85 protein-coding genes and 1 pseudogene (1 of these 86 running past the window's edge) are annotated in these 99,823 nt (G+C 56.5%); 59 read left to right on the top strand and 27 right to left on the bottom strand.

Annotation, left to right across the window (positions count from 1 at the left end; translation table 11 throughout):
* Positions 1–123 precede the first annotated feature (123 nt).
* From WMW72_RS25420 to hprK, 18 genes and pseudogenes are all read left to right on the top strand, one after another.
* Positions 124–576, top strand: a pseudogene (locus tag WMW72_RS25420) (phage tail tube protein); the annotation flags it as partial.
* 158 nt (positions 577–734) lie between these two features.
* Entirely contained in the window at positions 735–1,157 is a 423-nt protein-coding gene (locus WMW72_RS25415) for a phage tail assembly chaperone (RefSeq protein WP_341418378.1), read from the top strand.
* Positions 1,158–1,174: 17 nt separating this feature from the next.
* Positions 1,175–1,330, top strand: coding sequence for a hypothetical protein (locus tag WMW72_RS25410; protein ID WP_341418377.1), 156 nt, complete (start codon positions 1,175–1,177; stop codon positions 1,328–1,330).
* Between the two features lie 72 nt (positions 1,331–1,402).
* Entirely contained in the window at positions 1,403–3,514 is a 2,112-nt protein-coding gene (locus WMW72_RS25405) for a phage tail tape measure protein (RefSeq protein WP_341418376.1), read from the top strand.
* A complete protein-coding gene (locus WMW72_RS25400; protein ID WP_341418375.1) occupies positions 3,511–4,236 on the top strand; it encodes a LysM peptidoglycan-binding domain-containing protein in 726 nt (241 codons plus the stop codon). The genes WMW72_RS25405 and WMW72_RS25400 overlap by 4 nt, the downstream gene beginning before the upstream one ends.
* On the top strand, positions 4,229–5,200 hold the full coding sequence (locus WMW72_RS25395) for an XkdQ/YqbQ family protein (protein WP_341418374.1): 972 nt from the start codon (positions 4,229–4,231) through the stop codon (positions 5,198–5,200). The genes WMW72_RS25400 and WMW72_RS25395 overlap by 8 nt, the downstream gene beginning before the upstream one ends.
* Positions 5,197–5,505 (top strand): DUF2577 domain-containing protein, encoded by a 309-nt coding sequence (locus WMW72_RS25390; RefSeq protein ID WP_341418373.1) that lies wholly within the window; start codon positions 5,197–5,199, stop codon positions 5,503–5,505. Before WMW72_RS25395 ends, WMW72_RS25390 begins: the two co-directional genes overlap by 4 nt.
* On the top strand, positions 5,502–5,918 hold the full coding sequence (locus tag WMW72_RS25385) for a DUF2634 domain-containing protein (protein ID WP_341418372.1): 417 nt from the start codon (positions 5,502–5,504) through the stop codon (positions 5,916–5,918). Before WMW72_RS25390 ends, WMW72_RS25385 begins: the two co-directional genes overlap by 4 nt.
* Positions 5,911–6,948 carry a baseplate J/gp47 family protein gene (locus WMW72_RS25380; protein ID WP_341418371.1) on the top strand — a complete coding sequence of 346 codons (1,038 nt, stop codon included), beginning with the start codon at positions 5,911–5,913 and terminating at the stop codon, positions 6,946–6,948. The genes WMW72_RS25385 and WMW72_RS25380 overlap by 8 nt, the downstream gene beginning before the upstream one ends.
* Positions 6,949–6,951: 3 nt before the next feature.
* A complete protein-coding gene (locus WMW72_RS25375) occupies positions 6,952–8,700 on the top strand; it encodes a hypothetical protein (protein WP_341418370.1) in 1,749 nt (582 codons plus the stop codon).
* Between the two features lie 18 nt (positions 8,701–8,718).
* Positions 8,719–9,321 (top strand): putative phage tail protein, encoded by a 603-nt coding sequence (locus tag WMW72_RS25370; protein ID WP_341418369.1) that lies wholly within the window; start codon positions 8,719–8,721, stop codon positions 9,319–9,321.
* 4 nt (positions 9,322–9,325) lie between these two features.
* Positions 9,326–10,789, top strand: a complete 1,464-nt coding sequence (locus WMW72_RS25365) for a hypothetical protein (protein WP_341418368.1) — start codon at positions 9,326–9,328, stop codon at positions 10,787–10,789.
* A 13-nt stretch (positions 10,790–10,802) separates the two neighbouring features.
* Positions 10,803–11,264 carry an XkdW family protein gene (locus WMW72_RS25360; RefSeq protein ID WP_479724858.1) on the top strand — a complete coding sequence of 154 codons (462 nt, stop codon included), beginning with the start codon at positions 10,803–10,805 and terminating at the stop codon, positions 11,262–11,264.
* Between the two features lie 2 nt (positions 11,265–11,266).
* Positions 11,267–11,455 (top strand): hypothetical protein, encoded by a 189-nt coding sequence (locus WMW72_RS25355; RefSeq protein WP_341418366.1) that lies wholly within the window; start codon positions 11,267–11,269, stop codon positions 11,453–11,455.
* A 66-nt stretch (positions 11,456–11,521) separates the two neighbouring features.
* Positions 11,522–11,821 carry a hemolysin XhlA family protein gene (locus WMW72_RS25350; protein WP_341418365.1) on the top strand — a complete coding sequence of 100 codons (300 nt, stop codon included), beginning with the start codon at positions 11,522–11,524 and terminating at the stop codon, positions 11,819–11,821.
* A gap of 1 nt (position 11,822) precedes the next feature.
* Entirely contained in the window at positions 11,823–12,239 is a 417-nt protein-coding gene (locus WMW72_RS25345; protein ID WP_341418364.1) for a hypothetical protein, read from the top strand.
* A gap of 37 nt (positions 12,240–12,276) precedes the next feature.
* Positions 12,277–12,984: a glycoside hydrolase family 73 protein gene (locus WMW72_RS25340; RefSeq protein ID WP_341418363.1), complete on the top strand. Its 708-nt coding sequence runs from the start codon at positions 12,277–12,279 to the stop codon at positions 12,982–12,984.
* A gap of 86 nt (positions 12,985–13,070) precedes the next feature.
* The gene (gene hprK, locus WMW72_RS25335; protein ID WP_341418362.1) at positions 13,071–13,982 is read left to right on the top strand and encodes an HPr(Ser) kinase/phosphatase; all 912 of its coding nucleotides are present in this window, start codon (positions 13,071–13,073) and stop codon (positions 13,980–13,982) included.
* Between the two features lie 84 nt (positions 13,983–14,066).
* Here the strand turns inward: hprK and WMW72_RS25330 are convergent, their stop codons facing one another.
* Together WMW72_RS25330 and WMW72_RS25325 are read right to left on the bottom strand one after the other, a co-directional pair.
* On the bottom strand, positions 14,067–14,270 hold the full coding sequence (locus WMW72_RS25330; RefSeq protein ID WP_341418361.1) for a YgaP family membrane protein: 204 nt from the start codon (positions 14,268–14,270) through the stop codon (positions 14,067–14,069).
* A gap of 85 nt (positions 14,271–14,355) precedes the next feature.
* The gene (locus WMW72_RS25325) at positions 14,356–15,027 is read right to left on the bottom strand and encodes a Crp/Fnr family transcriptional regulator (protein ID WP_341418360.1); all 672 of its coding nucleotides are present in this window, start codon (positions 15,025–15,027) and stop codon (positions 14,356–14,358) included.
* A gap of 289 nt (positions 15,028–15,316) precedes the next feature.
* Between WMW72_RS25325 and WMW72_RS25320 the strand changes: the two genes are divergently transcribed.
* Both WMW72_RS25320 and WMW72_RS25315 read left to right on the top strand, forming a co-directional pair.
* Positions 15,317–15,706: an MOSC domain-containing protein gene (locus WMW72_RS25320; RefSeq protein ID WP_341418359.1), complete on the top strand. Its 390-nt coding sequence runs from the start codon at positions 15,317–15,319 to the stop codon at positions 15,704–15,706.
* 564 nt (positions 15,707–16,270) lie between these two features.
* Positions 16,271–17,641 (top strand): FAD-dependent oxidoreductase, encoded by a 1,371-nt coding sequence (locus tag WMW72_RS25315; RefSeq protein WP_341418358.1) that lies wholly within the window; start codon positions 16,271–16,273, stop codon positions 17,639–17,641.
* A gap of 233 nt (positions 17,642–17,874) precedes the next feature.
* Here WMW72_RS25315 and WMW72_RS25310 read toward each other — a convergent pair whose 3' ends face one another.
* The 5 genes from WMW72_RS25310 to WMW72_RS25290 form a co-directional block, all read right to left on the bottom strand.
* Positions 17,875–20,229, bottom strand: coding sequence for a helix-turn-helix domain-containing protein (locus WMW72_RS25310; RefSeq protein ID WP_341418357.1), 2,355 nt, complete (start codon positions 20,227–20,229; stop codon positions 17,875–17,877).
* A gap of 283 nt (positions 20,230–20,512) precedes the next feature.
* Positions 20,513–22,054: an extracellular solute-binding protein gene (locus WMW72_RS25305; protein WP_341418356.1), complete on the bottom strand. Its 1,542-nt coding sequence runs from the start codon at positions 22,052–22,054 to the stop codon at positions 20,513–20,515.
* Between the two features lie 136 nt (positions 22,055–22,190).
* Complete coding sequence (locus WMW72_RS25300; protein ID WP_341418355.1) at positions 22,191–23,069, bottom strand: carbohydrate ABC transporter permease; 879 nt, start codon at positions 23,067–23,069, stop codon at positions 22,191–22,193.
* A gap of 116 nt (positions 23,070–23,185) precedes the next feature.
* Entirely contained in the window at positions 23,186–24,091 is a 906-nt protein-coding gene (locus tag WMW72_RS25295) for an ABC transporter permease (protein ID WP_341418354.1), read from the bottom strand.
* A gap of 463 nt (positions 24,092–24,554) precedes the next feature.
* Positions 24,555–25,391 carry a helix-turn-helix transcriptional regulator gene (locus WMW72_RS25290; protein WP_341418353.1) on the bottom strand — a complete coding sequence of 279 codons (837 nt, stop codon included), beginning with the start codon at positions 25,389–25,391 and terminating at the stop codon, positions 24,555–24,557.
* A gap of 118 nt (positions 25,392–25,509) precedes the next feature.
* Between WMW72_RS25290 and WMW72_RS25285 the strand changes: the two genes are divergently transcribed.
* The 4 genes from WMW72_RS25285 (at position 25,510) to WMW72_RS25270 (ending at position 32,357) form a co-directional block, all read left to right on the top strand.
* Positions 25,510–26,517, top strand: coding sequence for a Gfo/Idh/MocA family protein (locus WMW72_RS25285; protein WP_341418352.1), 1,008 nt, complete (start codon positions 25,510–25,512; stop codon positions 26,515–26,517).
* 17 nt (positions 26,518–26,534) lie between these two features.
* Positions 26,535–27,485, top strand: coding sequence for an aldo/keto reductase (locus WMW72_RS25280; RefSeq protein WP_341418351.1), 951 nt, complete (start codon positions 26,535–26,537; stop codon positions 27,483–27,485).
* A gap of 257 nt (positions 27,486–27,742) precedes the next feature.
* Complete coding sequence (locus WMW72_RS25275; RefSeq protein ID WP_341418350.1) at positions 27,743–30,784, top strand: glycoside hydrolase family 2 TIM barrel-domain containing protein; 3,042 nt, start codon at positions 27,743–27,745, stop codon at positions 30,782–30,784.
* A 388-nt stretch (positions 30,785–31,172) separates the two neighbouring features.
* Positions 31,173–32,357 carry a serine hydrolase domain-containing protein gene (locus WMW72_RS25270; RefSeq protein WP_423227598.1) on the top strand — a complete coding sequence of 395 codons (1,185 nt, stop codon included), beginning with the start codon at positions 31,173–31,175 and terminating at the stop codon, positions 32,355–32,357.
* A gap of 226 nt (positions 32,358–32,583) precedes the next feature.
* On the opposite strand, the gene WMW72_RS25265 is transcribed toward WMW72_RS25270, so the two are convergent.
* Positions 32,584–33,345 carry an alpha/beta hydrolase gene (locus tag WMW72_RS25265; protein ID WP_341418348.1) on the bottom strand — a complete coding sequence of 254 codons (762 nt, stop codon included), beginning with the start codon at positions 33,343–33,345 and terminating at the stop codon, positions 32,584–32,586.
* A 119-nt stretch (positions 33,346–33,464) separates the two neighbouring features.
* Positions 33,465–34,754 carry a glycosyl hydrolase family 18 protein gene (locus tag WMW72_RS25260; protein ID WP_341418347.1) on the bottom strand — a complete coding sequence of 430 codons (1,290 nt, stop codon included), beginning with the start codon at positions 34,752–34,754 and terminating at the stop codon, positions 33,465–33,467.
* 222 nt (positions 34,755–34,976) lie between these two features.
* Here WMW72_RS25260 and WMW72_RS25255 point away from each other — a divergent pair, with 222 nt between their 5' ends.
* Positions 34,977–37,574: an Ig-like domain-containing protein gene (locus WMW72_RS25255; RefSeq protein ID WP_341418346.1), complete on the top strand. Its 2,598-nt coding sequence runs from the start codon at positions 34,977–34,979 to the stop codon at positions 37,572–37,574.
* A gap of 378 nt (positions 37,575–37,952) precedes the next feature.
* Entirely contained in the window at positions 37,953–38,471 is a 519-nt protein-coding gene (locus WMW72_RS25250; protein ID WP_341418345.1) for a ferritin, read from the top strand.
* A 127-nt stretch (positions 38,472–38,598) separates the two neighbouring features.
* Here the strand turns inward: WMW72_RS25250 and WMW72_RS25245 are convergent, their stop codons facing one another.
* Complete coding sequence (locus WMW72_RS25245) at positions 38,599–39,396, bottom strand: polysaccharide deacetylase family protein (protein WP_341418344.1); 798 nt, start codon at positions 39,394–39,396, stop codon at positions 38,599–38,601.
* Positions 39,397–39,739: 343 nt separating this feature from the next.
* Between WMW72_RS25245 and WMW72_RS25240 the strand changes: the two genes are divergently transcribed.
* The 8 genes from WMW72_RS25240 (at position 39,740) to WMW72_RS25205 (ending at position 47,780) form a co-directional block, all read left to right on the top strand.
* Positions 39,740–40,033 carry a hypothetical protein gene (locus WMW72_RS25240; RefSeq protein WP_341418343.1) on the top strand — a complete coding sequence of 98 codons (294 nt, stop codon included), beginning with the start codon at positions 39,740–39,742 and terminating at the stop codon, positions 40,031–40,033.
* 24 nt (positions 40,034–40,057) lie between these two features.
* Positions 40,058–40,183 carry a hypothetical protein gene (locus WMW72_RS25235; RefSeq protein WP_341418342.1) on the top strand — a complete coding sequence of 42 codons (126 nt, stop codon included), beginning with the start codon at positions 40,058–40,060 and terminating at the stop codon, positions 40,181–40,183.
* Between the two features lie 222 nt (positions 40,184–40,405).
* A complete protein-coding gene (locus WMW72_RS25230; RefSeq protein WP_341418341.1) occupies positions 40,406–41,002 on the top strand; it encodes a winged helix-turn-helix domain-containing protein in 597 nt (198 codons plus the stop codon).
* Positions 40,999–41,331, top strand: a complete 333-nt coding sequence (locus tag WMW72_RS25225) for a hypothetical protein (protein ID WP_341418340.1) — start codon at positions 40,999–41,001, stop codon at positions 41,329–41,331. Before WMW72_RS25230 ends, WMW72_RS25225 begins: the two co-directional genes overlap by 4 nt.
* A 66-nt stretch (positions 41,332–41,397) precedes the next feature.
* Positions 41,398–41,982: an ATP-dependent Clp endopeptidase proteolytic subunit ClpP gene (clpP, locus tag WMW72_RS25220; protein ID WP_341418339.1), complete on the top strand. Its 585-nt coding sequence runs from the start codon at positions 41,398–41,400 to the stop codon at positions 41,980–41,982.
* Positions 41,983–42,150: 168 nt separating this feature from the next.
* Complete coding sequence (locus tag WMW72_RS25215) at positions 42,151–44,634, top strand: S1C family serine protease (RefSeq protein WP_341418338.1); 2,484 nt, start codon at positions 42,151–42,153, stop codon at positions 44,632–44,634.
* A 267-nt stretch (positions 44,635–44,901) separates the two neighbouring features.
* Positions 44,902–45,798 (top strand): ABC transporter ATP-binding protein, encoded by an 897-nt coding sequence (locus tag WMW72_RS25210; protein ID WP_341418337.1) that lies wholly within the window; start codon positions 44,902–44,904, stop codon positions 45,796–45,798.
* Positions 45,799–46,448: 650 nt separating this feature from the next.
* The gene (locus tag WMW72_RS25205; RefSeq protein ID WP_341418336.1) at positions 46,449–47,780 is read left to right on the top strand and encodes an MEDS domain-containing protein; all 1,332 of its coding nucleotides are present in this window, start codon (positions 46,449–46,451) and stop codon (positions 47,778–47,780) included.
* Positions 47,781–47,894: 114 nt separating this feature from the next.
* Here the strand turns inward: WMW72_RS25205 and WMW72_RS25200 are convergent, their stop codons facing one another.
* Positions 47,895–48,770 (bottom strand): phosphatase PAP2 family protein, encoded by an 876-nt coding sequence (locus WMW72_RS25200; RefSeq protein ID WP_341418335.1) that lies wholly within the window; start codon positions 48,768–48,770, stop codon positions 47,895–47,897.
* A gap of 115 nt (positions 48,771–48,885) precedes the next feature.
* Between WMW72_RS25200 and WMW72_RS25195 the strand changes: the two genes are divergently transcribed.
* From WMW72_RS25195 to WMW72_RS25180, 4 genes are all read left to right on the top strand, one after another.
* The gene (locus WMW72_RS25195; RefSeq protein ID WP_341418334.1) at positions 48,886–49,836 is read left to right on the top strand and encodes a TRM11 family SAM-dependent methyltransferase; all 951 of its coding nucleotides are present in this window, start codon (positions 48,886–48,888) and stop codon (positions 49,834–49,836) included.
* Between the two features lie 214 nt (positions 49,837–50,050).
* A complete protein-coding gene (locus WMW72_RS25190; RefSeq protein WP_341418333.1) occupies positions 50,051–51,364 on the top strand; it encodes an MFS transporter in 1,314 nt (437 codons plus the stop codon).
* An 8-nt stretch (positions 51,365–51,372) separates the two neighbouring features.
* Positions 51,373–52,329 (top strand): polysaccharide deacetylase family protein, encoded by a 957-nt coding sequence (locus tag WMW72_RS25185; RefSeq protein WP_341418332.1) that lies wholly within the window; start codon positions 51,373–51,375, stop codon positions 52,327–52,329.
* A gap of 118 nt (positions 52,330–52,447) precedes the next feature.
* Positions 52,448–53,266, top strand: coding sequence for a protein kinase family protein (locus WMW72_RS25180; RefSeq protein WP_341418331.1), 819 nt, complete (start codon positions 52,448–52,450; stop codon positions 53,264–53,266).
* A gap of 143 nt (positions 53,267–53,409) precedes the next feature.
* Here WMW72_RS25180 and WMW72_RS25175 read toward each other — a convergent pair whose 3' ends face one another.
* Positions 53,410–53,598: a hypothetical protein gene (locus tag WMW72_RS25175; protein WP_341418330.1), complete on the bottom strand. Its 189-nt coding sequence runs from the start codon at positions 53,596–53,598 to the stop codon at positions 53,410–53,412.
* A gap of 469 nt (positions 53,599–54,067) precedes the next feature.
* Here WMW72_RS25175 and abc-f point away from each other — a divergent pair, with 469 nt between their 5' ends.
* Positions 54,068–55,738 carry a ribosomal protection-like ABC-F family protein gene (gene abc-f / locus WMW72_RS25170; protein WP_341418329.1) on the top strand — a complete coding sequence of 557 codons (1,671 nt, stop codon included), beginning with the start codon at positions 54,068–54,070 and terminating at the stop codon, positions 55,736–55,738.
* Here the strand turns inward: abc-f and WMW72_RS25165 are convergent.
* Entirely contained in the window at positions 55,702–55,926 is a 225-nt protein-coding gene (locus tag WMW72_RS25165) for a hypothetical protein (RefSeq protein WP_341418328.1), read from the bottom strand. The two genes, abc-f and WMW72_RS25165, sit on opposite strands and share 37 nt — an antisense overlap.
* A 209-nt stretch (positions 55,927–56,135) precedes the next feature.
* Between WMW72_RS25165 and WMW72_RS25160 the strand changes: the two genes are divergently transcribed.
* The 4 genes from WMW72_RS25160 to WMW72_RS25145 all read left to right on the top strand — a co-directional run bounded on the left by WMW72_RS25160 (position 56,136) and on the right by WMW72_RS25145 (position 64,667).
* Positions 56,136–59,813: an Npt1/Npt2 family nucleotide transporter gene (locus tag WMW72_RS25160; protein ID WP_341418327.1), complete on the top strand. Its 3,678-nt coding sequence runs from the start codon at positions 56,136–56,138 to the stop codon at positions 59,811–59,813.
* Between the two features lie 315 nt (positions 59,814–60,128).
* Positions 60,129–62,105, top strand: coding sequence for an LTA synthase family protein (locus WMW72_RS25155; RefSeq protein ID WP_341418326.1), 1,977 nt, complete (start codon positions 60,129–60,131; stop codon positions 62,103–62,105).
* A 278-nt stretch (positions 62,106–62,383) separates the two neighbouring features.
* Complete coding sequence (locus WMW72_RS25150) at positions 62,384–63,703, top strand: deoxyguanosinetriphosphate triphosphohydrolase family protein (protein WP_341418325.1); 1,320 nt, start codon at positions 62,384–62,386, stop codon at positions 63,701–63,703.
* Positions 63,704–63,812: 109 nt separating this feature from the next.
* The gene (locus WMW72_RS25145) at positions 63,813–64,667 is read left to right on the top strand and encodes a protein-glutamine gamma-glutamyltransferase (RefSeq protein ID WP_341418324.1); all 855 of its coding nucleotides are present in this window, start codon (positions 63,813–63,815) and stop codon (positions 64,665–64,667) included.
* 57 nt (positions 64,668–64,724) lie between these two features.
* On the opposite strand, the gene WMW72_RS25140 is transcribed toward WMW72_RS25145, so the two are convergent.
* Entirely contained in the window at positions 64,725–65,414 is a 690-nt protein-coding gene (locus WMW72_RS25140; RefSeq protein ID WP_341418323.1) for a DUF1361 domain-containing protein, read from the bottom strand.
* Between the two features lie 303 nt (positions 65,415–65,717).
* Between WMW72_RS25140 and WMW72_RS25135 the strand changes: the two genes are divergently transcribed.
* On the top strand, positions 65,718–66,935 hold the full coding sequence (locus WMW72_RS25135; protein WP_341418322.1) for an MGDG synthase family glycosyltransferase: 1,218 nt from the start codon (positions 65,718–65,720) through the stop codon (positions 66,933–66,935).
* Positions 66,936–67,012: 77 nt separating this feature from the next.
* On the opposite strand, the gene yhfH is transcribed toward WMW72_RS25135, so the two are convergent.
* Complete coding sequence (gene yhfH / locus WMW72_RS25130) at positions 67,013–67,186, bottom strand: protein YhfH (RefSeq protein ID WP_341418387.1); 174 nt, start codon at positions 67,184–67,186, stop codon at positions 67,013–67,015.
* A gap of 128 nt (positions 67,187–67,314) precedes the next feature.
* Here yhfH and WMW72_RS25125 point away from each other — a divergent pair, with 128 nt between their 5' ends.
* Positions 67,315–68,748, top strand: coding sequence for a sensor histidine kinase (locus tag WMW72_RS25125; protein WP_341418321.1), 1,434 nt, complete (start codon positions 67,315–67,317; stop codon positions 68,746–68,748).
* Between the two features lie 70 nt (positions 68,749–68,818).
* A complete protein-coding gene (locus tag WMW72_RS25120) occupies positions 68,819–69,439 on the top strand; it encodes a nitroreductase family protein (protein WP_341418320.1) in 621 nt (206 codons plus the stop codon).
* Positions 69,440–69,542: 103 nt separating this feature from the next.
* Here WMW72_RS25120 and WMW72_RS25115 read toward each other — a convergent pair whose 3' ends face one another.
* Positions 69,543–69,992 carry a DnaJ family domain-containing protein gene (locus WMW72_RS25115; protein ID WP_341418319.1) on the bottom strand — a complete coding sequence of 150 codons (450 nt, stop codon included), beginning with the start codon at positions 69,990–69,992 and terminating at the stop codon, positions 69,543–69,545.
* A 175-nt stretch (positions 69,993–70,167) separates the two neighbouring features.
* Here WMW72_RS25115 and WMW72_RS25110 point away from each other — a divergent pair, with 175 nt between their 5' ends.
* The 4 genes from WMW72_RS25110 to WMW72_RS25095 all read left to right on the top strand — a co-directional run bounded on the left by WMW72_RS25110 (position 70,168) and on the right by WMW72_RS25095 (position 72,778).
* Positions 70,168–70,656, top strand: a complete 489-nt coding sequence (locus tag WMW72_RS25110) for a cytochrome c biogenesis protein CcdC (RefSeq protein ID WP_341418318.1) — start codon at positions 70,168–70,170, stop codon at positions 70,654–70,656.
* A 93-nt stretch (positions 70,657–70,749) separates the two neighbouring features.
* Complete coding sequence (locus WMW72_RS25105) at positions 70,750–71,022, top strand: hypothetical protein (protein WP_341418317.1); 273 nt, start codon at positions 70,750–70,752, stop codon at positions 71,020–71,022.
* Between the two features lie 49 nt (positions 71,023–71,071).
* Complete coding sequence (locus WMW72_RS25100) at positions 71,072–71,767, top strand: YidC/Oxa1 family membrane protein insertase (RefSeq protein ID WP_341418316.1); 696 nt, start codon at positions 71,072–71,074, stop codon at positions 71,765–71,767.
* Between the two features lie 336 nt (positions 71,768–72,103).
* Positions 72,104–72,778, top strand: coding sequence for a GNAT family N-acetyltransferase (locus tag WMW72_RS25095; RefSeq protein ID WP_341418315.1), 675 nt, complete (start codon positions 72,104–72,106; stop codon positions 72,776–72,778).
* 85 nt (positions 72,779–72,863) lie between these two features.
* Here WMW72_RS25095 and WMW72_RS25090 read toward each other — a convergent pair whose 3' ends face one another.
* On the bottom strand, positions 72,864–74,210 hold the full coding sequence (locus WMW72_RS25090) for a hypothetical protein (RefSeq protein ID WP_341418314.1): 1,347 nt from the start codon (positions 74,208–74,210) through the stop codon (positions 72,864–72,866).
* A 268-nt stretch (positions 74,211–74,478) separates the two neighbouring features.
* Positions 74,479–74,691 carry a hypothetical protein gene (locus WMW72_RS25085; RefSeq protein ID WP_341418313.1) on the bottom strand — a complete coding sequence of 71 codons (213 nt, stop codon included), beginning with the start codon at positions 74,689–74,691 and terminating at the stop codon, positions 74,479–74,481.
* Positions 74,692–74,942: 251 nt separating this feature from the next.
* Between WMW72_RS25085 and WMW72_RS25080 the strand changes: the two genes are divergently transcribed.
* The 3 genes from WMW72_RS25080 to rnhA all read left to right on the top strand — a co-directional run bounded on the left by WMW72_RS25080 (position 74,943) and on the right by rnhA (position 78,403).
* Positions 74,943–75,800 carry a glycosyltransferase family 2 protein gene (locus WMW72_RS25080; protein WP_423227596.1) on the top strand — a complete coding sequence of 286 codons (858 nt, stop codon included), beginning with the start codon at positions 74,943–74,945 and terminating at the stop codon, positions 75,798–75,800.
* A 116-nt stretch (positions 75,801–75,916) separates the two neighbouring features.
* Positions 75,917–77,704, top strand: a complete 1,788-nt coding sequence (gene recQ / locus WMW72_RS25075; protein ID WP_341418385.1) for a DNA helicase RecQ — start codon at positions 75,917–75,919, stop codon at positions 77,702–77,704.
* 36 nt (positions 77,705–77,740) lie between these two features.
* Positions 77,741–78,403: a ribonuclease H gene (gene rnhA, locus WMW72_RS25070; RefSeq protein WP_341418312.1), complete on the top strand. Its 663-nt coding sequence runs from the start codon at positions 77,741–77,743 to the stop codon at positions 78,401–78,403.
* A 6-nt stretch (positions 78,404–78,409) separates the two neighbouring features.
* Here rnhA and WMW72_RS25065 read toward each other — a convergent pair whose 3' ends face one another.
* The gene (locus WMW72_RS25065; RefSeq protein ID WP_341418311.1) at positions 78,410–79,942 is read right to left on the bottom strand and encodes a diguanylate cyclase; all 1,533 of its coding nucleotides are present in this window, start codon (positions 79,940–79,942) and stop codon (positions 78,410–78,412) included.
* 164 nt (positions 79,943–80,106) lie between these two features.
* Positions 80,107–80,997 carry a helix-turn-helix domain-containing protein gene (locus tag WMW72_RS25060; RefSeq protein WP_341418310.1) on the bottom strand — a complete coding sequence of 297 codons (891 nt, stop codon included), beginning with the start codon at positions 80,995–80,997 and terminating at the stop codon, positions 80,107–80,109.
* A gap of 132 nt (positions 80,998–81,129) precedes the next feature.
* Here WMW72_RS25060 and pyk point away from each other — a divergent pair, with 132 nt between their 5' ends.
* Positions 81,130–82,557, top strand: a complete 1,428-nt coding sequence (pyk, locus tag WMW72_RS25055) for a pyruvate kinase (protein ID WP_341418309.1) — start codon at positions 81,130–81,132, stop codon at positions 82,555–82,557.
* A gap of 234 nt (positions 82,558–82,791) precedes the next feature.
* On the opposite strand, the gene WMW72_RS25050 is transcribed toward pyk, so the two are convergent.
* Entirely contained in the window at positions 82,792–83,049 is a 258-nt protein-coding gene (locus tag WMW72_RS25050; protein ID WP_341418308.1) for a hypothetical protein, read from the bottom strand.
* A gap of 205 nt (positions 83,050–83,254) precedes the next feature.
* Here WMW72_RS25050 and WMW72_RS25045 point away from each other — a divergent pair, with 205 nt between their 5' ends.
* The 5 genes from WMW72_RS25045 (at position 83,255) to WMW72_RS25025 (ending at position 90,771) form a co-directional block, all read left to right on the top strand.
* The gene (locus WMW72_RS25045) at positions 83,255–84,046 is read left to right on the top strand and encodes an ABC transporter ATP-binding protein (RefSeq protein ID WP_341418307.1); all 792 of its coding nucleotides are present in this window, start codon (positions 83,255–83,257) and stop codon (positions 84,044–84,046) included.
* Positions 84,047–84,049: 3 nt separating this feature from the next.
* The gene (locus WMW72_RS25040; protein ID WP_341418306.1) at positions 84,050–85,690 is read left to right on the top strand and encodes a hypothetical protein; all 1,641 of its coding nucleotides are present in this window, start codon (positions 84,050–84,052) and stop codon (positions 85,688–85,690) included.
* 206 nt (positions 85,691–85,896) lie between these two features.
* Complete coding sequence (locus WMW72_RS25035; RefSeq protein WP_341418305.1) at positions 85,897–86,661, top strand: DUF554 domain-containing protein; 765 nt, start codon at positions 85,897–85,899, stop codon at positions 86,659–86,661.
* Positions 86,662–86,835: 174 nt separating this feature from the next.
* The gene (locus WMW72_RS25030; RefSeq protein ID WP_341418304.1) at positions 86,836–88,587 is read left to right on the top strand and encodes an ABC transporter ATP-binding protein; all 1,752 of its coding nucleotides are present in this window, start codon (positions 86,836–86,838) and stop codon (positions 88,585–88,587) included.
* A 21-nt stretch (positions 88,588–88,608) separates the two neighbouring features.
* The gene (locus WMW72_RS25025; protein ID WP_423227597.1) at positions 88,609–90,771 is read left to right on the top strand and encodes an ABC transporter ATP-binding protein; all 2,163 of its coding nucleotides are present in this window, start codon (positions 88,609–88,611) and stop codon (positions 90,769–90,771) included.
* Positions 90,772–90,853: 82 nt separating this feature from the next.
* Here WMW72_RS25025 and WMW72_RS25020 read toward each other — a convergent pair whose 3' ends face one another.
* The 6 genes from WMW72_RS25020 to WMW72_RS24995 all read right to left on the bottom strand — a co-directional run.
* Positions 90,854–92,434, bottom strand: a complete 1,581-nt coding sequence (locus WMW72_RS25020) for a sensor domain-containing diguanylate cyclase (RefSeq protein ID WP_341418302.1) — start codon at positions 92,432–92,434, stop codon at positions 90,854–90,856.
* A 144-nt stretch (positions 92,435–92,578) separates the two neighbouring features.
* Positions 92,579–94,522, bottom strand: a complete 1,944-nt coding sequence (locus WMW72_RS25015) for an S-layer homology domain-containing protein (protein WP_341418301.1) — start codon at positions 94,520–94,522, stop codon at positions 92,579–92,581.
* Between the two features lie 16 nt (positions 94,523–94,538).
* Complete coding sequence (locus tag WMW72_RS25010) at positions 94,539–96,755, bottom strand: stalk domain-containing protein (RefSeq protein ID WP_341418300.1); 2,217 nt, start codon at positions 96,753–96,755, stop codon at positions 94,539–94,541.
* Positions 96,756–96,963: 208 nt separating this feature from the next.
* Positions 96,964–98,154 (bottom strand): virulence factor, encoded by a 1,191-nt coding sequence (locus tag WMW72_RS25005; protein WP_341418299.1) that lies wholly within the window; start codon positions 98,152–98,154, stop codon positions 96,964–96,966.
* A gap of 115 nt (positions 98,155–98,269) precedes the next feature.
* On the bottom strand, positions 98,270–98,860 hold the full coding sequence (locus WMW72_RS25000) for a guanylate kinase (RefSeq protein ID WP_341418298.1): 591 nt from the start codon (positions 98,858–98,860) through the stop codon (positions 98,270–98,272).
* A gap of 207 nt (positions 98,861–99,067) precedes the next feature.
* Positions 99,068–99,823: the final stretch of a DEAD/DEAH box helicase gene (locus tag WMW72_RS24995; protein WP_341418297.1), read on the bottom strand. The gene runs 1,086 nt beyond the window's last position; 756 of the gene's 1,842 nt are visible here — the last part of the coding sequence; its start codon lies off the right edge, out of view; it ends in the stop codon at positions 99,068–99,070.

The following is a 99,823-nucleotide window of genomic DNA, read 5'->3' as shown; positions in this document are numbered from 1 at the left end:
ATTTTGACCATTTTTTTGACCATTTTTATAGCATAAACAATCTTAAACCGCCGTAATACACAGGCGAAAAATTGTTGATAACGTTGGGTTTCCGCATCATTTCTTAACAGAAAATTTTAGGAGGCAAAAAACACGATCAGCGGGCAAGAAGGCCGCGCTTACGCCACGATCGGCGGGCAAGTGTTCGAGATGTTCTATGTGAAGAAGCTCGAAGCCAAGGTGGAGAAAGAAAAGGCGGAGATCAAGACGCTCGGCCGCCGGGGCACGCAGCATAAGGCCAAGGGCTGGAAAGGCTCCGGCAGTATGACCATCTACTACGTGACCTCCAAGTTCCGCGAGCTAATGCTCGGCTACATCAAGACTGGCGTCGATACGTACTTCGACATCATGGTCGTCAACGAATCGCCGGCTTCGAACATCGGCAACCAGACCGTCGTCGTGAAGGGTGTGAACCTGGATAGCGTCATCATGGCTTCCCTGGACACCGAGGCGGAGGCGCTGGAGGAAGAGATCGCGTTCACCTTCGAGGATGTCGAGGTGCTGAATTCGTTCACAGCTCCGCAATTGCAGGGCTAGGGCTGATCGGCCCTTATCGGCCGAAGCTGCCTCTGCGTGTAAGTATGGCAACAGACGGGGCTGGGTGCCGTGCGTAGCGTTCGAGTCTGGACATCCGAGATGCGTCTCAGCTCCGTGATTCATCATTTCGATTCCATGAGGAAGAAAGGCAGGCAAATATGAGCGATTTAACGGTATTTTTCGCACAAAATGTAATCGGCGAGGTGACGGAGGACTACGTCGTCTCCGAACGCTTCAAGGACAAGGAAGGCAAGCCCGTCCCTTGGCAGCTGCGCAGTATGACCGAGGCGGAGAACGAGGACTGCCGCAAGGCGGCTACCCGCCGGATCAAGGGCAAGAACGGCTCGTACACGACGGAGACGAGCCCCGAGGAATATATGGCCCGGCTCGCCGTAGCCAGCGTCGTCTTCCCCCGCCTCCGCGATGCCGAGCTGCAGAAGTCTTATGGCGTCATGGGCGCCGAGACGCTGCTCCGCAAGATGCTGCTGCCCGGCGAATACACTGCGCTCATCCAACGCGTGCAGGAGCTTAACGGCTTCGACCAAGACATGAGCGAGCTGGTGGACGAAGTAAAAAACTAATCAACGAGGGCGACGGTTTGGCCAACTACGCCTACTACGCCCTCCACGAGCTCCATATTCTGCCCCATGATCTGATGGCCATGTCCAGGCGCGAGCAGGCCGCGATCTTCGCGATGATCGACATCCGCGTCGAGTCTGAGAAGCGGGAGCGGGCAAGGACGAGGAGAAAATAGTGCCAACCCGAGTGCCGGATGCTGGGTAAGCCGAGCCGGGGCAAGGGGATGGCGGGGAAGGAGGAAAGAAGGATGGCTACATTTTCTTCAAGTATGCGGATGTTTCAACTGTCCTCATCCAGCATGGGGATGTCCTCCAAATCAGGCAAGAACCTCTTTTCGGTTGTTGCTCGGTTTGATGTAGCTCTTCAAGCCCAGGTGGCTATCCAGGTTGATGTACCTGATGTAGTCCAGCAGATCATCGTAATTATGAGTTCATCCCATCCATTTGGGAATCGGGGCAATGAGCCAATTGATGTAACACCTGAGGTATTGGCACTTCCTGCAGGGCCACAGCTGGCGTTACCCGCAGGACCCGACAACGATAAAACCAAGCTTCCATTTCATCAACAAGTAGCGGATTGGGGAAAACAATTAATTGATCAATTGGGAAACTCGCTAAAGAAAGCTGCGAATACGCTAAAGCCGGCGATCAATCGTATGAAAGAAAGCATGTTAGAGGCTGTAAAGTTCATTTCTGCTCAATTCATAGTCTTGGGAAAAAAATTCGCCGAAAAAGCAGGGGAAATGGAGCTTAATTTTCAACCTATCGTTGATCTGGGAAAAACTGCATTAAAAGGTGCTATGGAGCAAGATCAGCTTAAGCAAATGTTTATCGCACGCACTGGCGATAAGAAGACGGGTACCGATCTGTTTTTAAAATTCAAAGCTGATGCTGTTGATAGTGGAGAAGATGTCTCGGAGTATCTGAAGGGAACCCTATCCATATTTGACCGTGCTCGCAATACAAGTGAAATGAAGCAATTAAATGATTTTGCTTCCCAGTTAAATACCTTTGATGTGAATGATAAAGGATTTCCACAAGCCATGGCGGCTATTAGTGCCGCATTAAATGGTGATGTCTCTGCGCTTTCCAAGGATTACGGCTTTCTGGAAGCGGAAATGAAAAATATGAAGCTTGGGGATCTTGGTAAGAATGGAGATATGAAGGGTTTTACTGAAGCGATGGACAAGCTGTTCAAAGAGCGAGGAATTACAGAAGAGACGGCCAAAGATACGGGGAATAGCCCGTTTACACTGTTCAATGATCTGCAGACCAAGGGAAAACAGTCGCTGGCAGATGCAGGCACTATGGCTTTGGATGCTCTTCAACCACTGCTTGTACAGATTAATGACTTGTTTGATAGCAATCGAATTCAAGGCTGGTTCGGGATTCTTGGAGGAGCTTTAAATTATTTTGCCCAGATGGCAGGAACGATCATGGATTGGATTAATAATCATTGGTCGACCTTTCAAAATATTCTTACAGCTATTGGGTTAACAATCACTGCTATTGCGGTGATCTGGTTAGTATCGTGGTTAGCAGGGATGTGGCCCATTCTGGCTATTGCCGCCGGCATTTTTTTACTGCTGGAGGTGCTTAGCATGTTTGGGATATCCGCAGAACAGGTGGTCGGATATGTAACTGGCGTGTTTTACGCCTTTTTCGCATCCCTTTACAATACGTTTGGCTATTTGTGGAATATTATCGTTGCTGTAGCGGAGTTTCTTTCGAATGTGTTCAACGAACCTCTCTATGCAGTCAAAAAGTTGTTTTACGATCTATTCACCAATATGCAGGGATACTACTTGAATATGGTCCTAAGTACGGTTAAAGGAATTAATTGGATCATTGAGAAGATAAATTCGGTTTTTGGAAGTGACTTTAAAATTATTGGTGATTTAAGTTCAGTGCTGCCTAAGTTGGAACCGCCGGATAAGCCAGACGGAGTAAAGGATTTCTCCGACCGGAAGATGAAGCAGATGAATACAATGGATGCATTCAATAACGGATTTAACGTAGTATCAGATATCATGGTAAATGCTGGAAATATAGACTCTGAGAAGGTCCCTGATACTTCTGGATGGAGTAAGAGTGCCAAAATTAATCGTGTCGACGAAGTTGGAAAAATTAAGGACAATGTCAAGGTTGGCGGCGAAATCGACATCTCCAATGAAGACCTCAAGCTGATGAGGGAGCTCGCAGATATCCAGTCCATCCAGAACTTCGTCACGCTGACGCCTACGGTGCAGGTGGAGACAGGGGACATCAAGAACACGGCGGATATCGATGAACTGGTCCGCAAAATCACCGATTCACTCCAAGACGAGTTTACTCGGACAGCGGGAGGGGTGTACGCGTGAAGGTACCCTATGGGATTTATCTAGGCTGGAATAATGCGGAGTCCTGGTTCCGGCTGCCGGTTAACCCCGAGTCACTGGAGATCAAGCAGGGGGGAGAAGGCCAGACGTACAATATCGTCGGTCTCGGTGAAATCAACGCCATCCAGACGCCCAAGCTTCGAGAGATCAGCTTTTCCGGGATCTTCCCGGCTGCAGCTTATCCTTTTGTACAGGTGAGGGAGGAAGAACTGCGGCCTTCGCTGTGGTATGTGGACCGCCTGACCGAATGGATGCGGAGCAAGCGTCCGATTCGTATCGTCGTCACGGGCGGCCAGACCGAGCTGATCGACGGAGCCTTAACGGGTATTCAACTGAACTCCCCGGTCAGCATCGAGCGCTTCGACTGGAAGGAGACGGCGGCAAGCTCCGGTGACGTGGAGTATGAGTTGTCCCTCAAGCAATACGAATTCTACGCAGCCAAAAAGGTCAATATCGTCCTCGACCCGCAGCAGGGGGGGACCGTGGTCGAAGAGGCCGAGCCGACACGGGCCAATGACCGAGTTCCACCGGACAGCTACACCATGGTGCAGGGTGACAGCCTGTGGGCGGTTGCGGCCAAGATGCTGGGGAGCGGAGCGAGGTACCGAGAGATCCAGGAGCTCAACGGGATCAGCGATGCTGAACTGCGAAAGCTTCAGATCGGCCGGGAGCTGAAGCTGCCGGAGGGGGCCTCGTATGTTTGAGATCCTGATCGATAACCGGGACGGGAACGTCTGGGACGTCTCCGAGCTGATCTCCGAGATGACCTGGAAGACCAGCCGGATCGCCAAGCCGTCCAGCGTTGATCTGACGCTGATCAAGGGAGCGTTGTATCAGAGCTCGGCGTTCAAGCTGGAGCCTGGCGCGATTGTGCGTGTCCGGAAAGGGGAAACGCCTGTTTTTTTCGGCTATGTGTTCACGATTGAACAGAACACGACGGAGCAGGTGAAGCTGACGGCCTACGATCAGCTGCGGTATTTGCTGGGCAACGATACGTATGTATTCACCAAGGCAACGGCAACGGCGGTCATCCGGCGTATCGCTGGGGATCTTGGGATGAATACGGGGGAGCTGCAGGATACAAAGTATGTAATCCCTTCTATGGTTGAAGACGGGCAAAAGCTGCTCGATATTGCGCTGAAGGCGCTGGACCTGACCCTCATTGCGGGGGAAGGCAACTATATTCTGTACGATGATTTCGGAGCGCTGACGCTGCGGGATATGAATGTGCTGAAGCTTTTCTTTTCCATTGGGGACGGAAGCCTTCTCTATGAGTACAGCTACAAGCGGTCCATCGACGAAGAGACGTACAATAAGATCAAGGTGGTCCGAGATAACAAGGAAATACAGGGCCGGGACGTCTATATCGAGCAGGACAGCGCGAATATCGCCAAATGGGGAAGGCTGCAGCTGTACCATAAGGCCAACGACAATATGAACGAAGCGCAGCTCGTGAAGCTGCTCGGCAACCTCATGACGAGGCATAACCGCGAGCAGCGGACGCTCAGTCTCGATGCGCTCGGAGATATCCGGGTGCGTGCGGGGTACTATGTATTCATTTTCCTGGCGGAGCTCGGTCTGGAGAAGCCCTTCCTGGTCGAGGAATGCACGCATAAGTTCGCCGGGGGCGAGCATACGATGAATCTGGAATTGAAGGTGATAGCATGAGCGTAAGCCGAATGCTGGATGTGATTAAAAAAGCAAGTTTGGGCGCCGTCGACGCCGGCCAGCCGCTTGCGGTGCTCTTCGGGACTGTCGTCAGCGTAAGGCCGCTTGAGGTAAGCGTGGACGAGCGTTTCCTTCTCCCTGAGGAGTTGCTGCTGGTTCCGGAGAGCATGCGCAGACAGGAGCTGACGCTATCCGGGCAGAAGGTGGTGATCCGTGATGGGCTCTATGCCGGGGATCGGCTGCTGCTGCTGCGGATTCAGGGCGGCGGGCAGTTTATCGTGCTGGACCGGGTGGTGTCGCCATGATCCCGCAGGGCGGGGTATTGAACGGCGATGTGACGCTGCGCCGGGTCAAGCATCCGAGCCGCACATATGCGCTGGATCTTCCAGGTCTGGGTGTCCGAGCGGGCGGCATGATCGACGGGCGTGAAGCTGTGCAGCAAATGGTATTTAAAATACTCAATACCGAAAGATTCGAGCATGCGATCTACAGCTTCGACTACGGGAGCGAGTTCCGCAAGCTGTTGGGCGGCGACCCGCTGCTCGTTCGTTCTGAGCTGACCCGCCGGGTCAAGGAAGCCCTGATGCAGGATGACCGCGTTCGTGCCATTGAGGATGTGCGCATTGAGGTGGGAGAAGATCAGGCGCAGGTTTCCTTCACGGTGATCTCGGACTATGGCCGTATTGGGATAACGAAAGAGGTGACAAGACTTGTATGAGCAGCAGACGTATGAAACGATTTTGCGGCGGATGCTGGACCGCGTCCCCGCCGATGTAGACAAGCGCCAGGGCAGCGTGATCTTCGATGCGCTCGCCCCTGCCGCCGCCGAGCTGGCTCAGGCGTATATCGATCTGGAAGGCAATCTGAAGCTCGGCTTCGCCTCGACCTCCAGCGGAGAATGGCTGGAGCGCCGAACCGGGGAGCTCGGCATTGTACGCCGGGCAGCGACCAAGGCAGTGCGCTCCGGTACGTTTAATGTGGCGGTCCCTGAGGGAGCAAGATTTTATGCCAGCGGGCACTTTTTCAAGGCGCTGGAGGCCGGGAAAACAGTCCGGCTGGAGGCTGAGGCCCCAGGCACTGCCGGAAACACGCCGTTCGGCACGATGCAGCCGGTGGAGCTGGTGCAGGGACTGACTTCGGCGGTGTTGGGTGCTGTGTTGATCCCCGGCGAGGATGTGGAGACGGATGTCTCGCTGCTGCAGCGGTATAAGCAGCATACGATGCGTCCTTCAACCAGCGGCAACAAGTCCCACTACCTGGAGTGGGCCGGGGAAGTACCCGGCGTAGGGGCTGCGAAAGTATTTCCGCTGTGGAGCGGGCCTGGGACGGTGAAGATCGTGATTGTGGATGCCACCTATGCCCCTGCTTCGCCGTCGCTGGTACAGGAAGTGCAGCGGTATATCGATCCTGCTCCTCCGGCAACAGGCGCGGGCAAGGCACCGATCGGAGCGGCGGTTACGGTCGTGAGCGCGACGGCCAAGCCGGTCGCTGTAGCAGCGACGATTGTGCTGGCTCAGGGCTTTACGCTCCAGCAGGTAACGACTACTTTCTCGGCAGCCCTGAAAGCATTCTTAAGGGAAATCGCCTTTGGAGTTTCCTATGTGTCTATCGCACGGGTCGGTACGCTGCTGCTGGAGACGCCGGGTGTTGTAGATTACAGCACGCTTAAGCTGAACGGCGGCTCCGGGAATGTAGCTCTGAACGCCGAAGAAATCCCGGTGCTGGCCACCGTGAATCTGGGGGTGTAGCGCATGGCTTATCCGAGCGAGATTGACCGGTTCAGCGATAAGCTGAATAAACGCAGCGATGGCGGTGCCTACATCATCGAAGAGGAATTGCGGACGAGCGGAGGCAAGTACGAAGGGCCGCTCGCCCACGATAATATCGTGAACAGCAGCATCCAGGTCTACACGGGATCGCGGTTTACAGGGGAGCCAGTGACTAATTTCGTCGTGTCCGTTCCGGCCGAAACACCCTGGCGCCGGATGCTGCGGGCTTTCAGCACGGCTCCGGTCCTCTATGTAACGTACGAGACGCCTGGGGATACAGTGGAGGCGGACGACATCAATGTGCTGCAAACAAGCCTCACGGCTACGCAGACTGAGATGGATCGCTACAAAAAGGCCAACGATTCCAGAGTGCTGTCCGCCGAAGACCGTCTTGCGTCTGTGGAAAGTGTGAAGGCCAATAAAACCTACGTAGATACGGAGCTGACCACCAAGGCGGACAAAGCTGCGACTTACACCAAGACGGAGACCGATCAGCGGATCAAGGCCGTGGTCGGTGCGGCGCCGGAAGCGTTGGACACGCTGCAGGAGCTGGGGGCTGCATTGAATAACGACCCCAACTTTGCGGCGAATGTTACCAATCAATTGGCGACCAAGGTAGATAAAATAGCCGGCAAGCAGCTCAGTACGGAGGACTTCACGACGGCAGAAAAGACCAAGCTGGCTGGTGTGGCAGCCGGGGCTAACGCGTATGTGCATCCTTCGAATCATCCGCCTTCGATCATTGTTCAGGATGCAAATAACCGCTTCGTTACCGATGCGGAAAAGGCTTCGTGGACGGCTAAGGCGTCAACGGCTGCAGCGACGCCAAGTGCGAGCGGACTGATGAGCGCAGCCGACAAGGCGAAGCTGGACGGCGTAGCTGCCGGAGCTAATGCGTATGTGCATCCTACGGGAGATGGCAACCTTCATGTACCGGCGACGGGAACGTCGAACGGCGGCAAGGTGTTGAAGGCCGGAGCGACGGCGGGCAGTGCAGCGTGGGGCATGGTGGATTGGGCCGAGGTGGCAGGTAAACCTGCGTTGTTTACACCGGAGGCGCATACGCATACGGCGGATGAAGTGGCGGAAAGTACGTCAAAGCGTTTTGTTACGGACGCGGAGAAGGCTTCGTGGACGGCAAAGGCTTCCACAGCAGCGGCTACGCCAAGCGTTAGCGGGCTGATGAGCGCAGCGGACAAGGCGAAGCTGGATGGTATTGCCGCAGGCGGCAATAATTACGTTCACCCGACGGGGGACGGTAACCAGCATGTGCCGGCTACCGGAACGACGAACAATGCCAAGGTGCTGAAGGCTGGAGCGACTGCAGGCAGCGCAGCATGGGGCCTCGTGGATTGGGCCGAGATGATCGGCAAGCCGACTGCATTTACCCCAGCGACGCATGAGCATCCCCGAGTCCAGCGAACCGATGACCGCACGATTAAACCTTCGGCAACTCCGAGGGGCTTTTTGGGTTTGTATTTTACATCCCTGGGCGGGTTGAATGGTGCGACGGGGGATTCCCAGTATCAGGACATGGTCGTGCTGAATACGTACACGGACACGAGCGGCGGCAAGGTCAATGCCCTTGTGTTCAATAAAAGCACCATGAAGATTCTGCACTACCAGGCGGCGCAGGGTGACGGGGTATGGGGGGCGCCGAGGGAGCTTGCGTATGCAGGCGATGCGATGCCCAAAGGTCCTGTCACCTGGAACCAGCTCAAGGGGGTGTAGAGGTTGGGATATGGGCAAATGTTATACAATACTCTGCAGTTTGGCGAGGATCAGGCAGAGGGGGGGCCGTCTCCCGAATACTTTAGGGATTTGCTATCTTACCTGCCTGCCTACTATAAGGAAAGTCGGCAGATGATTGCTTTGCAAGGTACGGTAGGTGAGGAAGCGGGAGAATTCCGCTTTCGGGTCGACGAGCAGTTGGACCAACTGTTTATCGATACTGCGACCTGGGGACTTGCCCGGTGGGAAGCGGAGCTGGGGCTAAACACGGAGCGTACCCAGTCTTACGAATGGCGTCGGGAAATGCTTCGGGCCAAGCTGCGGGGAACCGGAACGACCACGAGGCAGATGATCATCGAAGCGGCCGCCGCCTTTTCCGGCGGGGAAGTGAATGTGATTGACTATCCCCAAGAGTCGCGGTTCGAGATTCATTTTGTAGGCATTAAGGGAATTCCCGCTAATATGCCGGGATTCATTCAACTGCTGGATGAGATCAAGCCGGCGCATCTGGCTTACTCTTTCAAATATACGTACACCGTGTGGAATGCGGTCAAGCCGCTCAAGTGGCAGCAGGCCAAGGCCATGACATGGAGTCAACTACGAACTTTTACAGGAGCGTGAGTACATGCAGACAACACCTAATCTAGGCTTAAAAAAGCCGGAAGGCACCGACGTCGTCGATATTGCGGATCTTAACGGCAATATGGATACATTGGACGCTGAAGTCGTCAAAAAAGCTTCGGCTTCCGCAGACGGCCGCATGAGCAAGGAGGACTTCGCCAAGCTGGCCGGCATTGCGGCGGGAGCGAATAATTATGTGCATCCGGCGACGCATCCGGCATCCGTAATTGTGCAGGATGCGAATAACCGGTTTGTGACCGATGCGGAGAAGGCTGGGTGGAATGCGAAGGCTTCGGCTGCCCCGGCTACCACGTCGGCGGCTGGGCTGATGAGCGCACCGGACAAGAGCAAGCTGGATAACGCCGTGCCGACCAAGACAACAGCCGATATCACCTACTATGTGCGGACGGACGGCAATGACAATAACACTGGACTAGCTAATAGTGCATCGGGCGCCTTCAAAACGATTGCTAAGGCTTTCAGTTTGGTACCAATGATTTTGAATCATAACGTTGATATTGTACTTGGAACCGGAACATTTGCTGAAGGTGTTTCTATTACGGGATTTAGTGGCAGTGGTCGTATCCTTTTGAGGGGTGGCCCTGGAGGAGTGTTGTCGGATAATTTTATTGTGTCCAAAATTTCTATCACTCGTTGTGCCTGCCCCATTGTTTTAGATGGAATTAAGATTAGCACGTCTACAGAGGTAGGTATTGAAGTTACTTACGTTCAGACCGCATTAATTAATAATTGTAAAATGGATTCTTCTGCTCCAAATGCGACAGGTATTCTAGTTACTTCTTCATTTGCTCGCGTTTATAACGCAATGATATCAAACCGTTTGGTTGCCATATCCTCATATTTTAATGGCTACACAGTGGTTGATTTTGCAGGGGGAACAGGCAATGTGTATAGCCTAAGGGCTGACAATGGTGTGGTTATGTGTTCAAATAGTAAGCCGGTCAGTACGAATGGAGATATTACACTGACTGCAGGGCAAATCCTTAATACTGCTGTGACTAATCCTTGGGGTGACAACACGTGGGGGATGCGTCCAGCCGCACGTGCAATTGGATCGTTAGACACCCAGCAGGTGATTGCTCCTAACACTTGGACCAAAGTACAATTTCCACAAAAAAACTATGATAATCTTGGTAACTATGATTCATCTATACATCGGTTTACAGCTCCACAAAATGGGATATATCTTATAAATACCATTGTGCTAGGCTTTGATGCACCCGCAAAAAGTATATTTGAAATGTATGTATTTCTTAACGGAACTTCCTATCGGCGTTTACATTATGACGTTAGCTCCGAACCTGGGATCAGAACTATGTCAATGAGTGGCACAGCTGCTCTGTACATGCAAGCCGGAGAATATGTTGAAATATTCACGCGCTGTGGTGCATCTGTAGCTTTATCATTGCATGCCGATCTTAACTTCGAAGTCATAAAAATAGCATAGGAGGATGAGCTAATTGAATTTACACTCTAGTATCATGCATCTCTTTGCGACTGCTGTTCCAGACCGCGATTTCAGGGTACAAGATGACGGACCTACGCCTATACTTCGTCTAGGTGTTGATGGGCGAACCAGACACCAGATTGTACCCATTTCCTCAAACGAAACAGAGGAAATCGAAGGCGTACACTATCGCTATGTCGTAGATTTCAGCCGTCTGAAGCTGGGTGTAGATTACGACATTGTTGAACGAGGCCCTTACATCGCGGAATGGAACCTTGACGCACCTCAACCGACCGAAGACGAGTTAGTTGCAGCCTGGGTAGCCTATTTAGAGGCTGAAGGCAATAAGCCCTCCGCCCCCCCCACGGATGCAGAGCGAATTGCACAGCTCCAATCCCAAAACGAAGAACTCAAAAATCGTCTTGGCGACGTCGAGCTCATCATGGCCGAAATCCTCACTGGAGGTGGAGAATAGTCATGCCTGTGTCCTTACCTAAAATCCGCATCATCGCTAGCGCTTGCATTACGCGTTACGACAGTGGCGAGCGTGAGATTTCAGATATTGTAAGCAGCTACAACATGGCTTCCGAAGATCGCGATCTTGTCTTGGCACATGTTTACAGCAGGAAGCCGGAGTTGAAGAATTCGGAAGCTGCCGTACAGTAGACGCACAACGGTCCCTTTTTTTCACTACCACTCCCAAGCCCGGCCGGGCCGAGCAGAAAGGGCAAAATGATGTCAAATGACGAGACCAAGAAACTCTCCGAACAACTCACCGGAGTCCGGCTCGACCTGGCCCGGCTGGAGACTAAGCTCGATGCGATCAAGGATTTGACCAAGAAGGTCGAGGAGGTCGACGACCGGGCCAAGGAGGCGCTGCAGAGCACCCGCTCGGCGCATAAGCGGCTCGATAGCCTGAAGGCGGATGAGATCAAGGAGCTGACGGAGAATCAGACGTGGCTATGGCGGACGGTCATGGCTGCGCTGATCGCGGGGCTCATTAATCTGCTATGGAAGGGAGTCGGTTCGTAGCATGGAGCAATCGTTTTTCACTTGGGAGGCGCTGTCCACGATGGGCGGCGCCTCTTTGCTTACGTTTTTCATCGTGCAGTATACGAAGGGGCTGCTCGACCGCTACCTGCCCTGGCCGACCGATTACTACGCGGTCGTCATTGCCTTCGTCGTGCTGTTGGTCGCACAACTGGCTGTAGGAGCTAATGGCGCCGACTGGCGCCTCTACGCACTGACCTTCGCCAATGCCTTCCTGGTCGCCGCTGCGGCTGCCCAGATGCAGAGCAAGTCTCTGCATCCACCGGGGGCGAATCCTCCGCAACCGCAAAGAATAGACCTGCCTGCCACACTGCAGCAATCCGGGGAGCAAGATCCTCGACGCCCCAAGCAGCATGCAGAGCTTTCCTCCCAGAAAGCGCAAGATGCATCAAGCACATGACGAAATCCCCCATCACTCACCAGAAAGGATGTCCCTGATGGCTCTCACGCCCCAAGCCTTTATAGCGATTATCGCGCCCATGGCGGTCAAGCTGCGCGCCGAGGGCTCACCTATCTTCCCGTCTGTCCGCATTGCGCAGGCGATGCTGGAGACCGGCTGCACCTTGCACAGCTGGAACAATCTCGTCGGGCTGAAGGCCGGCAGCGGCCTGCCCAACGCCTATTGGAGCGGGCGCACCGTTTCCACGAAGACGTGGGAGGTGTACGACGGCGTCCGCCACGATGGCGTGACGGCCTATTGGCGCGCCTACGATACCGTTGCGGATGGCTTCCGCGACCAGGATCTGCTCTTCCAGGCACAGAGGTACACGCGCGTCCGGCAAGCGTCCTCGCCTCAGACACAGACGGCGATGCTGCTGGCCTGCGGCTATGCGACCGATCCGCGTTACGCGGACAAGCTGAACAGCCTGATCGCGACGCACCGGCTCACCAATTACGATGAAGCATCAGACAATACCGACAACAGCACACCTACAGATAAGGAGGACGAAGATATGACTCAGCCGATGAAGCTCGCACCTTGGCAGTGGGAGATGCTGTACGAGGTGCTGGGCAAGGCGTACAATGAAGACCGGCTCGACTGGAGCTGGCTGCAGAAGATCAAGGACCAGACGATGACGGCGACGGAGCTTGTTTTTATCAACACAGTGCTGGACGGCCGTTTGGACCGGAAAATAGAAGTGTAGCGTGAAAAAGGGAATCCGCCACAGGTGTAGAATATCTATGTTCAACCCCATGCCGTTCTGGCAAAAAGGAAGGAGAACAGCATACCATGAAATCGGTTACGGTTCATGACCTGGTCCAGCGATTCTCGTTCGAGGTGCTGTCGGGCAGCGAGTATATGAATGCGGTGATTCCGAAGCCGCGTGTGAATCGCCCGGGACTCGAATTCGTCGGGTACTTCGATTTTTTCCCGCATGCACATGTGCAGGTGCTAGGCAGCAAGGAAATCAATTACTTGCATAAGCTGAGCGAGGCAGAGCGCAATTTGCACATCGGCAATATTGCCAAGTATCATCCGCCTTGCTTTGTGGTGACGCGGAACCTCGACGGACTCACTTACCTCAAGAAGCACTGCGAGACAGAAAAGATTCCGCTGCTGCGCACCTCCATGCCGACGGCCCGCTGCGTTGAGTTGATCGACAGCTACCTGGCGAAGGCGTTGGCACCGGAGATGGCTGTGCACGGCGTCTGCGTGAATGTATCCGGCATCGGTATCCTGCTGCGCGGCAAGTCAGGCGTAGGCAAGAGCGAGACAGCGCACACGCTGATCCGCCGCGGTCACCGGCTAGTCGCAGACGATATCGTCGTGCTGAAGAAGATCGGGCCCGAGACGATTCTCGGCACGCACAGCGGCAAGACGAAGGAATTCCTCGCTTTACGAAGCATCGGATTGGTGAACGTCTCGCGGCTGTACGGACGAAGCGCGTTCCAGGACGAGACACGAATTGTGCTCGACATCGAATTGACCAAGTGGCAGGACAATGCACTGAACAATGAGCTCGAGCTGGAGCCCAAGTTCACGGAGTATATGGACATCAAGATCCCGCATATTGAAATTCAGCTTCAGCCGGGCCGTGATGTAGCCGGACTTGTCGAAGCGGCGGCTAACAACTGGTACCTGCGCCAGCAGGGCTACAGTGCAGCCGAGGATTTCATGAAGCGTCTGCAAAGCGACGACTAGGAGGCACGGAGCCGCATAGGCCCGTGCCTTTTCCTTTCTCGGAACTGCTGAATCTGCTAACCCTAACCTTACAAGTGCCCCTACCTACCTCTTCCCGCTAATCCGGCAGGAATTGATCCCCAGCAGCCGGTTGATCTGACAGCGGCGTGTCAATGCCGTGAACAGCAGAATGAACCCCGGCAGCCCTGCCAGCTTCCATAGTCCTGGCAACAAGATGAACAACGATAGAAACCCCAAGCCTAACACCACGCGAATGACGCGATCCGCGCCTCCAACATTCGGATTCATACCCGCTTACCTCCAGCCTCATCATGAGTTTTGATCGATATGCGACAAGCATACCTGATGGGCCGAAGGCGTTACTGTGACTAGGTCACATAACGGCGGAGCAAATATCCCGAAGGGCTGTAACATCCAGCAGGTCGATACGTCCGCGGCCGACGCGCAGCCATCCCTGCCTTTCGAACTCCTTTAGCGTCCGGCTGACGACTTCCCGTGCGCTTCCAAGCTCGAAGGCAATCGTTTCGTGGGTGATGTGCAGCATCCCGGGCCGCGCATCTGAGCGCTCTAGCAGCAGCTCGGCGATCCGCTGATCGACCCGCTTGAAGAGCACGGTGTCCAGCACCTTGGAGACATCGACCATCCGCTGAGTGAACATGCCGTAGATCAATCGGCGCAGCGGCGGGTACAGATCCATCCACCGACGGTAGACGTCTACGGGCAGGAGCAGCGCTTCTCCGGATGTTTCTAACGAGGCCGAGGCTTCATAGGGGGCTTCCCCCAGAATGGACGACATCATCATCACGCAGCATTCTCCGCTGCGCACTCGGTACAGCGTCGCTTCACGCCCGGATTCGCCGACCTTGTAGACGCGAACACAGCCGTCCAGCAGAAATACCGCATGCTGCAGCATCTCTCCTTCATGAATGGCATAAGCGGCAGGCGCATGCACGACGGAGATATCTGGATGACTCCAGGCCTCAGCCGAAACGGTGGCGAAGCAGGGGAAGATGGAGACGATCCGTTCGATATGCGCGGCCTTCATCAATGAGACCCCTCCTCTGATGATGTGGAAACGATTATCCCCAGCATACCAGAAAAAGAATCCGTTGGCAGAGACTCACGCCATTAGCTAGAGAAAGTCGTGGCTTCAAGGCCATAGCCCCACAGCTCTGCAGCTTGTAAGGGAAAGAGAATAATCCAGCAGCCCCGCTGGCATCCTGTAAATAGAGAATAGGTAATCGCCGTATCGAACAAAAGGAATATTGGATAGTAATCCATCCTTTGCTCGGGTCCGATGCTTTCATTCATGGAAAAGCTGGGGGAATGGAATCATGAAAAGAATAGAAATTGCCGTAAAGGATGTATACATAGCGGATGAGCCGTCGACCTTTGTGACACGCCGGGCCGGAGAAATTGAGATCGGGCTCGGAGGCATTCCCGGGGATCGTCACTACGGACTGCTCCGTCCGGCGGACAGCCGGCAGAAGATTTACCCCCGCGGCACGCTGATCGCCAACCGGCGTCAGATTAGCATCGTATCTGCGGAAGAGTGTGCGCTGATCGCAGAGGCGCTTGGCATTCCGGAGGTGCGGGCGGAATGGCTCGGGGCCAATGTGCTGGTCGCGGGCATGGCAGGATTTACACGGCTTCCCGCAGGGGCAAGATTTGCTGGTGCCGGATCGCGTCGGCTTAATCTGCGAGGGAGAGAACCTGCCTTGTAAAGATCCGGGCAATATCATCGAGCGGGTCAGCGGTGCCATCGGAACGGCTGCGAAGTTCGTCCGCTAGGCCAAGCAGCGCCGCGGCATTGTCTGCTCCGTGGAGCGCGAGGGAATGCTGCGGATGGGGGATATATTGACGGTCGTATATCCCTAGGTGTAGATTTTTACGGAATATCCAGTCATAGCATCTGAAGGCAGGATGTAGACGTACTCAACATGTATCTGGATAGATAAGGGCCAGAAGCATACCCATCGCTCGAGCGAAGGCCGCCACCTATACCGACAGCGGCTGCCGATGAAGAAATGCTTTGGCAGTCCCCAGGGTATGATAAAAGCGCGGAGGGACAGGTTTTTGTCTAATTTGTGATTATTTTCACTTACCTATTGCAATTACAGGCTGGGTGGCTTATAGTGAACTCATCGGCGACATTGTGATTTATTTCACGAGAGTCGCTCAAGCTTTCCGACATCATGTGAATGTATTCACAAACATCGACCCTATCCATATTTTCAATATTCCAAATTTAAAAACTTACAACCTAATTTCACGAGGAGGTCATCACCATGAAAGTCATCGTCATTGGTTGCACCCACGCAGGAACCGCCGCTACGCTTCAGATCGCCAAACGTTACCCGGAGGCGGCTATTACCGTCTACGAGCGCAACGACAACATTTCCTTCCTGTCGTGCGGCATCGCGCTCCATGTGGGCGGAGTCGTCCGCAATGCGGAGGAGCTATTCTACGCGCATCCTGACAACCTTGCAGAGCTGGGCGTTCAGACCCGGATGCGGCATGATGTGCTAGCGGTCGATACCGAGCGCAGGACCGTCACCGTCCGGAATCTGGAGACGGGCGACACGCTGCAGGACACCTATGACAAGCTGGTGGTGACGACAGGCTCGTGGCCGATCATTCCCAATCTGCCGGGCATGGAGCTGGACAACGTGATGCTGTGCAAAAACTATGCGCACGCTCAGGCCATCATCGAGAAAGCCGCCCACGCCAAGCGGATCGCGGTCGTCGGCGCCGGCTATATCGGCGTAGAGCTGGCAGAAGCTTTCCAGCAGTTGGGCAAGAAGGTGACGCTGTTTGATAACACGCCGCGCGTGATGTTCAAGTATTTGGATCAGACGTTTACGGATATCGTCGAGGCGGATATGGCTGAGCATGGTATCGAGCTGGCGCTGGGCCAGGGCGTGCAATCGCTGCATGGGCAGGAAGGCAAGGTGACCGGGCTCGTGACGACGGCTGGCGAATATGAGGCGGATCTGGTTATTATGTGCATCGGATTCCGTCCGAATACCGGTCTGCTGAAGGATCAGGTGGACATGCTGCCCAATGGGGCGATCATCGTGGACGAATATATGCGCACAAGCTGCCCGGATGTGTATGCGGCGGGTGACAGCTGCGCTATCCGTTATAACCCGACGGGTCAGCCGGCGTACATCCCGCTGGCGACGAATGCGGTCCGCATGGGGACGCTCGTAGCGCTGAATCTGAAGCAGCCGCAGGTGAAATATATGGGAACGCAGGGCACGTCGGGCATCAAGATTTTTGAGCTGAACATCGCCTCGACCGGACTGACGGAGCAGGCAGCTGTAGAAGCCGGGCTTGCAGTAAGCTCGACGGTCGTGACCGACAATTATCGTCCGGAATTTATGCCGACCTACGAACAGGCCTTGATCAAGCTCGTCTACGAGACAGAAAACGGCCGACTGGTAGGGGCTCAGGTGCTGTCGAAGGCTGATCTGACTCAATCGGTCAACACGCTGTCGGTCTGCATCCAGAACCGCATGACCGTCGAGGAGCTCGGCTTTGTCGATTTCTTCTTCCAGCCGCATTACAACAAGCCGTGGAATCTGCTGAACCAGGCAGGACTTCAAGCGAGGGCGGATCTGGAAGCCGCTGCGGCCAAGCAGCCGGAGCTCGCTTAAGCGTTAGGTACGGGGGAAGGAGACCAGCCCTCAAGCAAGGATTGGATTCAAAACCAAATAACCTACGAATGACCTCAAACATTTGCTGACAGAACATTCATTACTCCGAAGCCGGCAAGCTCATAAGCAGCCAGCCAACAGTTTAAAGCTCATCGCAACACGCCTGCAGGAAGCAGGGTCAATCAGACCTTGCCTCTTGCAGGCGTGTTGTTATATCTGCCGCTTCAACCCGGCTACATCGATCTCTCCCGGTATTGCCCCGGCGTCATATCCTCGAATTTCTTGAACAAGCGAATAAAATACGAGGGCTGATAGCCTACTTGCTCCGCGATCTCATTGATTTTCAGGCTGGTGCTGTCCAGCAGCTCCTTCGCCTTGTCCATCCGCAGCCGAATCAGATAATCGATGTAGTTCATGCCATGAATCTGCTTGAAGGCTTTGCTGAGCGCGTAGGGGGTGACGCCGAAGGCATCGGCGCATTCCTCCAGGGAAATATCGCTGGCGTACCGCTGTCTGATCCGGTCCGTCACCTGCTCGACCAGCTGCTTCATATGCAAGTCCTGATGCTCGTTCAGCTTGCGGATATAGGGGGCGATGACCTTGAGCTGGAAGAAGCGGATCATCTGCTCCGGCTCTCGCAGCTGATTCAATTGCTCATATAGATTCTGGCTCCCGAACACGTCATGTGGCGGGAAGCCAGTCTCCAGCATCGTATGCAGAATGCTGCCCAGTACCTGCAGACTGCCCTCCTGGAGCAGCTTCTCGCTTCCGGCTTCCCGGACCAGCTCCCCGATAAATAAATGGATATGGCGCATCGCCTGCTCGCTTTGCCCCATGCGGATAACCTGCATCAGCTCCTTCTCCATCTCGAAAGGGTAGCTGATCCTGGAGTTATGCACGGTCGGCAGCATTTCCTCCAGATCGAGCACCTGACAGTCTTCCTTCAGGTCACGATAGCGGATCGCATTGCGTAGATAGGGAAGTAGCTGGGGAATTTCCCGTACTTGCGATGTGATATGCCCGATACAGACGGCGGTCTGCATCTTAAGCAGGGAACTGATCGTCCGGACGAGATCGTCCGACAGCCAGTAGAGCTCTTCCTTGACCTGCTGCTTGGTGCGGTCCATCGGATAGGACAGCAGGATGCCGACGGTCAGGTCCTGGAAGTTGATGATCTCGGCCTGATGGCTTCGCGTCCGGACCAGCTCCTGCGCAATATTGGCCGCGGCGAACGTCACGAGCTGCTCCTCACTTTCCAGGAAGCGCCCATCCTGCTTGGCGAATCCGCTCGTCTGCACGAGCAGCAGCACGAACCATTGCGATTCGGACTGCCACCCGAAGCTGCCCATCCGGCTGCGGGTCTCGGCTTCGCTGAGCGAGTAGAAATGCCCATGCACCAGCTGCATCAGGAAGGCAGCGCGCAGAGATGGATAAGCCTGCTCCAGCCGGGTCTCCAACTCCTTGCTTTCCTGATTGAGATGCTTCCAGCGGCTCTCGATAAAGGCGAGCTCATCGCGGTCGCGCCACAGCTCGGATGTATGCACCGAATGATCTCTCACAACGTTGAAGAGCCTCCCAATTGGGCGGTATATCCGTTTGGAGGCCATCCAGGACAAGAGGACCGCAAGCAGCAGGCCGAACAAGCCGACGCCGAGCATAATTCTCGACATAATGACGACGGGTGCCGTGAGCTGATTGAGCGAGGTGGCCGTGGAATATTTCCACTGTGCGCCGAGCCTGGTGAATTCACCGTGAGAGACGTTATATGATTGTCCCTTCCATTGCAGAATCGAGGTGCCGTTGGTCTCGCCGCTCTGGAGCACTTGGGAGCGAATCGCCGTCTCCAGGGCGGCGTGATCGGCATCCGCGGCCGGTCTTGAGATGATCAGATGGCCGTCCTTGCCCATCAGGAAGGAAGCGCCGTCATTGTCGGTCGACATCTCCTCGACCATCTGCACCAGCCGGGTCTTATCCAGATAGAAGATTAGAGCGCCATACGGCTGGCCGATCGACGGCAGCTTGTGGACCAGCGCCAGATAAGGCTCGTTGCTGCGCGCATTGACCTTCGTTAGCGTATCGTCCCAGAATACGCCACGGCTATGCGTCAGCAGGTTCTGGAACTGCAGCTGGTCCTGCTGGCGCGTAATCGGTACGATCCCATCGATATCTGAGATGATAGCAGGCTGATCCTTATCCAGGTACAAGTCGACCCGGTCGATGAGCGGATAGGCGCCTTTCATCACCCCGAGGAAACGGTACAATCCTTGGGTCACGTTATACTCTTCATTCAGCTTAATATCACGCAGCTTCGCATCCAATCGGCTGTCGAACGACCACTGGGTGGCGGCGAGCTCCAGCTGTGCGAAATTATCGTTCATGCGATCGATCGTTTTCTTCAGCAGCGCCTCATGACTTCTGGCGATCTCGCGCTCGATATGGGCACGTCCGGTCACGTAAGAGGTGATGCCGATGACAGCCGTCGGCAGACTTGTGATGCAGAGCACCAGGATCAGGCTCTTGCGGTAAAACTGGCTCTGGCCGGTCCGCTGGGTCCACCAATGCCAGAGCTGTCTCCAAGCATATAACATAAGCAGCCCCTTTCTTTAAGTCAGATTGCGCTGTTGCCGGGGACCGGTCAGCGGGGCGGAGGTCTTTCACTAGAAGATGACTCAAGCTCCCCAAACCCGGGATGGAGCGTGAGGCCAGCCCCGCCAGAAAGCTTCACTTGGCTGAAGGGTACCCGTCCCTGGATGCGCTTTTTGAACTTACCTTGTTCGCAGGAGGAACGCAAGGGGGAGCCAGTGCTTCATACCGCTCAGGACAGGAAAATCCCCCCTGGTACCCGTAATCGGTACGAGGGAGGATTCAAGCTTATTTCTTGGCACTCTGACGTTTCTGGTAGGCGTCATTCAGCTCAGCCGTAATTTTCAGCATATCCGGATCAGCCTTCAGCTTAGCCACGTAGTCATCCCAGGCGCTGATCGGCTCCTTGCCCATGATAACCTTAGTTTTCACGTCCTGAATTTTCTTGCGCAGCTCCGTTCCGACCTTGGTGTTCGTCTCCGACGCGAGGCCCACAGAAGGATCGCCGCTGCTGATCTTGGCCTTCTCGTCGATGATCTTCTTGTTGCGCTCCAGTACATCGGGAGGCATCCCGGTACGGTAGGCGCGCAGGTACGGATCGTATTTCAGGAAAATCTGACCGAACGCCTGCTGGGCGACGATATCCTTCTTGGCTTGCTCGGTCGGAGTGAGAACGCCATCCTTTTCCGTGTAATGCACGTCCTTCAAGCCGAAGCTGGCCAGTGTGTAGCCTTCCTGGGTAGCGCCGTAATCCATGAAGGCGAGAAGCTTCTTCACCTTCGCTTCGTTGACGGTTTTGGGAATCGCGTACATACCGAAGAATCCGCCGTCCTTATTGGAATAACCGTTCAGTGATACGAGTGGCAGGAAGTCCGCCTTCGGATTCGTCTTGCGCAGCTCCTCCGTAGGCTCCCACGCCGCCTCGGCCGTATCCTGGAACAATCCGCCCCGTCCCGCCTTCAGCAGGTCCTTGGCTTGTGTATTTTTCATGACGGCGACGTCCTCAGGGATCAGCTTTTCTTTGAACGCCTTGTTCATCCACACGAGAGCTTCCTTGACTTCAGGCAGCAAGTTGACGTTTACGAGCTTGCCGTCGACCAGCTTCCAGTCGCCATTCGTCTTGGTGAAGCTGTTCTGCAATTGGAACATGTAGGACATGCCATTCTGATCGACGAAGCCTACATAAGGCACAGTGTCCTTGCCGCCAATTTCCTTCTCTTTAAACGTTTTCATGACGTTGTACAGCTCGTCGGTCGTCTTCGGAATCTCTAGCTTCAGCTCATCGAGCCAATCCTTGCGGATGTAAGGGAAGCCGCCTCCATCGGTAGGACGGGCACGGGGGATCCCGTAGGTTTTGCCGTCAGCTTGCTTCGTGTTTTCCCAGGAATCCTTCGGATACTGCTGCAGATTCGGGTAATCCTTCAGCAGCGGCGTTAGCTCCCAGAAGGCGCCCTGCGCAACCATGCTGCGTACCTGGGCACTGAACGGATCGTCCAGCAGGATAAGATCCGGGATATCGCCCGAGGCCAGCGTTACGTTAATTTTGTCTGCATAATTGTTCGGCGACACCCAGGTAATCTTGAGCTTGGTATTCGTGCGCTTCTCGATTTCCTTGACGACGACATTGTCCGGGCCCGGTGGCTCGGGGGTGTAGTACATCGACATGATGCTGATATCCGTCGGCTTGGCGTCGGGCGTTTTGCCCGTACTGGAGTTGTCTGGGCTGGTGTTGCCAGGCGCCGGAGCGGAGCCGCCGGAGCAGGCGGAGAGCAGGGAAGAGACGAGCAGCGTAGATGCAAGAACAGCAGAAGATTTTTTAGTCCAATTCATCGATACAGACCTCCCGAAGTTTAAATAATGGGGAATAAGGGCGAGCTAGGTTGCCGGGAAATCCGGACAGCGGCTAGCTCAGGTATCTCTATCTCTATAGGAAGCCGCCAGCCCTTGGGGCTCAGCGGCGTACTCCTCATTCCTTGACGGAACCGACCATCGCGCCTTTGGCAAAATGCTTTTGCAGGAACGGATAGACGAGCAGGATCGGCACGGTGGCGATGACGACAGCGGCCATCTTCAGCGTCTCCGGCGGGATGCGCTGCTCCGACATCATCTCGGCGGCGGCGGAGCCCCCGGCAGCGGTGGATGCGTCGATCAGCATGTTCTGCAGCAGCACCTGAAGCGGATGCTTCGTGAAATCATTGATATACAGCAGCGCAGTGAAGAAGGTATTCCAGTACGCCACGGCGTAAAACAGGCCGAAGGCGGCGAGCGACGGCAGCGACAATGGAAGGATGATGCGGTACCACACGCTGACATCGTTGCAGCCGTCGATACGAGCAGCTTCCTCCAGGCTGGCCGGGATGCTGTCGAAGAAGCCCTTCATCAGCAGCACGTACCAGCCGCTCGTCAGCACAGGCAGGATCAGCGACCAGGTGCTGTTGATCAGATGCAGATCCCGGACCAGCAGGTAGGGCGGGATGATGCCTGGGTTGAACAGTGTGGTCAGCAGGATCAGCAGCAGGAACATCCTGCGGCCCTGCAATCTCCGACGCGAGAGAGCGTAGGAGAGGCAGGAGGTGACGAGCAGACTGAGCGCGGTGCCGACGACGGCGAGAAAAACGCTGTTGCGGATAGCTCGCAGGAAGGCATCCGTTGACATCAGGTATTCATAGGAGGCGAGGCTCCAGCGGCTCGGCAGTAAACTAAACTGCGTGGATAAGTAGGCCGACGGGTCGGTGAACGAGACGACGAATACATAGTAGAGAGGGAAAAACGTCACGACGCCGATGATGGCGAGAAAGAAGATATTAAACAGGTCGACCGCACGGTCGCTTCGGGATCGGATCAAGGGAGAGCCGCCTCCTTTCTGGATGCAGGGTGATTGAAGCTTGATAGATGTAGGCCTGACAAGGGAGGGAGACAAGGCGCACAGTCTGCCTGGAGGCAGAGGGACGGCTTTCGCCGTCAGTACACGCCATCCTCCCCGAATTTCTTAGCCAGCTTATTGGCTCCGATCACAAGTATCAGGCCTACGACCGACTTGAACAAGCCAACTGCGGTGCTGTAGCTGAACTGCCCTTGCTTGATGCCTAGCCGGTAGACATAGGTATCGAACACATCGGCGACCTCGGAGACGGCGCCGTTCATCATCAGAAAGACTTGCTCGAAGCCGACGTCCATCATATGGCCGATCCGCAGAATCAGCAGAATGATAATAACCGAGCGGATTCCGGGCAGCGTGACATGCCAGATTTGGCGGAAACGTCCGGCACCATCGATCTTAGCTGCTTCATGGAGCTGCGGATCGATGCTGGCCATGGCGGCAAGAAAGAGAATCGTGCCCCAGCCGGCGTCCTTCCAGATCGATTGGGCGGTGAGCATGGCCCAGAAATAATTTTTATTGGTCAGAAAGTCGACCTTCTCGAAGCCGAAAGCAACCAGCATCTGGTTGATGGCTCCATCCCCGGTGGAGAACAGCAGGAAGGTGATCCCTACGATAATAACCCAGGATAGAAAATGCGGCAGATACACGATCGACTGCACAATTTTCTTGTAGGCGGCGTTGCGTACTTCATTCAGCATCAGCGCCAGCACAATCGGAAGCGGGAAGAAGAACACAAGCGACAGCGTGTTGATAGCCAGCGTATTGCGGAACAGCAGCAGGAAGTCCGGATTGGAGAAAAACCGCCGGAAATGCTCCAGGCCTACCCAGGGACTGCCGAGCATGCCTTGAAAGGGAGAATAGTCCTGGAAGGAAATCAGGATGCCCCACATCGGAATGTATCGGAAAATAAGGAAGTAAAGCAAACCTGGAAGCGCTAACAAATATAAAAATTTGTCTCGAACGATGCCGGCCCAGATCTGTTTCACACGGCTCGTTGCGGCTGCCTGTTCCGGAGCGGAGGCTTCGGCTGCAGATGATTTGACGGTGGAGTGGATAGTCCTCTCCTCCTTTCAAGCGATGGGATGTAGGGTTGGCAGATGCAGATAGCACAGCCGGGACTCTGCTCTCAATCTACGATGCAGGGGCATTTCCGGCAATCATCCATTTTTGTCAGGCGGGAAGAAGCGGCGCACAAGGCGCGGAGAGCGGGATTTCCTGGCGTTGACTTTTCTTGCGGGGTGTGGGAAATGCGGCTCAGGGACGGGGAAGAGTGCGGATAGGTGAAGACGGACGGCCTCTGGGGGTTGAATCATACATGTCCGGTTCAAATCAGGGGCGTGAGGTCCATGGCTTGCCAGCATCGACTCTCCAGCAAGCCGTGACATGGCCTAATAGTTTATCCCCTTCGAGAGCCGGGGAAGGGGCGTTGCGGCATAGCCGCAGCAGGCTTCACTTGGCGAAGAGCATCCGGTATTCGGACGGGGTCATGCCTTCCTTCTCCAGAAACCGCTTGTTGAAGTAGCTGGTATTGGGATAGCCGGCTTCCTCTGCGATATCGCGGATCGTGGATTCCGTGCGCTCGATCAGCCATTGCTTGGCCTTCTGCATCCGGCAGAGGGTGACGAAATCCATAGGCGTCATATGCATGATCTTGCGGAAGAGCCGGCAGAAGTAATAGGGGCTCACCCCGGCCCGCCCGGCCCATTCCTCCAGAATGAACGGCTCGCAGGCTTCGTTCTGGAGCAGAGGCAGCAGCTCGGCGATCCGTTCGGCGGCATGGTGATTTTTGGCAGAGGAGAGTGGCTCCGCTTGCTGAATAAATTCCATGATGACCGCATAGGTCAGCATGGACAGTGCTGTCGGATAGAGAATTCGGTTTCTCTCCGCTTCCTCCAGCAGGGCCATATGGGCCTTCTCCCAGGCGGCTGGCTGACGGAGCGTCCACAGCTTGGCGCGGTGCAGACGGTGCTCGGTCAGAAATTCCTGCAGCTGGTGGCCGTAGAAGTGGACCCAGCGGACATCCCAGGGATCCTCCTCGCTCGAGTAGTAGATCTGCTGCTGAAGCGGAAAGTACAGCACGGCATCTCCCCGGTTCAACGTGTAGGTCTCGCCGTCGATTTCCACGAATCCTTTGCCAGAGGCGACGTAGTGGATGTTGAAGTCATTCAGCGAGCCAGCTGTGCGGTCCACGCGATGGTCAGGGTCGAGCCAGTAGTTGCCGACCGAGTCGGGAAAGCAGAAAAATGGCTGGTGATCCATCTTTGGAAAGTGGAATTGTCTTTTCATGATATCCTCCGTATATATAGCAATATAGTGTTATCTATATGCAACATGTTCATATTTTCATTTTAGTTGAACGCTTTTATACTGACAATATGATACTAGAACCAAGAGGAGGATATCCATGGCACAGGCATCGGGCAAGCTGCGTTGGGGAATTTTGGGGTGTGCGGGAATCGCTTTCAGAGCGGTGATTCCAGGAATCAAGCAATCGGAGCTGGGCGAGGTGTCCGCTATCGCGAGCCGCTCGCTGGAGAAGGCTCAGGAGGCGGCTGCTCGCCTGGATATTCCGCGGGCCTATGGCAGCTACGAGGAGCTGCTGGCCGATGAGCAGATCGATGCGGTCTACATCCCGCTGCCGAATCATCTGCACCGGGAGTGGACGATCAAGGCGGCCCAGGCAGGCAAGCATGTGCTATGTGAGAAGCCGGCGGCGCTGACCGCCTCGGAAACGGAGGAGATGGTGGCGGCTTGCGCGGAAGCGGGCGTGATCTTCGCCGAAGCCTTCATGTACCGCCATCACCCGCGCTACCGGATGATCCGTGAGATCATCGCTGCGGGCGAGATCGGTGAGCTGCGGGCGATTCGCGGCACATTCACCTTCAATAGCTCCGGGAGCACGGGAAATGTACGATTCAGCCGGGACATGGGCGGCGGATCGCTGTACGACGTAGGCTGCTATCCGATCAGCGCAGCCCGGCTGGTGCTAGGTCAGGAGCCGGAGGCTGTGACGGTGCAGGCGTTCTTCTCGGAGCAGCATGACCACGTGGATATGATGGCATCCGGTCTGGTGGAATTTCCGGGCTCAGTGGGGCTGACCTTCGATTGCGGCATGTGGGCGGCCTTCCGCAATACGCTTGAGATTCTAGGTACGGACGGGACGATTGAGCTGCCTTCGGCTTACGTTGGGCCAACCGATGCAGGGGCTAATTTCTTCGTGACGGCCAAGGGCGAGAGACGGGAGGTCGAGGTGCCGGTAGTTAACCATTATGCGCTGCAGGCCGATTCGATCGCGCGCACGGTCTTGAGCGGCGAACCCATTGCCTTCGAAGCGACCGATGCAGTGCTGAACATGCGGGTGCTGGATGCTTGTCTGAAGTCGGCTAGAGAGAGCAAGCGCATCGTACTTTAAGAGAGGGGCGAACGAATATGGAATATATTCAAATTGCAGGCGTATCCAAACCGGTCTCCCGGTTGATCAAGGGCTCGGATTATTTCCGTCCGGAGGTGTACGGCAAAGTATGCGATAACCTCGACGCTTACTTGGAAATCGGGGGCAACACGATCGATACCGCCCACGGCTATTGCGGAGGCGACAGCGAGAGGACGATCGGGCGGTACATGCAAGAGCGAAATAACCGGGACCGCATCGTTATTCTGACCAAAGGTGCGCATCATAATAAGGATGGACCGCGTGTGAACAAGGCGGCGATCGATTCCGATCTGGCGGAAAGCCTGGAGCGGCTGCAAACGGATTCGGTGGAGCTGTATGCTCTGCACCGCGATGATGAGAATGTCCCGGTCGGAGCTATTATCGAGGCGCTCAATGCGCATCTGGAAGCCGGGCGCATCCAGGCGATCGGCGCGTCCAACTGGTCTTGGCAGCGGATCGAGGAAGCGAATGCGTATGCGGCGGCTCACGGTCTCACCGGCTTCGCCTTCAGCAGCCCGAACCTGAGCCTCGCGAAGACGAACGAACCGTTCTGGGCAGGCTGCGTATCTGCCGACGAGGCGACCTGCGACTGGCACGAGCGTACCGGCCTGCCGCTGTTGTCCTGGTCCTCGCAGGCGAGGGGCTTCTTCACCGGGCGCTTCTCTCCGGAGGTGCGGGACGATGCCGATGTCGTGCGCGTGTTCTACAACGACGGCAACTGGGAGCGGCTGCGCCGTGCGGAGGAGCTGGCGAAGACGAAGGGAGCGAGCGTCATCCAGATCGCGCTCGCCTATGTGCTCCAGCAGCCGTTCCCGACCTGCGCGTTGATCGGTGCGCAAAATCTGGCGGAGCTGCAGTCCTGCGACGAAGGCGCCCGCATCAAGCTGACCGCAGCGGAGCGGGAATGGCTGGACCTGCGGCGCGACGCGCTGACACTGCAAGCCTAGAGGTTGACGCGCGGCGGCGAACTCCGGCTGGCTGGCGAGGCTGGCCGGAGGGTTCATACGCAGGACCAGCAGCTGCGAAGCGGCGGGTCCGCATTAGATGAATGCCGAGCTCCAGGCCCTGAGAAGGGGCTTGGAGCTTGCGCAGTCTCCAGACTGGGCTACAAAACGTGAGCCCAGGCTTCTTCTTTTTCCGTCCTGCCCACGGGCCTGGATCATGGAATCAACCAAACTATTCTTTTACGCAAGGAGCGGTATTGATGATACGTGTCACCCCTTATTGGGAGAATTTAAAGGTGCTTCAGGAAAATCGCGAGGCGCCGCGGGCGTCCTTTATTCCTTATCAGGATCAGGCGACGGCGGCTACGGGCAAGCGTGGACGCTCCCCTTACTTCCAGACCTTGAACGGGAGCTGGAAATTCCAATATAACGCTAGCGTCAAGGACACGGCCGACGGTTTCTATGCAGTAGACACCGACGTCAGCGGATGGGATGATCTGATCGTTCCATCCTGCTGGCAGACGAATGGCTACGATCAGCTGCAATATACGAATATCAACTACCCGGTCCCTTGTGATCCACCGTTTGTACCGGGCGAGAACCCGGCGGGGCTGTATGTCCGAGACTTTCAGCTTCGGGCGGACTGGGACGGCAAGGAGCAGTATCTGGTCTTCGAAGGCGTGAATGCCTGCTTCTATCTATGGGTGAACGGAGCCTATGTGGGCTACAGCCAAGGAAGCCGTATCCCTGCAGAGTTTCTAGTGACCTCCCAGCTGCGTCCTGGCCGCAATCGGATCGCGGTGATGGTCTTGAAATGGTGCGACGGAACGTACCTGGAGGACCAGGATCTGTGGCGTTATTCCGGTATTTACCGGGATGTGTATCTGCTCGCGCGCGAGAAGGCGCATATTCGCGACATATTTAACCGGCAGGAGCTGGCTTCCGACTACAGCCGCGCGGTGCTGCGGAGTGAGGTCCAGACGACCGGCAAGCTGGAGGTTAAGGCGGAGCTGCGCGACAAGTCAGGGCGCAGCGTCGCTTCGGGCAGCGCGGTGATTGACGGACAGGGCGTGATCGAGCTGGCGGTGGACGCGCCGGAGCTGTGGAATGCCGAGAATCCGTATCTGTACCAGTTGGAGCTTCAAGCAGGCGACGAAGCGCTTCGCTTCCGTACAGGCTTCCGCGAGATCCGCATTCAGGACGGTGTCTTCCAGGTGAACGGGCAACCGGTCAAGCTGAAAGGCGTTAACCGTCACGATTCGCATCCGACACTGGGGCAGACGATTCCGCTGAATCATATGATCAAAGATCTAAATCTGATGAAGCTGCACAATGTGAACACGGTGCGGACCTCCCACTATCCGAACGATCCGCGGTTTCTGGAACTGTGCGACCAGTACGGATTCTATGTCGTCGATGAGGCCGATCTGGAATGCCACGGCATGAGCCAGGCAGAGGTGGCCGAGGGAACGATCCACCGGCTGACCGATAATGCCGAGTGGCAGCCGTCTTTCTTGGACCGGATGGAGCGCATGGTAGAGCGGGACAAGAACCATACCTGCATCGTGATGTGGTCGCTCGGCAATGAAGCCGGCTATGGCGAGAATCATAAGGCGATGGCCCGGTGGACTCGTGAGCGTGACGCTTCGCGGCCGGTTCATTACGAGGGAGCCGCCCCTATTAATAAGGGCGACACGGACACGGATTGTCTGGATGTCGAGAGCCGAATGTATGCCACATATGGTTATATGGAAGAGTACGGGAAGGATAACACGAAAACAAAGCCTTTATTCCAATGCGAATACAGCCATGCGATGGGTAACGGTCCCGGCGACCTGATGGATTACTGGAATGTCATCTACAAGTATCCGAACCTGATGGGGGGCTGCGTCTGGGAATGGTGCGATCACGGGGTCAAGACGGAGACACCTGACGGCCGGTCGTATTTTGCCTACGGCGGCGACTTTGGCGATCAGCCGAATGACGGGAACTTCTGCATCGACGGTCTCGTATCGCCTGACCGCAAACCGCATACCGGACTGCTGGAGCTGAAGAAGGCTATCGCGCCGGTGCTGATCGAAGCGGACGATGTAGCAGTGGGCAAGCTGGCAGTGACCAACCGTTATGATTTCATCGATTTGTCCGCTCTGGCCTTCAGTTGGAGATTGGAGCAGGAAGGCCAGACGGTGGCTCAGGGAGCGCTGGAAGGTCTGGATGCGCTCGGTCCTCAGCAGACGCAAGCCGTTGCGATTCCGCTGGACCCATCGCTCTTCTCGCCGGGCGGCCGGCGGTATCTCACGGTGACGGTTCGCACGAGGCAGGATACGCCTTGGGCTGAGGCTGGCCATGAGGTGACCTTTGAACAGTTCGAGCTGCCTGTCGGCCAAGCCGAAGCCACACCGGCCCCGGCGGTTCTGGCATCCGCAGGCTTCCAGCTGCAGGCTGCCGAGAACGGGCATCTGCTGGAGCTGACCGGGTTCGACTTCAAGTATGTCTTCGATCTGTACGACGGAACCTTCGTGCAATTGTCGAAACATGGAGTCAATCTGCTTCATGGACCTGTGGGCTTCAATATCTGGCGCGCTCCGACGGACAATGACCGGAACATCCGTCATGCCTGGCAGGAGGATGGTTTCCATCGGGCCGGTATGAAGGTGTATCAAGCGAAATGGACTACGCTGGACTCAGGCGCCGTCGAGATTGCGGTCAGCTACTCGCTGGGCGGCTACTCCCGCTCGCCGATTCTGCACGGTGAGGCGCAGTGGCGGGTCGAAGGTAATGGCGCGATTGTCTTGAACACACAGGTCAAGGTCCGAGAAAATGTGCCGTTCCTGCCGCGCTTCGGCTTGCAGCTCATCATGCCTCCGGGCAATGAGGAAGTGGAGTACTTCGGCTACGGACCTCACGAAAGCTACATCGACAAGCGGCACAGTGCCAAGCGCGGGAAGTACCTGTTCACCGTGGATGAGATGTTCGAGGACTACATCATGCCGCAGGAGAACGGTTCGCGTTATGCGACCGAATGGGCGATCGTCTCCAGCGAGCTGGGGATGGGGCTGCGATTTGACGCTCCTCAGGCCTTCTCGTTCAATGCGTCGCACTTTACACCGCAGGATCTGACGGAAGCCGCACACAGCTACGAGCTGGTCCGGCGGAAGGAAACGATCGTCCAGCTCGATTACAAGCTGAGCGGGATCGGTTCCAACTCCTGCGGACCGGAGCTGCTCGAGTCTTATCGGCTGAGCGAGAAGGAGTTCGGGTTCGAGCTTCGCATCCAACCGATATTCAAGGAAGACGAATAAATATGTAAGCGAAGAAGCCCCCGTTCGGGTAAAGACGGGGGCTTCTTTTTTTGCAATTTTGGTTTCATAGGACGTGGGGTGAGGATGAGAAGCATCGGCAGGACTGCATTCGAAGCAGGCGTGATATTGCGGTTGAATCAACGTCAGATGGAAGCAATGCTGTAGGCTTCCGGCTTCACTCTTTCCATTAGTGGTACACCATATTTTGCTCAATTTGATCCATAGATAGGTCCCCCTTTGAATTAAAAGTATATGCTTTGAAATAACTAATTATCATTTGTCATTTTGTGTATTTTAAAGGAATTATCCATGTAATTCAGGCTGATTTATGATTAAAATAAAATCATTCTTTAAGCTAATCCATGCTTTAACTTTATAGAGAGGGTGACTGTCGTTGAATAAAAACGTTTCAAACCTTATTAATTCAGATCTCTTGCAAGCACGCATCGATGAAGTCATCGAGCGTACGCTTTCCGAAAAAAGGTTGGTGGGTGCTGTCCTTAAAGTGGCGATTCAGGGGACAGAGTATTATAGCCGCGCTCTAGGTTATGCAGACCGTGAGAAGAACCGACACATGCAAGAGAATACGTTGTTCCGGCTTGCTTCCGTATCCAAACCGATTGTATCGACGGCAGCGCTTGTACTCTTGTCGCAAGGCCGACTTCATCTGGATGATCATGTGGACAAATGGCTGCCTGATTTTCGTCCCCGTTTGCAGAGTGGTGAGCTCGCAACCGTGACCATTCAAAATTTGTTGACCCACACGGCGGGTTTGACCTACCGTTTCTTCCAGAAGGAACAAGACTCGTACGAACAGGCTGGCGTATCGGATGGAATGGACCAAACGGATATCACCCTGGAAGAAAATCTGCGCCGGCTTGCTTCCGCACCGCTTCTTTACACGCCAGGCATGGAGTGGAAATATTCCATAGCTACAGATGTATTGGGTGCAGTGATTGCCAAGGTTACGGAAACAACACTAAGCGAAGCCGTACGCTCTTTGGTGACAGAACCGCTCGGGATGCAAGATACAGGTTTTATAGCCGTTAACCCAGAGCGGCTGTCCGCTGCTTATGCGAATGATACGCCTGAGCCGCGTCGCTTGCGAGATGATTTGGATACGAACCCCTTTGTGGAAGGTACGGCCGGCTTCCGGCTTTCCCCTATGCGGGCACTTGATAATCGGGCCTACCAGTCGGGTGGCGCAGGTATGGTTGGTAGTGCAGGAGACTTTTTGCAGCTGCTTGAAACGTTGCGGAAGGGTGGGGCGCCTCTGATGTCGGAAAGCTGGGTTCATAAAATGACGACGAATCAGATTGGTGATCTTCCAATGGCGTATTGGCCGGGACGAGGGTTCGGCCTTGGCTTTACGGTGTTAAAGGATCCAGTCGCAGCAGCAACGTCCGAATCTCTGGGTACTTGGCGCATGGGGGGGACCTATGGTCATTCGTGGTTCGTTGACCCCGTAAAGCAGATTAGCGTGGTGGCATTTACCAATACTGCTTTGGAAGGGATGTCAGGTCAATTTACGGTAGACCTTTGTGAGGCCATTTACGAAGGGATCCGGAGCTAACGCGAGAGGGTTCATCTGGAAAACCAAACCTTGAGGTTCTTCTCGAGGTTTGGTTTTATTTATTATGGCACTGGATAGCGAGTGGGGATTGACGTTCCGTAGAGTGGCATTGTTAAGAAGCTTTTTCAACGATACCTGGAGAGAAAAAGATCTGGCGTCGTTGACCGCGAAACTACTTCCGCAAGGAATGCCGATCAAAATCGATAAGTAAGCAAAGGATCGGATGCTATTTCGCCAGCTTGAGCCAAGCCTCGAGCTCCTGCACGACCCGCTGCTGCTGCTCGTCCGGCGTCAGGACGGCGGGATGGTCGCCCTTCTGCAGACCATAGCTGCCGAACTGGGAGTGGTTGCCTCCCTCGATCCTGACGTATTGCGTCGAAGCAGGAAGCAGGCTGCGCGCCTCCTCATACCTGTTGCGGTTCATGACACCGTCCAGTGACCCGGTCAGCGACAGCACGGGCGTCGCGTAATCGGTCAGAGCGCCTTGGGGGTCTGGATACGAGCCAAGGAAATAGACGCCCTTGACCTGGCCGGGATGACTCACCGCGAATCGGGAGGCCATGACGCCGCCAAGCGAGTGCCCGCCGATCACGAAGGAATGGTCGGGCTGCTGCACGATCAGATCTAGCGCCCGGTCGCCGCCTAGGACGGCGAGATGGAGCGGCATGCGGATGATATAAGAAGCATGTCCGGTTTCAGCGAGTGCGAGGGCCAGCGGGGCGTAGCTCTCCGGCTTGACGAGCCCGCCCGGGTAGAAAATCACGCCGGGCTCGATGCGCTCCTCAGGCTCGAAGCTGAGCCAATCGGTACCATCGGTCACGCGGACGCTGCCCTGGCTATGCAGCACCGATAGTGCCCTGGCGTCAGGCCGGTAGGGCTGCAGGTAGCCATGGGCGGCGGCCGCCAAGCCTAGAACGAGGACGGCAGCGGCGGCGGTTACAGGTATTCTCCGCCGCCTGCGGCGCGATTTGGATCTGGAGTTTCTCAATGCTAGTTCACCTCGCGTACATGAAAAGCTCTATTATCTTATATCATCGGCTTCCACCGTACAGTAATTAAGAAGATGTTTGCTCCCCGTTCGAGCAGCGCTCCGGCCGCTTGTGTATCCTAGTCTTTCTTCACGACCTGGAAGTTATCCTCCAGCAGCAGCCAGTTCTGCGGAAAAGGGAGGCCCAGCTTCCAATAGCTGATTCCTCTCAGCTCCAGCTCCTTCAGCAGGTCGAACTTAGCCTGAATGGAACGGGCGTCCTCGAACCAGACGATATGCTCTTTGCCGGAGGGGTCCCAATACGTAAAGTGAGGCGCCTGAGCCTTGGCATCGTAATCGATCCGAGCATGGTGGGTTCGGGCCAGGCGAATTGCCTCCTGCGGGCTGACAGCCTTGGCATAAGCGCCTCCAGGCACATAAGGCAGGGTCCAGTCGTAGCCGTACAAATTCTGGCCCATCATGATCTTGGAAGCGGGCATCTCGGTCAGTGCGTATTCCAGCACCTGTCGGACAGGACCGATCGGAGACACGGGCATCGGAGGCCCTCCGCTATAGCCCCATTCGTAAGTCATGATCACGACGAAGTCCGCCACCTCGCCGTGGGTCTTGTAATCGTGAGCCGTATACCAGGCCCCGGTCTGGGAAGCGCTCGTCTTGGGTGCCAGGGCGGTGGACATCAGGAACCCCTCGCGGTGAATAGCCGCGGCGGCCTTGCGCAGGAAGCGGTTATAGGCTTCGCGGTCCTGGGGCCGCAGATGCTCGATATCGAAGTGAATGTCCCGGAAGCCGAGCTCGCGGGCCGTCGCGATAATCGTGGATAGCAGCTTGTCTTGTAGCCCCGTATCATTCAGAATGACTTCGCCCAGCTCGGCGCTGAACTGATCGTTCTCCAGGTTGGTGACGACCATCATCAGCGTGACGCCTTGCGCGCGGGTAATCTTCCGAAGGTCCCCTAGAGGCGGACGCTCGAGGGTTCCGTCGCGTCGGATGCGGAAGCTGAACGGGCCGAGGTAGGTCAGATGGGGGGCTGCTTCCTGGGCCGCTCTCGTGAGGGCCGGACTGACCGCTCCACCCCGCGGCTCGAGATAGGCATTCGTCTCTGCGCTGCGTCGCGGTGCCGGAGGAATATACAGCCGGGTGCCTGCCTGGAGCGGTTCCCCGGCATTCAATCCGTTGACATCCGCCAGGCGCTGAGCGCTTAGATGATGCTCTCCGGCGATCCCGCCGAGCGTATCGCCAGGGCGTACGACGTAGTATTGGCCGACGATGGGAATGACGAGGGCCTGGCCGACGACCAGGGTTTCCGCAGTGTGCAGCTCATTGGCGTCGGCGATGGCCGCCACCGGCACCTGATAGACGCGCGAGAGCTGATAGAGAGACTGTCCGGGCGTAACGACATGAATTTGCATAAAGGCGATCCTCTCCTTTTCGTACGGGCAATGCTGCGGCCGGGCCGCAGAGTGGCTATAACCAGCATATTCGTCCTATGACCGATCCATGTCTAAGCTGCCCGCGCCGGGAAAAGACCGGTGGAATATTATTCGGCCAAAACCTAAAGAATCCGCCTCTGAATGTCGATATAAAGAGGAGCTATCTATTTTGGGCAGGAACAGACAGGAGAGATGAAACAGATGCGTTTTCATTGGATCAAAATCATGGCGCTTGCGCTGGTCGTCGCTTTGGGAGCGGGAGGCTTCACGGGACCGCAGCAGGTATGGGCAGCCAATGAAATTTCAAGCCTGGTTTTGAACAAGAACGAGCTGACTCTGGAGGTCGGCGGTACGGCTACGTTAACGGCGACAGCTGTATACGTAAACGGAACGACAGAGAATGTATCGGTGAAAACGGAATGGAGCTCGGGCGACCCGGATACGGTAGCCGTCTATGCAGGCGCCGTTACGGCTAAGAAGGAAGGAAAGGCCGCTCTTACAGCCACTTTTATGGGCAAGACCGTCATCGTGAATGTGACGGTCACCAAGAAGCTGCGCTCGCTGATTAAGGATAAGCAGCAGATCAACCTTAGACAGAACCAATCCGAGCAGGTCAAGCTGACGGCTTATTACGACGACGGCACCAACGAGGATGTGACCGATAAGGCTGACTGGAATATCGATAATGGTGCCATCGCAACGGTGGTTAATGGTAAGGTTACGGGCCATAGTTCAGGTACCGGGAGCGTCACGGCCAAGTACAGCGGCCAGCAGGTGACGATCCCGGTGAGCGTGGAGATTGTCAAGCGTGTGGATGCGGATAAAACAGAGCTTTCCCTGCTTAAGGGGGAATCCGCAAATATCAAGCTGATGGCCACTTACCCGGACGGCACGCAGGAAGATGTATCCGATAAGGCCGATTGGGAAACGGACGATAGCTCGATCGCGGACGTCATCAAGGGGAAAATTACCGCCTACGGCCCGGGACAGACGAATATCAAAGGGACCTACGGCACCAAATCGACGACGATTAAGGTTATCGTGGATCAGACCCTGAAGATCGAGCTGGACAAGCAGACTCTGTACATGAAGAAGGGTGATACCGCACAGCTCAAGCTGACAGCCACTTACGCGGACGGAAGTACAGAGGACGCAACAGCCAAAGCGGAGTGGACGTCCGAGAATGAGGACACGGCTTACGTCACTAAGGGCAAGGTTAGCGCCAATGCCTCCGGCGAGACGACGGTTTCTGCCAAGTACGGGAACAAAACGGTCAAAGTTAAAGTTGAAATTGACGTTCCGAACCGTCTGGAGCTGAATACGGAGGAGCTGTTCGTCAAAACGAACGAGTCCGGCCAGCTCACGTTGAAGGCGTTCTACGGCGATGACACCCAGGAGGACGTGACACAGGTTGCTGAGTGGAGCGTGGAAGACTCGGCGATTGCCACCGTAACGAAAGGCAAAGTGACGGCCAAAAAAGCGGGCGTGACAAAAGCGAAGGCTACATACGGAGGCAAAACGGTAACGGCCGCGATCTCGGTCGACGTGCCGATCAAGCTGTCTTCCAGTCATAAGAATGTTCAGTTTCAAGTCGGCTCTACCGAGCAAGTAACGGTGAAGGCCATTTATGCGGACGGACGTGAAGAGGATATCACGAGCAAGGCGGTATGGACCTCCGCCAATGAGGAAATTGCCGAAGTCCGCAAAGGGCTTGTATCGGGTGTAGGTACGGGCGCGACGAGCGTGAAGGCCGTATTCGGCACTCGTTCGGTTACGATTCAGGTATCGGTCGGCGTGCTCAAGACGCTGACGGTAGATCAGACCAAGCTGATCCTCGCTAAGAGCGAGTCCAAGACGCTCAGCCTCAAGGCTACGTACACCGACGGAACGACGAGTAACGTCGCCAGCGACGCGGTATGGACAAGCTCCGACGTTAAGATCGCAACCGTCACTGAGGACGGCAGGGTAACGGCGGTGAGCTCCGGCGAAACGAAGATCAACGTCTCCTTTGGAGGCAAGTCGGTGGATATCGTGGTCCAAGTCGACATGGCTAACAAGCTGGTGGCCACTCCGATGACGTTGTCCTTTGATCTGGGAGAAAGCAAAGCGATCGTCCTGATGGCCACCGACAGCAGCGGAGCGTCAAAGAATGTGGTTCAGGAAGCGGAGTGGAAATCTGCTGATGAGAAGATCGCTCAAGTCACCAATGGGGTTGTTAAGGCAATTTCCCGCGGCAAGACTACGATTACGGCTACTTATGGCGGCAAAACGGTCTCGATTCCTGTCGAAATCGGCGTTATTCAAAGCATCGAGGTCGACAAGAAGTTCGTCAGCACGAAGCGGGGCGATTCCGTACAGATCAACCTGACGGCGGTGCTGTCGGATGGAAGCAAGAAGGAAATGAATGATTCGGCTGCTTGGAGGTCAACCAATTATAAGATAGCCGATGTGAAGGACGGATTGGTTACCGCTGTTGACGCGGGTTCGGCGATCATCGTCGTGTCCCTGGCCGGTAAGAGCATCAATATTCCGGTGGAAATCGACAAGCTGAAATACCTGAAAACGAATGAAGTCGCGATCGACCTGAAGAAGGGCGCGACCTTCGATGCCAAGGCCACCGCAACCTTCTTTGACGGTAGCGATCAGGATGTGACAATAGAGGGTCTGTGGACGTCCTCGAACATCCGGGTTGCCGATGTGAAGGATGGCATCATCAAGGCGACGGGCAAGGGCAAAGCGACCATCACCGTAACGTACGCCAAGATGAGAACGACCATCGTCGTGACCGTTAACGGCTAGGTGACAAAGAACGGCCGCCTTACACGCAGCAGGTTGCGCGTAAGGCGGTCGTTTCGTTCGTTGGGAGATTAAGCAGTCTTTTATGCCGAGGCATATATTCGTTACATCCGCTGAGCATAGGAATACTCGATTCACTTATGGGAATCATATCCTACGTTGAGAAGCTGTATAAGGGCCGTATGTACATGTTCGCCCCGTTGCTGTTATTGAGGAAGATCATGGAACATGGTAAAATAGAGCTAATCAGACCGCTTGAGGACGCCTTGCAGGCGGGCAAGTGGCAGGGATCAAGCACAGCGTGCTGCAAACACGACGGCGCCCTTTCTGGTTCAAGCTGGTATGTAACGATAACCTTCACAAAATAAGGGGCGTGACCTGATGCTGAGTGATAACCTGCTCGCCAAACTGAACGAACAAATGAACTATGAGTTTTACTCCTCCCAAGTGTATCTGGCTATGGCCGGCTACTGCTCGTCCGAAAGCTTTGACGGGTTTGCCAACTTCTTCATTGTTCAGGCGGAGGAAGAGAAGTTCCATGCGATGAAAATTTTCCACTTTATCAATACGCTGGGTAAACGCGCTCACGTGTCCGGCATGGAGGATCCGCAGAATGCTTATTCCTCGCTGCTGGATGCTTTCGAGCATGCCTTCTCTCATGAACAGACGGTAACGAAACGGATCTATGAGCTGTCGGATATCGCTTGGAATGAGCGCGAGCATGCCACGATTAACTTCCTGAAATGGTTTATCGATGAGCAAGTCGAGGAGGAAGCGACCTTCGACAGCATCATTCAGAAGCTCCGTCGGATCGATAAGGACAGCAATGCTTTCTATATGCTGGATGCCGAGTTGGCCCAGCGTACCTTCGTGCCTCCTACCACTGGCGGCGAAGCTTAATTTTGGGGCAGCTCCCGACTTTGAAGAGAGTGACAAAAAATCCGGATCAACCGCTAAGGTTTCCGGATTTTTTGTGTTACTTTTTTTGCTGCGTTTCGTTATCTATATCTATCTGATTGCGGTTCCGTCATACTTCTCTGATCTCACCGCTTCTGAGTTCAATCGTCGTGTCGTCCACTTGAATCCACACGGACAGGGCGGACGGGTTATGCACGATGCGGCCGGAGACGGAGAGGCGAAGCTCTCGAACGGCCTTCATGTAGGCGACGATCTCGGCATTGGTCGCATACCAGATATCGCTGCGTCCTCCGACTAATTGTCCGAATTGCTCCAGCTTGCTCCAATGCTGGTCCTTTTCAAATTCATAGCTATGCCCCCATACGTAGAGCAGAGCCATTCGGTTGTTCCAGGGATTATGGTTCAGCAGACGTTCACCGTATTCCAGCATGTCGTGATGATGGCAGGTCGGATGCCAGAGACTGAAGTCGGCAGGCAGTTGGAACGACTTGGTGGCGTTCGTCGTTCGCGCGTATTCAATACCGAGGCCGGGCAAGGCCGATACCACCTGATCGTTCCAGGACCCGAAGGGATAGCTCATCCCGCGTACAGGGTAGCCGACAAGCCGCTCCAGAGTGTCGCGATCTTCCATGATCTCCATGACGACGCGTTCCGGAGGGGTAATGTCCAGGAAAGGATGAGTAGCCGTATGGGCCGATACTTCTTGTCCTGCAAACAGCGTCCGGATCTCATCCGCCCGCAGATAGCCGGGTCTGTCGAGGAGGCCCGAGTTGAGATGAAACGCGCCCTTCAGCCCATATTCATTCATGGTGGCGACAAGCTGCCGGTCCTCTTCCCGGCCATCGTCGTAGCTCAGGGTTATCGCTTTGGTTCGTCCGCCGGGAAACCGGTCGTAGCGTATGTTCATTGCCATTCCTCCTTGGCCGTGAGGCCCTTGTCTGCATGTGGAACATGATCAGGATAATAGGGTGGTGCTCTTCGGTATGCGATATTTCCGTTATCGCAGGGTTTGTTAGCGCTTACGCATGTACGAAGCTCTCCATTTCATTGCCGGACAGCCTGGGCATTTCGATATCTGTGATCAGCACCGGTCTTGCTTTTCTATGAACGAGTGATATGTATCTGGCATTGTATTCCATTATACAAGATGTGAGCTATTCGCGACAGAAAACGGATGTTTGGTCACCCGTTCGTAGACATGTCCATCAGATCGGTTATGAGACCTGAATAAGATAAGGAGGAAACGGACTATGGACATTCGGCATGATAATCAGGCATACACGGTACAAGCTACACAGAGGGCGATGGTTGGCGTATTGATCCCGGCGATGCTTTCTCCTATTACGATAGGTGTGATTATGGTGAACCGCCAGGCAGGCGACTGGGCCTGGCTGGTGATTGTCTTTATGCTGATCTGGATCGTACTTGGACTGGTGCTCGCAAGCAAGCTGCTGCGTTCGCAGCTCTTGTCCGCGGATGAGCAGGGCGTCCGTTACGGCCGCAAGGCAACGCCCTGGCTGGAGATGAAGAAGCTCGTCCTGTAGAAGAGAGGAAGGCAGATCCATATCATGGCTCAAAGCAAGTGGGGGAGCACGCAAATATACGACTTCCGTGAAGACCACCTGTTTGCCGAGGCGTCAGAGGAACTGGCCCGGAGAGCGGAGCGTCACGGAGTTGAAGTGGAGCGGAAGTAAGGAATGCAACAAGAGCTTGAAGTTTTTTTGCTTTGTACGAAGGGGCTTCAGGCGGGGAAATGGTGGAGAGAAGGTACGTAACGGTCTTACCGGCGTTTAGCCGGGAGGGCCGTTTTTGCTTATCCGTCAACTTATGAGATCGGGCGAAAGCCAGGTTTGACAAGACGAGCATCATCGTAATACAATATATTTACGTAAAAAAATATTTTTATGGTGGTGCTCATGAACAATCCCGAAGTGAAGGAACTATACCGGCTGGAGTTCGCGGAGCAGGCGATCGCGCTCCTGAACCCGCTGCGGGCGGAGGTACTGCGGGTGCTCCAGGAGCCGGCTTCGGCCTCCGAGGTGGGAAGACAGCTGGGCGAGCCCGCGCAGAAGGTGAACTACCATCTGAAGGCGCTCGAGAAGGTCGGGCTGATCCGGCGCAGCGGTACCCGGCAGGTGAAGAATCTTGTGGAGGTGCTGTATCAGTCGATCGCGCGGACCTATCTGATCCCTGATTCATTCGGCTGGCCGGAGGAAACGGTTCAGCGGATGAAGGATCAGGGCGCGCTGCTTCATCTGATCCAAGCCTCCGAGCGGATGCGGGGCGATGCGATGCGCTTGATGGAGAAGTCCGATCTAGACGAGGTGCCGAGTGCGGTGCTGGAGACGGAGATTTACCTGCCCGATGAAGCGGCCAGGCAGGCATTCATCCGCGATTATGCGGAGGCGGTGCGTGTATTATCCGAGAAATATAAACCGGCTGGACGGGGAGCGGGCTTCCGCGTGATGACAGCGGTGTACCCCGAGCCGGAACACAAGGAGGATCGTGCATGATGAAGAGCATTCTGAATCAAGCAAGGGTGGAAGCCAACCGGTCCGACAGCCAGAGGACGGTCAAGCCGGTGCAGGGGAAGCGTTCCTGCGACGTGCTGACGGGTACAGCCACTGAACAGCGACAGCCGCAGCAAGCAGCCCCGACGATTATTTGGGAATCCCGGCGCAGCGGCGGCAGCTCCCAAGAGATCACGATTCAAGAGATTCATATCGGCGGAGAGAACGGAGATCAGGACGGTCCCATCATCCGGGTAACCTCCTCTGGCTTTGGGCAGAAGACGGCCGAGGCGCGCGGGTCCTTGCAGGCTGGGCTGCGTTGCGCAGCGTAAGCGGAGAACAACAAGAATACACCGTTTCATTGAATTGAAATATGATTTTCGGGAGGTACGAAGACGATGAGCTATATTCCTATGGTCGTGGAGCAGAGCGGGCGGGGAGAGCGTTCCTACGATATTTATTCGCGATTGCTGAAGGACCGGATCATTTTCCTCGGCAGCGCAATTGACGACCAGACGGCCAATGCCGTCATCGCCCAGCTCCTGTTCCTGACGGCTAACGATTCGGAGAAGGATATTCACCTGTATATCAATTGTCCGGGCGGCTCGACCACCTCGGGTCTGGCGATCTATGATACGATGCAGTTCGTGAAGCCGGACATCTCGACGATCTGCGTCGGTCTGGCCGCTTCGTTCGGAGCCGTGCTGCTGGCGGCCGGAGCGCCGGGCAAGCGGATTGCCCTCCCCAATGCCGAGGTGATGATCCACCAGCCCTGGGTCGGAGGAGGAGGCGTACGCGGCCAGGCATCGGATATCGCGATCCAGGCCGAACATATCCTGAAGACGCGGCGAACACTGGATGCGATTCTCGCGGAGCGGACCGGCCAGCCGCTGGAGAAAATCCAGCGTGACACGGACCGTGACCACTTCTTATCCGCCGACGAGGCACAGGCTTACGGCTTAATTGACAAGGTGCTCCGCTAGGCCGGAAAGGCCGCGAAAGGTCCCTCTTTTCCGCTGAATTTGGCGGGGGAGAGGGATTTTTGTCTATCAGCTCTATTTCGGCTTGCATTCGATTTCACGAGATGATAGATTTTAGTGGACATGGAAATGAATGGCCTGTTAGAGGGCTGACGGGGGAGAAACCTGACGATGACTAAGTTTACAATGTTAAGCCGCAAAGTGGCGCATGCGACCGCTTCGGCCATGCTGCTGGCCGTGCTCGCGGCGCCAGTTGCCGCTTATGCGGGAGCGGCCGATGACCGCGGCGCCATCCCCGCAGTAATCGAACAAACGACCTCGTCGGTCGTAGCCATTATCGGCAAGCCGGCAGACAACCGGAAGGTATGGGCGGCCAACCGCTACAATCTGGCACACGGTACAGGCGTCATCGTCCGCAGTGAAGGATACATCTTGACCAACGCCCACGTGGTCAAGGATATGCGTAATATAACGGTCGTGCTGGCGGACGGGAAGTCTTACACGGGCAAGACGACACATTACGACGAAGAAAGCGATCTGGCGCTGGTCAAGATCGAGGCGACGGGCCTGACTGCGGCCAAGTTCGCCAGCCCCTCGGACATCAAGGTCGGGGAGCCGGTGATGGCGATCGGGACTCCGCTGTCGTTCGCGCTGCGCAACTCGGTTACGTACGGGATCGTCAGCGGCATGGACCGCGCCGTTCAGTCCAAGTACCAGCTGATCCAGACGGACGCTGCGATCAACCCCGGCAACAGCGGCGGCGCGCTGCTGAATATGAAGGGAGAAGTCATCGGCATCAATACACTCAAATTCGTCGAATACGGGGTCGATAGCCTGAACTTTGCGATCCCGGTCAATACGGTGCAGCATGTGCTGGATCATTTCTTCAAGTACGGTAAGGTCAAGCGCCCTTATCTAGGCGTCGAGCTCGGCGAGAGCTGGGAGGCCGTCGTCGGCATTCCTTCCAGCAACGGCCTGGAGGTCACCTACGTCGAGCCGGATTCCCCGGCGGCGAAGGCAGGCATCAAGCAGGGCGACGTGCTGCTGGCCATCGAATCGTCGCCTACGGGCACGCTGGTGCAGTACAACGAGGCGCTGAAGAATTACTTGCCGCAGCAGAAGGTCAAGCTGACGCTTAAGTCCGGAGGGACCCAGCGGGTGGCCGAAGTTCTGCTGGGCGAGGATGAATCGAGCGCAACCTCGCTCGTGCGGGATGCGGACGGCTCTTACATCGATGCGGACCAGGGCAAGACGCATATCGGGGACAGCTATTACGGCTGGTCGATGAAGTATCCGGCCGGGCTGATCAAGAAGGAGCAGGACAGCGACGGGCAGAGCGTATCATTCGCCGACGCCAAGGGTGAATATGCGATCGACATCGAGATCGAGAACGATCAGAGCGCCGACTTGTCCCCGCTTGGCCTGCTGCGCAAGCTGGAAGCACAGCATCACGGCGACACGATTCTTGAGAAGCGTTATGTGGACCAGAAGTCCGATCCGTACGCCGTGATCGTAGGGAAATCCAGCTATGGCGGCCAGATGTACCAAAGCCGGGCTTTTCTGCGGGGAGACAAGATCTTCTACATCCTGCTGACGGTTTACAGCGAAGAGATGTACAACAACAATTTCAAACGCAACAGCTTCAATGACCTGTTGGATTCGTTCTTGCTGTCTTATGACGAGAAGAATGCGGGCCTGAAGGACATCTCCGTTCATCAAAGCACCAACACCATCCTTACGGATTACGGCATTACCTTCGATGTACCGGCCGACTGGAGCACAAATGGGTGGGGCAGCAGCTTGAGCTACCAGAGCGAGGAAGCGGACAAGGGACTCGTGGTCTCCGTGACGTCGGCTTCCTCGGGCGATACCTTGAAGGACTGGAGCACTCGAGACGCGGAGAACTTCACCCGGAAGTTCGTCTCGGATTACCGGAAGGCTAGCGAACCCCGGGAGACAACAATCGACGGCGTGCCGGCTATCGAGATGGACTACGCGTTCACCATGGGGGACAAGTGGCAGTATATGCATGCGATTTACCTAATTCGGGATAAGTATAAGTATGGCATGGTGCTGACTTATACGGATGAGTCCAACAAGAAGAGCATAGACGAGTTGGCCGAGAGCCTGAAGGCGTCCGTCCATTTTGTCAAGGATTCCGCCAACCGCTCGCTGGGCGTGATCCAGGATGAGGCGGAGCTGTCGAGCAGCAGCCGGACTGTGACCTATACGAGCAAGAAGTACCGCTATGCGGTGAAGGCTCCGGAGTTTTGGTACGGGGGGTATGAGCGCGACAAGGACCCGATTGTTAAATCGTTCTTGTTCCAAGGGGGCGGGATGACCGTGACGTCGGACGATTCCGGGGATCTTCAAGGCAAATTCACCGCACTGGAGAAGGAGTACAAGAAAAACGCCGAGGCGGATTCGGCGTATACGTACAAAACCTCGGACGAGGAGTTGTTCGGCACGTCCGTCAAGAAATTCGCGACCCAGTACAAGTCGCGTAACGTTCCTTATACGCAAGAAGACTACGTATGGGAGAAGAACGGAGTCGCCTACACGGCGCGCCTGCGCATCAACGATGCCGTCAAGACGGACGAGCAGTGGAAGCTGCTGAACGACACTTTGCGGTCGATGGCCTTCACGGAGAAGTAAACGAAGCGGCTCCGGCTCCGCCGGAACTCGCCGCCAGCCCCATAGACGCCTTGCCCAGCCTGATGGCTGGAGCAGGGCGTTTTGGTTTGGAGCGTGCCTGCGGGAGGCAAGCTTCAAGCATCAGCCGTTCGGCGGCGAACATTTTGTTACAAATGGAGATTGATGGTTGACAGTGATATTGATAAGCATTATCATTGAATAGAAACTTATAATGAGAATCATTATCACGTTCGATATATAAACTTCCAGATGCAAGGAGAGAATCTCATGTCCCGGTTATTCGCAGAGCGGCTTCAGATTGGCTATGGGGAAAGAATGATCGTCAATCAGTTGAACGTTAGTATTCCCAGCGGTAAAATTACGGCGCTTGTTGGAGCAAACGGTTCAGGTAAATCGACGATTTTGAAAACTATGGCACGGATCATGAGACCGCAGAAGGGCGGCGTATTCCTGGACGGGAAATCAATCCATCAGATGCAGACCAAGGAAGTAGCCAAGCAATTGGCGATGCTCCCGCAAAACCCGGTTTCTCCGGAAGGCTTGACCGTCAGCGAGCTCGTTTCCTTCGGCCGGTTCCCTCACCAGAAGGGATTCGGATCCTTGACCAAGGAAGACAAGGAAATGATCGCATGGGCGCTTGATGTAACGGGGATGAACGAATTCGCCGAGCGTCCGATCGATCAGATGTCAGGCGGACAACGTCAGCGTGCGTGGATCGCCATGGCGCTGGCACAAGGAACGGATATCCTGTTCCTGGACGAACCGACGACCTTCCTGGACATGGCGCATCAGCTCGAAGTGCTGAAGCTGCTCGAGAAGCTGAACCGTGAAGAAGGCCGTACGATTGTGATGGTGGTTCATGACTTGAACCATGCGGCGCTCTATGCCCATCATATCGTAGCCATCAAGCATGGCGATCTGATTGTGGAAGGCAGCCCGGAGGAAGTCATTACTTGCGATATGCTGCGTGAAGTATTCGCGATCCGTGCGGACATTATCCAGGATCCGCGTACCGGAGCCCCGCTGTGCTTCCCGTACGGATTGGTCGGAGATATCGAAGCGGGCGATGCTACACATGTTGCCGAGCCTGCAGCAGCGTCATCTGTGGTCAACGAGCAAGAAGAGGAGACTGCGCCTTACCGTCAAAAAGTAGGTGTGATCTAGAAATCATAAGGTAAGGCCCAGCTCTGCGGGTGCATGCGGCGGCGGGCCTTACCCTAAGGAAGTCCCTATCGCCCCGATGGCGATGAGGGACTTTTTGTCGTGTTCCGTCAGACGGAGACAGTGCGCTGGTCGCGACGTCCTTACGCTCCCTGAACCGCTGCACGTCCGCCAGAAAATTCAGAAAGCGAGCCCGCATTCTATCCAGGTATAGAATTCCAAATATTGTTCATTTTCCGTAGCAGGTTAGCCAGCATAAAGATCTCAATTGTTCGTTATGAAGGCTAATTTGTTGGCTGAAAAAGCTCGCTGCGAGGTTAGGATGACTACCATTGGTCAAAATTAACAGAAAATCAATGCCTGCAGGAAGATTTCAACTAAGCCGGATCATGCGCAAGAGAATGAAGAGAGGCGGTTTTAGCTCTTTTTTTCGCAATTCGTGTTTTTTCGAAGCTTTTCGCTGGTTTTCAGCATGGAATATCGGGATATTCCGTTGTCTTTTCGACCCGGAGAGATATAATAAAAGTAAAGCCTTACGGTGTTGACTATTATCCTTACTGGCGCTGACGTCGAAATCATGAGAGCCGCTCGCTTGAAGCTTCTCGGTTCGTCTCGGAACGGCTGAAGGAAACGAACATATCGGAGGAACAAGAATGGCTCCGCAAAACAGCATCCCTTTAACGAACAAGATTCATGTACCAAGCGGTTCGCATATTTTGTATTTTTTTAGTAATCACGATAAGTATATCGAGAACGCTGTTTCCTTTATTGTGTCGGGAGTAGACCTCGGTCAGCATGTCATCATCGTCGATACTCCGGACATGTACGAGGCCATGGAGCGGAAGCTTCTCGCTGAGTCGGATGAAGAACGCTGGCGCCCCCGCGTACATTACATAAGTCAGGCGGACTTCTATGAAACCTATGCGGATTTTCAGTTTGAACGCGTTCTGTCGAACCTCCATAAGGTGATTGAACCGTATGCGGAGAGTCAGACGGACATCCGCTTGTGGGGCCAGGTGGGCTGGCGGACGCAGGAAGACACCGTGGATAAGCTGTATGAATATGAATCCAGATGCGACATTGTGGTGGGACGGTATGGCTATATCACCGTATGCGCTTACGACGCGAATGCAGTCACTGCGGCCGTACAGCTGAAAGCGCTACAAACGCATCCGTACCTCATGACCGACGAAACGCTGGTGCTGTCCAGTCTGTATCCTCATGTGCCGGGAGAGCAATCCATGCATCCGGTGCTATCGGCCCAGCAGGACTTGGAGTCGCAGATGGACTTGTATAAGCAGAAGCTGGATTTTGCACATGTCGTTTCCCATGAAGTACGGAATCCGCTCACCGTCATCAAGGCTTACTCCACTTTGCTGATGAGCAAGGTGAAGGAGCCGGAAGACCGGGATAAGCTGAAGGCCATCTGTGATTATGTCATGCTGATCGATAATGAAATTTCCCACATCATCAATACGGAACAGATGCTGTCCACGGATTCACTCTGGCGGAGGAAGCTCACGGTACCGAGAGAGCTGCTTCTCGAGGTGATGGAGATCATGGATGTCAAGGCCCGTACCCAGAATATCCAACTGTATCATCGCATCCGGCTGGAAGGCGGGGAACGGCTGCTCAGCAACGCAACCGGGTTCAAGCTGATCGTATCCAACATCATCAGCAATGCGATTAAATATAGCGAGGAAGGCCGGCCCGTCTACTTCGATGCGTATTGCCGGGGAGGCAATCTGGTCCTGGAGACGGAGGATTTCGGCGTGGGGATGAATGAGAGTCAGTTAGAACGGCTGTTCCAGAAGTATGAGAAAACGAATGACCAGAAGGGCGGACAAGGCATCGGCTTGTTTATGGTCAAGCAGCTTGTGGAGCATCATCGGGGCGAGATCGAGGTATCCAGCCGGCTCGGCGAAGGTACGAAGATGACGGTAAGGCTTCCTATGCAGGAATCGGCTGTAGGGGAGGTCGGCTAGAGCTGTCCGGATTGCTCTATACGGCATGCTGCTGGAGCGGTCAGCCTAATAGATGTATAAGTAGTCGCTGGCTCCGAGCTTTCAGTGAATGTCAGCGGCAAGAGGGACCCGCTCTCAGGAGCGCAGGTCCCTCTGTTGCATGAAGTCGGGATGTCTCGTGGCCGTTTCCTTAAGCAGCAAGCGGCGCAGTACGACAAACAGGACGATCGTGATGCTCGTGCCTGCCAGCAGATCGGATGCGTAATGAGCGCCTGCGACCAGCCGGCTGTATGAGGTTAATGAGCCCCACAATAGGGCGGCTATCCAGGCGGCCCGGATCACATAGGGGCGGGCCAATGCGGCCGATGCGTACACAGGGAGCACCAGCATCGTCCAACTGTTAGCCGCATGCGAGGATGGGAAGGAGCGGTTGCCAGTCGGCCCCATCGGCGTGTACCAGGGGGTGTAGCCGCCACCATCGGGCAGCAGATCCCGGAAACGGACGCGGCCCCATACGGACTTGAGCGAGTGAATGATCGCCAGCTCTGCGCCGAGCAGCAGCAGGGTAAGCCAGGCGGCCTGGTTGAACCGGGACAGCTTGGAGGCCGGAGTGCGAGCTAGTGCCAGCTGGACAAGCGCTGTGACGGCAACGAGCATGATCAGTGTAACCATCCACTGGGCGGCGGAAAGCCTGAACGTTAGCGCACGTTCCAGGGTCATATGGACCAGCGCTAGTCCGGCAGCCAGTTGGACCGCAAGTGCCAACAGCCGTCTGAGCAAACGGGCACGGCCTGTAAGCAGACGGGCGGTGCTGTACAGGAGTTGTCCGGCTGCCCAGGCCAGCAGCATGGCGGGATGCTCGCCGTAGGCCTCGAACCAGCGGGCCCAGGCTGCGGCCGGGTTGGCAAGAGCCCTGGAGATGGCGAGGTCATGCAGACCGAGCCAGAGCGCGAGTATAGTCCAGAGCAGCACACTGCCTGCTGCGAGGAGGGGAAGACGTCGGAAGGTCATAGCGTTACAGCTCCTTGCTGGAATTCTGCTTTAGAATCAGATGGTATGAAGATAAGTATAAGCGATTTGCCGATGCTGCGTAAGCAAGCGGCACGGGAGGCCGGAGGAAAGAGGCATGATGGATCAGGAAACTTTATATGTATACACCTATGCTTTCCACGAGGATGAAGCCGAGTTGTGCGGGCTGGAGCAGCGAACTTGGTTCGGGGGAGTGGGAAGCGGAACGGGTGGGGCTGCGGCCTGGCTGGAGAGCGGGCTGCAGATTGACCCGAGCCGGAGTCCGTTCATGAAGCAGCGTCTCAGGGTTCGCTTCGAAGCGGCAGGGATCGAGGGCATAGCGAAGCAAGCCGCGCATATGCATGTCGATGTAGCGTCCTTCAAGGTGGTATTCGTACCCGCAGATGATGGGCTGGACTACGACCAGCGGCGCGCGATGGAGAGGCTCGTGGGAGCCTGTATCCGCAGCCGTGCGGAGATGCGGTCGCCGGACGTCCGCTTCGGAATAGCCAAGGTGTCTGGCCGATGGGTATTCGGAGAGCTGGAGGACCAGCAAGCCGTATGGCTGCAGCATAAAGACAAGCCCAAGCCCTATTCCACGGCGCTAAGTACGCGGGTGGCACGGGCCATAGCCAATATCGCGGTCCCTCATCCGGAAGGCGTCCGGGCGGTTGATCCATGCTGCGGCATCGGTACCGTCGTCATCGAAGCGCTGTCGATGGGGATCGCGATGGAGGCTTTCGATAAAAATCCATTGGCTGTGCTGGGAGCCAGGGAAAACCTGCGCTATTTCGGGTATCCGAATGAGGTAGGTATTCGAGATATCCGGGACCTGGTGGGCCCTTACGACGCAGCCGTGCTCGACCTGCCCTATAACCTGTGCTCCAAGCTGTCTGAGGCCGATCAGCTGGAGCTGCTGGCAAGCGCCCGGCGGCTGGCCAGCCGCGTTGTGGTCGTGGCAATCGACCCGATCGGGGAGCAGTTCTCCAAGGCTGGACTTCGGCCGGTTGACGGCTGCCAGATCCGCAAGGGCTCATTCTGCCGGTACGTAACGGTGTGCGAAGCTTGAGCCGGAGGCAGCGGAGCGGGCACTTGGCTTGCGTTCAGCCAGCTGCCCGGGCCAGGCGTTGCCGGTTGCCTTGAAGATGGGGCAGCCCTTGCAGGAATGAGTCGTTGCGCGGGGAATACATATAACATATCAACGGATCACCCGAGGCGGGTGACCGGCCTTTGACTTCGAGGAAGCGCATACATTATCTCCTTGCGGACGGAGGAACTGTGCAATGCGAGCCAAATTTGTAAACTCCCCGATTGCTTTCGCGTTCGGCATGCTGGCGATGATGATTCCCAGCCAGGCGTTCAGTGCTTTCTACAGCTACTACTATGTGGAGAAGCTGGGCCTCGGCGTCGGTCTGGCGACGGTGGCGCGAACGGTTTATCTGATCTGGGATGCGGCCAATCAGCCGCTTGCCGGGTATTTGTCCGACCGGACCCGAACGCGCTATGGGAGGCGCAAGCCGTGGATATGGTCCGCAATTCCGCTTTTTATGATGACCTTCTGCATGATCTTTGCGGTGCCGGAGGGGCTTTCCGGGAACGGGTTGTTCGTTTGGTTCCTGGTGGCGCTGATTTTGTTCGAGGGCGTGGCGACCATCCTCTGGGTGAATTACGGCGCATTGTTTCCGGAGCTGTTCCGGGGAGAGCGGGTCCGCACCAAGGCTTCCGCCATCCAGCAAGGATTTCAGATCGTTGCTATTCTGATCGGCTCTGCCGTTACGCCTCTGCTGTTCACCCGGATAGGATTCGGCTACATGTCGGTGGTGTACGCAGTCGTATTCGCGGTGTTCATGCTGCTGTGCATGGGGTCGGTGAAGGAGAACGCGGAGATCGCCGAGGAACCTCGACTGCCGCTGAAAGAAGCATTCCGCGAAACGCTGAAAAACCGGGAGTTTTGGATTTTCAACCTGGCTAACTCCTTCGCCCAGACAGTAAACGGGCTGGTCAGCTCAATGATTCCGTTCTATGCCAAATACGTACTGCGGATTCCGGAAGCTCAAGTATCGATTCTGCTGGCCTCGGTATTCGTGTCCGTTATCCCTCTGGTGGCCGTCTGGTACCGAATCGTCCGCCAGCTGGGCGCTGTCTGGGGCTGGCGTGTGTCTCTGGCCGCTTACGGCCTATCCGTCATCCCGCTATGGTTCGGCAGCAGCCTGATGAGCGGTATCGCCGCAGGTATTCTGGTGGGCTTCGGCCTGGCCGGCTTCCTGGTTACGCCCCCAGTACTGAGCAGCCGCATTATCGACCGGGATTTCGAGCGTACCGGGCAGCGGAGAGAAGGCGTGTATACGGCGGTCGGAGGGTTTATCACACGCTCCAGCGGCCTGATCTCGGCACTGGCCTTCTGGGTGGTGGGCATGACCTTCGGCTATGTGAGCGGTGATCAGCCGGGGCCGGACCCCGCGGGGACCTTCCGGGTTCTGATTAGCGTTGTCCCCTTGTGCCTACTGGCGATTGCCTTCCTGCTGTCGCTTACGGTGATGCGGGACGGGATGCCTCCGGGACGGGAACTCTCGAATGATATGCAGGAAGGAGGCTGAAGGTTAGGATGATGATACATACTGCTAAGTCCGCGAAGCTGCTGATCCTGAATTGCGACGACTTCGGGCAGAGCTGGGCGGCCAACGAAGCTATCATGCATTTACTAACGGAGGGAAAGGTATCCTCAGCGACGATTATGCCGCCGGCCCCTGCCTTCGAGGAGGCTGCGGCTTGGTGTCTCAAGACGGGGGAGCAGCGTGTCGGCCTGCATCTGACTCTAACGAGCGAGTTCGAGGGGTTCCGCTGGAGCAGCTTGACCGGCGCCGCTTCGCTTCAAGACGAGAGCGGACAGCTGCATCGAACGGTTGAGGCGTTCGAGAGGCAGGCGGTACCCGCCGATGTGAAGCGGGAATTGGTCGCCCAGTATGAGGCGGTACGCCGGGCGGGGCTTCGGATCTCCCATGTCGACAATCATATGGGCAGCCTGTACGGGCTGGCAACGGGACGCAGCTATCTGCCGGATGTCCTGTGGCGCTGCGCGCGCTGGGGTCTGCCGTTCCGCCTGTTCCGGAAAATTGATCCCCGGGACAGCTTCTTGGCCTCCATCCCAGGAGCCCAGGGAACGCTGAATAAGGTGGTGGCGCTCGCCGATGCACTCGGAGTTCCGCTGCCCGACTACCTGATATCGCATCCGTACCACACGGAGCCGGGGGAAACGTACGAAAGCTTCAAGGGGATGCTCATCGGCAAGCTCTACGAGCTGCCGGAAGGCGTGGTCGAGACGTATATCCATCCTGCTGCCGACGATGCGGTCATGCGAGAGCTGATTCCATCCTGGGAGAAGCGGGTATGGGAATACCGGCTTATGCTGGATGATGACTTTGCTTATGCGCTGCGCGATGCCGGGGTGACGCTGACAGACTATGCCTATGTCCAGGCTCATCAGCGGCAGCCTAGGCTGCCCGGAGCTGCCCGGTTGGTCCGCATGCTGCTGCCGGGAGCAGAACGGGCTGACAGGCACTGAGACTGTTTAGGAGGCATCAGGGAACGGTGAGCCCAGCCCGGCAGGAAGCTCTGCGCATTGAAGACGAAAGCTTCCATGGCGTTTAAGCCGTGTAATTGACGGGAGAGGGGGCGCGGGCATGATTGGTTATTTACGGGGCGCTTATCACGCCTGGTTGGATTATCCGCTGCCGGCCGGGTACGAGCTGCAGAGACGGTACCGCCTCCTCCGCTCTCTGGGGGAAGGCAGCTATGGCCTGGCTTACCTGGCTATGGACGCTGCCTCAGGGAGTCCCGTCGTATTGAAGCAAGCTAGGCCAAGCAAGCGGGAGCTCGGTCGTAGACTGCTGATTCGCGAGCAGGAGGCGCTCCAGGTGCTCGGGCATCCCGATCTTCCGGCTTGCGGGGCATTGATAGAGGAAAGACGTCACCTGTGGCTACCCATCGAGTGGGTGGACGGAGCGACCGTGGAGGACCTGATTTTCACGCAGAGACGGGGCTTCACGGAGCTGGAGAGCCTGAAGTTTCTCGAGCGGCTGCTTCCGGTTGTCGCGTTTATTCACGAGAGGGGCTGGGTCCATCTCGATCTGCGGATTCCGAATGTTATGGATTGCGCGGGCCGTCTCAAGCTGATTGACTTCGGACTAGCCCGCCGTATCGGCGACATGGAAGGCCTGGAGGCGCCGCAGAACGGGGAGGAGGAGCGGCGCCGCCTGCCGCGTGTGGAGAGCGATCTGTACGCTCTCGGTCATTTCCTGCTGTTCCTCCTATATGCTTCGTACGAGGGAAAGCCAGGACAGGAAGAACGCGGATGGCAGGAGGAGCTGGACCTGTCTGAGGCGACCGCCCGCTTGCTGAACAGACTGATGGGGGAGGACGCGGTCTATCCAAGCGCTGCCGCTCTGGCGGGCGACGTTGGACAGGCGGTGGCGGCACTGAGCAGCCAGCCCGGAAGGTGAATAGCCCCTCATGTGGTAGACGAGGGGCTGCAGGCTGTTAGGAAAGAGGCTATCGGCCGGGAAGTAGCGGCTAACGGAGTCCTGCTTACGGTTAGCCGACTTCCGCTCGGGGCATCAGCCGGACTTGAACCCGTTCCAAGTGCTTAGGAGCTGGAATGTTTTCTTTTCTTATAATAGCTGGAGCCGTAAGGACGGCGCTGGCTGTACCGGTCTGACGATGAGTGGCGGTGCGGGCCGGTACGACGGTACTGATCGGAGCTGTTGCCGTAACGGCGGGAATGCTTGGAATGAAGCGCGCTGTTCAATAATTTGCCCAGAAGACGTTTAATCAAGCGAGTTCCTCCTCTCTTGTCTTGGCATGATTTACGCAGGCAGCGCCGGAAAGTTTCATTATAAATGGATAGCCCCTTGTTACTGGGGGCTGCTGGCTGTATAGTGAACGGTATTCGGGACCCTTGCGGTTCCCACTTCGAAAGGTGGTATTTCTTGCCGATGTGGACACTTCGTTTGCATGCTTAATATCCAAAAACCGGATGTAACATGCAGACACGCGCCTTCCTGAGTTTCGGGATAAGGCGGGTGTGGCGATAGGCACAAGTCTGTCGCAGACACCGTGTACGAAGGAGATCGTTGTTCTCTTCGCACACCGAATAAGTACCCGCGCCGCCAAGGAATAAGCCGCCTGCTGCTGGAGCCTGATTGTCTCCTCGAGGGGTTTGTTTAGCCGTGGGTGCGCTGCATTCACGGTTTTTGGTGTTCTCGGCCTAATTTTACCCCAAGCGGTGCAAGGAGGAATTTGGTATGCAGATCTTGATATTGGATAAATTGACGAAGGGATACGGGGATCATACCGTGCTGGAACAGGTCTCTTTTCATTTGAATCAGGGAGAGCGCGCGGCGCTTGTTGGAGAGAATGGGGCAGGGAAGTCGACCTTGCTCAAGCTGGCGGCGAGCTGGGAGCTGCCGGATGAAGGGGAGGTCCGTGTGGGGCTGTCTGCCCGGGTCGGCTATCTGCCGCAGACGGTGGAAGTCCGGGGTGGCCTGAGTATCGGGGGCTACCTGGATGCGGCCCTAGGCGAAATACGCGAGCTTCAGGCGGAGATGGACCAGCTGACTGCAGCGCTGGGCAGCGGAGGGCAGGAGCCGGAGCAGGCTGATGTGCTGCTGGCAGCATACGGTATGGCGGCCGAGCGGTTCGAGGCGTTAGGGGGCTATGAGGCGGATTATCGCACGGCCATCGCGCTGGACGGCTTGGGACTCGGCAGCATGCCGCGCGAACGCGGTGTCGACACGCTGTCCGGTGGCGAGAAGCGGCGTCTAGCCTTGGCTGGGCTGCTGGCATCCGCACCGGATTGCCTGCTGCTGGATGAGCCGACCAATCATCTCGATGAGCAGGCGATTCGGTGGCTGGAGAGCTATATAGCCGGGTATCAGGGTACAATACTGTTCGCGTCTCACGACCGGCTGTTTATGAACCGGACGGTGAATCGCATGATCGAGATCGATGAGGCCACCCGTCGTTGTACGTTCTATACGGGCAATTACGATGCGTACCGGGAGCAGAAGCGGCTGGAGCGGTTGCGATGGGAGGAGGAGTACGAGCGGGAGCAGGAGGAAATCCGGGAGCTGCGTCATCAGGCCAAGGACAAAGGCTACCGGGTGGCATACAATCGCCCGGCGACGGATCGTGACAAATTCATCACGAAATTCCAGGGAGAGCGGGTGCAGCGCCGCATCTCGCAAAATATCCGGAAAGCGGAGAAGCAGCTGGAACGCATCCTGGATAATCCGGTACCGAGGCCGCCCGAACCGCTAAGCTTTCGGATCAGGCTGGATCGCGGAGGCGCAGACGGTGCCGGCGGCGAGTCTTCGCTGCACGTGAGCGGGCTTGTCTGTGCGGTGGAAGAAGGCCGTCCGCTGTTCGCTCCGCTGAGCTTCAGCCTGCAGGGGCCGCAGCGGCTGTTAATCGCCGGACCCAACGGCACGGGCAAGACCACGCTGCTGCGTGTGCTGACCGGCGAATGGGAGGCGATGGCAGGAAGGGTCGTTCTTTCCTCGGAATCGCGGATCGGCTACCTGGAGCAGGAACGGCAGCTATCCCCTGAGGATTGCGCCAAAACGGTACTGGAGCTTTACCGCGAAGGGCGGATCGGCTACCTGGAAGACCATACCCGCGAGCTGCTGGACACCGGATTGTTCCGGCCCGGCGAGCTGGACCGGAAGGCCGGGGTGCTGAGCCCGGGACAGCTGCGCAAGCTATCTCTGGCCCGGCTCATCGTGGACCAGCCTGATATCCTGCTGCTGGATGAGCCGACGAATCATCTCAGCCTCGAGCTGGTCGAGCAGCTCGAGCAGGCTATTCACAGATTTCCGGGACCGGTCCTGATGGTCTCGCATGACCGGTGGCTCATCGGACAGTTTGCGGACCATGTTCTTTACTTGACCCCTGGGAACCTGCGCTCCAGCGAGTGAAGGAGCTCTCCGTAGCCGTCCCTGAGCTCTGCGATGGTGATCAGCTCCGGGATGCTGCGGCGTTCCTCCTCGGTGTGCTGACTCAGCACACCCGATAGCCCTTCATAATTAAATTGCAGCTCCTTGTGCGTCTGTATGAGCTTTTCTAATACGACGCCGATCAGATTGGAATACGTGTCCATAGACATGCCGGGATAACCTCCTAAGCGGAAATATAGAGGATTCTATTCGTTCGAAACGTAGCACAGGACCGCCGTTAAATCAAGCCGGCGAAGGCAGTCAGGCGAAATTCGGTAACCCGTTAAATTTGATAAATCTTTAGTTTTTCTCCGTATCCCTTTGTAGTAGAATCGGAAACAGAACAATCATCGCGATACGGGGAACGGAGAATTCAACTATGGGCAAGCAGGACCTGCGCAAGCGCCTCGGAGGGGCTATAGGCGCATTCACAGCCGATCGGGAAGAGTACGTGAAGGTGCTCCTTCTGTTCGGCTATTTATTTGGCGTGACTGCGGCTTCGATCGTCGGCCGGACGGCAGCGGATACGATGTTTTTGAGCCGATTCGATGCCTCCGCACTGTCGATGATGTATTTGCCGCAAGCGCTTGCGCTGATGGCAGCGGGCTTCGCCTACCAGCGGTTCGCAGGGAAATGGAGGCAGGACCGTTTCACATTGGGCCTCATTGCAGCGGTGGGGCTGCTGTCCCTACTGTCCCGGCTTGGTGTAGCCGCAGGCTTTCCCTGGATATTCCCCGTTATTTATATTGGATTCGACGTCTTAAATTTTCTGATGGTGGTCTGTTTCTGGCAGTTCGCCACCTCCGTCCTGGATCAGCGCAAGGCCAAGCGGATGATCGGACTGGTCGGAAGCGGAGGGATTGCGGGAGGCATCGTGAGTGGCTTCGGGCTTAAGTTGCTGGTCGGAGGACTAGGGACGGAGAATTTAATCATCGTTTATGCGCTCCTCCAACTCATAGGGCTGGGCTTCGTACGGCTGCTGGCGAAGCGGGCGGGCGAGGAGAGCGAACTGCTGGCGCGGCCCAAGCCGTCTGCCCGGAGCCGGGGAGCTAATAAGCCGGGAGGATCGAGCGGCGGATCCTTCCGCACCTTCATGGAGCATGTGCCTCATCTGAAGTATGCGGCCATTCTGGCGGGGGCTATGGTCCTGTCGCTGGTATTCGTCGATTACCAGTTCAAGCTTATTCTGAAAGGAACCTTGCAGCATGACGCGCTGGCCGGGTTTATGGGCAGCTTCTACGGATTCTCCGGCCTGCTGGCGCTGGCTGTGCAGCTGTTCATAGCCGGGCCGCTGATTTCCCGGTTCGGGGTGATGACGGCGCTGCTGATTTTTCCGCTCGCACTACTTGCAGGGAGTACGGGGGTGCTATTCGCGCCGGTTCTCGCCATGGCGGTAGCGGTCAAGGGATCGGATAAAGTACTGGGCGATACGATCTATTCCTCGGTGAATCAACTGATCATGCTGCCAGTTGCCCCGGAGTGGCGGGGCAGGGCCAAGGGATTTCTCGACGGTGTCGCCCGCAATGGGGCTAAGGGCTTGGCCGCGCTGCTGCTGCTGGCGCTGTCACCGGTCTTGACGGCCGCCCAGTTCAGCTACCTGACACTGGCGGCCGTGGTGGTGGCAGTTGTCGCGGCCTTCCGCCTGAAAAGCGCGTATATGCACACGCTGCTGCGTTCCTTGAGCAGCCAAGATCTGGACCTGCAGGAAGCCCGGCTCGATCTGATGGACCCTGACAGCCGCAGGCTGCTGACCGACGCGCTGACGAGCGGACAGGAGGCGCAGACGCTGTATGCGCTGCGTGTGCTCGGACAGCTGGAAGGGTTTGAGCTGGCCAGTTATATACCGGCGCTGCTCAGGCATCCGTCGGAAGCAGTAAGGGTCTGGGCGCTGGATTGGATTCGGGAGCACACGCCTTCCGGTATGGAGGCAGAGGCGTCCCGTCTGGCGGAAGCCAGCGACGGTTCTTCCGTTCTCCGTGCCCGGGCATGGCTCGCCACAGCAGCCTATGCCAGAGATGAATGGCTGGAGCCGTTGACGGGACAGCTCGGGGACCAAGATATTCAGGTGAGGTCGGCTGTCATCGCCGGGCTGATCCAATACTACGGAATTGAGGGCATGTTCCGGGCGGTTGGCGTGTTGAAGGAACTGATCTCCAGTTCCCGGGAGGAAGAACGGACTGCCGTGGCAGCGTTGTTCGGCCAGATCGGGCTGCCGACGTTCTACAAGCCGCTGCTCCCGCTGCTTCAGGATAACTCCGTCCGCGTCCGGGTGCGTGCGCTGGAATCGGCAGCCGTCCTGCGGGTTCCGGAATTAATAGCTCCCATTATTCCGCTGCTGGCTGACGGACGCACGCGGGGGGCTGCGCTCGACGCCTTGGCCAGCTATGACGAAGGCATGCTGCTGGGACAGGTCCAGCCGTATCTGCTGGACGGTCAGCCGGCCCCTGCCTTCCTTCCGCAGGCGCTCGCCCGTATCGGCGGAGCGCGTTCATTCGCGCTGCTGCTGGGGGCATACGGTGATGCGCAGGAGGAGCTGCGGCAACGGCTGCTTGCCGCGTTGATCTCCATCCGGATCAAGGGAGAGCTGCAGACGGGTATCGCTGAGGCCGATGTCATAGAGGCCTATATCCTCTCGGAATTGGAGCGTTACTGGCTGTATGCGCAGGGCCGCGATGAGCTGGCCGGGAGCCCGGCTTATGCGGAGATTGCCATGGCGGCGGGCGAAGCCGGAAGGCGCACGGCCGAGCGGATATTCGGTCTGCTGGCGCTCAGCTATGATCCGGATACGATCCGGGCGGTACAGGCGAATGCGTCGGGTTCGGACGCCCGCCGTCAGGCTAGTGCGGTCGAGGTTATGGACCAACTGCTAACGGGCAAGCTGCGGACGGCGATCATCAAGCTGATGGTCTATACACCCGGTAAGGGCGCCGCAACGGGAGCGGCCCCTCAGGACGCCGCGAAAACGGCTGCCGATCTGCTGGCAACGGGAGAGCCATGGCTGCGGACGGTGATTCTGGCTTCAGATGTTCTGGGTAGCGAACTGGGTCTGGACGTTCCGTCCTCTCATCGCTGGTCGCAGGCGGAACGGTCAGATGCCGCGGCTGAGATGGAGCGCGTGCGGATGCTTAGCCAGATCGGTCTGTTCCAGGGGCTGACAGGACGTGAGTTGGCAGCACTGGGGGCTAGCCTGCAGCTTGTGCGGGCGGAGGGGGGCGAGACCGTCATCCGGGAAGGCGAGTCGGGGGATGCCTTGTACATCATCCGGGAAGGAACGGCGGACGTGCTGCGCGCCGGACAGCGGGTAGGGCAGCTCGGAGGAGGAGACTGCTTCGGGGAAATGGCCGTGCTGACGCGCAGTGTACGAGCTGCCACGGTTGCGCCCGTAGGAAGCAGTATGCTCTGGAGACTGGATTCGGGCAGCTTCTATGAATTGCTGTTCGATCACCGGGAGATCGCGCTGTCGATGATGGCGATCTTGTCTCGCCGCCTGCGTACGGTCAACCGGGAAGTTTCGACCGTTCCGGCGGAAGCCGCCGTCGCGCTAGAGGAAACTGCCGGAGAAGTGACGCTTTCGGCAGGCGACTTGCAGGCTGATGAGAGGAAGAACGAGCCCTCCGGGCAAGCTTCGCTTGCGCCGTCAAGCGGAACGATACTGCGCCGCGTGCTGGTGCTCCAGCGGATCGGGTTATTCGCCCATCTGTCTGAGGGTGACATTGTACAATTGGCCGGCATGGTCGAGGAGCTGCGCTATGAGGCGGGCGAGGCGGTGGTTCGTGAGGGCGAGCCTGGCGACTGCCTGTACGGCATTATTGAAGGCGGTGTGCATGTGCAGCGGGAAGCCGGTCATCGGCTCGCGACGCTGGGAGCCGGCGATTGCTTCGGCGAGATGGCGCTGATCGACGGGGAGCCGCGTTCAGCGGACTGCATAGCGGCCGGTCCGACCCTGCTCCTGCGCCTGCATCGCGAGCAGGTGCTGGGCTTCTGCTTCGAGCGGCTGGATGTGCTGAAGGGGATGATGCGGGTGCTGGCTGTGCGGCTGCGGGATACGCAGGGCTAACGGGCTTTGCAAGAACAGCAGGGCCATTAATCAAGGCCAGTAATAAGCAACATAGGATACGGATGGCTGCCGGCATAAGGTGGCCCGGTTCTTCCCATGGAACCGGGCTATTTGGCGTCTGCCGGAGACGGCTGGCTTTGTCGAATCAGGTCGCTCGCAACCGGGGCGGATGAACCATTTTCTAACTTTCAGCTAATTTTCATGTTTCTTTAATATTTACCGTTTACAATGTCTTAACAAGGTCTTAACAAGGTTAAGAAATGGTTAATATTATATGTCCGCCTTCCATAGCGGGCCGATAGGAGAGTGACCAGGGTGCGTAACACTACTGCGAGGAGTCGGACCAGACGGGCCCGCCCCTCAAAAACCCGGGCGGTTCACACCATCGTCCTATGCACGGCGATCCTAGTTCTTTCACTGCTGCTGGCAGTTGGCATGGAGCTTCTGCATCGGGGTTCTCTGCCCGAGACATGGGCTTGGATTTCCCTGCATCCTCAGTTATTCGCGTTGAACGGGCTGCTGGCCATGCTCGTTTTATTATTGCTGTATGCCATCTGCGGGGCCGTATCGGGAGCAGTCGCGCTAAGCGCTGTGATCCTGTCGCTGGTCGCGCTGATCAGCTACTTCAAGAGGAAGCTGATCGGCGAGCCGTTTTTTCCATGGGATATTTTTCTGAATAAAGAAAGCATGAACATTCTGCCGCTGGTGACGAGCCGCGAGGCGATCATGCAGCTTAGCCTCTCTGGGCTGTCGGCGGTGCTGCTGTTCTTGCTGGGTACCCGGCTGCCCAAAGTCAGAGTGCGTATTCCGGTCCGTATCGTGATGGGCTTGCTCTGCGTGTTTGCCTTGTACAGCTTCGGGGTCCGCGCGTCTTGGACCAATACGCTGATTAATAAGGCCGGGGTGAACGAGATTGTCTGGAACCAGTCGGAGAACTACGCCGAGAACGGTCTGGCGGTTGCCTTCACGATGAACGTGAAAAATACGATCGTCAAGCGGCCCCCCGGTTACACGGAGCCGGCAATGAAGGGGCTGGCCGAGAGCTTGAGCGAAACCTTCGGGTATCGGCAGGCCAAGGCGGTTACCGCCACTACGGGAAGCGGGGTTGGGAATAGCAGCAAGCAGCCGAACGTCATTTTCATTATGAATGAAGCGTTCTGGGACCCTACTCTGCTGCCCGGCGTAACCTTCGATCAGGACCCGCTGCCAACGGTGCACCGGCTGCAGAAGGAGAGCACGAGCGGTTACCTGCTGTCTCCGCAGTTCGGGGGCGGTACGAGCAACGTCGAATTTGAGGTGCTCAGCGGCCAATCGATGAGCTTCCTGCCTGCGGGGTCGGTGCCTTACCAGCAGTATATTTCTAGGCCGCTGCCAAGTCTGGCTTCGTATTTCAAGGAGCAGGGCTACGCGGCTACGGCTATCCATTCGTACGAAGGCTGGTTCTGGAACCGGGAATCCGTATACCGGTACATGGGTTTCGATCACTTCATCAGCAAGGACGGCTTCGAGCAGCCGGAATACCGGGGAGCCTTCATCTCCGATGACGAGGTATCCCGCAAGATCATCAATGAGGTCGAGAAGAATGACGATCCGACCTTCATCTATGCGGTGACGATGCAGAATCACGGACCTTATGACGACCGCCGTTATGGCGATCAGGAGATTCAAGTGAAAGGCATGCAGACGGATACGGCCCGGGATACGTTGGCCACTTATGCCCAAGGTGTCCGAGATGCGGACAGAAGTCTGCAGATGCTGATCGATCATTTCCAGCAGTCCGATGAGCCGACGATGATCGTCTTCTATGGAGACCACTTGCCGATGCTCGGCTATGATTACGACGTGTACGCGCAAGCCGGGTTTATCTCCACCGGCCGTTCCGATCAGTGGTCGCTGGAGGAACTGAAGAAGATGCAGAGCGTGCCATTCGTGACCTGGTCCAACTTCAATCTGCCGAAGGAAACGGTGCCGACGATCAGCAACTCGTTCCTCGGCGCTTACATGCTCGATCGTCTCGGCATGGAACTGCCTCCAATCTGGGCGTATCAGCTTGGTCTGGCACAGAAGGCTCCTGGTCTGCTGCGCAACCTGGTGGTGACGTCCGACGGAGCGCTGCACAGCGAGATGCCCCCAGCTATTCAGGAGGATGCAGAGGTGTATAAAGAGCTGCAATACGACGAGCTGTTCGGCGAGCAATACGTGGCCCAGTTCCTGAACAGCCATTCGCCTGGCGGGCAGCAGCCTGCGATGGCTGCGGAGGCTGAGCAAGATCCAGATCCACCAGCACAGTGATTTCCCACAGCCTGACGGCGGAACCTCAGAGCCGCGTCAGGCTTTTTTATTTGCCCATCGCCGAAATCCGATCTGTACAGTCCGGAGAGCTGCTAAGGGGTGCGAGGGAGTGCTGTAAACTTACAGGAGTCGCCTGCCCCTCCTCAGAAGGGTCTCTTGCCGCTTTCTCTACTTGCCGCAAGTGTGGTACAATTTGCAACAAAATCGTTCGGTCGTACAGGCAGTCAGGCTGGGCAGCAGCCTACCGGACCGAAAGGGCATGTCGAGGGGGAACAACAATGGATTTGCGCAAATTTCGGCTGGACGAACCGGCTCATGGCACTTTCAGCGAAGAACGGGATGAATACGAGCGGGATTATGCACGGCTGATCCAGTCGCCGGCCTTCAGACGGCTGCAGGGCAAGTCGCAGGTGTTTGGCGCGGGGTCTGGAGACTACTACCGGACCAGACTGACGCACTCCATCGAGGTGTCCCAGATCGCTCGGGAAACGGCGCGCCGCTTGAACAAGCAATATCCTTTGCTGGAGCGCAAGGAGCATCCGGCGCTGGTGCTGGATCCGTCTGTCGTCGAGTGCGCGGCACTGGCTCATGATCTCGGCCATCCTCCCTTTGGGCATAAGGGCGAGGAAGTGCTGAACGACTTGCTTCACGAGCAGTATGGACTCGCGTATGAGGGGAATGCGCAGAATTTCCGCATTCTGATGTTTCTGGAGAAGCGGGCGGGCAGCGGCAGCGGGCTGGATCTGACGGCAGCGGTATTGCTGGCGATCAATAAGTACCCCTTCTGCCTGGATGATCCGGGCCGGCTCAAGGGTGTGTACGGGATGGAGTGGGGCGACGGCATCGGCCTCATCCGCGACCGCTGGAATATGCCGGCAGGCTGCTCCACGCTGGAGGCGCAGCTGATGGACTTATGCGACGATATCGCCTATTCGACGCATGATATCGAGGATGGGATCCGGGCGGGCAAGATTCAGATGAACCGGACCTTCTTCGAGGACGGCCGCTTGGTGGAGCATCTGGTGCAGGAGATTGTAGATGATCACGGCAACTCTGAAGTGGGCTGGGATCAGGTCGATATCCCGCTGATGGTGAAAGAAGTGCTGACGGCCTATCTAGCGCAATGGGAGGAAATTTATGTAGCCTGCGACCGCGAGGCCTCGCGCACACGCAGGGAGATGAAGGCCCGCTGGGTCAGCATGTTCGCCGGCCGGGTCGGCATCATCGACGATCCGGTGAAGAGCTGGAAGAAGATCACCTTTGTCCGGGACGGACAGCAGGATCTGGAGCTGCTTCGGACCATGGAAATTCTGAAGAAGCTGGCATGGGTGACGCTGATCAAGGATTTCCGTGTTCAGCGGCTGCAGAAGCGCAGCGAGATCATGATCCGGCGCCTCTGGGAGAGCTTTATCGTGCCGGAGCAGGGCCGCTTGATCCTGCCCCCGGACTGGGTGGAGAATTACGAGCATCATGTGGCGAATTGGTCCTGGCCTCGTCTCGTGGCCGACTATATCTCGGGCATGACGGATGCGTATGCCGAGAAGGTGTATACGGAATTGTTCGCCAGCAAATCCGGTTCGATCTATGAGATGGATTGACATGCCGTGTGAATTCGCCTGACGGAAAAGGCCTGAACGCCGCCCCCTTCGCATAGGATGGTACAGAGGGATACCGTCCCGGTACCCTCAAGCGGAGGAGGGCTGCCAAGTGGTCTTTATACAGGGCGTGGAAGCGCCGCTATACCTGCCCGGCGTTACCCCGGTCGAGCAGGATATCTATAACCGTAAGCGTAACAGTCCGACGCCGTTCCACTACGCGTCGATGGAGGCCTTGCTGTTCGAGCTGAGGACAAGAGCGGCGATTGTCGCAAGCGCGCGGGCGCTGGGGCGCAGCGGCGCGGTGTTCGAGATATTCGACTTGTCGCGCTGCAACGAACGGTACTGGAGCCGGACATATAACGGGGGCTTCGAGCTGAGGCCGGGGGTTAGCCCATCGGCTGCGATCGAGGATATTTTTATCAATGGCCGCTACTATGCGTTCGAGTGCGCAACGGCCATCATTATTATTTTATATAAGGCTGTGCTGGACACGATCGGACGCGAGGCGTTCGACCGTTCGTTCGGGCGGCTGTATTTGTACTCCTGGAATCATGATGCGGACTTGAAGCTGATTACGTCGAAGGGCAAGGGAGAGGCTTTTCCTGGGGATGTACAGTACTTTAAGAACCCGCAGGTAGATCCGAGAAAGATGCAGTATCAGGGGGAAAATGTGATCGTGATGCCTGAGGGCGGTTACTTCGGCCACGGAATAGGAGTCACGTCTGCGGCGGATATTGTGTCCAAGCTGAACAGGCACCGCATTCCGTTCGCAACGCAGGGAGCCTTCTTGCTGGACGAAGCGACATACCCGGATTTCGACTACTTGCTGTCGCTGGCGGGAGGGACGGCAGGACAAAATCAAAATGAGGGAGCCGGAGCTTCAGGCCAAACCTGGGGGATGGCGCCGCCCGGTCCATACCCGGTGAGGGCGCGCATCGGCTCCAGAGGGTTCCTGTTCAGTTGATCGAGGCTGACGGGCTGTGCCTGCCGGCACGGCCCGTCCTGTCACGTGGCCAGCCGATCACCAGGAGGACCTGGGGCGTTCGGTGCTGTGCAGGAACAGGTACAGCATCCCGTAGGCGGCCAGAATGAACAGGCCGAACAAGCCGCAGAAGGCGAGCGCCTGCGGCTCCAGGCTTGACAGCAGGGACGTGCGGAGCTTGGCCGGGTCGGCAAGCACATCCCAGCTGTTCAGCCGGTATTCCCTGCCGAGCAGGATGCCGTAGGCGGATAGCAGGGAGACGGCTGCAACACCAAGCCAGGATAGGGGCGCACCTAAACGGCCGCGCATCATGTAATGCCACTGGTACATCGACACGAAGCCGAGCAGCAGTCCATTCCATGCAATCAGCAGAATGATCAGGAAGTCATACCAGTAGGAGAAGGCATACCAATTACCTTCCACATAGCTATTCTTGAGGATGGTCAGATGAATGAAATCGGTCAGGATGTAAGTCGAGTTCGGCAGGAACAGCAACCACACCAGGGCAAGGAGCGTCATCAGCAAAGCCGGCGGTTTATAATACCGGTTATGAAGCAGCCAGGCTGCAGATGACAAGAGGAACGGAATCCAGGCCAGGAATAAATTCCAAAGCAAAAAATCATAGTAGGTAGTATGATTCAAGGTAGTCAGGATCGTGTAAACAACTACACATACCAAGGTCAGACCAACAAGACCGGCGGCTGATTTGCCCCAGGCTAGCTCTCTCATAGGGGATGATTCTCCTTTCAGGAAAACATAGGCGCAGCATTCTGCACCTGGAAAAGCTTACCTCACAGTCTACCACAGCTGGCTGGTAGAGGAAAGGCTATGCCGGGCCGCATACGGCGTTGCAGAGGTTTGGGTATTTTTTAAATTATCGTTGGCGAATATGGTATTCTGGAGGAAAGCCGCCCCTTCAGCGAATCTTCTTTCAGCCTTTGACTGGAACAACATGTTTCGGTCTGTGATTTTGGCGGTAAAACACTTTACATAGGGCTAAACTATGAAACGGACGATGCAGGAGGCGTAATCATGTCTAAACCCATAACCCGGCCGTCCAAGCTCCGTGCCTTAATCCTCACCGGCGACCTGGGAGACGGTCACCGGCAGGCGGCAAGAGCTCTGGCGGAAGTATGCGGCACTTCGGAAGCGCCGTCGGTGCAAGCCGAGGTTGTCGATTACATGCAGGAAGTCTATGCCCTGCTGCATCCTGTGATGAAATACGGTTTTTTAAAGGGTGTTGAAAAGCTGCCATTTCTCTACGGGTACGTGTACCGCAAATCGCGGTACCGTGTACATAAATCCTTACTCTCCAGGACGTTCCTAAGGCTTGGCCGTTCGAAGCTTCAGGAGCTTGTCGAAGCTCGAAAGCCGGATCTTATCATCTGTACGTTCCCGCTGGCTGCAGCTGCCGTATCCTCGCTGAAATCCGAGGGCCGGTGCTTGGTTCCGCTGGTAACCGTCATTACGGACTACGCGGACCATTCCCTATGGATTCAGCCGCATACGGACTTGTTTCTGGTCGGCTCGGACGGGGTAGCCCGTGCGCTTGAGGGCAGAGGCATCGCGGCTGCTGCGATCTGCGTGACCGGTATTCCGGTTCGGACAAGCTTCTTCGAATCCGGGGACCGGGCTACTTGCCGGAAGCGGCTGGGGCTTGACCCGGCTCGGCAGGTCGTGCTCGTGATGGGCGGAGGCTGGGGATTGATGACGGAGGAAACCCGTGCTTTAATCCGCTCGCCACGTGTGCGCGAGAGCATGCAGCTTATTTTCTTGTGCGGGAGCAATGAGTCGGCCAAGCGGTTGCTGGAGAAGGAGCTTGCCGAGTATCCTGGACCGCATGTGCGGATACTCGGGTTTGTGGACGACATTCACCTGTGGATGGGGGCGGCGGATCTGCTCCTGACCAAGCCGGGCGGGCTGACTACCTCCGAAGCGATTGCCTCCCGGCTGCCGATGCTGCTATACAAGCCGATTCCCGGGCAGGAGGAGGAAAATGCGCGAATGCTGGGACAAGCAGGTGTCGCCATTCTCGCTTCGAAGAAGCAGAGCCTGCTCGACCAGCTGCTCGCGCTGACTGCTGACGAGCCAGGGCTTGCTGCGATGCGCCTCCAGGCTGAGGCGCTCAGACGGGCCCGTCCGGTTCACGTAGCCTGGAACGCGATGCTGAAGCTGCCTGAGGGCGAAGCTGCAGGTCAGGCGGCCCGTCCGGCCGTCTCTGTGCGCGAGTCCGTCCGTGAAGCCTGGTAAGGCGAAGCCCAAAGCCTGAGGCACAAATAAACGCCCCTTAGCCGGGGCGTTCGTTTTGTGCCTGTAAGGTTGTTCGGTTAAGGTTCGGGAGTGTCGGGACGGGCGACGTTGACCGGGCTGAGTGGGTAAAAGGTGAGGCCCCGGCATTTGGGACAGGTGGGACTGTAGCAATCAGCTAATTCCTCCAGGGGCTCGTTGCACTGGCTACAGCATTTGGCAGGTAAACTCTCATAAAATTCGGACGTGCGCATGAACATGCTATCACTCCTTATCCAGTAGGATATCTTCTATTCTACAGGAAAGAAAGGGACAATGTAAGCGCTTTTCCAAGCGCTTTGCGATAACTTTTTTCGAAGAAACTCCGGACCGGGGGATGGGCATGCCATTTTATCAGACCTTTTTAATCAATATCAGTCTCTTGATCACTCTAGCTTTTTTGTTCAATCTGGTCTATAAATACATCCTTTTGCGGGTTGATGCGCTCCGACTTATTCCGGAGCAGGTTCGGCCAGCTGCACTGGCGGCTGTATTTATATTTGCCGGGTGGGTCACGATGGTATTCGGGCTCCGTCTGCGGGAAGAGGTGATCTTCGATCTTCGCGCCGTGCCGCTGATCATCGGCTTATTCGTATTCCGCCATCCGGCTTGGCTGACCGTGATCGGTCTCGGAATCGGGCTCAGCCGGTTCACGTTCGGGTATAGCGATGCCGCGGTGGTGGGATGCTTTAATCTGACGATCCTCGGATTGCTCTGCATGGAGCTGTCCATCCGATTCCAGCATAGCGACCGGTCGTTCTGGTGGAAGCTCGGGGTCGGCATCTTTAGTGTCAACTTGCTGAATGCCGTCAATCTGGCGCTGTTTGGCGTCGTGCCGGGTAAGATCTATATGCTAGGTATCTTCCCTATTACATTCCCCTTGGGGATGGCCCTTAGCTATCTCTTCGCCTTCATCCTGTATGATTTCTACATGGAGAAGGAGCGGACCGCCCAGCTCAGAGACTCCCACGAGCGGCTGCTGGTGCAGCGCAGTGAGCTGCAGGAGGCCAAGGAAGCGCTGGAGGATAAGGCGCGGCAGCTTATTTTGGCTTCCAGGCACAAGTCGGAATTTCTCGCGAATATGTCCCATGAGCTGAAGACGCCGCTGCACAGTATTATTCTGTTATCGCAGCTGCTGGCTGACCAACATGAAGGGCGATGGACGGAAGAGGAGCTGCAGGATTTGTCTATCATCCGCTCGTCAGGGGAAGGGCTGCTGCGGCAGGTCAACGATATTCTGGACTTGTCCATGGTGGAAGCGGGGAACATGGAGATTCATTCAGAAGACATCAGCATAGCCGAGATTCCGCAAATTTTGCAGCACCAGTTTCAGGAAGAAGCCAGCCGGAAGGAGATCCGGCTCAAAATGGACGTGGACCCGCATCTGCCCGCTCTGATCTGCACGGACGGTCTGCGGCTTCATCAGATTTTGCGCAATCTATTGTCCAATGCGATCAAGTTCACGACCGAAGGCTCGGTAGTCTTCGATATCCGCTTGGCAGGGCCTGAGAGCCGAAAGTGCGAGGGGGACTGGATTGCCTTCTCGGTGCGGGATACAGGGATTGGGATCGAGGAGAGCAAGCAGCGTCTGATCTTCGAAGCATTCCGCCAGGTGGATGGCTCAATCAGCCGCAGATACGGGGGGCTGGGTCTCGGGCTGTCGATCAGCCTGGAGCTGGCCAAGCTGCTCGGAGGACGCTTGTCATTATCCAGCCAGGAAGGCCGGGGGAGCACGTTTACGCTTTACTTGCCGGCAGGAAGTCATATCCATTTATAATTTACTTTACAAAAGTAAGTTGGTGCTGATAAGATAGGACCAAAAACCCGATCTGAGGAGTGGAATAAATATGACTCAACAAGCAGAGGCTGTCTTTTCGGCAGAGCAATTTTTACAATCCCGTCATTCCGTTAGGCAATATGTTCCCGGTACCGTGATTTCCGATGAAGAGCTGAACGAGCTGCTGGAGCTGGCTTCGCTCGCACCGTCTTCTTGGAATCTGCAGCATTGGCGGTTTCTGGTCATCCGTGAGCAGGCCAACAAGGAGAAGCTGCTTCCGATCGCTTTTGGCCAACAGCAGGTTGTAGATGCAGCGGCTGTCGTCGTTGTTCTTGGAGATCTGGAGGCCAATAAGGTGGCCGAGCAGGTCTTTGCAGATGCAACGCCGGAAATTCGCGCACAGATGAAGCAGCAGATTGATGGAGCGTACGCTGGCAATGAGCGTCTAGCGCGCGACGAAGCGATCCGCAACGCAGCGTTCGCTGCACAGCAGCTCATGCTGGCCGCGAAAGCTAAGGGCTATGACACGGTGCCTATGGGAGGGTACAATCCTCAGGCGCTGATCGAGGAATTCGCGATTCCTGAGCGTTATATCCCCGTCGTGATGCTTCCGATTGGCAAGGCTGCCCAGCCGGCCCGGGTGACCGGCCGCCTGCCTTTGTCGCATCAAACGATTCACGAACGGTTCTAACCGATAGCTTCCTAGTGAAGCAGATAAGCTCCGGGGTATGTGTCCAAGCCAGTCATACTGGCAGGGTACGTGCCCGGGGGCTTTTTGGCATGAATCCCCTTCTTCACCGATCATACCAGCGCTCATACTGCTCACGGATGTTGTCTCTGCTGACGAGATGCCGGTGAAGGGTACGGCTGGGAGCGAGTGAGTTCAATTCGACGATCTGCTTGTTGATATCCGACAGCATGAGGTCCAGCTCCGGGGCGGCGATTGTCTTATCCATCAGCTTGATACAGAGAGCCATCAGCGTCCCGATCTCCGTACGCAGCATAATCCACGGAGGTTTCACATTGGCATTGCGCAGCACGGTGTCCAGAATATCTCCGGTCGGCACTTGGAGTGGCTTGCCGAATCCTGGGAGCTGTTCCAATCCTCCCTTGCTGACAAACTGCTGGTAAGCCTCCTCCGCCCAGCCCTGCTTCTCCCGTTCGTGGGAATCGGCGACATCCCGGTCCTCATGTACGTCCCGGGGAAGCGGGGCAGGCTTCGCTTCGAATGATTCATCCTTCATCGAGGGTGTCCCTCCCTTATAAGGTCGTAAGTCCAGCGTAAGACGGTTCGGTCTTGGGGTCAAGTCTTGCTGCAGTCTGAATCCCTCGGGCCGGCGGTAGAATGAAATGGGAACGGTGAAACGGGGCTATTTGTGTTACAATATAACCAGATCTACTATAGGAGTTGACGAAACGATGCAAGCCAGTACGGTTGTGATGATGGTATTCGTGGCAGGGCTGATCTTCTGGCGAAGATTGAAGGCTGCGAGCCGTCCTATCCGGGGAAAAGGGTACAGAATGCTGATCCCGCTTCCCTTCATGTGTCTTGGCTTTATGCAGCTGCTTCAACCGCAACTGCAGCTTTCGGTCAAGGAGGTCGTACTTTCCTTACTATGCGGCTTCGTGCTCTCCATCCCGATGATTATGACGACCAATTATGAACGCAGGGAAGATGGGCTAGTCTATCCCCGCAAAAGCAAGGCGTTCTTCATTGCGCTGGTTGCTTTGATCGGACTTCGGTTGGGACTTAGAAGCTATTTATCTGAGCTGGACCCGCTTGAGCTTGGCATGCTGTTCTTTCTGATCGCGGTAGCTTATGTCGTGCCTTGGAGAGTGGCCAGCTTTATCAAGTACCGCAAGCTGTACACGGAGGAGCTTCAATCAAAGGAGCCGACCGAAGGGTAAGCCCGCTGACGCATGGCTCAAGTAACATTGAACCGTACGGACATCTAAGCCGTATGATGGTAGTATGCACATCCTGAGGAAGGGGGGAGGACAATGCCAATGCTGATGGAGTGGTCCATCGATATGCCGCTGATCCTGTTGATGCTGGGCTTCACCGTATGGGCCGCTGTCCCGTGGATCGAGGCGGCGGGTTATAGCGGGGTGTATGCGGTCCGCAGCAGCGGCTCAAGCTGTACGCTCGTATTGAAGACCTGTGAGCGTCCGCACAAGACGGAACACATCGTGCTCATCCGCCGCAAGCGTCCGCCCCGTTCCTCTGAAAATAGCGATCAACCAGCTCTTCTTTCCGCTGCCGGCCGTCACTAAGCCGACCAGCGTCACCGCTAACGGGTGACGAACGAAAAGGAGAGTTGTCATGTATACCTGGTTTCAACCTATTATTTCCCTGCTGGCGCAGGTGTTGTCTGTCCTCGAATCTGCCCTTCATGACTGGGGCTTCGCCATTATCGCGCTGACTCTGCTTGTGAAATTAGCGCTCTACCGGTTTAATCTGACCATCGCCCGGCAGCAGGTTCTCTCGGCGGCTATGAATCCGCAGATGAAAAAGCTGCGGGAGACGTATGGACAGGATCCGGCTGCCTTGATGAAAGAGATGACCAAGCTGCAGCAGCAGCACGGGTATCGTCCGCTGGCCCCGTTTATGGGGATGCTGCTGCAGCTGCCAGTGCTCAGCGCCATGTATGGGCTATTCCTGACTCATGGCAGTACGATGACCTCGATACTGGTTCCGTGGGTGCCACACCTGTCGGCGGCGGACCCGATGCATCTCATACCGATCATCACAGGGCTACTAAGCTTTGCCGTAGGCTTGATCCCGCTGACCGAGATTACGGGTGCGCCGACTATGCCGGTCGGCCAGAAGGTATTCCTGGGCGTTGTGCTGATGGCGCTTCCCCTCTTCGTAACTTGGCGCTCCCCGATCGCGCTGGGGTTGTACTGGATCGGAGGGACGCTCTTCAATCTGCTGGAGCGGCTATTCTACCGGACAGCCTTGGGGAAACGGCTGTTGAATAAAGGCAGAGCCGAGGTATCGCAGCCGAGCCTGTCGTGACGAATATAAGAGCAGCAAGCCAAGAGCCTCCCCGGTCGCCGGGGAGGCTCTTGGCTATGGTTCATCCGCACGAACCGGTATGCGGCGGCCTGCAAAGAAAGAGGCCCGCTGCGGTTGCGCAGCGGGCCTTAAGGAATCTATTTATCAAAAAGGGGGTCGAGTTCTATTATAGGCCCGGAAGCTTAAAGGGAGATGAAGATTAGATTTCATTTCGGTAACAAATCATTTCCAATATTACAGAGCCGGGGACTCGGAGTTCTCTGCATGTACGGGCCGTAAGATTGACGGCGTGTTCCGTACACGATAAGCTGTAGGGGAAAAAGGAGGCGGAGGTTTATGGAATACCATCGTATTACTCATATTGAAGATCCTTATTTCGCTCAGATGCATGCCTTGATGCAGCAGGTGTTTCCAGCCGAAGAGCTGCTCGAGTTTAACCTGTGGGCAGATCCCCTTCAGGATCCCGGCATCCGCGTATTCGTAGCCGTGGAGGAAAGCCGTGTCATCGGAGCAACGGAATACCGGTACTATCCGGACCTGCAGATTGCCATGACGGATTTCACCCTTATCGGCAAGGACGGTCTGGGCATCGGTCCTTTCCTGGCAGCTAATCGGATGGCAGACCTTCGCCAAGTGGCAGCAGAGGCTGGCGGCAAGCTGAACGGGATGTTTGCCGAAATCTACAATCCCGAGCAATCGGGAGGCTTGGCCTTCGGCGGCGTTAAGGCGATGAACGCCGTCGTGCGGCGCGAGGTGCTGGCACATCTGGGCTATCGCAAGCTGGATCTGGATTACGTGCATCCGTCCTGGCAGATTGACGGCGAGGCTGTGCACGGCCTCGACTTCTGTTATATGCCGATCGATGAGGCAGGCGTTCAGCATGTAGAGGCAGCGTTAGTAGCTGAATTTCTTCAGACGTACTACGCCATTCTGAGTGAAAAGCCGGAGTCCTGGTACCAGATGATCGAAGGCTTGAAGGCACGCGGTCAGGTTGAACTGTTAGCGATCTAACCACAAGCTGGGGCAATGATATGTGAAAGGAAAGGGAGGAACCGGCTGATGGCGGTTCCTCCCTTTTTACGAGGCATGGCGAGGCTTATTCGTCAGACGTGTCAGAAGCGTCAGAACGACGAGCGGCTTCCGCTTGCTCCAGTTCATCCAGCGCCTTCTCCAGGCCATAGTTCAGCAGCAGCGTCTTGAAGCCCTTGCTGCGATTTTGTGCAGCTTGGGCCAGCCGCTCCTTCAAGTCTCTGCGGAGATAGAGGCCGTCTTTCTCATGCGTCTGCTTACGGTCTTTCTTCCTGAGCTCTGTATCCAGCAGCTGCTGCAGATCTGCGGGTCTGCCGCTTCCGGCCGGAGAACTTGCATGAGACTCCGGTACGATAGCGACCGGAGTGTCCGCTGCGTCCTGAGCCGGTGCTGCCGAGCTTACTGCGGCAACGGGCTCTGCGGGCTGCCGCGTTGCGTGGCGCTGGCGTACCGCAGGAGCTGCGGTGTCCGCCGAAGCGGCGGCACTCTCGGCAGCTTTCCGTCTCTGCGTCTGTGCGGGGGCGGGAGCCGCTGCCTCCTGTGCCGCAGCGGACTCTGCAGAGGCGGCGCTGGCCGCACGGGCCCCGGCTGCCTGGCGCTTGCGCGTGCTTGCCGGCTTCGCCTTGCCCGCCGCAGGAGATGGGGCAGCGCCCGCCGGTTTGCGGCTTCTGCGACCAGTTGCCGGCTTGTCGCTGGCTTCAGGCTCCGGAGCAGCGCTGGCGTCAGCCGCAGCATCAGAGCTAGCCGCCTCGCCTGCGGCTTTCGCTGCAGGAGCTGCGTTCTTAGCCGCAGCCTCAGTAACAGCCTCAGTAACAGCCTCAGTAACAGCCTCGGCTGCGGCATTCACGGCCTCCGCCTCGGTTGTCACCTCACCGGCCACCGCCGCCTCGTTCGCCTCCGCTAGGGCTCCGGCAGTACCTTCTTCGGCAGACGCGTCATCCTGCACCGCTGTGTTCCGTTCAGGCTCCACTGCGCCAGCGCGCTCAGCAATCGCGGCTGTCTCCGTAACAGCTTCAGGGGATTCTGAGACGCTAACGGCGCCGGCATCGGAGGCTTCCGCCTCAGTCAGGGCGCTCTCGGCCGCCGCGCTTATTTCGTCCCCTGGCGCTGGGGCCTCGACAGCCGGCTCGTCAAGCGCCGCCACAGGGGCTTGCTCCTGAGCCGAAGTCCCGGCAAGGGTCTCTTCCTCAACCTCCGGAGAGACTGCGGATGAACGTGCGGTTCTGCGTTTTCTGCCGGTCTGAACACTGCCGCGTTCAGGCTCGGCAGCGTCTTCAACAAGCTTGGCAGCGGATCGGCGGCGGGAACGCGGCTGACTAGCTGATTCTTCATCGTCAGCCGGAGTGCCGGCTTCCGCTGCCGTGTCTACGAGAGCCTCCGAATTAGGGTCTTGCGGCTTTTTTCTGGGTGGCATAAGGCAGACCTCCTTGGATGGTTGTAGTGGGCGAAGAGCGCGGGGACCCGTGGCCATTGGCACCAGAGTGTGGGCCGTCTCCTCTAAGAACAGTCGAGAAGAACCGCATCTGTAGGGTGAGTCGTTCGGTATCTGGTACTATGTTTTGGCCGCGGCCGGACATAGCCGGTTCATCTGATGAGATCGGTTACTTTCCTTCCTCATTATCATAGCACTGAACAGCCTGCCACTCCAGATGTGGACAGGAAGCCGGAGCAGAAAATATCGGTTAGACTTCGGGCGTAGGCTTGTCCTGGCCGAAGAGCTCGCTTCTGGCTGCTTGCAGCGCTTCGATTACGGTATCTAATTGCTCCGGGGACCAATGAAGCGTGACATAGCGGGGACGGTAACCGCCGCTGCTTGTTTCTGCCATGACGGTATGTTTCTCCTGATCGACGACCAGGGTCAACTGCTCGGATTCGTAGATCGTTTTCCAGGCCATGGATGGCGCCTCCATTCCTTGTATGATGTATAGGACAAATTCCGTATGGGACCTTCGTATTCCTGCTTGCATCTGCTGAAATGATGAGTGTGGCTTCTGCGGCTTTTCAGCACGGTTGTGGTTTGACTCTCCGCTCCTTGCCGTTCAGTTGGAAAGAGACAGCGAGCTTTTGGGAGAGGAAGACGGTTTTCCTTTCGCCTGTTTTTAGGTATAGTTGTGAGTAAGCATAGAAGAAGAGGCGAGGGGGAAGCATGATGAACCAACAACCGCTCGTGACGGTGATCATCCCAACCTATAATCGGCCGGAGGCGCTGGGAGAATTGCTGGAAGCGTTGAGCAGGCAGACCTATCGGCACCTGCAGGTGCTTATTGTGAACGATGCGGGAGAGGCGGTGGACCATGTCGCGGCCTTGTATCCTGAGCTTGATTCGCTAGTCATCACGCTGGAGCACAACGTCCGGCATGTGGAGGCGCGCAATTACGCGTTGACGGAGGCCCGTGGAGATTATATATTGCTGTGCGACGATGACGATCTGCTGCTGTCCGGGCATGTAGAGCGGATGGTGGAGGAGCTGCAGTCGAGCGGTAGCGATCTGGTGTATTCGGATGTGGAAATCTTCGACTATATAACGGAGCGAGGAGTCCGCCGCGCTACGAGCCGGTTCGTCTTCGCCTATGAGCAAGACTTGGCGGCTATGCGTCGGTTCTCGACATTCGTAGCCTCGGGCTGTCTGTATCGCCGGGAGCTTCACGATAGCCTAGGGCCATTCGACACCAGGATGTATCATTACTGGGACTGGGACTTCTTCCTTCGGGCTTCGGAGAAGTACCGGGTAAGACGGGTTCCTGTAGCTAGCGCCTTGTACGCTTTCGCGTCAAGCGGGGAGGGCAACTTGTCGGGCCAGGCGGATTCGATGCGGCCGTATTTGGACAAGCTTTCAGCCAAGCACGGTCTGGGCGAGCTGCCGACGGCTAATTTCTTCCTCCTGCTCGAAGAGCCGGAGGTGAAGTCGCGCCGTGCGGCGACTGAGGTGGTATGGGACGGAGAACCATTTGTCTCCAGACTGGCGAAGCTTGGGAAGGATCGAGAGGAGGAGCGGCAGGATTGATGGATTGGAATGGATTATTCGATGAGGCTCCGCCGGAAGAACCGGGGTACGAGGAACCTGGGTATGAGGTACCCGGGTATGTGAAAACGAGGCTTCCGGAGCAAGGGCCTTTGCATATGGAGGACGCACGCGAGCTGCTGCGCAAGTATTACGGATATCCGGATTTTCGTGAAGGGCAGAAGCCAGTTATCGCGAGCGTACTGGAGCGGAGGGATACGCTCGGCATTATGCCGACGGGCGGAGGCAAGTCCGTCTGCTACCAGGTTCCGGCTATGATGCTGAACGGAACGACGATTGTGATTTCCCCGCTGATCTCGCTGATGAAGGATCAGGTTGACGGCCTGGACAGCATCGGGGTTCCAGCAACGTATATCAACAGCTCGCTGTCTTATTCCCAAGTGGAGACGCGCATCCGCAAGGCGGCCCGGGGAGAATACAAGCTGCTGTACGTCGCGCCGGAGCGGCTGGAATCGGAACGCTTCCTCGGCCTGCTGACCGAGCTGACGGTACCGATGGTAGCCGTGGATGAGGCCCACTGCGTATCGCAGTGGGGTCACGACTTCCGCCCCAGCTATATGCGGATCAGCGAGCTGGTGTCGCAGCTTCGCGGGCGTCCGCAGATTGCGGCTTTCACCGCTACAGCTACGGATCAGGTCCAAGAGGATATCATCCGGCACCTGCAGCTTCGCGATGCGGGTGTATTCGTCACTGGCTTCGCCCGGGAGAACTTGTCCTTCACCGTCGTGAAGGGGGAGAACAAGCGGGATGTGCTGACCAGCTATATCCGGGAGCACCGGGATGAGGCGGGCATCGTGTATGCGGCAACCCGCAAGGAAGTCGATCAGGTCTGCGAATTTCTGAAAAAGCAGGGCGTATCGGCAGGACGTTACCATGCCGGAATGAGTGACAAGGAGCGCGCGGAAGCGCAGGAGCAGTTCCTGTATGACGAAGTGCGCGTTATGGTAGCGAGCAACGCCTTCGGCATGGGGATCGACAAGTCGAACGTCCGGTACGTCATTCATTACAATATGCCGAAAAATATGGAGGCCTACTACCAGGAGGCAGGCCGTGCGGGACGCGATGGTGAGCCAAGCGATTGCCTGCTGCTATTCAGCCCGCAGGATATTCTGATTCAGAAGTTCCTGATCGAGCAGTCGGTAGCCGCTCCGGAGCGTCAGCAGCAGGAATACCGGCGCGTACAGCAGATGGCCGATTACTGTCACACGACCCAATGCCTGCAGCGTCACATCGTCCGCTACTTCGGCGCCGATCTGGAGCAGGATTGCGGCCAATGCAGCAATTGTGCCAGCCCGGATATGGAGATGACAGATATTACCCTGGAGGCTCAGCAGATCTTCTCCTGCGTGCGCCGCATGCGTGAGCGGTTCGGCGTTACGCTGGTCGCATCGGTACTGAAGGGGTCGCGGAACAAGAAAGTGCTGGACTTCGGCTTCGATGAGCTCAGCACGTACGGATTGATGAAGCAGCGGACCGAGAAGGAAATCGTCGATCTGATCCAGCTGCTGGTCGCTGAAGGTTATCTTCAGCTGGCGGAAGGCAAGTATCCAACGGTAAGTCTGACGCCTCTGGCAACGGAAGTGCTCGTTCCGGGCGGAGCCCGGGTCGTCCAGCGGATTCGCAACAAGCCGGCTGCACCGGTTGTGAAGGACGTGGAGGCTGAACTGTTCGATGAGCTTCGCAAGCTGCGCTCCGAGATAGCAAAGCGCGAGGGAATCCCGCCATACATCGTATTTCCCGACAGCACGCTCCGCGAGATGTGCGGCGTCATGCCGACGAATCCGGCAGCGATGCTGAAGATCAAGGGTGTCGGCGAAGCGAAGTTTTTCAAGTACGGGACTTATTTCATCGAGTTTTTCAAGGAACGCACGGGTATGAATGGCTGATGAACTGCCCCAGAGGCAGGAATAGGAGGGTAACGGGTGGCAAAATCGAAATGGTACGTCGTCTGGGAAGGCCATACGCCTGGTGTCTATGCGACATGGGCAGAATGTCAGGTCCAGACGAACGGTTACCCGCAGGCGAAGTTTAAGTCGTACGAAAGTGAGGAAGAGGCTCGGCGCATGTTCGTGGCGGGCTGGAAGAAGGCCTTCGGAGCTGCAGCCAAGGCTGGCGGCAGCTCGGGGGGAGGAACAGGCAGCCGCAGCAAAAGCGGCTCCGCGGCAAAGTCATCCGGGGAAGCGGATATGGATAGTTTGTCCGTCGACGTCGGCTGCAGTGGCAACCCGGGGATCGTCGAGTACAAGGGCGTCTACACGCGGACAGGGGAAATTGTGTTCCAGCACCCTCCCATCTCGCGGGGCACCAACAATATGGGCGAGTTTCTGGCGATCGTGCACGGGCTGGCTCATCTGAAGAAGATCGGCAGCAGCATCACGGTGTACAGCGACTCGATGACGGCGATCAGCTGGGTGAAGAAGAAAGCGGCGGCGTCCACGCTTCCGCGCGATGCTTCAACCCGTGAGATTTGGGAGCTGGTGGACCGTGCAGAGAACTGGCTTCGCCAGAACAGCTATCCGAATCAAGTCTTAAAGTGGGATACGAAATCCTGGGGCGAGATCAAGGCGGACTACGGAAGAAAATAAGGGGCCTTAAATCCGCAGCCCTTCCTTCCGCATCCGCTTAGTTCTGTACATGGCCTTGTCCGCGCTGTTCAGTAGGCTGCCTGCGTCCTGTCCGTCTCCCGGAAACAGGCTTGCTCCAATGCTCATTTCTACGAAAAGTCGTTCATTGCCAAAGGGAATCGCGGTTTGGGAAAGCTTCATCTCCAAATCGCGAATCGTTTCCTGTACGAAGGCGACGGATGGTATAGGGCTTATAAACAGGACGAATTCGTCACCGCCGAGTCTGGCCCCCATGCCGAGCGATTGCGCGGCCTCTCCGATGATCCGGGCAGTATGGCGCAGGACCTCATCTCCGGCTTCATGTCCGTACCGGTCATTTGTCTCCTTGAAGTTATCCAGATCGATCAAAATAACGGCAAGCTGATGCCGTTCCAGCTGGGCCTGATGGATCGCTTCCGGCAGTTTCTCGTAGAAATATCTCCGGTTGGGAAGACGGGTCAGCGGATCATGATAGGCCATGAAGGCGATCTGCCGCTGATGCTCCTTCTGCTGCGTGATATTGCGTATGATTAGAATGACATGCGGTTCATTGTCCACTGTTACATAATCCCCGTCGATCAAAACCTCCTCGCGCTTGTCACCATTCTGGATCGTGGTCTCCAGCTCCTTGATGTCCTGCCTGCTGCTCAATCTATCCTTAAGCTCCTGACCGGCCCATGCTGCGAGGCCTGTGTGGTCCAATCCCGCTTGATTGAACAATTGTCTGGCGCTCGGGTTGGCTTCCTTCACCAGCCCGGACATATCGATCAGCAGGATGGCGGCCGGGTTCAGATTGAACAGCTTTTCGTACTTCTGCTTGTTGAAGTTGAGGAAATCGTATTTCTTCATCGTCAGCCGGAGCATCAAGCACCAGACGATACCTCCGTATATGTACGGAAACGGCGGCAGCCAAGCTCCGTAGTCGAAAAAACCGAATATAAGGACCCAGGCGTAGGTCACGCTGACCCCGACGATCAGTAGATTATATACGGCCCGGTGCTCGGGCGAAACTGCCCCGCGGCGTCCCTTGAACAGAAGCACGAGCGGGATGATGCAGACCGAGAAGCAGGCTGTAATCGCAGCGTAATAAGGAACATTGTATACAGGCAGCTTCCAGGCGCCGGATACGATGAACTCTTGGGACGAGATGAGTCCTTGCCCGGACAGGAGGTTGACCGGGATGATGAGCAGCGGCAGATGAAAGACATAAGGATACAGCCAACGAGACATCCGCTTGTCCAGACCGGTAAACTTGGCGACGAAATGAAAGGTCAGACCCGGTATCGCCACACCCGCACTGGCAAACCAAAGTGCCGAGAGCTGGGCGCTGTACTCCAATGGCAGCTGATAACGGATATACTCCTCAAGAAACAGCAGAAAGTAGCAGGTGATGGTCAGACTGACCAGCCGGTGCTCGACTTTCTTCGGATTGCGGAGCAGGATATCGACGCCTATGTAGTAAAGAGACAGCATAGGAAGCAAATAAACAAAAAAAGGCAGAAAAACGTCCGACAGGCTCAAGTCGCGCGTGCCTCCCTTCCCTAGTAGAGCGTTTTATGAAGCGGGTCCTGCCTCTTCTCACCTAATTTTATTCGCTCATTTCCTATTTGTCGATTCAAGAGTCTGGGAAATAGGGCTAAAGAAATCTTTAGAGGGCAAAGGGAGCTGAGGCTCTCATCCCAGGATTACGGTTGTGGTTCTTCCCGCTCCCTCATATAGAAGCTGGGCGGGTGACCGGTGATTCGCCGAAATATGCGGTGAAAGTAGGAAGCATCCGCGTAGCCGACGTATTCACTGATATCCCCAACGGTTAGCTGGGAGTGGCGCAGCATGGACACGGCGGTTTTGACCCGAGTGGCATGCACATAGTCCCCGATGGTCTGGCCGGTCATCTCGCGAAAGAGAGCGGCGCAGTAATTCGGGCTTTTGCCAGTAGTGGCGCCAAGCTCGTCCTTGGTCAGCTTGCGGCGGTAATGGGTTTTGATGTAGACCTTCATCTGCTCCGCGAGCTTGTGCTTGGCTGAGGACCGGGGACCGCGGTCCCACTCACGGTTCAGCAGCACCAATGCCTCCAGCAGCAGTGCCTCTGCCAGCACCTCCCGGTAAGTCCGCCGCTCTGTCCAATCCTCGTGCAGTGTCTGCAGCCTTCCGAGCAGCAGATCGGACGGACCGGGACGCAGATGGGCATGGTCGCTGAGCTGGAGAAGAGGCAACGTAGGAGACAGGGCTTCTGCATGCGGAGCCGGGGCAGCCGGCTGGGCCGGAAGTTCGGCTGGATTATCCGGCAGGCCGGATGATTTCTTGGGATGTTCGGCCGGAAATTTTGCCGGATCGGGCAGGAAGGTTACGACATACTTTTCATGGGACAGGGAAGGGATGCTCTTGCCGTAAAATTCCGTTCCCGCCGGAATGAGCAAAGCGTCTCCCTTCTCCAGCAGCACTTTCTCTTCCTCCAACCAATAGACGCACTTGCCGTATCCGACCATGATCAACGTCCATACGCCGCTCTCCGTGCCGCTTTCTTCAAACCAGGGCATCGACCCGGCGTGATGGGTGACCGACTTGACGATCAGCATCCGCAGACCTCCTTTCATCTCCGTACTATAATACATGTATAGGACTATAATTCATAGTCAATCCGTCGTACGAGCGGTACAATGACATCGACAGCTCGAGCGTGAAAGTTAAATGACGGAGGGACAAACACGATGCCGAAATTACCGAAAACGAGAATTGTATGTACGATGGGACCTGCCTGTGACCAAGTGCCGCTGCTCAAGGAGATGATCCTGTCAGGGATGAATGTAGCGCGTCTGAACATGGCGCACGGCGATTTGGACGAGCAGCGCCAGCGGATTCAGAAGGTTCGCCAAGCGGAGCGGGAGACGGGCAGACCGGTCGCGGTCTTGCTGGATATCAAAGGTCCGGAGGTTCGGATTGGCAAGCTGAAGGAAAGCTCGTACCTGCTGGAGACCGGCAATCGGCTCACGCTGACGACCGAACTGATCGAGGGCGATGCGCAGCGGATCGCGGTCAATTATGCTGATCTGACCCGGGATCTGCAGCCGGGCGCGCGCATCCTGCTGGACGACGGCCTGATTGAGCTTAGCGTGGAGTCGATCGAGGGGACAGAGATCCATACCCGCATTCTGAACGGGGGCCTGATCAAGCCGCGTAAAGGGGTTAACCTGCCGGGGACGCATACGTCGCTGCCAGGCGTGACGGAGCGCGACGTCGAGCATATCCGTTTCGGCGTTGAAGAAGGCGTGGACATCGTGGCCGCCTCCTTCGTACGGAAGGCCGAGGATGTACTGGAAATCCGCCGCCTGCTGGAGGAATTAGGCGCCGGGCATGTGCAGATCATCTCCAAGATCGAGAACCAGGAAGGCGTAGACGAGCTGGAAGCGATTCTGGAGGCGTCGGACGGGCTGATGGTTGCCCGCGGGGATCTCGGCGTCGAGGTACCGGTCGAGGAAGTGCCGCATATTCAGAAGCAGATGATTCATAAATGTAACCTGGCAGGCAAGCCGGTCATTACCGCCACACATATGCTCGACTCGATGCAGTCCAATCCTCGTCCGACCCGTGCGGAAGCAAGCGATGTGGCGAATGCGGTGCTCGACGGTTCGGATGCCATCATGTTGTCCGGGGAGACAGCCGCTGGCAAATATCCGCTCGAATCCGTACGTACGATGGCTTCCATCGCAAGCCGGATGGAGGATTCGCAGGACTATCGCGAGCTGTTCGTGAAGAATGCTGCGCTACAGCGGACGAATATTACGGAGGCCATCAGTCAGTCTGTTGTCAGATCGTCGCTGGAGCTGGAGGCGAAGGCCATCGTCACTCCGACAGAGAGCGGCTTTACCGCCAGGATGGTGTCCAAGTATCGTCCGAGTGCGCCAATCGTGGCTGTTGCTCCTAACGAGCATATTTTGCGCCGTCTGAGCCTCGTCTGGGGAGTAACGCCGATTCTGGGCAGCACCGTGCAAACGACGGATGAGATGTTTGAGTCGGCTATCGCGAGCGGCAAGCGGACAGGAATCGTGGAATCCGGCGATCTCGTGATCGTCTCGGCCGGCGTGCCGATCGGCAAATCCGGCTCGACTAACCTGATCAAGATCATGCATGCGGAATAATGGAATAAAAGCAAGGCGAAGAGCCGCTTCCCACCGGGGGAAGCGGCTCTTCTGATGGATAAAGATGTTGCCATGAACGTGAGGGGCTGGCTAGACTGCCAACACACATCGCCCCCGCATGTTCGGACTGCTCGCGGTGCTTAATGCTCGGCCAGCATGGAGGCATAGACTCCAATTGCATGTAGCAAGCGGACGCAACGGACTCACGTTTTTGTGAAGAGCGAGAGATGACGGTTAGTCCTCCTGCTCCTGCGTCCCGATATTCAAGTGCATCCGCTTCTTCGTGTTGGGCTTCGTATCCTGGTACAGCTCGTTCTCCTGGCTTTCCAGCGCCAGGCTGGTCAGCTCCCACTCGGTCTGGCCCATGACCGGATCGTAGGGGAATTCATCCCCGCGCTTCAAGGTTTCCTCGCGGCCCCATTCATTCTCGTAAATGCCGTCAGTTTCTACTTCCTCGCCCGATACGGGCTGCATGTCCTTTTGGTTTGCCATTGTGCCTGAGAAGACCTCCTTTGACCTGCGGTTCGCCCGTTAGTATGCCGCACGGATCAGCAAACTATCCTGCATTTGCCTGGGTGGTCACGGTCATTCATGACGAACGAATCCCTCAGCAGGAGGACCACGGATGAAGCTGCAAGTTAGACCCTATACACGGAGGCATGCTACAATATGGATATCTTGGCCAAAGCAGGTGAGTATGATGGAGCTTACAAATGAACCCGTATTGTCACTGCGGGATCTGAGAATGAAATATGAGGACCGGTACGTGCTTAGAGGCATCGACCTGGATGTGTATCCCGGACAGATTATCGGCTATATCGGGCCCAACGGGGCGGGCAAGAGCACGACGGTGAAAATCATGCTCGGTCTGGTGCAAGGGTATACGGGTGAGGTCCGTATCTTCGGGCGGGATATTGCGGATGGGGATGTCGAGTACAAAGGCAGAATCGGCTATGTGCCCGAAGTCGTAGAGGTCTATGACAACCTGACGGCCAGTGAATATTTGACGTTCGTCGGCGAGCTGTACGGGGTGGATAGAGATGCTGCCGACTACAAGGCGAGGCGCCTGATGTCCATGTTCGGGCTGGAGACCAGCTATCATGACCGGATTGCTTCGTTCTCCAAGGGGATGCGGCAGAAGGTGCTGCTCATCTCCAGTCTGCTGCATAACCCCGATCTGCTGTTTTTCGACGAGCCGCTCAGCGGGCTGGATGCGAACAGTGTGATGATCGTCAAGGAGATCCTGTCGCAGCTCTCGGCCCAGGGCAAAACGATCTTCTACTCGTCGCATATCATGGAGGTCGTCGAGAAGATCAGCAACCGCATCGTGTTGCTGCATGACGGACAGGTCGCGGCGGATGCCAGCTTCGAGGAGCTGAAGGCACAATCCAAGGAAGGGACGCTGGAGGAAATTTTCAACCAACTGACCGGTTTCCACGAGCATAAGCAGATTGCCGAGCAGTTCGTCTCCATCGTTCAAGAGGAGTAGCCGATGAATGATTTCCGGACACTGCGCGTATTAGACCGGTTCAAGCCTGTATTTGAGAAGCTGGGCGTTGACTACGTCGTGATGAGAAGGATTCTGCAGGTCAAGCTGACCATGGACCGGCGGAGGGTGCCGACCGTGTTCAACGCTTCCCATAAAAAGTCTGGAAGGAACGCTGAGCGCGAAGAGAATTTTTTTGTGAAGTCGCTATGGATCTATGTGCTGATGGGACTGCTCATGGTGCCCTTCGTAATTCTGGGCGATCATTATATGTTCCAGATGATCCTTGTGTTCAGCGTGCTGATGTTTATGGTCATGACCTCTATGATCAGCGATTTTTCCACGGTGCTGCTGGACATCCGGGACAAGCCGATTCTGCTGACCCGGCCGGTGGCTGCACGTACGGTGAGCATGGCCAAGGCCGTGCATGTCGGCATCTATCTGACCTTCCTCACGGCTGCACTGACGATCTTGCCGCTGATTGCCGGAGCGGTGTGGCATGGCATCGGCTTTACGGCCATATTTCTCATTGAGATTATATGGATGGTCGTGCTTGTGCTGGTTCTAACCGCGATGGTCTATCTGCTGATCCTGCGATTCTTCGACGGTGAGAAGCTGAAGGATCTGATCAATTATGTGCAAATTGTGCTGACGGTTACGATGTCGGTCGGTTATCAGATTGCGATCCGTTCCTTCGAATTCTCGAGCATCTTCAAGGTAGAGTTCACGCCGGCCTGGTGGCAGTTTCTGATTCCTCCGATCTGGTTCGGAGCGCCCTTCGAGCTGCTGCTGCATGGGCAAAGGGATATCCATACGGTGGCGTTCTCGCTGATGACTCTCGTTATACCGATCTTGGCGCTGCTGACCTACATCCGGCTGATGCCCGCCTTTGAGCGCGGCTTGCAGAAGCTGTCCTATCAGGGTGGCAGCGGTGTTAAGGCCAAGGGAGGATGGAGCGGGCGGGTTGGTCTGCTGGTGTGCCGGAATAAGGAGGAACGAAGCTTTTTTCAATTTGCTTCCTCCATGATGCGGAATGAACGGGAGTTTAAGCTGAAGGCTTACCCTTCCCTTGGTTTCTCGATTGTATTCCCGTTTATCTTCCTGGTGAATCAACTGCGCGCAGGCGACTGGTCCCAGGTTACACATGGACGCTCGTATTTGATGGTGTATTTCACGATGATCGTCATTCCGACGGTCGTGATGCAGCTTCGGTACTCTGGAGCCTACAAGGGCGGATGGTTATTTAAGGTCGTTCCGCTCCGGAGTGCGGCTCCCTACTTTAAGGGCACGCTAAAGGCATTCATTATCCGTTTATACTTGCCTGTATATCTACTGGTCGGAGTTATATTTACCCTACTGTTCGGCCTGCGGGTGATTCCTGACCTGATTGCGGTCCTGCTCTGCTCGCTGCTGTATGTGGTGCTGTGCTGGATGCTGCTCAGTAAGAAGCTGCCGTTCACAGAGCCGTTCGGAGAGAAGCAAAACGATAGTATCCGGGTGATACCGCTTCTGCTGCTGCTGGGTGTATTCCTCGGGCTTCACTTCGCGGCAACCCTCCTAACCTACGGGGTCTACCTGTATATCGCTGTGCTTCTCCTGCTGAATTTATGGATCTGGGGAAGGGGATTCCGGCGTGTCCATTTCTAAAGGCTTCAGGACCTGGCCTCATCGTCATGCGGCGATGGGGTTCTTTTTTTATGCTTCAGAACGGCTTCGTACAGCAGCTTCTGTGCGCTGGCTTCCTAGTGCGAGCCAGGAAAAAATCTCTATTGTCATCGCGGATTGCGGCGGGGTATGATAATTGTCTTGGCAAGGGTGAAAACGGACGAAGTCAGGAAAGGAAAGTGCGGCTTGTGGTTTTGTGGGGAACGATTGTGAATGCGGCAGCCATCGTAGCCGGGAGTCTGATCGGCATATTGATCGGACGAATGAGTGAAAGCATGAAGCGGACGCTGATGCATGGGATCGGGCTGGCGCTGGTCGTGCTGGGCATCTCGATGGCACTCAAAACCGACCAGTTCCTGCTGCTGGTGCTTAGCTTGACCATCGGCGGACTGATCGGCGAGGCGATCAGGCTGGAGCGGAGGCTGGAGCAGCTCGGGGAGCTGCTGGAACGAGCTGTGTATGCGATTGAAAGCCTGATCCCCCGGAGAAAGCGTGATGAGTCAGGCGGGGAGAGGGTTAGAGGAAGGCTGGCAGCCGGATTTGTCAATGCCACGCTGGTCTATTGCATCGGCGCCATGGCGATTCTCGGTTCACTGGATAGCGGATTAAGGGACAACCATGTGATTTTGTATACCAAGGGACTGATGGACGGGCTATTGTCCGTCGTATTCGCTTCAACGATGGGAATCGGGGTGCTGTTCTCTTCCTTGCCCATCCTCTTCTATCAAGGCGGCATCGCGCTGGGTGCGTCGTGGATCGCTTCTACGATGGATCGGACCCTGCTGGACGGAATCATTATTCAACTGACGGCAGTGGGGGGCGTGCTTATCATTGGGGTTGGGATGAACCTGCTGGAGCTGCGGCGCATTCAGGTGGCTAATCTGTTGCCTGCTTTGGCTGTAGCCGTGGTGCTGACTCTGCTTGGGACCCATTACGGATGGATACAGCCTTAGCCTTAGGTACGGATGGCGAGGAATAGGAATTAATTTTTGCGAGTAAAAAAATCCGGTGGCATGTCATCTTGATTATGGTATAGTAAAGGTTATGCGAACAAATGTACTGTTTGATGAGGGATTCTGACTGTATGATTCCTGAGTCTGTTTATATAGAAGGAGGAGGCGAAGCGTTTGGCTTTTATCAAGCAGTTGACCTGGTTTTTTCGCGAGCGCTGGGGATGGTATCTACTGGCGATCGTGCTAATGTCGACCGTTAGCGTATTGAATATTATTCCGCCGAAGATGATCGGCTCGGTGATCGACCATATCCGTACAGGGACACTGACTGCATCCGAGCTCCAGAGCAGCGTGCTGATGCTGATCGGACTGGCCGTGCTGTTGTATGCGATGACTTATGTGTGGATAACGACGCTGTTTGGCAATTCGTCCCTGCTGGAGCGGCTGCTGCGCAGCCGGCTTTTGTCCCATCTGATGCGGATGACCCCGTCGTTCTTCCAGCGCAACAGCACGGGACAGCTCATGGCGTTGGCCACCAATGATATTGTGGCGATCGGACAGACGGCAGGCTATGGCGTGATGACGCTGGTGAACACGATCGTCGGTACGCTCGTGGTGACCATCACGATGGTGACTTTCATCAATTGGAAGCTGATGCTCGTCTCGCTCATTCCGCTTCCGTTCGTGTCGCTGCTCATCGGGGTGCTCGGTAAGCATATGAGGAGACGCTTCATTGCGGCACAGGCTGCATTCGGCAAGATGAACGATCAGGCGCTGGAATCCATCTCCGGACTGCGGGTTATCCGCTCCTATGTGCAGGAAGGCCATGATCTCGAAGCATTCCGGCGGGTTACGACCGATGTGATGGAGAAAAACCGGCGTGTGGCGTTCATCAATGCGATGTTTCACCCGGTCATTTCGTCCATCGTTGGACTTAGCTTTGCTATCGGGAACGGGTATGGGGCGTATCTGGTCTTCTATAACGAGCTGTCGCTGGGGCAGCTGGTTTCGTTCAATATTTATCTCGGCATGCTGATTTGGCCGATGATCGCATTCGGCGAGTTCGTTAATGTGCTGCAGCGGGGAACGGCTTCAAGCGATCGTCTAGCGAAAAGCTTTGCCCAGGAAGCGGATGTGCGGGACTGTGCCGATCCGGTTCGCGTCGGTGTACCGGATTCCATCGAGCTGCGGTCACTGACCTTCCGTTATCCCGATGCGCAGCAGGATAGCCTGCAGCAGGTATCCCTGCGTCTTGAGCGTGGTCAGACGCTCGGCATCGTCGGACGGACGGGAAGCGGCAAAAGTACACTGCTTAAGCAATTGCTGCGCTTTTATCCGGTCCCGGAGGAGACGATATGGCTGTCGGGCGTACCTATCGAGCGTCTGGCTGCCGATGATATTCGCCAGTGGGTGGGCTATGTCTCCCAGGAGCATCTGCTGCTGTCCAAGACGGTCAAAGCCAATATCGCGCTCGGCAAGGCTGACGCTACGGATGAGGAGCTGGCTCGCGTCATCGAGATGGCCTCCTTCACGAATGATGTGAGGCATCTGCCCGAAGGTCTGGAGACGATCGTAGGCGAGAATGGGGTCATGCTCTCTGGCGGCCAGAAGCAGCGGGTCAGCATCGCACGGGCGCTGTTGGCCGATCCGGATATTCTGCTGCTCGATGATTCGCTGTCAGCGGTAGATGCCCGGACGGAGAGTGCGATTCTCCGCAGTATCCGTGCCGAGAGGGCGGACAAAACAACATTAATCACTTCGCATAGGCTCTCTGCCGTCATGCATGCCGATTGGATCATCGTGCTTGAGGACGGGCGGATTGCGGAAGAGGGTACGCATGATCAGCTTATGCTGCTGGGCGGCTGGTACCGGGAGCAATTCGAGCGTCAGCAGATGGAGGCCAACCTGCTCGATTCGGCAGGGTAGGCAGTAGATGGAGAAAGGAGCATAAGATCGATGGAAGACAACCCGAAGGTCAAGACACCGGTTCTCCGGAGACTTCTCCGGTATACACTGAACTACAAGTACCGGATTGCCGCCGCTCTGCTGGTACTCTGTCTGGCTGTAGGCGCAGAGCTGGCTGGACCGTTCTTGGCGAAGACGATGATTGACCGGCACATCGGCAGCATTGCGCTGCCTTGGAAGCAATTCGATGCAGGAGCCGGAGCAGCGCTGCCTGCAGAGCTCAAGCGGATCGATTTCGAAGGGCAGGTGTACGTGCGGTCGGATTGGCTGGCTGCTGCTGATGCAGGGAAGCCGGGATCTGCTCCTGTCCCTGCTGGGACGGACGCAAGAATTGTGCAGGTGGACCGGGGCATGTATGTGGTCCAGGTACCGGACGGGGAAGCCATGACCTGGTCGGTCGAGCGAGAGACGGAGGCCGGGGGCACAGCCGTCCTGCGCGGCACGGAGGGCGATGGGACCGCCCAAGAATACGGAGCCCGCAAGCTGACGGCTGCCGAGACGGCGCTGTTCTATAAGCATGATATGATACCGGCATTCCAGCTGTTGGGCTGGTACGTGGCGCTGCTGTTCGTAGGCAGCCTGCTGCATTTTGTTCAGAGCTACACGCTGCAATCGACGGCGCTGCGGATGATTCAGCAGATGCGGATGGACCTGATGCAGCATATCCAGCGGCTGCCGGTACGTTATTTCGATAATACGCCGATCGGTCAGGTCGTATCGCGGATTGCCAACGACACCGAGGCCGTGCGCGATCTCTTCATCAGCTTCATGGCGACGTTCGTCGTCAGCACCATCAATATCGTTGGCATCTATATTGCGTTATTTATTCTCGATGTGCGGCTGGCCCTTGTCACGCTGGTCTTCATGCCGTTGTTCGCGGTCGTCATGGCCGTGCATCTGAAATATACGAAGAAGTATGTATCTGTGATGCGCGCGCGGCTAAGCGATATGAATGCGATGATCAGCGAGTCGATCGCCGTCATGCCGATTCTGCAGGCGTTCCGTCAGGAGAAAAGCCGGATGAAGGAATTCGAGACGCTGAACGAGGACCGATACATCAATAACGTCAAGAACATGCGGGTATTCTCGCTATCTTCCCGGAACTTTACAGGGCTGGTCGGCGCCTTGTTTACGGCCTGTACCATCTGGTATTTTGGTGGCCAGTCGTTGAAAACGGCGATCTCGTTCGGCGTATTTTATGCTTTTATCGAATATCTCGGAAGGTTCTTCCAGCCGATCATCGGAATTTTCGACCAGTTGATGAATGCTCAGCGAGCGATCGTGTCCTCGGAGAAAGTGTTTCAGCTGCTGGATGAGGCGGCAGAGCCGGCTGTCCGGAATAATCCGGATGCCAAGGCAGCTGGGCAAAGGCCGGAGGGACGGGTTGTATTTGATAAGGTGACCTTTGGGTACAAGACGGGCGAGCCGGTGCTGAGGGATATTTCCTTCGAGGCGAATAAGGGCGAGACGATTGCCTTGGTCGGGCATACCGGATCGGGCAAAAGCTCCATCATGAATCTGCTGCTGGGCTTCTACGAACCGACTGGGGGGCAGATCCTGATCGATAATCAGGATATCCGTCAGATGCCGAAGCAGGCGCTGCGTCAGCATATGGGCATCGTGTTGCAGGACCCGTTTCTATTCGCGGGGGACATCAAGTTCAATGTCAGCTTGTACAATGAGCGCATCACGCCGGAGCGGGTGAAGCAGGCGCTGGCGGAGGTCGGGGCGACCGGATTTGTCGAACAGCTCCCGCTCGGGTATGACGAGCCGGTTGTCGAGCGAGGCAGCACGTTGTCTGCGGGCCAGCGGCAATTGATTTCCTTTGCGAGAGCATTGGCCTTCGATCCGGCTATTCTGATCCTGGACGAGGCGACGGCGAGCATCGACAGCGAGACGGAAGGGCTGATTCAGGATGCACTGCGCGTGGTCAGCGCGGGGCGGACGACCTTTATTATCGCCCATCGCTTATCCACGATCCGCGAAGCGGACCAGATTCTGGTGCTGAACCGGGGCGAGATTGTGGAGCGCGGCAGCCATGAGGAGCTGATGGAGCTGCAGGGACGGTATTACCGCATGTATCAGCTGCAGGCAGGCGGACACGGGTCTGCTGTCCAGCCGCAAGCGGTTATGGATAACCGATAGAGTATGGATAGAAAAACAAGAGAGGCTCCGCCGCAGATCGCTCAGATCTAACGCGGGGCCTGTTTTGTTTCACCTGTGCGTATTATCTGGCGTGTATGACAACCCTATTTCTTCCTGACTGCTTGGCTTGATACAAAGCCCGGTCGGCGAATTGGAACAGCTCCTGGATGTTCGTGCTGTCTGAGGGATAGCCTGCTATCCCGATCGAAACTGTGACCGGCTTGCCCGTCGGACTGGCCGAGGTCGCCATGGAGCTGCGGATGCTCTCTGCCCTCCGGTATACCTCCTCAAGACTGGTATCCGGCAGTAAAATGATAAATTCTTCACCGCCATATCGGCAGCATATATCGGTAGGCTCGGTCGCGGCTATCATTCGGGAGGCCAGCATCTTCAGCACCTCGTCGCCGGTCTGATGCCCATAGGTGTCGTTGACGGACTTGAAGCGATCGATGTCGAGTGCCATCATACCGAAAGGCCTACGTTCCTTGACCCATAATCCGGTGTAGGAGTCCATTGTCCGGCGGTTCGTCAGACCCGTCAGCGGGTCGGTCTTAGCCTGGGCGGCATATTCCTCCGCCTGATCCTGAAGCCCCTGCATCGCGAGCATGATCGTGTTATTCAATTGGTTGGCCTCGTAATTCCAATGGCTGTGGAAGGGAGGACCGCTGACGGGGTGTCCCTTGGAGATATGCTCCGCTGCCTCCGACAGCACGGTGAACGGCACGGTCAGCATCCGCGCGATCAGAATGGCCCCGAGTAGAAAGAGAAGCCAGAAGGGCAGTGAATACAGAATCTGCCGCAAGGCGGTTTGCAGGGCGGCTTCATAGACGCCTTCGTACGGGGATTGAACGACAATTCCCCATCCTACCTTGGGGACGGGCGAGTATCCCGCCAGAAAGCGATGTCCCTGCGTGTTAATCACATCGCTACTGCCTCCCAGCCCCTGCAGCAGCTGCTGAACCACTTTATTGGCGTTCACATTTTGCCCGAGGCGTCCAGGTGCCGGATGATAGATCAGATTACCGGCATAATCGACCACATAGGCATAAGAGCCGGAAGCATTGGCAGAGCTGATGCCCAGAATGCTGTTCAGCACATTGAACTCCTGTAAATAAATGCTGCCGCCTACCATGCCGGCATACGTGCCGCTGGCGTCGAAGAGAGGGTAGGTCATTAGCACGATCATCCGTCCCGTAACCGCACGGTAAGGCTTCGAAATATAAGGCCTCCGCAGGGAGAGGGAGTCCTGGACGGCTTCCGTCGTCAAGCGCTGACCCATGATCCCGACGGATAGCGGTGAGATATGGGTCACGACGCCCTCAGGATCCGTCAGAAACATCGAGTTGAAGTATCCCCCGCTCGCTCTCATGAGATCGAGATATTCCAGTACCTGCTGCGGCTCTTGTGGCTGCTGCGATAGGGATTCAGCCGTTGTTTTCAGGTTGGCATTCATTGAAGTGATAAGTGAGTCCATAGTAGCACTCATCTTGGCGGCGGATTCCATATTCAGGCTCAAGGTTGTACGGGAGAGGGACTGCAGATCGGACCGAAACCCGACCGCTGTTTGAATGCAAGTCGTGCCGAGCATCGAAGCAATGACCAGTCCAATGATGAGATAGACGAGACGTATCCGTTTGGTTCGCAAGTTGCGCACCCATCTCATGGTGCATCCGCCCCTTTAGGTGCTAATTTATAAGGTCTGGTGTAGGCCATACTTCCTATTTCGACATCCGATTTACGAAATGTTAGCAGAAAAAAGCTGTCCTCCGTTACCGGAAGGACAGCGCAGAACCAACCTCCGTCATGATTAGGACGGCATCGTTTTATTGAGCAGACGATACAGCACAACCAGGGCTTCGGCCCGGGTAGCTGTAGCCTGAGCGTGAAAGGCCCCGTCCGGCGATCCGTTCATCAGCCCGACTGCATCGGAGAGACGAATGCTGCGGTAAGCCCAGGCTGCTATCGTGTCTTCATCGGTGAATTTTGCTCCTGCCGGGAACAAGATATCCTGCTGCCGGATGGACATTTTCAGACTATAGGCCCTCATGATCATCACGGCCATCTGCTCGCGGGTTATCGTGGCTTGGGGCAGGAAGGAGCCACTGTCCGATCCTTCGATCAAGCCGGCTGACAAGGCCTTGGCCAAGTCGTAGCGGTACCAGGCATCTCCGGGCACGTCCGGAAACGATACGGCCGCCGACTGCTGCAAATCCATAGCCCGGGACAGCATGGACACGAACTCTGCCCGTGTGATCGGCTCATCCGGCGAGAAGCGGCCTTCCCCTACGCCGCCTGCGATCTTCTTGGTGGTCATGATGGCAATGATCGGCTCAGCCCAATGTCCACGGATATCCAGATAGGCCTGATCCTCTTCGAACACTCCGAACAATCCCATGGCATCGGTCCGGAATTCGAAGCGGTTGCCAGTCTTCAGCTCCCCTCCGAGGAAGGTCCAGGAACGGGAGGCTTCGTCATAACGGTAGGCACCCAGTTTGGATGCTTGCCGGATGCTATGCGGGTTCAGCTTGAATGCGGCGGTTATGGGCCGATTCCAGCGGGCCGTATCCTTGCCGACCGATTCCAGAGACAGCTCGAAGGCAGCGATGTCCCTGCTCGTGGAGGTAGGTTTGACGTTCCACTCAGAGCGCAGGGTCAGGTCGGCAGGTTTGACGGTCAGAACCACGGCGGCATCCTCTGCCGTCTGGGGGAGTACATTCGGCTTGAGCGCTATATCTAGCTCGTTGGTTTGAACGAGCAAGGTTTTGCCGTAATCCCCTGCGGCTTTCCATAGCTCGGGCAAAACCTTGATCTCAAGAAGCGGACGCAGCTGATTGGCTGTGCCGTCAACCGTTACAGCTTCGCTGCCTTTCGCCTGAATAGCTGACTTATAAGGAGACAGCGCCAGCTCGATCTGTACTTTCTTGATGCCGAACGGCTCTACGAGCCTGTCCGTATTAGCCTTGGCGATCGGCTGGATATCGAAGCTGCCGCTGCTGCCGCTAGGCACGGTCGTGGAGGTGGGCCCCGCACGCTTGATCGTGATGTAGTAAGGCTGGATATTGCCATTCTGAGCAGTTACGCTAATGACAAGCGAGGTTTGGCCTGTTTCCATCGGCTTCTTGTTGACGATGGTCGTACCGTCCGGGAACGACTTGCCGTTAACTTGCAGCGTTGCCTTTCCCGTATCGCGTACGTAGGCCGTCGTATAGATGTATTGAATCGGATAGTCGACGTATAAGGTATATTCCGTCGTATCCGGCTGGAAGGAAGGGTACAACCGTCCGGAGCTGAAGGACAGGCTGCCCAGTGCATCATCCGAAGATCCGTCCAGCCGCGTAATCTGAATTGTGTAGCGCGTAGGTTGCGAATTCGGCGCTTCAACATCCAGGACTATGGTATTGCTGCCGACGCTTAAGGAGACCTGATAGCCATCGATGCTCATTCGGTTGCCATTAACGGTGATCCTGGCCTGGCTGTCTGCCGCTGTTGCCCAAAAGGTGATTCTATCGGTCGAGAACGGAACTTCTACCGAATACCTTGTCTGGGATGGAGAGAAGGGCAAGCTCAGACTCGGCGAGGTCGAGATGGATTGAAGCTTGGTGCTGGAGCTGTAGGTCGCCTCGCTGACCGATGCGCTCATGCGGTCCGGGCCGGAGGGAGCAGCCGCTGCCGGGCGATCCCATAGAACGAACAGCATGGCAAGCATCAGAAGCGCCGCCGTGAAATATTTGGTTAGGTTAAAATGAACCATACGAACCAGCGCCTCCTTATGGCTTTTCCTTCATATCGTCCAGATATTGGCTTAGCGTCTTGTCCTCCCGGAATTCGCCCTGATAATAAGGCGTCTTGCCATCGCTGCCGAACAGCTTGCCGTAGCCGTGCTTCCAGTCGTTTTTGAACTGGCCTTCATAGGACAGCACGCCGTTCTCGGTATAGAGGCGGCCGAATCCGTTTTTCTTCCCATTCTTAAAGGTTCCCTTAAATCGGAGCGTTTTGAAGGCATCATACATATCGCCTTCGCCTTCCTTCAGGTCGTTCTTGAAGGGTCCTATGTAGACCAGGCCATTCTCATAGGAGTTGCCCTGTCCCTCGCGCAAGTCTTTCCTGAACTCACCTTCGTAGACGAGCGTGTTGTTTTCGTAAAGACGGCCCTGACCCTCGCGCAGGCCTTCGCTGAGCTCGCCTTCGTAGATCAGCCAAGCCAGACCCTGCTGCTTGTCCAGTGACTTTGGACCATTCTCGTTCTTGTAATCATGCAGCAGCATCACAGCACCGTAGCCGTGGGCCAGACCGTTTTGGAAGAGGCCATATTGCCGGTATACGGCGATCGGCTCGGTTTCTTTGCCTGCGGCGAAGCGTCCTTCATACATGAGCAGCGATGAGCTGCCATTGAAGTCCTTGCCTGTATAGGATTTGTCATACGTATAACGGCGGCCCAGACCGGACATCTGGTCAGCCGACCATTCGCCTTCATAAGCGAGCACGCCGTTCTCATAGCTCTTGCCGCGTCCGTTTCGCTTGCCGTCCGTCACCTTGCCTTCATACACGAGCTGTCCTTTGTTGTCATAAAGCTTGCCCGTTCCCGTAAGCCGCCCCTGCTCGAATTCACCTTCGTAATAAGGAACAGATTTGTTAGCCGCTCCTTGCGAGGTCGCTGTCCGGGTTTGGGTCTCGTCATGCATGACGCCGTTGCCGTGAGGAGTACCGTCTGATAACTTATCTCCTACATACAGGTAGCGATTACCTTGCTCCAGCAGGATCCCGTTGCGGTAACGGACCTCTCTCATCTCTGTTGTTTCCTTGGCATCGCGGATCAGCTCGCCCTTATCATTCTTGATGATCCATTCCAGCTTACTGAGCTTGTAGGCGTAGCCGCTGCCGTCCTTCTTATCCTTGCTCCAGCTGCCGATATATTCGAGCTTGCCTTGGTCATCATAGGATTTCCCGGTGCCAGAGCGGACATTGTCTTCCCATTGTCCGTCGTAGACCTTGACCGTTTTGGCTTTGGTCTGCGAGTTGTTCTGTCCGTCAGTCGGGGAGGCATCGGTTATGTTCTTCGCCTCGATGTATGCGACCCCATAGCCCTGCTGCCGATTTTGTTTCATCTCGCCCGAATAGACGATGAGGCCCTTGTCATCATAGATGTCCCCCGTGCCTTCCATCAGGCCATTGACCCAATCTCCATGGTAACGGGGCCGTCCTATGGCATCCAGCAAAGTACCTTCACCCGATTGATGTCCGTTTCTGAACTCTCCATCGTAGACGGAACCATCCGCCAGATACAGCTTGGCTCTCCCCTGGGGCTGATCGTTGCTGAATCCGCCTTCATAACGAAGCTGACCATTCGTATAGAGACGCCCGCCTCCGCTGAGCTTATTCTGGCTGAAGCTGCCCTCGTACCATAGCTTACCGTCGAGGTACAGCTTGCCGTCTCCATGTCGCAACCCATCCACCGTGTCTCCTTCATAGCTCAGTCTGGTATAGCCATAACCGAGCGTCTCTTGAATGGAGGTGGAGAAGGAGGGTTTTATATAGAGCGTGGATGTGAGGGAGCTCCACTTCAGCTCCTGACCGAGCGCTTCTGCTAATGGCTGCACAGGAATCCATAGAGTACCGTCCCGCGTTATGGAAGAGTCCGTGAACACAAACGGATGATCGTCTACCGTCCAGATGGTGCTGCCCGGCCTATGCGTTATAACCGACTCTTGCAAAGCGGCTTGAATCACCTGCTCTTCCGGCTTCCAGGCTACCGTGTAACCCAGAGCCTCCAGCACAAGTCGAGCCGGCGCAAAGAAAGTTGTCCCGGCCCCGCCGCCGCGGTAAAAAGGGGAGTCTCCCTGGATCACCGTACCGTTGATGACCAGCTGTGGCGAGCTGTCCACAGCGGCCGCTACTGCTTGGGGAGTTAAGGCCATAGGGCTCAGCGTATACGGACAAGCGAGAGCGGCAGCTGCTAGCGATAATAAAACCATGCGATGGCGCACAAAGATCTCTCCTTATGTAAAAAGGCTTAATAAATGTCGAATTATGTAGGTAAATTATCGAAATTATGAGTCTATGGGCATATTTATCCCTATTATATCAGCAAACCCGGGATTCGAATATGAGAGTTTTGGGCATTCCTGATAGACCAAAAATCCCGCTAAGCCCCCGGGTAGGGGCATGCGGGATTTTCATAGAGCAGGGCAGAGATCAGGCTTCGTTGCGGCGGGTCATCTGCTGCCAGACGGAGCCCTCTGCGGCGTGTCCGCCTTCGATCCGTTCCAGGGCGATGCGCGCCTGCATACTGACCTCGAACTCGGGGTCGGCCGCCGCCTGCTCCAGCGCAGGGATGGCGCCCTCATCACCGGCCTCGTACAAGAAGCGGGCTGCCCGCCAGCGTACGAGCTTATTGGTGTCGGTCAGCGCACCGATCATCGCATCCTGCGCTGCCGGGTCTCCGATATCGGATAACGTATCGCCTGCCGTGCGGCGTACCGATGCGGAGCTGTCCTGCAGAGCGCGGTACAAGTAGGGGAGAACGAACGGCTCCTTCAGATCGCCCAGGTAAACGGTGGCCAGACGCCGGACTGCGGTCTGAGCATCGTCCAGTGCTTGCGTCAGCAAGGGGAGCGTCTCGGCCGAAGGCTTGATCTGCTGCAGCGCCGCATAGCGCAGCTTCCAGTCCTCGGATCGGAGCTGCTGCTCGGTTTCCTCGTAGGACAGCGTGCGGCGTGCGGCGGAAGCGACTTCCTCGGCACCGGCAGCCGAATGTCCTGCTGCGGCCTGCACGATGAGCTGCTCCAGACGCTCGTCATCGTAGGAGGCATCAACCTCCTGCACGATGGATTCGAGCACATCATCCAGCTCGCCATAGCGCGTATCCCAATCCTCAAGCGAGCGCTCCTTGATCAGATTGGGCGAGGCGGAGGCGGCCCGTACCGCAGCTTGAGAGAAGCGTTCGGGCAAGGCTGCGCGTTTCTCTTCGTAACCGGAGGATACCCTGATCTGCAGCGGGATTCCTCTGAAATGCTGAAGCTTCACGATAACCTCGCCGAAGGATGGGGCATGCTGGCTGTCTGCGGAAGCTTCGCTCGCAGGAACAGCAGAGCCAGGAGACGCGTGCTGCCCGGAAGGAACAGTCTCGGCTTCCCCGAGGATGCGGCGTGCACTGGCAAGAATCTGCTGCCAGTCCCCCTTGGGTACGCGGTCGATCGCGATAAAATCGCTGGCATGATACAAGCCCCGTACCCCTTCTATGCTGAGCAGAAGGTTATAGGGCTCGGGAGCATCTGCGGCCTGCTCTCTCGTATAGGTTAACCGGACGGAATCGTCCAGCTTCTCGGACAACGTAATTTTCATGCTGTTGGGACTTGGGGTAGGTTCAATAAACAAGATTGCCATTGGCCAGTCCTCCTTTTCCTATCAGTATATCGCTTATGCCTCGTCAATTCAAAAAGACCGCCAGCTCCGAAAACGGGCTGCGGTCTTCCAGCGAAGCACGAATTGCTATGGATAATTAGTCCAGATCAAGCAAATTTCTTTTTAAATAATTTTCATCAAGCGCCTTCGTCAAATCGAACACCGTATGAGCCAGGTCCAGATTTTCGAAGGCGTGCTCACAGGCATCGCGGTAGGCCATCTCTTCTTCATAGTTGGACATATACAGGCTGATCTGTTCCGGCGAATCGCCGCGCTCCTGCTCCCGCAGCTGTACCGTGTCGCGGTCGGCATAGATGAAGATCCGCACAACCCGTTCGCCGTAGGCTTTCTTCAGCATCTCCGTCCCATAGCTGTTCAATACCAGATACACCGCTCCGTATTGTACGAGCTGATCCGTTACATCGGCGTCCTTAATCCCGTAACGGTTGCCCCCGATTTCGATGACCTCAATAAACTCGGTGTTGGCTTCCGCTGCGGCGAATGCCTCGGGAGTAATAAAATGATAATCCTGACCTTCAACTTCGGATAAGCGGGGCGGGCGGGTCGTATACGAGATAACCTGCTTGATCCCCAGTGTACTTCCTGACATTTGAGCCACCGTTCTGCGTCCGGCACCATTGGGTCCGGTGAATACAAAAATGAGTTCTTTGTCCTTCAGTTCGTACATGGAAACCCTCCTTCGAAGACATGAAGTGCAGTTCCTTGCCGCTAGCTACATCCTTAATATTACATGACTTCTGGATTCAGGTAAAGGTTTTCACAGGGCAAGCAGGGGAGCCAACGGGCTTCAGAGACCGATGGCTCCCCTGTCTGGAAGGTTCCGTTAGGAGATATAAGCTATGTCCGGTTCTGCCGCACCCCGGCTAACCGAGGCTTAACGTCCCCGGCGTCCGCCCGGTGTCCGCCCCTGCCGCTTGCCACCCGGTGAGGAACCACGGTTGGCGCCTTGCTGTGAACGTCCGCCCTTGCCTGCAGACCTGTCCTGCCCCGCGCGTCCGCCTTGCTGGGCGAAGCCGTCACCGCTGCGCGGGCTGCCGAAGCGGGAGCCTGCGCCTTGAGCGTCGCGACCGCGGGAAGAGCCTTGCCCCGCGCGCCCGCCTTGCTGAGCGAAGCCTTCACCGCTGCGCGGGCTGCCGGAGCGAGGGGCAGCGCCTTGCGCACCGCGACCGCGGGAAGGGGCCTGGCCCCCCCGCCTGCTTTGCTGAGCGGAGCCGTCGCCGCCGCGCGGGCTGCCGAAGCGCGACCCCGAGCCTTGCTCGTCATTGTCACGTGGAGCCGGGCGCTCTGCGCGGCCGGAGCCTGCGCTGCCGCGCGGGCGGAGCTGCGTGAAGCTGACGGTCTCGCGGTCCGCGGTGAAGCGCGGACCTTGAGCTTGTCCGCCGCGACCTGGCGAGGCGGCGTTGCCGCTGCGTCCTGCGCTGGCGTTACGCTCGCCGCCTCGTCTTCCGCGTCCGCCTGCGGGGGCTTCACCACGACGACCGCCGCGCACGCTGTCCCGGCGGGAGCCGCCGGAGCGCGCTGCTGTTCTGGAGCCACGTCCGTCTCCTTCGCTGCGGTCTCTTGCAGCTGGGCGCTCAGGGACGTCATTCTGCTGGACAGGGCGTCCGGAACGCTGCTTGGACAGCGTAGC

This window comes from Paenibacillus filicis (genome assembly GCF_038070315.1).
Lineage (GTDB): Bacteria > Bacillota > Bacilli > Paenibacillales > NBRC-103111 > Paenibacillus_G > Paenibacillus_G filicis.
This window is presented reverse-complemented; position numbering and strand designations above follow the sequence as displayed.

Excerpts from the sequence above, each read along its gene's own strand:
- WMW72_RS25020 (WP_341418302.1), bottom strand. The coding sequence starts at position 92,434 with ATGAGATGGGTGCGCAACTTGCGAACCAAACGGATACGTCTCGTCTAT.
- WMW72_RS25120 (WP_341418320.1), top strand. The coding sequence starts at position 68,819 with ATGACTCAACAAGCAGAGGCTGTCTTTTCGGCAGAGCAATTTTTACAA.
- WMW72_RS25215 (WP_341418338.1), top strand. The coding sequence starts at position 42,151 with ATGACTAAGTTTACAATGTTAAGCCGCAAAGTGGCGCATGCGACCGCT.
- WMW72_RS25305 (WP_341418356.1), bottom strand. The coding sequence starts at position 22,054 with ATGAATTGGACTAAAAAATCTTCTGCTGTTCTTGCATCTACGCTGCTC.
- WMW72_RS25090 (WP_341418314.1), bottom strand. The coding sequence starts at position 74,210 with ATGCCACCCAGAAAAAAGCCGCAAGACCCTAATTCGGAGGCTCTCGTA.
- WMW72_RS25290 (WP_341418353.1), bottom strand. The coding sequence starts at position 25,391 with ATGAAAAGACAATTCCACTTTCCAAAGATGGATCACCAGCCATTTTTC.
- WMW72_RS25110 (WP_341418318.1), top strand. The coding sequence starts at position 70,168 with ATGCAAGCCAGTACGGTTGTGATGATGGTATTCGTGGCAGGGCTGATC.
- WMW72_RS25135 (WP_341418322.1), top strand. The coding sequence starts at position 65,718 with ATGTCTAAACCCATAACCCGGCCGTCCAAGCTCCGTGCCTTAATCCTC.
- WMW72_RS25125 (WP_341418321.1), top strand. The coding sequence starts at position 67,315 with ATGCCATTTTATCAGACCTTTTTAATCAATATCAGTCTCTTGATCACT.
- WMW72_RS25045 (WP_341418307.1), top strand. The coding sequence starts at position 83,255 with ATGATGGAGCTTACAAATGAACCCGTATTGTCACTGCGGGATCTGAGA.
- WMW72_RS25005 (WP_341418299.1), bottom strand. The coding sequence starts at position 98,154 with ATGGCAATCTTGTTTATTGAACCTACCCCAAGTCCCAACAGCATGAAA.
- WMW72_RS25340 (WP_341418363.1), top strand. The coding sequence starts at position 12,277 with ATGGCTCTCACGCCCCAAGCCTTTATAGCGATTATCGCGCCCATGGCG.
- WMW72_RS25315 (WP_341418358.1), top strand. The coding sequence starts at position 16,271 with ATGAAAGTCATCGTCATTGGTTGCACCCACGCAGGAACCGCCGCTACG.
- WMW72_RS25200 (WP_341418335.1), bottom strand. The coding sequence starts at position 48,770 with ATGACCTTCCGACGTCTTCCCCTCCTCGCAGCAGGCAGTGTGCTGCTC.
- WMW72_RS25000 (WP_341418298.1), bottom strand. The coding sequence starts at position 98,860 with ATGTACGAACTGAAGGACAAAGAACTCATTTTTGTATTCACCGGACCC.
- WMW72_RS25015 (WP_341418301.1), bottom strand. The coding sequence starts at position 94,522 with ATGGTTCATTTTAACCTAACCAAATATTTCACGGCGGCGCTTCTGATG.
- WMW72_RS25395 (WP_341418374.1), top strand. The coding sequence starts at position 4,229 with ATGTTTGAGATCCTGATCGATAACCGGGACGGGAACGTCTGGGACGTC.
- WMW72_RS25240 (WP_341418343.1), top strand. The coding sequence starts at position 39,740 with ATGGACATTCGGCATGATAATCAGGCATACACGGTACAAGCTACACAG.
- WMW72_RS25115 (WP_341418319.1), bottom strand. The coding sequence starts at position 69,992 with ATGAAGGATGAATCATTCGAAGCGAAGCCTGCCCCGCTTCCCCGGGAC.
- WMW72_RS25310 (WP_341418357.1), bottom strand. The coding sequence starts at position 20,229 with ATGTTATATGCTTGGAGACAGCTCTGGCATTGGTGGACCCAGCGGACC.
- WMW72_RS25050 (WP_341418308.1), bottom strand. The coding sequence starts at position 83,049 with ATGGCAAACCAAAAGGACATGCAGCCCGTATCGGGCGAGGAAGTAGAA.
- WMW72_RS25365 (WP_341418368.1), top strand. The coding sequence starts at position 9,326 with ATGCAGACAACACCTAATCTAGGCTTAAAAAAGCCGGAAGGCACCGAC.
- WMW72_RS25325 (WP_341418360.1), bottom strand. The coding sequence starts at position 15,027 with ATGAAGGCCGCGCATATCGAACGGATCGTCTCCATCTTCCCCTGCTTC.
- WMW72_RS25140 (WP_341418323.1), bottom strand. The coding sequence starts at position 65,414 with ATGAGAGAGCTAGCCTGGGGCAAATCAGCCGCCGGTCTTGTTGGTCTG.
- clpP (WP_341418339.1), top strand. The coding sequence starts at position 41,398 with ATGAGCTATATTCCTATGGTCGTGGAGCAGAGCGGGCGGGGAGAGCGT.
- WMW72_RS25405 (WP_341418376.1), top strand. The coding sequence starts at position 1,403 with ATGGCTACATTTTCTTCAAGTATGCGGATGTTTCAACTGTCCTCATCC.
- WMW72_RS25225 (WP_341418340.1), top strand. The coding sequence starts at position 40,999 with ATGATGAAGAGCATTCTGAATCAAGCAAGGGTGGAAGCCAACCGGTCC.
- WMW72_RS25260 (WP_341418347.1), bottom strand. The coding sequence starts at position 34,754 with ATGCAAATTCATGTCGTTACGCCCGGACAGTCTCTCTATCAGCTCTCG.
- WMW72_RS25415 (WP_341418378.1), top strand. The coding sequence starts at position 735 with ATGAGCGATTTAACGGTATTTTTCGCACAAAATGTAATCGGCGAGGTG.
- WMW72_RS25180 (WP_341418331.1), top strand. The coding sequence starts at position 52,448 with ATGATTGGTTATTTACGGGGCGCTTATCACGCCTGGTTGGATTATCCG.
- WMW72_RS25255 (WP_341418346.1), top strand. The coding sequence starts at position 34,977 with ATGCGTTTTCATTGGATCAAAATCATGGCGCTTGCGCTGGTCGTCGCT.
- WMW72_RS25250 (WP_341418345.1), top strand. The coding sequence starts at position 37,953 with ATGCTGAGTGATAACCTGCTCGCCAAACTGAACGAACAAATGAACTAT.
- WMW72_RS25095 (WP_341418315.1), top strand. The coding sequence starts at position 72,104 with ATGGAATACCATCGTATTACTCATATTGAAGATCCTTATTTCGCTCAG.
- WMW72_RS25100 (WP_341418316.1), top strand. The coding sequence starts at position 71,072 with ATGTATACCTGGTTTCAACCTATTATTTCCCTGCTGGCGCAGGTGTTG.
- WMW72_RS25345 (WP_341418364.1), top strand. The coding sequence starts at position 11,823 with ATGGAGCAATCGTTTTTCACTTGGGAGGCGCTGTCCACGATGGGCGGC.
- pyk (WP_341418309.1), top strand. The coding sequence starts at position 81,130 with ATGCCGAAATTACCGAAAACGAGAATTGTATGTACGATGGGACCTGCC.
- abc-f (WP_341418329.1), top strand. The coding sequence starts at position 54,068 with ATGCAGATCTTGATATTGGATAAATTGACGAAGGGATACGGGGATCAT.
- recQ (WP_341418385.1), top strand. The coding sequence starts at position 75,917 with ATGGAGGACGCACGCGAGCTGCTGCGCAAGTATTACGGATATCCGGAT.
- hprK (WP_341418362.1), top strand. The coding sequence starts at position 13,071 with ATGAAATCGGTTACGGTTCATGACCTGGTCCAGCGATTCTCGTTCGAG.
- WMW72_RS25160 (WP_341418327.1), top strand. The coding sequence starts at position 56,136 with ATGGGCAAGCAGGACCTGCGCAAGCGCCTCGGAGGGGCTATAGGCGCA.
- WMW72_RS25210 (WP_341418337.1), top strand. The coding sequence starts at position 44,902 with ATGTCCCGGTTATTCGCAGAGCGGCTTCAGATTGGCTATGGGGAAAGA.
- WMW72_RS25375 (WP_341418370.1), top strand. The coding sequence starts at position 6,952 with ATGGCTTATCCGAGCGAGATTGACCGGTTCAGCGATAAGCTGAATAAA.
- WMW72_RS25230 (WP_341418341.1), top strand. The coding sequence starts at position 40,406 with ATGAACAATCCCGAAGTGAAGGAACTATACCGGCTGGAGTTCGCGGAG.
- WMW72_RS25205 (WP_341418336.1), top strand. The coding sequence starts at position 46,449 with ATGGCTCCGCAAAACAGCATCCCTTTAACGAACAAGATTCATGTACCA.
- WMW72_RS25280 (WP_341418351.1), top strand. The coding sequence starts at position 26,535 with ATGGAATATATTCAAATTGCAGGCGTATCCAAACCGGTCTCCCGGTTG.
- WMW72_RS25245 (WP_341418344.1), bottom strand. The coding sequence starts at position 39,396 with ATGAACATACGCTACGACCGGTTTCCCGGCGGACGAACCAAAGCGATA.
- WMW72_RS25185 (WP_341418332.1), top strand. The coding sequence starts at position 51,373 with ATGATGATACATACTGCTAAGTCCGCGAAGCTGCTGATCCTGAATTGC.
- yhfH (WP_341418387.1), bottom strand. The coding sequence starts at position 67,186 with ATGCGCACGTCCGAATTTTATGAGAGTTTACCTGCCAAATGCTGTAGC.
- WMW72_RS25190 (WP_341418333.1), top strand. The coding sequence starts at position 50,051 with ATGCGAGCCAAATTTGTAAACTCCCCGATTGCTTTCGCGTTCGGCATG.
- WMW72_RS25165 (WP_341418328.1), bottom strand. The coding sequence starts at position 55,926 with ATGTCTATGGACACGTATTCCAATCTGATCGGCGTCGTATTAGAAAAG.
- WMW72_RS25040 (WP_341418306.1), top strand. The coding sequence starts at position 84,050 with ATGAATGATTTCCGGACACTGCGCGTATTAGACCGGTTCAAGCCTGTA.
- WMW72_RS25275 (WP_341418350.1), top strand. The coding sequence starts at position 27,743 with ATGATACGTGTCACCCCTTATTGGGAGAATTTAAAGGTGCTTCAGGAA.
- WMW72_RS25285 (WP_341418352.1), top strand. The coding sequence starts at position 25,510 with ATGGCACAGGCATCGGGCAAGCTGCGTTGGGGAATTTTGGGGTGTGCG.
- WMW72_RS25385 (WP_341418372.1), top strand. The coding sequence starts at position 5,502 with ATGATCCCGCAGGGCGGGGTATTGAACGGCGATGTGACGCTGCGCCGG.
- WMW72_RS25080 (WP_423227596.1), top strand. The coding sequence starts at position 74,943 with ATGATGAACCAACAACCGCTCGTGACGGTGATCATCCCAACCTATAAT.
- WMW72_RS25105 (WP_341418317.1), top strand. The coding sequence starts at position 70,750 with ATGCCAATGCTGATGGAGTGGTCCATCGATATGCCGCTGATCCTGTTG.
- WMW72_RS25085 (WP_341418313.1), bottom strand. The coding sequence starts at position 74,691 with ATGGCCTGGAAAACGATCTACGAATCCGAGCAGTTGACCCTGGTCGTC.
- WMW72_RS25355 (WP_341418366.1), top strand. The coding sequence starts at position 11,267 with ATGCCTGTGTCCTTACCTAAAATCCGCATCATCGCTAGCGCTTGCATT.
- WMW72_RS25150 (WP_341418325.1), top strand. The coding sequence starts at position 62,384 with ATGGATTTGCGCAAATTTCGGCTGGACGAACCGGCTCATGGCACTTTC.
- WMW72_RS25390 (WP_341418373.1), top strand. The coding sequence starts at position 5,197 with ATGAGCGTAAGCCGAATGCTGGATGTGATTAAAAAAGCAAGTTTGGGC.
- WMW72_RS25195 (WP_341418334.1), top strand. The coding sequence starts at position 48,886 with ATGATGGATCAGGAAACTTTATATGTATACACCTATGCTTTCCACGAG.
- WMW72_RS25060 (WP_341418310.1), bottom strand. The coding sequence starts at position 80,997 with ATGCTGATCGTCAAGTCGGTCACCCATCACGCCGGGTCGATGCCCTGG.
- WMW72_RS25330 (WP_341418361.1), bottom strand. The coding sequence starts at position 14,270 with ATGAATCCGAATGTTGGAGGCGCGGATCGCGTCATTCGCGTGGTGTTA.
- WMW72_RS25350 (WP_341418365.1), top strand. The coding sequence starts at position 11,522 with ATGATGTCAAATGACGAGACCAAGAAACTCTCCGAACAACTCACCGGA.
- WMW72_RS25370 (WP_341418369.1), top strand. The coding sequence starts at position 8,719 with ATGTTATACAATACTCTGCAGTTTGGCGAGGATCAGGCAGAGGGGGGG.
- WMW72_RS25320 (WP_341418359.1), top strand. The coding sequence starts at position 15,317 with ATGAAAAGAATAGAAATTGCCGTAAAGGATGTATACATAGCGGATGAG.
- WMW72_RS25235 (WP_341418342.1), top strand. The coding sequence starts at position 40,058 with ATGGCTCAAAGCAAGTGGGGGAGCACGCAAATATACGACTTCCGTGAA.